The organism is Thermaurantimonas aggregans (assembly GCF_003851885.1).
Lineage (GTDB): Bacteria > Bacteroidota > Bacteroidia > Flavobacteriales > Schleiferiaceae > Thermaurantimonas > Thermaurantimonas aggregans.
Genome location: NZ_BHZE01000010.1, coordinates 1 through 108,064 on the forward strand (window position 1 = coordinate 1; position 108,064 = coordinate 108,064).

A 108,064-nucleotide genomic window follows, 5' to 3' on the forward strand; every position below is an offset into this window, starting at 1 on the left:
AAAAATCAATTTTTTGAAATATCACTACCAAAAACCTGCTTTAAGTCTAATTCATTTTTTGTAACATTAAATACCATTTAAAAACTGATAAAAAAAAGCTGCCCTCTTTTAGGACAGCTTCTTTTGACATATAAAGCAATTTTAAAAAAAGACTTTATCCTACAAGCTCTTTCACCTTGTCAGCAGCTTCCTGGAGAGCAATGACAGAATGTACTTTCAAGCCACTGGTATCGAGTATTTGCTTAGCTTCTTCAGCATTAGTACCTTGTAAGCGTACGATGATCGGCACAGGAATTTCACCAACGTTACGATAGGCATCCACAATACCTTGGGCCACACGGTCGCAGCGCACTATACCGCCGAAAATGTTGATTAATATGGCTTTTACGTTCGGATCTTTTAAGATGATTCGGAAGGCCTTTTCTACGCGAGCAGCATCAGCAGTACCGCCTACGTCGAGGAAGTTGGCAGGGTTGCCACCAGAGAGCTTGATGATGTCCATCGTAGCCATAGCAAGACCTGCCCCATTTACCATGCAGCCCACATTTCCGTCGAGCTTTACAAAGTTCAGGTTAGCTTCGCGCGCTTCTACCTCGGTTGGGTCTTCTTCGCGAATGTCGCGCATAGCAGCATACTCCGGATGGCGGAAGAGACCATTGTCGTCGAGCACCACTTTGGCATCAACAGCGATTACGCGGTCGTCAGAAGTTTTCAATACTGGATTTATCTCAAACAAACTGGCGTCGATGCTGATAAAGGCCTTGTAAAGCGCATGTACAAACTTCACCATTTCTTTGTAGGCCTGCCCTTCCATTCCCAGATTAAAGGCTATACGGCGCGCTTGAAAATCTAAGAGTCCGGTAGCCGGGTCAATGATTTCTGTAAAAATCTGATCTGGATGATTTTCAGCTACCTCTTCTATGTCCATACCGCCTTGTGGCGAGTAAAGGATCATGTATCTGCCTACCTGACGGTTGAGCAATACGCTCATGTATATTTCTTTGGTCGGATTCGGGCCTGGATAGTAAACATCTTCCGCTATGAGTACCTGGTGTACCTTTTTGCCCTCTTTTGGAGTTTGTGGAGTTACTAGGTTCATCCCGATGATCTGAGAAGCTCTTTCTCTTACCTCATCTAGGGATTTTGCCAATTTTACCCCGCCACCCTTTCCGCGGCCGCCGGCATGTATTTGAGCTTTTACCACCCACCATTTTGTACCGGTCTGCTCACTGAGTTTTTTCGCGGCTTCTACTGCCTCATCGGGTGTGGTAGCCACAATCCCCCTCTGAATGCCTACACCAAAAGAGCTTAAAATTTCTTTGCCTTGATATTCGTGTAAGTTCATCTGCTTCTGAATTTGCGCCCAAAGGTAATCGTCTTAAGACAGTTTTTTGAGTTTGTAGATGTTGTTTTAAAAGACTATTCAAATTCGGCTTTTTTCTATAAGATTTTTTTATGAATTTCATTCAATTTTTTTATTTATTTTTGAAGAAATCAAAATTCAGTACAAATTATGAATTCAGTTAAAAACAAACTCTTCTTCGCTGTTGTAATATTTTCATTAGTGTTGTCAAATGTGCTCAAAGCCCAGTCTGCCAACTCAAGTGAGGCACTTAGTATTGCGAAGGTAGACAACAAGCCTGTTTTTCCGGGTTGTGAATCCATCAAAGATGAAGAAGGCCGATTGAGCTGCTTAATTCAGGGCATACAAAAACACGTTGCTAAAAACTTTGTGTACCCAGAAGAAGCTAAAAAAGAAAAAATTCAAGGAAAAATTTTTGTGTCTTTTGTAATTGCAGAGGATGGCACCGTAAAAGATATCGAAGTAGCTAGGTCAGCACATCCTTTGTTAGATCAGGCTGCTATTGCCAGTGTTGCCAGCATTAATGACTTAAATCCTCGCATTAAACCTGCTTCTCAACAAGGCAAACCTGTAAGCGTAAAATTTACCATTCCTATTCAGGCTTCTTTGAATGACTAATTTCATGTAGACATAAAAAAAAAAAAAAAAAAAAAGCCGGACGTATTGTCCGGCTTTTCTTTTCATCTCTGCGTTTTGATTTATTGAATATTGTTCAAATTTCGATACCCAGGTTTGTCTTCATACCAGTCAGTACGCTGTACACCGATAGTATTCACCCAAGTATTAAAGTACAGATATGCATCCCAAATTTTTACTTTTTCCTTAGGAGCTTTGTAATCGTGGCTTATTAGCATAGCCCAAGGATAACCTTCTTTGTTTCTGTAAGTCACAGAGCGGTCAGCATCTGTTATATCATCGCCAGTACCAAGCAGTGCAGTATTAGCTAAAGCAGTTGGTTGCTTGCCTAGGAGATGGATTTCTCTACCGCGATTTCCGTCCACAAAGGCGAAGTAATTCAGTCCAAGTTGGTTCATTGGCTGCAGATTTTGTGGACTGTTGTATTTAATATTGATTGTGATTGTGTCTCTTAATTGCTTGAAGGCATTGTCAAACACAATTATTGTAGGAGCATTTTGATCGGCTTCCAAACCCTTAGCATTTATGGTAATGATGTTTTCGGTAAGCTTTGCTCCGGATACGCTCTGAACAGCTGATTCAGCGTATGGCAGCTGGAATCCGAAGCCATTGCGATAAGAGGCACCGATGTGGTCAACTACGAATTTGTAATCAGACTCCACAAGCTGATTTTGAGCGTTTAAAACGTTTTTAAGGTTCATTTTAACAATCAAATCGTTGAAGTCATAGTCGCCCATGTATGGCCATAGATCCTCGAATGCGATAGATGAATAGCTGTCTATGAAGGGTAAGTATTGATTGAAGGCCTTTGTAGCATCATTAGGATATTCGTCGAGTATATCTGCGATTCCATCGCCATCTGTGTCAGCAGGAGCAGGGCCGGGTACGGGAACGTTAGCTTGGCTAATGGCAGTTACAGGGTTTGAAGACACATAGAAAATTGCATCGTTAAAATCGTTATCACAGCTCGACCAGTCTCTGCGCAAGTCTTCAAAGCCAATTACAAAACGCTGAAACTGAGCGGCAAAGTTCAGCATCACCATATGTGGCTTGAGATTGATGTTTGTCTCAGGATTGAATGCGGGCTTTGAAAAGAAATTGGTATTAGAAGGAACAACGGTAGAAGGTTTAGTGGTGTTGCCCTGAGAGAAAGCATTTTGTATCAAAACCCATCCAATTGATTTTCCGGCAGGGAATCTTCCCAATTTTACTTTCATACCGGGCAGTAATTCACCACCGCTACCGTTGAGTGAATAGTTGGGGAAGATCAGGTGAATTGTATCAATTTGGGACAAAGAAGTAGGCGGGTTGTTTGTGTTGTACACATAGTAGCCCAAAACATTTCTATAGCCAGCACCCTCGTGTACTACAGTCACATAAACATCAGCCAACTCGGTAATCTGTACGTCGGTTTGAATACCTGACTGAATGTAGTGAGGATTAAATTGAGGAACAGGTCTTTGCTCGGGTAAAGCATTATTTACAGCCTGAAGAAAGGATGAACTAATTTGATCGCGATCAGGCTCAAGATAATTGGGTAAACCTTGAATGTTAAATCCTCCCATAAATTTATAAACAATGCCATTGTGCACAATCGGTGCTGGTGTGTTTTTGAATGTGAGGGAAGGTGTTGATTTATTAACTGCAAAAAAGTTATAGGTGATGCTCTTGTTTACAATGGGAATTTCAATGTCACCTGGTAAACCAATAAAATAGGATTTTAAGAAGACGGACTTAAGAGAAGAGGGCAGAATGATGGATGAGATGTATTTGCCATCGTTGTCGAGTCTAATAGTTTGCAGCAGCGAACCACCGGAATCGGGATCAGCAGTAAAAAGTTTCACGATCGCTCCTTTGTATTCAGGGGTGGCAGTGAGAGAAATACTACCTGGTATGGTTGTTTCAAAATTAAAGTTACCTGCTGGATTAGGTGTTGGTTCATCCACTTTCTTTTTACAAGCTGCCAATGCGGCAAGTATTAAAATGGCAGAGATGATTCTTGTTTTCATGGTTTGTTTCTGTTTACTGTTATATGTACAAATGCATGCCAATTTTTATAGTATTGATTTTCAATGTGTTCAATTTTATTAAATTTCCATATTTGGGTATTTTTACCATTTATAGATTTTTTCTCATAGATGACTATTTTTCTTTTTCTTATCAAATTTCAACATTTCAGAGAGAAGTATTTATGAGATATGTTAGGAATCAGAAGAAATTTGTTTTAATACTGCTGAATTTGGTGGGAAGTGATGATTTGCCAAAAGATGTTTAAAGGTGTATTAATCTTAAAGAAGTAATAAGTTTATTACTTACTACCTGTCATTTTTTTAATCTAAATCTATGAATTAAATCTATTGTAAAAATTTGGGGAACGAATAAACCAACAGCCGCAAAAGCGTAAACTAAAATGACGCGTAGAAATACTCTGCTATTCCGTTTTTATCAACTATGATCAGCAGATTATACCCGTCAATTGAAACTTTTACGCCATTTCTGGTAGTTGTAAGGTTTGGTAACTCGAAGAGGTAAAAACCTTTGATGTCGTAAGAATTTGGTTCAACCTCAAAAACAATTCCTTCGATACCATCCTCTGTTATATACCTACTTCTACTCACTGAAAAATACAGTCTGTTATTTGGTTCATCCGGATGTTGTAAGGTAATTTGATTACCAGCGCTTACCGAAAAGATTGTACTTCTATTCTTAGAATAATAATTTCGGGTCAATGTGATTCGTACTTTTTCGGGATGATTCGTCGCTAATCCTTTTTGCAACGAGAGTAAACTTGAAAATACGAGTATAAAAATGAAGAGGCTTAAATGTTTCATATATTAGAAAGTATGGAATACGAAATTGGCTATTTCATGATAAATCCATACTACTGCATCTGAGTGAAATAAAAAAGCCGCTCCTTAATAAGAGCGGCTTTTAAAACTTATCAAATACAAATAGATTAGATATTCCCTTTTACATCGAGGGTCAGCAAGAAGTTGTCGTCGATCAACTGATCTTTAAGAACTCCTTTGATGCCTGATGAACGGAACATCACGTTGAATTGTGTGCGGTTTACGCCAAACTCAGGTGCACTGAGGCTTACTCCGTTTTCATTAACAGTTACAGTAGCAGGGAAGGTTATGTTTTTAGTAATACCGCGAATGGTGAGGTTACCACTGATGAGGTGAGATGTTCCCTTTTCGGCATTTGCCTCTTCAGCCACATTTGTGATTTCAAATACAGCAGTGGGGAAAGAATCAACGGCGAAGAAGTCATTGCTCTTCAGGTGATTAACGAGTTTTGCATTGTACATGGTGTCTTCAAGGTCTTTGCAGACGATTGAATTCATATCGATTACGAAGCGACCACCTACCAGCTTGCCATCTTGCAACTGAAACACACCTTCCTGAATGTTAATTGTACCGATGTGAAAGTCTCCAGAGTAGGTTTTAAAGCCCTTCCAGTTCACAGTGCTACCGGCTATATCTACATTAGCCTGAGTGGCCGATAGGTAAGCAGGCACTTCTTGAGCTTCAGTAGTTTCTACAGCTTCTGTATTGCTACCACCACATGACCAAAGTAAAGTGGCAATTAGAGAAAGTGACGCGAGATTGTGGATTTTCATACGCTTTATTTGTTTTATAAACTTAGAACAAAAATAGTTATTTTCTGCAATCAAAAAAGCATGTATCTACAATTAATACATTAAATTTAAGTTAAATAAAGATGAATAAAAATGGATGTAAAAGGCTAAATAACAAAAATATCGAACGATTAAAAACTTTGTAATATTGTAGTTTATTCTTTACTTTTCAAAATAAAATACTCAATGGCCAAAACGTACGACATAAGACCGAATCCAAAAATTACCCCTACACAATGTGGCGAAATGTAGGACGTATGTCTGAAAGATTCACGTGCAGCGATGTTTGATATATGCACCTCTACCACGGGCTTAGAGATTGCTTTTACGGCATCGCCTATGGCTACTGAGGTGTGGGTATATCCACCGGCATTGAGTATGATTCCATCCACCCAATAATCAGCCTCATGGAGTTTTGAAATGATATCACCCTCCACATTGCTCTGCCAGTCGTAAAGTTCGATCGACTTCTGAGCGTATTTCAAGCGCAAAGGCTTTATAAAGTCCTCCCAGCTCTGGCTACTATAAATGGCGGTTTCCCTTATACCAAGTAAATTGAGATTAGGGCCGTTAATAATTAAAATTTTCATGGGAATTACAGTAAAACGATGTTTTTCACCACTATTTCTTCTTGTCCAATTTCTTCGTTGATGGCTTTGATCAATTTTTCTTTGTACATCCAAAGTTCTTCTCGAAGTACTGAAGAGTTGAGGTGTATGGTAAGGGTTTGTCGCTCGTAGGAGATGTTTATGGTATGATTTTGTGCCACCGGACCTAAGATACGGTACCATGCATTTTTAGCTGCTACTTCCATCATCTTATCACCCCAACCGTATTTCTTTTTAAGTAGTTGAAGTACTTCGCCAAGGCTTAATTCGTTTTTTCGCTTCATTCGATGTGAATTTTTTGGTCAGAGTGAATGTGAAAGAAACGGGCATTGCCGTGAAACTGGTTGGCTATCTGTACACTTCGCTCTGGATCGGTATCTGAAAGGAAAATTTGCCCAAAGTTCATGTCGCGCACCAGTCGTATCACGTTGGCAGTGCGGTTTCGGTCGAGCTTGTCAAAAATATCGTCGAAAAGTAGAATTGGAGGCATTCCGGTTTTTTCTCGCAGCACGGCATACATGGCTAATTTAAGGGCAATAAGATAGGACTTCTGCTGTCCCTGGCTTCCGAATTTTTTCAATGGAAATCCATTGATGCGCATGTCGATATCGTCTTTGTGAATGCCCTTAGTTGTATAGAGCACATCCATATCGCGTGCTGTAGCTTCGCGAAGCATGGCAGCAAGATTGCCTTGTGCTAAGTCGCTCTGATAGGCTACCGAAATGTCTTCCGTAGAATTAGCTATTTGTGAATAAAACTCTGAAAGCCATTTGGCTGTTTTTTCCCAAAACTGGCTGCGCACGGAATAGATGTATTCGGCCAGAGGTTCCATTTGTTCGGTGTACAACTCCAGAATCTCAAGACTACACTTTCGTAGGGGTACGGTTTCTTTTAGGTAGGTGTTACGCTGCTGTAGTAGTCTGTTGTATCGAATCAACTGGTGCAAATAGTGCGAGTCGGCTAATGACAAAATCAGGTCTGTAACCTTCCGACGCTCTTTGCTGCCTTCGTATATTAGGTTTGTATCCAGTGGCGAAATCACCACTACCGGTAGCAACCCGATGTGATCCGAAAGTTTTTGGTATTCTACATCGTTGCGCTTAAGGAGCTTTTTATCGTTTTTGCGCAGTGAGAGCAAAATTTCTTCTTCTTGCTCAGCCCTCGTAAAGAGACCCTTTACCATAAAAAAATCAGCACCGTGCTTCATGGCTTGAGCATCTGTGTTGGTCAAGAAAGATTTAGTTGTACACAGATAGTGAATAGCATCGAGCAAGTTGGTCTTCCCTACCCCATTGGCGCCGAGAAAACAATTGATCGAAGGAGAAAAGTTTAAGGATACCTCTTCCCAATTTTTGAAATTCAATACATTAAGTGAAAGTAACAACAGCTGGCTCACATGCGCAAAGCTAAGGGTCTGCAGAGTAGTGTACTTTTGTTTGACTTAATTAAACTCAACCAGTGAAACTGCTGCTGCTCGACAATTACGATTCATTTACCTACAATCTTTGGAATTACTTGAAAATGTGCGATGTAGATGTAGAAGTGGCGTACAACGATCAAGTGGTTGTAGATAAAATCGGGCAGTACAGTGGCATTGTTCTTTCGCCCGGCCCGGGAATACCCTCAGAGGCAGGAGCCCTCATGGATGTAATTTCGAAGTGGGCGGGCAAAAGGCCTATTTTGGGTATTTGTTTAGGTCATCAAGCTATAGCTGAGGCATTTGGTGGTCACCTCAGAAAACTACCCATGCCTTATCACGGCGTAGCTCACAAGATTACTTTCAAAAACATACCAATTTTTCAAGAAATCGAAATGCCCACAGAAGTCGGATTATATCATTCTTGGGCTATAGAAAGTGTACCATCGATTGTAGAGGTAGTGGCCGAAAATTCAGAAAACATACCTATGGCCATTTATTCCGAACATTTACATTTGACTGGGCTACAATTTCACCCTGAGAGCATAATGACTACCTACGGGCTGAAGATGATACAAAACTGGATAAATTCACTTTAAAGATGAAAGAATTCAAGCCAACCATTTTTTTCCTTCTGCGCTTTGGTGCTTTTTACGCGATTTCTAGCATTCTATACGGCTTATTTATTAAAAAGTATCACCCTGTAGCCGATCCTCTCACAGAGTGGACAGCTAACCACACCTATGGAATTATGAAATTTCTGGGTTTTGATGTAAAAAAATTTCCTACAGAAGGTTACCCAAGCATTGATATCTATTGGAAGGATCAATACGCCATATCGGTATTCGAAGGGTGCAATGGATTTATTTTGGCAGTGCTTTTTTTGGTTTTCATAGTAGCCTTTCAAGGCAACTGGCGCAAGATGCTTTGGTTTATTCCTTTAGGGTTTTTGATTATTTATGTTTTAAATCAAATTCGGCTCATCTTGCTTGCCGTAATTGCGGTCGATTACGCCCGACACATGCACTTCTTTCACAAATACTTTTTTACCGGAATTATCTACGGTGTGATTTTATTGCTATGGTTTTGGTGGGCTCGGTTAAATAAAACAGAAAGCCCAAAAGTTGAAAAGGCTTCAGCCCACTGAATTAAATTTATTCATAGTAGCATGTGCACCTGCCAACACAAAGGATTCAACGCAATCAGCCGCGCGATCCAGCAAAGCAGGTAGTTCCAGGGTTTGAGCGTCCGTAAATCGACCAAGTACGTACTCTACTTGTTTTCCTTTGGGAAAATCATTGCCAATACCTACTCTTAGTCGGGCATATTGCTGAGTATTGAGCCATTCGTCAATGTTTTTAAGGCCATTATGCCCAGCTGGTGAACCCTTGATGCGCAAACGCAACGTGCCAAATGGCAAAGCAATATCATCAGTTACTACCAGAAGATTTTCAATCGGAATTTTTTCTGCTTCGAGCCAATAGTGCACCGCCTTACCGCTGAGGTTCATATAGGTTGTAGGCTTAATAAGGATAATCTGATTTCCCTTTAAAGTGTATTGACCAACGTAAGCATGACGCTGCAACGAAAAAGGAACGCCCGACCGATGCGCCAATCGGTCGAGCGTCATGAATCCGATATTATGTCTTGTGAATACGTACTCCGAACCTATGTTTCCAAGCCCGGCAATCAGGTACTTTTTCACTCGCTATGAGCTTCAGCTAATTAAGCTGTGGCTTCAGCAGTTTCGGTTTCCTCATCAGCATCCTTCACCACATTACGTGTAGTCTTAATAGAGCAGAGCACTGCTGAAGGAGCGTTTAGAATTTCATAACCATTAGTAGCCAAATCAGCCACGCGTACACTTTGACCTACACGCAGGTTTGTGATGTCGTAGGTAATGGAATCTGGCAGATTCTCTGGCAGAGCTCTCACCTTTACTTTGCGAAGTACGAGCTTAAGCTTACCACCGGCACGCACACCACGAGCGTTACCTGTAAGGTTTACTGGCATTTCAACGGTTACAGGTTTACCGGGAACTAGCTGAATAAAGTCGATATGCAGAAGGGCGTCAGTAACAGGATCGAACTGCACATCCTGCATAATGGCACGATAAGTCTGACCTTCAATGTCGATTTCAGCTACCTTTACTTCAGGCGTATAGACCAGGTGTCTGAAGGCATTCTTATGTGCATAGAAGTGGATGGGTTCTTCACCTCCGTAGAGTACACAGGGCACATTTTCTTCTTTGCGAAGACGAGCTGCCGACGACCCACCGAGTTCAGTTCTTTTTTTGGCGCTGATTTGTATAGACTTCATTGTGTTCGATGATTTTAAATAATAAATGAATCGCTTATTGACTGATGATAATGAACTTTTTTCATAACTGAGGCAAACATTTCAGCGATCGAAATAACCTCAATTTTGTCAGATGGCTTTTTAAGTGGAATGGTATCGGTCACTACGAGTTTTGACAAGGCCGAGTTTTCGATCTTTTCATAGGCGTTACCACTTAGCAGCGGATGCGTGCAGTAGGCCATCACGCTGCGGGCACCTTCTTCCATAAGCATATCTGCTGCTTTGGTCAGGGTGCCGGCCGTATCGACCATATCGTCCACCAAGATTACGTTACGATCGCGCACGTCGCCGATTACGGTCATTTTTTCGATTTCATTAGCTTTCTTTCGCTGCTTGTAGCAAATGACCACTTCAGCGCCCAGTGCTTTGGCATACGCATTGGCACGCTTAGAGCCACCCATATCGGGCGATGCTATTGTGAGATTCTCGAGATGTAAGCTTTGTATATGGGGCAGAAAAAGCGAAGAAGCATACAGATGATCCACCGGTATTTCGAAGAACCCTTGAATTTGATCGGCATGTAGATCCATCGTCATAATGCGGGTAGCACCCGCTGCTGTGATGAGATCAGCCATCAACTTGGCACCGATAGGCACTCTGGGCTTGTCTTTGCGGTCTTGTCTTGCCCAACCAAAATAGGGAATAACTGCAGTAATGTGCTTTGCTGAAGCTCTCTTGGCTGCATCAATCATAAGCAGCAGCTCGATCAAATTGTCGTTGGGCTGATGGGTAGAACTTATCAGGAATACCCTGTTGCCACGTACAGTTTCTTCGAACGACGGTTGATACTCACCGTCGCTGAATTCTGTAAAAATCACTTTTCCAAGGGGCTGACCGTATGCCTCGGCTATTCTCTTAGCCAGTGCATAGGAACCTCTACTTGAAAATATTTTGGCATTGGGTATCACCTGCAATCAGATTTTTTTAAAATAAAACAGCCCCAAAAAGGGGCTGCAAATGTAGTCAACTTTCAGCAGTATGGAGTTGAATTAATTCCTCAGTTTTATTTAATTAATTTTTAAAAATTTCGACCTTGTTCACCTGCTCGTATTTGGCATCCTCTTTCTTGAAAAGTTAGTTCAAATACGAATTAATCAACTGTTTTAAGCCGTGTAAGGGCATCATTCCCGATTGCCGCCACACCTGTTGGCCGTTTTTGTAAAGCACCAAAGTAGGCACTCCACTTATATTCATTCGAGCTGCCAACTCTTGGTTGCGGTCCACATCTATTTTGATGATTTTTACTTTATCAGTTGGTACTTGAGATGCCAACTCTTTTAAGATCGGGGCTTGCATTTTGCACGGTCCACACCATTCAGCTGAAAAGTCAACCAATACTAATTCTTTGCTTCGGATCAGGTCATTAAATGTACTCATTGTTCGATGTCAAATTCCCATTCGAGAATTCCACCTCTCAAATTATATACATTTTTAAAACCTTTATTTTCTAAATATGCACACGCATTGGTAGAACGCGCTCCAGAGCGACAATAAATCAGATAATGTTTGTTTTTATCGAGCTTTTCAACTACCGACATAAATTCAGTCGGATTATTAATATCTGCCAAAATGGCGCCTTTAATGTGGCCTTGTTGGTATTCAGCAGGTGTGCGTACATCGATCAGGACGTGATCCGGTAAACCGAGTTTGTCGTGAAACTCTTTAGGACTGAGATGAGTCATTTTTAGAAGGTTCTTTTTTTGAATCCACAAACATAGAAATCCCCAAGTATCCTAACAAAGATCCATAGCCTGCCGATATAAAAGGATTAGACCAAATTGCACAGCTGCCCATGCAACCTACTTTATAGTAGTAAACCAAACCACCAATTAAGCCCACTATGGCTCCCAGCAATTTATAATGCCATGTTTTGATCATCTTTTCTCTTTTTGAAAGTCACAAAAATATGGATGCTCCAAAGGAACCGTTTGTGACCTCACCTTTAAAATTAATCTTACAAACTAAACGAAAAAACCATCATTTAAATTCCATACTTACACAAGACCTGGTTATGACAAAGATTTCGGTGTTAGATCCTTGTTTATTTTAGCCATTAAATTCAAAAAAATGCCAAATCCTGAAATCGCTCAAAAATCGCCTTATGTGCTTGAGATGCAACCAGGAAAGTACTGGTGGTGTGCCTGTGGTAAGAGTCAAAAACAGCCCTTTTGTGACGGCAGCCACAAGGGATCGGAATTTCGCCCTGTAATGGTAGAACTCACCGAGCCTGGCAGAGTGGCTTGGTGTGGGTGCAAACATTCTGGCAAGGCCCCCCGTTGTGATGGCTCTCACCGCAACCTCTGATAGCATACATGCTGTACATCGACTTTTCCACCCCACCAAATCTCAATGAACTATTACCCAAATTACAAGCTGTTTTGGGACAAGAAGAAGCCAATATCTTCCGAGAAACGTTTGACTTTTATTACACGCTGAATCCAGATTTCTTAAAAGTTACTACATCAGGCAGCACCGGTACACCTAAGACCTTCACCTTTAGCCGCAGAGCCGTAAGTACAAGCATTGAAGGCACTGCCAAAGCGCTGAATTTGGGTGAAGGCATCACTGCAGCACTTGCGCTCCCGCTGCGCTACATAGCGGGTCGCATGATGCTGCTGCGAGCCATGCACTTCAAGTGGAAACTGCTGTGGAATAAACCAACGTTGAGATTGCCAGACTTACCAGATATCGATTTTGCGGCACTTACGCCAGCACAGGTAAGCGAGAGTACACATGTGCTTGATTCTATTCAAACTTTGCTGCTGGGCGGATCGGCAATTTCCGACGCAATGCTCTCCACCATTCGCCAAAAGGCCAAACATGCCGTCTATCAATCCTTTGCCGCTACTGAAACGCTTTCCAATTTTGCCTTGCGCCAACTAGCTCCTGAATACCAGGAGTTTTACACCACTCTGCCGGGCGTTCACATTCGGGTAGATGAGCAGTCGCGACTGTGGATCCATTATCCCGGCATCACGGCAGACTTTATTACTACCGGCGATGTTGTCAATTTGCAAAGCCCGACATCATTTGTATGGCGCGGTCGAGCTGATTTTGTTATTAATTCAGGAGGTGTAAAAGTACATCCGGAATTCCTCGAAGCTCAACTTTCTGAGGCTTTGCCCGATAAGCGATTTATCATCACATCAGTACCTGATGAGCGTCTGGGCGAGGCTGTAGCTATGGTGATAGAAAGCCCGATGGCACTCGACTCTGATGATTTAAAAAGCACCCTTGAAAAAATTGCCTCCAAAAAAGGCCTTCTAAAACACCTGCTGCCTCGAGTCTATACAACCGTTCCACAACTTCCCGTCACGCCAACGGGTAAACTTGATCGGATTAAAATTAAGGAATGGACTCAAGAAACTTTTTCTAAACAGCTGTGAATAAATTAACACGTGTTGAGTTTTTTTATTCACACCTTCTACTGAATCATATATTGGATTTGTTGATACTTACTTTTGTGAATTGATGGAAGACCATTTAGAACATTATCTCAAAAATACACGTGTTTCAAAATCTGCTATTCAAAGCAGATTGATTCATCCATTCACCAATTTAAAATACCCCTCGAGGTCGGCTTTTTTATTATTAAGAAAATACGCAAATGATTTTTTTTCTTCAGGTGCTGAACCTCGGTTTATTGCATTAGCCGGACTGCGCGGTGTGGGAAAAACAACCCTCATGTGGCACACTGCCGAATACATTTACAATAATCATCAAACAAACATTTTCTTCTTTAATGTAAATATTCTTAAAAGCATTGGCATTAGTTTGTATCAGGTATTAGAAGAATTTCAACGTCAAATACTCAAAAAGCGATTTGTTGAAGCTACAGAACCTATTACGCTGCTTTTTGATGAAGTGCACGACGATGAAAATTGGGCAAATACACTCAAAATTCTTTACGAAGATGCGCGCTCAGCATTTATACTGTGTACTGGTTCTTCGGCTCTGCACTTGAACCAAACAGTTGATTTAGCTCGACGTTGGCGAATTGAAAAAATTTATCCATTTAAGTTCAATGAATTTATTTCCGCCAAAACACATCCTGAGCACAAAGGAAAGATGATTCCTCCTGAAAAGGATTTAAGCAAATTTTTAAAAGAAGCCTTGTTTTATGCCGAAACGGCTAATGAATCATTTAAAAAAATTCAAGATTTAAAAACCAAAGTAGATAATTATTTTCTCAAAATAGAGAGTAATAGCTCCTACAACTTACGAGAACTGATTCAAGGATTTATAAGTTATCAAAACATTCCCAGCTTTCTTTTTTACAAAGACAAATACACTATTACGGATAGCATTCTCGATTTATTAAAACGAGTAATACTTGAAGACATTCAAAAATTAAAACCCTCCTATATTGAACATGTAAAAATCGAACGTCTATTACTGCGACTAGCAGCTTCAGATGAATTAAATACAGAAAAATTATCTCAAATACTTGGACTAAGACAAAATGAAATAAATGATATCATTAAGATACTTGCAGATGCAGAGATTTTGAATATTTTGTTTCCATATGGTGGTATCGATGCACGAGTAGTAAAAAACAAGAAAGCGTTTTTCATGTCTCCATCATTGAGAAGGGCATTACTCTCCACACTCTTTGGCAAGGATTTGCCTGAGCATTATAGAGGTAAATTGCTGGAAGACATAGTTGTTTTATACCTCAGAAGAATATTAGTTGAAGGCATTTTGTCATTCGTTTCTGGCGAAGACCAAGTGAATCCTGATTTCGTTATTGAAACAAGAGATACTCCCATTTTATTGGAAGTTGGCACTAAAAAATCTTCATCAAGACAAGTTACAAAATCGAAAATAAAATGCAGATATGGAATATTGGTATCAGAAGGAATTTCAGAACCGAATTTAATAGAAAATGCAATAAAATTACCTTTACGTTGGTTTTTACTTTTGTAATGAATTAATGAAAAGATGTTTAAGACATATTTCATTCCATTAAACTTGAGTAAAAATTCAAAATTTTGCACTTAAATCTTCCGAAAATTTTTACGATTATGAAAACAAATAAAATGGTATTTACAATTTTGGCGATCATACTTTTTTCATCCTCCTGTCGCCTAATGAAACCCTGCGATTGCCCCAGTGTACGAACTTCTTATTCCCATGAACGCTAAACCTCCTACAGGTACTCCCTCCCTTTGGGCGCCTTTAGTCAAATACATCCCCGATAAGGCCTATCACTACGTAGAAGGCTTGCTCAATCAGCACACCCTTTTTCTAAAAATCACCAAACCTAAGCGTTCGCGTGCAGGTCTGTACTTTTACGACGAAAAACGCAGGCGCCATGCCATCTACATCAATGGCAACCTCGACAAGTACAACTTTCTCATCACCCTCATCCATGAATATGCTCATTTAGTAGCAAGGGTGAAATATGGACAAAAGATCAAGCCGCACGGACCCGAGTGGAAGTCCATCTTTCGAGAATTGATGAAGCCCCTTTTGCACACCGATATCTTTCCGCCCGCCATCATCACCCACGTGCGAAGTCACATGGCCAATCCTGCGACTACGCACTTCCGCGATAGAGATTTGTTGCAAGCCATCGATAGCTACCTCAGTGAATCTCAGCCGAAACCCTCAGTCAAGTCTCGTCCCTCGCGCTAAACATTGCCAAGCTTACCTTTGCGCAAAAATTTTTAAAGCACACATGCTCGGACTTCGCCTGCCAACCGACCCCCGCTGGGCAGACATCGCCTCTCAAAACATCGAAGAAATCCTCACTGACCACGCCTATTGCGAACAGAAGGCGGCCTCTACAGCCATATCACTTATCGTCAGCTTTCCGGAGTATCCCGAACTGGTCGCAGAGATGGCTGCCCTGGCCCGCGAAGAGATGGCCCACTTCGAGCAGGTTCACAAGCGCATATTGGAGCGAGGCCTCAAGCTCGGCCGTGAGCGCAAAGACGAATATGTAGCCCGCATTAATCAGTTCTTCCCAAAAACCGGCGACCGTCTCGAGCGATTGCTCCAGCGTTTGCTGATAGCTGCCCTTATCGAAGCGCGCAGCTGCGAACGCTTTAAGGTGCTGAGCGAAAACATTCAAGACGAAGACCTCGCCCGCTTCTATCGGGGCCTCATGGCCTCTGAAGCCGGCCACTACACCACCTTCCTCACTTTTGCGCGCAAATACGGTGGCCGCGAGCGCGTCGATGCCATGTGGCAAGCGCTCCTCGACTTCGAGGCTGAAGTAATTCGCGATTTCGGAAAAAAAGAACACATCCACGGCTGATGCTTACCTTCCAACTTCAGGCCACCGACCCGCACTCCAAAGCCCGGGCCGGATGTATCACTACGGATCACGGCCAGATAGAGACACCTATCTTCATGCCGGTGGGCACAGCCGGTACCGTAAAGGCCACACACCAATACGAACTTACCGACGACATTCGTGCACAGATCATCCTCGGCAACACCTACCACCTCTATCTGAGGCCCGGCACCGAGATTCTCAAAAAGGCCGGGGGTCTACACCGCTTCATCGGCTGGCAGCGACCCATTCTAACTGATAGCGGTGGTTATCAAGTCTTTTCATTGGCCGACAGCCGCAAGCTCACTGAAGAGGGCGCTCGCTTCAAGTCGCACATCGACGGCAGTTATCACCTCTTTACCCCAGAGAGCGTCATCGATATTCAGCGAGCCATCGGTGCCGACATCATCATGGCCTTCGACGAGTGCCCACCATGGCCCTGCGACGAGCGCTATGCCGAAGAGAGTATGCATCTTACCCACCGCTGGCTCGACCGCTGCATCGCCCGTATGCAGACAACCGAGCCGCTATATGGTTATGGCCAAAGCGTCTTTCCCATCGTACAAGGCAGCACCATAGCCCGACTCCGTCGCGAATCAGCCGAATACATAGCTGCCAAAGACATGCCCGGCAACGCCATCGGCGGTCTCTCGGTAGGCGAACCACCCGAGCTCATGTACGAAATGACCGACCTGGTCACCGATATCCTGCCTGCTCACAAGCCCCGCTACCTCATGGGCGTAGGCACCCCCGAAAACATCCTCAACGCCATTGCCCTCGGCGTCGATATGTTTGACTGCGTAATGCCCACCCGCAACGGCCGAAACGGCATGCTCTTCACCACCGAAGGCATCATCAACATCAAAAACCGCAAGTGGGCCGAGGATTTCTCGCCCATCGATCCTGCTGGCATCAGCCGCGTCGATACCCTCTACACCAAGGCCTATCTGCGCCACCTCTTTGTGGCTGATGAGTACCTCGCGCGCCAGATCGCCTCTGTCCACAACCTCGCATTCTACCTCTGGCTCGTACGCGAGGCCCGTTCTCACATCCTTGCCGGAACCTTCCCTGACTGGAAGCGCACCATACTCCCCATCATTACACGCAGACTCTGAAATTTTTTTATTTTTTTATTTATTTGGGCGTGCCCCAGGCAAGGCAGCTTACACTGCCTTCGCCTGGGTCGGGCTACTTTGGGGTACGCTTCGCTTCCGTGCTCCGGCAGCGAGGGGCGCTGCCTCCGCACCGCTCTGACGAGCGCCCGCCGTATCCCTCACGCATTTGCGAAAGTGGATGTGTCGACTTGTTTTGCAGAAAACCTTAGCCAATTCTTGAAAGCCAGCTTAAGTAATGAATTTTGGGATTCGCTTTAACCTTACCAACGCCTTAAAGAATCTTTACAAATCCAACAATTTATGCATCCAATCAGAAAAGTTTCCTGAGCTTTAAAAAGCTTAAAAAAAAAAAAAAAAAAAAAAAAAAAAAGGTGTCCGGCAAGTTCCGGACACCTTGCTCAAAGGGTATAGAATACTATTTACCAATGATTAGCTGATGTCTTTTAACTCCACCCTTCTGATCTTCAACTGACACTGTGTACATGCCTGAAGGTAGGTGCTTGAGGGAAACATTTATTTTCGTCTGAGTGTCGTCGAGAGATTGCTCATACACTACCCTGCCAGCTATATCTATTATTTTCATCCGTTTTGCTACCAGCGAAGGATGAAGCTGTAAGGTAAAATCACCCTTATTAGGGTTGGGGTACAAACTGAATCCTGCCAGGGGAGCTTCTCCCACCGAAAATCCGGAAACCGTAACCTGCGAAGTGTTTTGCAAGGTTCCACAGGCGTGATAAACGATAAGCGTCACGGTATAAGTGCCGCCTGTTTGATATTTATGGATTCCATTGGGCAGTGTCGATGTGTTTCCATCGCCGAAGTTCCAACGCAACGAATCGTAAGTACCAACCACATTCGCACTAAAAGTCAATGTATCTAAACTCACAACAATCGAAGGCGAAAAAGTTGGATTTTCAAAAATGTTGAGCGTCTGGGTGGCCGATGAAGTTCCATTTGCATTCAGCACACTGAGCGTCACAGTCTTTTGTCCGCCATTTAGATACACCACTTTATGTGGACCAGGCGTATTGGCAAAGGCAGGGTTAGCACCATTACCGAAATTCCAGTTGTAGCTCACGGGGTTGTTTTGGCTGTTATCGATAAATGTCACCGTATCACCTATGCAAATTACTCCACCCTGAGGTGCCTGCACAGTGAAGGCGGCCACAGGTGGTGCCTGAGCTAAATCAACAATGCGCACGTTCGTAATGTAGAGGTTGTTTCCGTAGCCGTTGATCGCCTTAAAGCGCAGTCTCACCGGGCCATTGGCAAACGGTGTGAGCAGTACTGTATCGGTGCGCCATTGCGCTTGTGTGGGCGTAAACTGATTGGTGCTTGGATTCGCAGTGGCCAGTTGCGTACCACCTCTTTTGTACACTTCTACAAACGCACTTGAAACACAACCTCCCACAGCTTCTACGGCCAAACTATCGGAAAAACCAGGATATTGCGCATAGGCTACATCAAAGAGCAACGCCGGTTGCGTGGTATTGAGAAGCGATATAAGCGGCAAATTCAAAAAGTCAACTTCTCCCACAACCGAGTAGTTAAAGAAGTTCATTCGAGCAGAAGCGTTGCCGGTAGTGTGAGGCGTGGGCGACTGTCGATTCCAGGTAATACCATTGTCTGGATTTACCACTTCCCAATTGGCTGGAGGAAAGATCTGCGGCTGAAAGTTTTGTGAGAAAGGTAGGTTTTGTCCGGCGGTTACGTTTATCACGTTAACTTTCGTAATGCTATCAGAGCCATTGGAATTGGTGGCAACCAGTTTTATTGTATAGGTTCCGATCTGACTGAATGAAACTACCGGATTTTGTGAATTTAGAGTAGTTCCACTTAATAGTGTAAAGGTATTTGGAGTAATAGTCCATTGCCATTGAGTAGGCGTTCCCGTCGAAAGGTCGTTGAGCGTTACGGGTGCCTGTGGGCAGGTTACGAAAGCTGAGGGCGCAAAATCCGGGATTGGCGGAAGTGTATTCTGACGAACTTCGATGAGATCGAGCGCCAAATCGGAAGTATTTCCACCGGTTGTTCCAAGGAAGCGTACAGCAATCTTTTTGCCTATGTAGGGTATGAGACTAATTCGGGCGTTGAGCCATGCATTGCCTTGATTTCCGGAACGCTGCCATACTGTAGTCCAGCGATTGCTGTCGAGCACTTGCACCTGCAGTTGTCCCATTGCCGGACCTGACATGTGATACCAGAACGACAGCTCGGGAAGGGTAAGGCCGGTTACAGTAAAACAGTTTGACGATAATATCGCTGTCTGATTCGCACAGCCGGTAGCCTCTAGGTAGATGTAACGACCCTGACCACTAAGGTTATAATCGCCTGTGGGTCCGGTACCAGCCGTCGCAGTTGGTCCGGTATGTACCCTCCAGTCAATATCATCCTGAGAGGAATTGGCCAAATTGGCCCAGGAAGCAATCGTGCACACCGTCATTCCGCAGTCAGCACTATCACTGCACAGTGTATCAGAATCAAAATTTGATTCAAAAGGAATAGCTAACGATGTGGCATTGTACACACCCGAAGTATAAGTCAAAGTGTCGTTTATAGCATTTTGATCTCCAGAGCCTTTTACCACCACTTTAAAGGTTACCACAGGCTGATTGGGCATCAAAAATTGCTTTGTGAATGTGTAGTCGATGAAATTTCCTGAGGTAGGTAAGCCAGTAGTGATAGTGTCGGAAATGATCAGATTGCCATTGCTATATACAGATACAACGGCACTATTCACCACATCAGTCGATACATTCTTAATTCTCAGGATTGGCCGAATGCTGTCAACGGCACTACACGAAGGGATGTGTCCGTTTGGCAGATCAAAGACATCCTCAAGCGCCAGATCGCGCTGCACCGTACAGTTGAAGAGCCCCGGTGCTTTGCGTACAGCTACACCTCGGTTGCCCATGGCGCCATTAGGTCCGTAAGCCATTACGCTCAGCCATTCCTCGTCGTTGAAATTCAAGCCTGTAAGATGTGCTATGGTAGTATTTTGGCCTACCACGGTGTCGTAAATTTCCATATATTTTTGTCCAAGGCGCGTGATGTAGTAGCCCAAAGCATTGGGCACGGCATTCCAAGTGAGTGTAACGGTATCAGGACATGCTTTATTTACCGTGATGTTTTGAGGTGCACCAAGGATATGCACCGGATGGGCTGAAATCACCTGTTGGGTGCCTCTTGTAAGTCTGATCCAATATCTCCCGGCGAGATTGGCCGGTACTGTCCATTGAAATCGTCGTGTCGAGGCCGGAATATTTGTGTTTATTGCCACCCATGTAGCGCCAGAATCGGCAGAAATATGAAGTTGAAAAGGCTGAGTACCTGCTGGGGCTTCCCAACGAATGATCTGTTGGCTGCCGGGCTCCCAGCTTATTTCTGGTCCGTTGGGATAAGAGAGAATCGGGTTATTAGTAATTATATCGTAAACTACGAAAAATTCCTGAGCAGGAAAGGGTACTGATTTACCTGTAATGGTGATGGTATACAGACCCTGAGCCGGCGTATCGATCACAATTTGTTCCACATTGTTTACGCTGTCTATACCTGGTACTGCTGCGCTGTTGAGGGCTGTCACGTTCGGAGCGGGATTTAAGATGAGGGGTAAATAGGTGGTGTTTCCGAAAGAGACGGTCATGTCCAGGTCGTTTACCAAGGTTTTTTGGGCATTTGCCAGCGCTTCGCGGTCGTGATAGTAGAGCATCACTTTGAGCTGAGCCACATTAGCTGGTAGTTCGATGGTGAAGGTTCTGGTTTGATTTTGAACAATGGTATCCGAAAAATTTTGATTGTTTTCAATGGCCTGTATGGCTCGCCGGGCATTGATACGGCCAAAACCATATCGAAAGTCCGGACCGCGATTGCCGAGATCTTCGGCCGTATTCATCAAGTGGGCCTTGATGAGCGCACTTTTGGGTTCTTGGTTATAAAATGTCTTGTATGCGTGATATATGGTTGCCAATGTTCCTGCAGTGCCTGGCGATGCCATTGATGTACCCGTAAAAGAAGCATAGGTATGTGGATCGATGGTCGAAAACACACTGGTACCATTGGCTACTACTTCGGGTTTCACGCGTCCGTCACGGGCAGGACCTCGGCTACTGGAGCTATTGATTGAGTCAAGAGCATTGATATTGCCTACAGCTATTACGTTTTTAGCCTGCTTGTGCCCGCCTGTTATATTACCCCAGCCAGTGATGAAATTACAATTTTGAGTTCCGTTATTTCCTGCTGAAAATACGTGCAGCAACGAAGGCAGCTGGCGCGTCTGAATATCCATGTTGCGCGCGTTGTTGGTATATCCGGTGTTGCACCCATCACTGTACGATGAATTAGTGATGCGCACATTGTTTTGATTGTAATCGCTTACGATGTTCTGAAGATTGCCCGGATAAGTGCGATAGAACACCTCAGCTCCCGGAGCCATTCCCATGCCTTGTGGGTTGACATTTCCGGCACCGAACACAGTACCAGCCACGTGATCGCCGTGATTACCAGTGCTTGCAGTAGCGAATGGTTGTTGCAATCTCCCTTTGTAATCGGCATGTGGGCCAATGGCGCCATCATCGCCTATGCCCACCACTACCCCTTCGCCTGTGAAACCAACTGGTGCCAATCTGCCGTGATTGACATTCTGCACACGATGGTTTTCGCGCGCAAATTTGTTCTCAGGTTCCCCCGGAGGTTCAGCTTGCTGCACAAACATCAATCCGGCCAACTGTGTGAGTTTTGAAATATCAGACTTTTCTACGACTACTTCCGCAAGATTGTCTTGCTTACTTATGAATAATGTGCGCTTAATCAACCCTTGAGCTGCAGGCAGAAATTCATCGATGCTAAGGTTTCGAAAGGGCACTAACACTGCCCGAAGATGTTTGTCATCAACTAGTGTGTACGATGGCAATTCATTGAAATATATCTCCTTGCTCACCTTCAGTTCATAGGGCACAGGCATTATACACACCGCGCCGTATTCAAATACCTTCTGAAGATTTGTTCCAGAAGAAATCGAAGCCAGATAGCCGTTTCTTGGCACATACTCCAGCATGTGAACACCCATCTTCTCAAGGGCATTCAGGTAATGAACACCCGGAATATTTTGGAAAAGAATAAGTCGATAAAACTTTCCGTTTACCGCTTCCCCCATCTTCTCTTTCCAGATCGAGGGTTTGTCTTTGTTGTAATCAAAGGCGAAATTTCCGTGGGTCAATTGAATGGTTGCCTTTTGCGATACACCGTCAAAACCCATCAACATCGCATAGAGCGCCAACAGTAAAACTTTTTTCATATTCCTTCGTTCGGATTTTTTAACATTGCGAAACGTAATTACAAACTTAGGCGCAAAAAGAAAATGTACATACATCGATTCTTAACTATTTCCATAATTTGCACTATAACAGGCCATGCTCAATACTATTCATCGAAAACTTCCTCACAGCTACTTCACGAAATTGAGAAACTTCAGAACACAGCACGAGTGCTGTACGTAGCGGCACATCCCGACGACGAAAACACAAGGCTAATCACTTGGCTCAACAATAGCCAAAAGGCTACTGTGGCCTACCTGTCGCTCACACGGGGGGAGGGAGGTCAAAACCTAATAGGACCGGAACTCGAAGATGCCCTGGGAGTAATCCGCACCCACGAGCTGCTCAAAGCCCGGGAAATCGATGGAGGTTTGCAATTTTTTACACGTGCCCGCGATTTCGGATACTCAAAAAGTATGGAAGAATCGCTTCGCTTGTGGAACGAAGACAGCATCCTGAAGGATGTGGTTCTCATCATACGAAAATTCAAACCTGACATCATCATCAATCGCTTTCCTCCCGACACTCGCGCAGGTCACGGACATCATGCAGCCTCTGCATACCTTGCAATCAAGGCATTTGATCTGGCAGCTGATCCTGAATACGAACCAGAGATGGCCTCCAAATACGGAGTATGGCAAGCTGCGCGCTTGTTTTGGAACACCTCCACCTGGTGGATTAAAGACCTTGACACCACTCAGGTAAGTAATGGTAAACTGCTGAAAATCGAAATCGGAGACTATTATCCTTACCTCGGAGCAGAAACAGGTGAACTTGCTGCTTACTCGCGCAGCCAACACAAGAGCCAGGGTTTCGGAATCCCGGCTTCACGGGGGGTATATTCCGAATATCTTCAACTCGAACGCGGCTTACCAGCTTATAAAGACCCATTCGAAAACATACAGACCAGCTATTCTCGCTGGGGTTGTCCTGCCCTCGACAAACAAGTTAAGGCCATAGCCCTTACCTTCAATCACGATAGACCTAACCTTTCTATTTACAAGCTCAACGAATTCAAAAAGGCTGCACAACAATGCGTACCAGAACCTTATCTATCGGAATTGATACGAAAAATCGATGATCTCATTTGGCAATGCAGCGGTGTATATGCTGAAGCAGCTGCCAACAAAAGTTCGGGTACTGAAGGTGATACGCTTCAGCTCACCTTTCAAATGTTCAACAGAATTGGAGAAATGGTTTTTATAAATTCCATAGAAACAACTGATTCTACCTACAAAATCAATCGCCTCATACAGCCGAAACAATCCTTCACATTAAAAATTCCACAACGCATTCTTCGATCTTATTCACAACCATTTTGGCTTAAAAATCCAGAAAAATACCTCTATCTAAGTGATGAACAAAATATCGGTAGAAGCATAGACGAACCACTTTTTTTACCAATTACTGTTGATCTTGAAGGTGCAAAAATTATTAAAAATCTGCCCGTTATCTTTCGAAACAACGACCGTGTAAAAGGGGAAATCATTGAAGAAGTTAATGTATTTCCGCAAATTACAGGAGCCACAGATGTAGATGTACTTTATCGTGTTTTTGACAATACTTTCCATCTTACTTTGGGAATAGAAATTCATAGAAAGATTGATACTACATACCTTCTAATCAGCAAAGAAGATGATGTAGATATTCAACCAGCTATTCACCCTCTTATTAGTCTTCAGGAAGGAGAAATCAAAGAGCTATCCATACGTGGAAATATAGAAAAAAATCAAATCGCATCTATTAAATTTTTCTACTATTCAGAGCATGACAGTATTGAATTAATGTCGTATAAAAAAATATCACATGATCATATAGGGAAAAAGGTATTTTTTAAACCCATAACAGTACAAATATTTTCGGTAGAAAATGAAAAAGTAAAACCTCTAAAAATTGGGTATATATCAGGTTCGGGCGATGATATTAAATCCATTTTGAAAAACACTGGTTTTCATGTAGAAGACATCCAACTTCAAAATGTCACAGCTGAAGATTTAAAAAAGTACGATGCAATCGTTTGCGGAATAAGAAGCTATAACACATCACCTGTACTTGCAAAAGAGCATCAAAAACTACTCGAATACACTAAAAATGGGGGAACTTTTATTGTACTCTATCAAACGAATGGTTCTGATTTAAAGGTAAAAAACATCGGACCCTATCCATTTACTATCGGTCGAGGAAGAGTGACTGAAGAAGACGCAACTCCTACTATTATAATCCCCAATCATAAAGTACTGAAATATCCGTATGAAATCACTAAAGATGATTTAACAAGTTGGCACCAAGAAATAGGGCTTTATTTCGCTGAAAATATTTCATCACATTATGAAACCCCTCTTGCGTGGGCCGATACAAATGAACAGCCACAATCTGGTGGACTCATCATCGGAAAATATGGTGAGGGGGTTTTTGTATATACTGGTTTAAGTTTCTTCCGACAATTGCCAGCCGGCAACGCAGGTGCTTTTAAACTTTTTATAAATATTCTACATTTAAATCAGTAGACTTTTTTAGCAAGAAAAGCAGAGATATTTTCTACTCTAAGGGAAATATATTTTTTATCCATATTCCAAATGAAAATCTTTAGTCGATTTGCATCAATAGATCGAATGAATTGATCAAATGAATTCCGCTCCAAAAAGTGATCAATAGGTACCGAAAAAAATGCAATAATCGAATCTTGTTTTTCAAAACTCATGCACAGGCCAACATTCGATAGATCACCAGAAAATTGTGTAAAATCAAAAGAAATGTGAAGGATGTTTTTTTCATCTATTCTTGCTTTTTGATTCAACTCCAAATTACAGATATCTACAAATTCAGAATTGCCTTGAATTAACATACTCTCAGGTATAGGTATAGAAAAAGCATTGAGATATTTTGCTGCTTTAATACTGTCTAGTACTCGCTCTGATTGTTCCTTGCTCTTATCTATTCTTAAAAAAATATATACTTCATATGCACGCTCATTAAGCGTTTTCTCTTCTACAATAGGCGAAAAGTAATTTATTAATTGAAAAAATGGATTTTTCATAAATACTTCAAGCTGCAAACCTCCTTCAATGGGAGCGTATCTAGTATCATAAACAATCACATCACCAATTTTTGTATCTCTTTCAGGATACTTTTTGTTTATTATTCCCTCTCTGATACGTGAAGTATCGTATGGATTAAGATTTAAATAAAAAGGCACAAATACATCGAAATAAAATATCTTTTTCTTGAAATATTCCTCACCTTTAATCCAATTCAATGCTGAGATCAATACCTTATCAGATTCGTTGAATTTATATGGGATAGGAAGTTGAATCCAAGGTTGAATAACTTGTGCTACTACTATAATGAAAAAAAAGATTAAGTACCTTGAGAATTTTCGTTTAAAAAAAGAAATCTCAAAGACACTTGAATCAATAAAGTTTAAACCGATCATTCCACTTGCAGCAGCCAAGGGCAATACAGGAACCAAAACACGTATCAATCCAAGAGAAGATTTATTGCCCATCCAGTAGGCTACAGAATGAGCTGTGAACAGGGCGAGCCAAAAAAAGTGTATTAAAACGAAGATGTATTTTGTTTCTCTTTCTGTAATTTTATTAGATACTAATTGATAAAATGTAACCATTAATCCAATGAGAGAAAATACCAGTAAAGGCCATCCAAAAATTTCAGGTGATTTAAGAAGAAAATGAAAAGGAGAGCCGGATCCGTAAACATCCGATGCCCCGGCATAAGGATTATGAGTGATGAGCCAAAAAAGATCGTTGTAAACAAAGTATCCGATAAAAGAATAAACGACTGGAAACAGAAATATTAAGAAAATTTCTAAGTATTTCCCCAGGAGTAAAAAATAGATAATAATAAGTGGATAAAAGATGTAGGTTTCGGTTCTGACGAGCACAAGTGAAGAGAAAACGATAGCGGCTAAGGAATACCTTTTTTTAACAAGTAAAAGCAAGGAAAAAGTAAGCAAAAAGGCTGCTAAAACTTCGGTCATAGCAGACATTAGTAGAACAAAATAAATAGGAGAAAACAAAAGAAAAATTAAAGCTAGATATTGGGCTTTAATCCGAAGCTCTTTTAAAAGCTCATTTAAAACGAAAAGAGTAAAAACACCAATGAGAATATTAAACAAGACAATTCCCTTTATGCCCCACTGAGCAAAAGGCGAAGTCAGCAGTGTGAAAATTGGTTTACCCCAATGATCTAAAAAAAGTTTGGGATACAACCATGAATATTTTGAAATAAAATAGTGGGCATAATTGTCACGGCCTCCTTCATAAACTTCAAAGTGTGAGGAGTAAAGAAAAAGCGAAAGAGAAATGCCTATGAATAAAAGAAGATTAAGGGCTTTTTTGATCTTTTTTGATTTTATGCACAAAGAAAAACAGCTTGGTCGATATTTTTTTATCTTTCTAAAGTGTTTTTTGATATTTTCAAAAACGGAAGATGATGAACAAGGAGTTTTACAGCAAAATTTTCCTCACGAATTACTGTAAACAAGCAACTTACAACGGTTTCGTTTTAGGATTTCTGAAGTGGACAATATTTTCTAAAGTGTACGACTGTTGTTGTACTTTTGCCAAGCTACAAAGGTTTTTATCGCGCTTTTAGCTCAGCTGGTTTAGAGCGCTGCCTTGACAGGGCAGAGGTCACTGGTTCGAACCCAGTAAAGCGCACTTTTACATCAGGAGTTAACAACCTTTTAGGTTTGTAATGTTCTTTTGGAACAGAATATTTGCAGCCCCGAAACGGCGAGGTAGCTCAGTCGGTTAGAGCGCAGGATTCATAACCCTGAGGTCACGGGTTCAACTCCCGTCCTCGCTACCATAGAAGCAACTCCCGGCCTTATGGTCGGGTTTTTTTGTTTTTAGTCCATCGAGACCATCAAGGCTCTCTATGCAAAAGTTCATTTTCTGGTTTTTTATCTGTTTTCGCTTTTCGGGTATCTATCACGTGCGTAATCCACAACAGTGCGGTGTGATAATTGGTCACATCACCCGGAGTTTGTCCTTGCACCCATCGGAGCATGTAGCCAAACTGAACAGTCGCATAGGGCAACTGATAGCCTAAGTTGATCCAACTGCGATTTTGGTCGAAGTAATTCCAAACGATGTTTTTTCCGAAATTGAACAGAATTTCATTGTTAACTGAAAAGAAAGGCTTGTAGTCGCCCAAACTTCTTCCCACCAAAGGGAAGCGAAGGCTTGACATAAAGCGTAGGCGGTGATATGCTGTCCAGGAATGGTTGTGGATTTCGCCTGCAAACACCGATTGTCGTATGCGGTAGTCATATCGGATGCGGTGATTAAACTGAGCTGCCTCACCGATCTTAAAATTAAAGACCAATTGTCCCCATGGGCGGTGTTCGCTTCTCGCGAGCAAACCATCCACCCGTGGTGCTGCATTGAGGAAGGCATATCCGGCTGTACCCACTACTTGTGGGGTAAAATGCCAAGACAAACCTGTACGATAAATGAAAAACGACTCCGGCACATAGTGCAGGTCGTTCCAAACGGATATTCGGTCAGAAACTTTGATGCTCGATATGTAGCCACCCCAAATGGCAGGTTCGTTGCGAACATTTTTTGTGATTTGCGATAAAAGAATACCGCTTTGAAGCATTAAGAATAAGACTTTTAAAATCTTCATCCAACAAGGAAATTATGGTTCTAAAGGTCGTACATTCTTAAGGATGCAGTACTAACGATTATCAGCATTATACGAATTAAAAAAAGTGCAATAAGAAATTGAGAATAGTTCAAATAGTTTTACAGAGTACCCTTCAATGGTTTAAAATTCTTTGTATTTCATCCATTTTCATGTAAAAGAACATGTAAAAGAATACTCCGATACAAGTTGCATTAGAGGATATCAAACAGCTTTAAAATACTTATTGAGAGTATAAATATCAGCACATAGCGGGTAATATTTGTGGCTTTGGGGTGATAGAGAAAATACCGGGTTGAAAGGATAGAACCGATGGACTGACCTAAAGCAAGTACTAGCCCTGAGGGCCAATGTATCTGTCCGTAAGCAATAAACATCATAAAGGCCGGTAAAGAAAGCACTACAGCCATTACCAATTTGATGATATTGGAATCTTTCAGGCTTAACTGCATGGATAATACCATGATAGCCAGCATCATAATGCCTACACCCATTTGAATAAATCCGGTGTAAACTCCTATGAGGAAGAACCACACATAGTTAACCCATGTATGAATAGGTCTTTTAGGATCGGTATTGCGCTTCCACTTTTTGGGATTCAGTAGAAGGCTCATCAGTATAAAAACCATCAGTATCCCAATAATCTTCTTCAGCAGCGCATCGTTTAAATCCATTACTATATAAGCACCCACAAAACTTCCGAGGAAGGCAGGTAAAAAAAAAGGCACGCTAAGCTGAATCAACCTTTTGGTTCTCAGTGTCTTGCGGATAGCCAGTACTGACGTAATGGTCTGCACCATAGCACCGATACGATTTGTACCGTTAGCCAGGCCAGGGGGCATGCCGGCAAAGATCATTAGACTTAGCGTAATGGCTGAGCCATTGCCTGCGAGTACATTGATCATACCTGTTAGCACTCCTCCTACCAGGTACAAGGCATACATCCACCACTCAGTGTTGAGCAGAGCCTCGTTTTGCATCCGATTGTAGTTGAAGAATCAAAAAATATCCGCTTATCACCACCAAGGTTAAGCAAATCAGAGCCTTAAGCCATTGGCCAAACAGCAAATAGCCCGTACCAAAGAGTACCGAATACGCCAATAAAACTGCCGACAGCCATTTTACAGCGTTTTTCCTCACTTCTGAATTATCAGGCACATGTAGATTCTTAGGCCAAATACCTGCAGGCTGAACTTTCAGACAAAATTCCCTTATTACTTGATAATCAGTGGGTTTTGATAGTAATGCGACCGCGAGCCAGACGGTCATAGTGCCCAACACTACGATGTAAAAAGTTCCGTTTTGATGTACAAAATTTTCACCCAAAGCAGGCTCAATCCAGATTTTACTGATTGCCAGAATCATCAAAGGTACAAGGGTGGCCACGAGCTCTGTGGCAGCATTGATGCGCCACCAATACCAACGCAATATTAATACTGAACCCAACCCGGCCCCGGCCTGGATGAGAAACTGAGCAGCCTTGTCAATGGTATCGATGTAAAAAGACACGATACCACCGACAACCATTATCAGTATAGTAAAAATTCGACCAACCACTACCGGCTCTTTTTGATTGTTCATTTCAACTTTTTTCCAGAGCAAATAAAGGTCGTTGGTCAGGTAGCCACTACCCCAATTGAGTTGTGTGGAAATGGTACTCATGTAAGCCGAAATGAAGACGAGCAACATCAGCCCCCTGATGCCCGTAGGCATGTAGTCGCGTATAAGGCGAATGTATGCATTGCCGGCTTCATGGTCGGTCAGGCCCGGATAGAGGACCAGTGCTGCAAGGGCTACCACTATCCAGGGCCAGGGCCTGAGGCAATAGTGGGCCAACTGAAAAAAGAGTGATGCTTTCTGAGCATCGGCTTCGGTGCGGGCACTCATCATGCGCTGCGAAATATAGCCCCCTCCACCTGGTTCGGCTCCGGGATACCAACTGTTCCACCATTGCAAGGCAACAAAAGAGAAAAAGGCGCCAAAAGATATTGTCAGCACGTCGCCAGTTTGATTCTCTATTGTAGGAAAAAAGTGAAACCTCCACTCTGGCAGCTTTTCGACAAGGCCGGTAAGGCCGCCAATCTCAGGTAACCGTACAACCAAAACCGCCAACAGGATGCTTCCGGTCATTGCAATTATAAATTGAATCGCATCCGTTACCACTATGCCAATCAAACCTGAAATGGCAGAATAAACTGCTGTATAGACCATCATCACCACCACGACAGCCACACTCCATTCGCGGCTCAATTGAAAAAATTCGCCCACAACCTTGATCATGGCGGCATTTACCCATCCAATAATTACAGCGTTTAGAAAAAGTCCCAGATAGACGGCCTTAAACATGCGCAAAGGCCTCACCAGGGGCCCACTGTAGCGCAAGCTGATAAACTCAGGCTCTGTAAGGATACCTGCCCGGCGCCAGTACTTTGCAAAAAAAAAGGTGGTAAGCATGCCGCCCAGCAGCATATTCCACCAAAGCCAGTTGCCGCTGATACCGTGCTGTACCACTTTTTCGGTGACCCACAAGGGCGTATCAGCTGCAAAGGTGGTAGCTACCATGCTGAGGCCGAGCAACTTCCAACTCACATCTCTGCCACCGAGAAAAAAGCTCTCAATATTGGTAGTGCCTCTTTTTCTGAGCTGCAGGTTAATGAATAAAAAAAAGACTAGGCCGATTCCGGCGATTACATAATCGATGCTGCTCATCTGTCCAGTAATTGATCAGCCCAACGCTTCAGGTCGACTCCGTCAAAGTTGCCGGAAGTCATTATCAGAAAAATGGTATCAGATATTTCCATCGACTTTAATTTTTCCAACACTTCTGATGCATCAGAATAAAAATTTGATACTGCGATGCCAAAAGCCTCTGCCACATCCTCTCTCTTCAATTCGGGCAACCGCTTGTGCGCCACTGCTTTAGGATTAAAATAGACCATGGGAACATCTGCAGCATCCAGCGCGTGAGCATAGTTGGGCAAAAACGACTTACTGAGACTCGAATAAGTGTGAAGCTCGAGTACGGCAATGATTTTTTTTTCTGGAAATGACTCTTTTATCGCATCTAACGTCGCCTTCACTTTACTGGGTGCATGGGCAAAATCGAGGTAAACCTGGGTGTGATGATTACTTCCTAAAAGTTGAAGGCGTTTAGCAGCTCCTTCGAAGGAAGTAATTGCCTCATAAAACTCACGCTCCTGGATACCCATGAGCTGACAGACCCAGCGAGCAGCTTCCAGATTGGCCATGTTGTGTCGGCCAATTACCGATACAGGTAGCAGGCCATCTTCTGTCAATAAATGGAAAACTCCTGAGCGCACTTCGTATGGCGGGGTGAAGTAAGGAACTTTCTTTACGAAATTCTGTGTACTTTCAACTACGTTTTTAAGTTTATCATCTTCAGCAAAATAGATCACCGAAGCTCCCGGCTCGCATTGTTGCATATATTTTCGGAATTGCTCAACATACACCTCTTCTGTAGGAAATACATTGGCGTGATCCCAGGCTATGCCTGTGATGGCCGTAATGTTGGGTCGGTAAAAGTGAAACTTTGGCACGAGCTGAAGGGCTGAAGCTGGATATTCGTCACCTTCGATGAGCATAAACTCGGCTGAATTCGAAAGGCGCACCATTGTATCAAAGCCTTTCACTTGTGCACCAACCAGATAGTCGAAATCCAAGCCTGCGGCACGACACACATGCATCACCATGCTGGTCACGGTAGTTTTGCCATGACTGCCGGCGATCACCACGCGGGTTTTGTTTTTGGAGTGCTCGTACAAATATTCCGGATACGACAGTACCTGAATGCCTAGTTCGCGGGCTCGAGCCAATTCCGGATTATCAGCCCGAGCGTGCATTCCCAGGATTACCAGATCCAAATCAGCTGAAATACGGTCAGGAAACCATCCAATTTCCGGCGGAAGTAAACTAGCATTTTTTAAGCGCGAAAGCGAGGGTTCGAAAATTTCATCATCGCTACCGGATACGGTGTGACCAGCCTGTTGAAGGGCGAGCGCCAGGTTGTGCATGGCGCTACCTCCAATGGCTATCAGGTGTATTTTCATACTGGGAGGTGTTCAAAAAAATGAACGCAAATATAGTCTGACCAAAAACCGAGGAATTAGGTAACTTTATTTTGATGCTTCTCCAAAAAAATTACATTTGAGGAAAATTTAAATTATCATAATATGTCTTTTCTTAAAGAATTCAGAGAGTTTGCCATGCGCGGTAACGTGCTCGACCTGGCTGTAGGTGTGGTCATAGGTGGAGCTTTTGGTAAAATTGTGAGCTCCTTTGTGGGTGATGTGTTGATGCCGCCACTCGGCTTACTGCTAGGTGGTATTGACTTTAAGGATTTTTCACTAACCTTAAAAGAAGCAACTGATAACGCTCCTGCCGTTACGTTGAATTATGGCGCATTCATTCAAAATGTAATTGATTTCACCATCATAGCTTTTGCGATCTTTCTTTTAATAAAAGGCGTAAATCAACTCAAAAGAAAACAAGAAGTCTCTGCACCCGCCCCAGCCGCACCTTCTGAACCATCAAATGAGGAAAAACTCCTGGCTGAAATCCGAGATTTATTGAAAGCTCAAAAAAACTAATTCGCAATTCGCGATTTGCGCAGTATGATCCTCCAATTAAAAACACTTTTGGAAGGTTATTATTCCATCTGAATTTTCTCAAGCGCTTCAGTCAGCTCTTCCCACTGCTGCATGAGTGCCTCAAGCGCTTTTTTGGTAGTTTCGTATTGGTTCAGAAGTTCCACCCCTTTTGAAGTGGCGAATATTTCGGGATTAGTGAGCCTTTCCTCTAATGCCTTAACGAGATGTTCGGAAGCGTGAATTTCGGATTCGATTTTTTCGATTTTTTGCTGAAGCTTCTTTTGCTCATTTTTATTGCTGAATGTTTGTTTTTCTGTAGTTTTTGAAGAAGTTTCTAAAGAAGGTTTTTTGTCCGAAAAGATCGAAGGTTTGCTTTCGTAATCTCTGAAAGTTTCTCTTTGCTTTTCAGCCAAAAAGCTGTCGATGTCACCCAGCCATTCTTTTACAGTACCTCCTTGAAATTCAAAAACTTTTGTAGCCAAACCCTGGAGGAAGTCGCGGTCGTGGCTCACCAGCACGATGGTGCCCTCAAAGTCAAGCAAAGCTTGCTTCAGAACATTTTTACTGGCGATGTCGAGGTGATTGGTAGGTTCATCGAGCACAAGCAAATTCGAAGGCTGAAGCAAGAGCTTACACAGCGCCAATCGACCCCGCTCTCCCCCCGAGAGCACCTTTACTTTTTTGTACACCTCATCGCCTGAAAACATGAAAGCTCCAAGCAAAGACCGAGCGCGTGGTCGCAATTCGTCGGGTGCTGCACTTTCAATGACTTCAAGCAGTGTGCGGTCGGCGTCTTGGGTAAGGTGTTGTTCTTGAGCATAGTAGCCTATTTGTACATTATGACCTATTGTAAGCGTACCCCCACCCTGTAATTCGCCCAATATCATGCGCACCATAGTGGTTTTGCCCTGTCCGTTTTTACCCACAAATGCCACCCGCTCACCGCGCTCAATTTCAAAATTCACCTGTTTTAGAACAGTTTTCTCTCCAAAGGCCATCGATACATTTTCAGCCTTCAGCACCACTTTACCACTGCGTGGGGCTGGAGGAAAGCGAAAGTGCATCGTTTTGGTGTCTTCGGTATCGACTTCGATGAGTTCGATTTTATCGAGCCGCTTAATAAGGCTTTGAGCGAAGGAGGCTTTGGTGGCTTTTGCTCGAAATCGGTCGATGAGCTGCTGGGTTTCCTTAATTTCTTTTTCTTGATTTTTGCGCTGCAGCTGCTGATGTTCGATGCGCTCTTTGCGCAGCTCTACAAATTTGGAATATGGCACCGGATAGTCATAAATCTTTCCGCCGGCTATCTCTAGAGTACGGGTAGTTACGTTGTCGAGAAAGGTTTTATCGTGACTGATAAGCAAGAGAGCACGGTCGCTGTTTTTTAAAAAATTTTCGAGCCACAAAATAGACTGTAAGTCGAGGTGATTGGTAGGTTCGTCCATCAGCATTAATTGGTGCGGTTTAAGCAGAATTTTGGCCAATTCCACGCGCATGCGCCATCCACCGCTGAAGGTATCGAGCTGTCGGTCGAGGTCTTCGTCGGTAAAACCCAGACCCTTTAAAATTTTTTCTACCTTGCCTTCAGCTTCATATCCACCAGCTACCTGAAATTCGTGTGTAAGGTCTGATACCCGCTGAATGAGGTGCATGTACTCCTGGCTGTCGTAGTCGGTACGCGTAGCCAGAGCTTCATTAATCAGATCTATTTCGGTTTGAATCTTTCGAATGTCGTCTAAAGCTGTTTCAGCCTCTTGTTTCACAGTTTTTCCTGTGGGCAATGGAAGTATCTGAGGCAGATAACCAATCGAAATGTCACGTGGCTTGGCGACCAGGCCCTGGTGTGGACTTATTTCGCCTGCTATGATTTTGAGCAGAGTTGATTTTCCGGCTCCATTACGGCCTGCCAATCCGATTCTCTCACCGGGATTGATAAGGAAATTTATGTCTTTAAATAGCGTTTTTGAAGGGTATTCGACGGTAAGCTGCTGAATAGAAACCATATTGCAAAAGTATTCCGAACCTGAGAGGCTGATGTACAAACAAATCTGAAAATCTGTTTACATAAATAATAAGTCAAGCACTAATTCAATTTGCTTAAAAAACAAGGTGATTGTACAAGATTAAAATTAAAAATAGTGCAAGAAATTCCAATAAATTCCTTTAGTTTCCCGTTCAAAATAAATACTTTTGACCAAAATTAAACACGATGAAAAAGTCCATTTTTGCTTTTTTCACTGCCTTGATTCTTGCATCATGCAACAGTGAGTTAAAACAAGAAATCGAAACTCTGAAAGCTGAAAAAGCAGAACTCGAACAGCGTGCCCGCGAGCAAGACAGCACCATCGAAAGCTTTACAAACGCCATGCTGGAAATTCAGGAAAATCTCAACGTAATTCGCGAAAAAGAAGGACGCTTGAGGGTAGCCGAAAGTGCTAGTGGCGACCGCTTTGTATCGATGAAAGATGCCGTAATCAGAGATATTCAAGATTTAAACAGCATTATTGAAGAGTCGAAAGCAAAAATCACTCGTTTGAATCAGCAGCTTTCAGCTAGTAAATCTCAAAATTCTCAGCTTACAAAACTGGTAGAATCGCTCAAAAAACAAATCGAAGAACGCGAAGCTACCATCGCAGAACTCACCAAGGCCATTGAAGAGCGCGATGAAACCATTCGTCAACTCACGCGTAAGGTACAGGTAATCACTGAAGAAAGTCAGCGTACCATCAGCGCTAAGGAAGCTGAGCTAAATAAATGCTACTACATCGTAGATACCCGCAGAAATCTGAAAGATAAGGGAATTATTGATAGTCAGGGAGGTTTTCTCGGAATTGGTCGGGTAAAGACTGTTTCCAGTTCGGCTGATCAAGCACTTTTTACTGTTGGTGACATTCGCCAATTAAATCGCATCGACCTCGATGCTAAAGGTGTAAAAATCATATCTGAACATCCGCAGGGCAGCTATTCCATTGAACGTGAAGGCAAACGAATTACGGGTCTGGTCATCAATGATCCGAAAGCCTTCTGGAGCATCACCCGTGTATTAGTAGTAATGGTTGAATAAGCTGAGCCTGAAATCTTATTTTACTTCAACGTAATGTTTCAGATAAACGCCCGTACGAAGTGTCGTATGGGCGTTTATCATGTGTAGCCAACCTGAATTTTTCACCTGAAAAAAGGCTGTGGCCCGCAACCTACAGATCAACTCTTCATGAGCATAAAGGCTGACTCTGCAGAAGTAATTCCCCGGAAATAGGTTCAGTTCCGGTATTCGAACTTGAATCGCGTTTAATCCTCTTCTGAGACTTAGGAACAAAGGCCCCTCAAAGCCGGAATCCAAATGGGTTACAAAGGTGGAGGATTGAGCATCGAAAATATTGATGCGCATCTGAGTAGCTGGTAGGTATTGATTTGCCATCAACTCCACGGTAAGCAGAGCCTCCTGTCCGGTGATGTAGGTAGCATCATTTTTATCCCAAATACAAGAAATCTCTGTTACAAGTCCGCTTTTAAAGATTCCTGACTGCGTCTGCTCTGATTGCAAATAGTTGCTCACTATTCTGCTAAACGGCCCTTTATCGACCATTTTACCTTTCGAAAGCCAGATGGCCTGGTCGCATAGCTGCTCTAACAGATTCATCTGATGGCTTACCACGACCAGTGTTTTGTTGCCTTCTGCACGTACAGCGCGAAGGCGCTCACTACTGCGCTGCTGAAAGGCTGCATCGCCTACGGCAAGTACTTCATCGATGAGCAGTATATCAAACGGCATGTGGATGGCCGTAGCAAATGCAAGCCGCAGGTACATGCCGTGGCTGTAGTATTTCAGCGGTCTATCCGTAAAATCCCCGATATCGGCAAATGCTTCAATTTCAGGCAGCAGATTTCGTATATCGGCTTCGGTAAGCCCTTGAAGGCGACCGTAGAAAAAAATGTTTTCGCGACCTGTAAGCTCCGGGTGAAAACCCGCCCCCAGATCGAGCAACGCAGCTACCCTCCCTCGCGTGCTTACTTTACCTACAGAAGGCCTCAGAATACCTGCAATCAACTTCAGCAAAGTGGACTTACCGCTGCCGTTGCTGCCTATGAGCGCAGTGCTGCTGCCTTTTTGGAGCGTAAGGCTGATATCTGACAAGGCACTAACGCGACTATGGTCGTCGAATTCAAACGACTTTCCGACGCCTTCTACCCGTATGGCCCAATCTGACTCAGATACGCTCAAGTGCATTTTTAGACAATTTTACAAAGACAAATGCAGATACATAGGCAAAGGAAAGTATTGATATAGAGGTTAAAACAATTAATACAGAAGATTCGTGATTTTTTAAAAGATTGATAAACAAAACCGGGGGAAGCCATTCAAGCCATGAAAACGCTTGAAATTCAGCACTATGAATCATGTATAACACAATGAGAAGTAGCTGCCCTTGTATCACAACGGGCACTGCGTGAATCACATCGCGAAACCTGCTGCTTATGGCGCAAAAAATCACCCCCATTGAAAATCCAAAGACCCAAAATAGCTGAAAAACAAACCATTGCAAGGCAATGGATCCTGCTGGTAAATCCAGATACACTCCCAAACCAGTGAGGATAATTGAATACAAAATCCACTCAGGCAGCATCACGACAAGGCGACTTATGGGCATAAAAAGAACCGGCAAGCGGATTTTAAGTAAAAAATGTTTGTTGTTAATCCACAAAGGAGCAATCTGCTGCATTAGCCCGGCACTGAGTATATGACCGCTTAAAACAGTAACCCATTGCGAAAGCTCTTGATCCTTCATGCCAAACCGAGCTTGAAGCAGTAATACCGGCAATAAAAGAAGCACAGCTGGCAGGAGCAGCCATCCCCAACCTAGGTAGGTGCGGATATACCTGATCTTTACATCGCGCCATCCATAGGCTGCTACAGCTCTTCGCACCTCCAATACTTCTTTAATAGCCTGCGGCAGTCCGGTATTTTCAGGCGTATTATGGTATTCTCCAGCTTTCAAAATTTCCGAAATCAGGGGTTATCAGTTGTTTGAGCCGCTTTACCTCATTGGCAAAGATGCTCGATAATTTTTTTCGCACCTCATCAGACAGTGATAAGCCATCACCTCTGTTGTAGGAAGATTTGACTATTTCTCTGTCAGAGAATTTGAATTGTAAAAAATTTTCCAACACATCAAGTCCTTCTTCAGGACGGGAAAAAAAATCTTCATAAACTGCAACAAAGAGCTGATCTCGCCAAAAGTATGTAAGCCATCGGCTAATTTGACTAGCGTATCTCCCCCTTTGGATGTAGCTGTAGTTCTGAAAGCGGGACTCGGGAACGTCGGCCGATGAACCGAGCAATCGAAAGGGTTCAAGCCGAACGGCGGTCAAAAAGCCAAGCCGTTCGATGCCTCTTCGCACATTCATTCGGTACTGAGACCAGGCCCTGTCTACCGGATTGCGAAGCAAGAGGATCAGTTTTGCGTAGGGAAAATGTGTGCACATGCGCTCCGGTACATGTGGATGAAACAGGTACATCGGACTGGCCTCAAGCAGGAGGGTTCCCTCCTTTTTTTCAAACCGGGATAAGTAAAAATCAATTCCTTTGGTATGCGAAAAATCAAAGTAGTGAAGCTCCTTTTCTACCGAAGGCACTATGCCGGGCTGCACCTTCAACCATTCAAATAAAGTGGAAGTGCCGCTTTTCTGCGCACCAATGATAACAGCAAGTTGCTTTTCATTCATTTATATCAAAGCTTTCAGCTCTGATACAAATCGCTCAGCCAGCGTATCGGCTTCTTTTTGCGAACGGGCTTCGGTGTAAATGCGGATGATAGGCTCTGTGTTTGACCGGCGCAGGTGTACCCAGCTGTCGGCGAAGTCTATTTTCACTCCATCGATCGTAGTCAGGCGTTCGCCCTGGTATTTTTCTTCCACTTTTTTCAATAGGGCTGCTGTGTCCATACCCGGCTGCAGCTCGATTTTATTTTTACTCATGTAGTAGGCAGGGTATTTCGCCCTGAGCTGCGAAAGTGTGAGGCCTGTTTTGGCCAAATGAGTAAGAATCAGAGCTATGCCCGCCAAGGCATCGCGACCATAGTGAAAGTCAGGCCAGATAACGCCACCATTGCCTTCACCGCCAATGCGGGCACCGACGGCTTTCATTTTTTCCACCACATTCACCTCACCTACGGCTGCAGCATGGTATTCAGCCTTGTAAGCATGGGTAAGATCGGCCAAAGCACGCGATGAAGACAGATTTGATACCGTTGGCCCGCTCTTGAGTGAGAGCAGATAATCGGCTACAGCGACCAAAGTATATTCTTCGCCAAACATTTCGCCATTTTCATCAATCAGCGCCAGTCGATCCACATCCGGATCTACCACAATTCCCAAGTCGCATTTCTCGGTCTTCACCAGCTGCATGATGTCGCCCAAATGCTCTTTCAGGGGCTCCGGATTGTGAGCAAACCAGCCTGTTGGCTCACAGTGAAGTTTTTTGATGTTTTTTACACCCAATGCTTCCAACAATTTTGGAATCGCTAGACCACCAGTGCTGTTTACAGCATCCACAGCTACTGTAAATCCTGCCTTTGCTATGGCTACGGTATCTATCTCCGGCCGCTCCAGCAGAGCAGCAATGTGGTCTTCTATCGCTTGTGTATAGGTGTGAACTTTTCCGAGCGCATGTACATCGGCAAAGGCAAAATCACGCGCCTTGATCATAGCTAACAATTCGTTGCCATCAGCCGCGCTGATAAACTCGCCCTTATTGTTTAAGAGTTTTAAAGCATTCCAAATCACGGGATTGTGCGAAGCGGTGATGATGATTCCCCCATCCGCTTTCTGCTTGGGCACGGCTACTTCGACTGTGGGTGTAGTACTAAGACCCAGGTCTATGACGTCGATACCGCTACCCACAAGGGTATTAATCACCAAAGCAGACACCATTTCGCCTGATGGACGGGCATCCCTACCTATCACCACCCGAGGTGCCTGGTCGCCGGTTTGCTTTTTGAGCCATTGGCCATAGGCCGAAGCAAACGCCACAATATCAACGGGGGTCAGATTTTCGCCAGGCCGACCACCGATGGTGCCCCGCACGCCGGAGATGGATACTATTAATGCCATATGGGAGAATATTGTATTTTTCTGGTAATAAATGTGTTGTCTTTTTTAATCAAAAGAAGATAAACACCCGTTGGCACATGCATCGGAATACTGTGGTGGGGGCCGAAAAAGTGCTCAGAGCGCAATATGCGTCCCTGTATGTCTGTCAATTGCACCTCTACCCTGCCCTGATTGTCAGGCAGACGAAGGTGCACCATGCCGGTGCTCTGCCAAATCACCAGATCGCGCAAAGGATTTTCTATTATGCTAAAAAAGCGGTTGGTATTAATAGGCGTATCTGGAGTAAGCTGTACGGCAAATTCTTTGAGCGTCACCGATTTTCCGTCGTTGCCTACATCTACCTTGGCCCAGCCGTAGTGTGTGTTGCCATTTTTGCGAAGGGCAAATCCCAAAAATTCGTCAGTAGCCCCGCCGTTCCACGGGTCGTTAAAGAGAAACTGCCCGTTGCGTACGAAGGACATCCCACCTTCGATTTCCGGATTCAAAAAGGGAGTTTCCGGACCGATAAATTCGTTGAAACCAAACCTACTGGCATAGGGAAACACGGTAGGCGTAGTGCCCGCTACCCGATGACCTTGCTGACCAAGAGGCGTCACCGAGATGACATCGTACACGGCATTATTCTCTGTCCGATTAAACTGTGTGCGAATCGCATAATCAGGCACTGTATCCTGATCTAAGTCAATAAGCAACAACGTATCGCTGGTGATGACATTGGGTGTGACGACAGTGTGAAGAATTTGCGCCTGTAAACCGGCAAAAAACAGAATAGCTCCTGCGACTAAGTATATTCTCAACGTTTGAAATTTTGGAACAAAAGTACAGTGAAAGGCCATTTACCTAACCAATAAGTAGGTAATAGACTTTACCACAATCAAATTGCTTTTAGATTAAAACTAAATTTTTTACACCAAATTATGAGCTACTACGAAAGACTAAAACAAAATTTTCAATAAACTCAAAAATCAAGTAGCAAGAAAATCTAATTCAAAAAAAACAGCTCAAGTCATGGAGATTGTCGCATTGTTGACGACATTGTTTTAAAAAAATCAATGCCAACCCTTTGGATATGAGAGAGCAATTCAGGATTTGATACGCCATCGTAGTCAATCACGTCAAATCTGTAGGGCAACATGGTTTCCTCGTTCAAAATTCTGCTAATGTGCCTTACTACATCGGCCTGCCCTTTTTCCACGCGAAGTGCCAGATCCACATCACTGCCGCGTTTGTACGTCCCTTTGCCCTGCTGCAAAAGGTGATAGCTTCTTTTACCTGTGGAAAACGCAATAATACGTTATGTATTACGAGCAAGTCACTATTGCTTAAACCAACATCAGGTTTGATCTAATTTACCCTCAAAAGTACTTTTAAGTCGTTTAAAAACAGGAAAATATTTTTCAGCTATTCTATCGAGCATCTCACTTGATTTGTACTTGTCATACGTATGTACAATAAAATTTTGGTTGTGTAAACGTTCCAACCACAAGTGCCCCTCCTCAATTAACCCCACTTCAAATGCCTTTTTGACGGTAGAGCGCGGTGAATTTACCTCCGAAAAACCCTGTTCTTCGAGATAATCTTTTAGCAGTTTCCAAGCCAGTTCGGTATATTTCTAAAAACTAAATAGTTTCGGCTTTTTGAATTATATCGGGTCTATGAATTTTTACAGAATTTTCTCAAAGTGCAAGTGCTTTTGCGAAATCTTGAAACCTTTGTTTCCAACGTATATCTTCACCAAACACGTACTTATATTTTATCACAAATGTATATGATAGCCTTTAAAACCCATTTTTCTCTTAAAAATACCAAAAATCCCGGTCGAATAAATTTTTTACGAAACCATTTTTTTTTTTTTTTCTTAAATGTTTTGCCCATTTCAAAAGCAACCTTTATTTTAGCTAAAAATTAACGACCCATGAAAAAAGCTCTACTTCTCCCAGCCCTGTGTGTGTGTGTGTGTGTGTAACTTGACCCACGCCCAGCACTTTTTCCTCAACGACTTCCGTGGCCAGTTCTTCGAGCAAGGTTACGGTGGCTCCCACGACGAAGAAGCCCTCGATATTCTCATCACCCCCTCCAAGCACACCGTGCTCTGCGGCTGGCAAGAAAGCCCCGAGGCTGACCGAAAAGACTTCACCCTCTGGTACATCAGCGATATCGGTGAACCCCTGCGCGAAATCAACTACCCTCACCCAATGAACCATTCCATCGCTACAGCCATTGCTCCCCTATCCTCCGACCAATGGATAGTTTAAGACTTAAAAATATTTAATAAATGAGAATATTTTTTATACTTGTAACTTATTTATTAAAACTCTATTCCAATGCACAAAGCGACACTACATTTTTCCGCTCCTTTAATCTACACGCTCGGGAAATAAGCATAAATCATGTGGTGGAATCATCCTCGTATTTTTATGTGTTTTTTAAGGCAAAATATTATCCCGGTGGAAGCACGGGACCTCAACCTCAAATAGGAATCTATGATAAAGAAGGATTCTTGTTGGATTATTATGACCTGTTTCCCTTCTCAGTGATATGGTCGTCAATATACCCTCAATATATCTATAGCGATCGGTACATTCTTGTACTGGATTTTAGCGATTATTCCAACCCAAACAATGTATCCAATGGATTAATGCTTTTAGATATGAAAACAAGATCTATTGTCTGGAGAAATGGCTTTAAAGGATGGCTTCTTTCAACTAATGATACTATCGCATCTGCCCTAGAAAACATGTATAATTATGATGAAATATTGAAATTAGGTTTTGTTAATATAAATAATGGCACAATAGTAAAATACTTCTCTATTGATAGTATCATAGATAGTTTCGGTTTAGAGGCCTCTCATTTCAGATATGCACAACATTATTCCTTCGGCGATACCCTTATATTGAAATTAAATAGCAAAAATATTTTATCTAAAAAACTTCTCATTTCATTTGTAGGAATGAATTTTTACTCGTTTCAGGAAATAACAGACAGTGCTATTTCGCGATTTTACAGTGCTGATAAAAATTTTGAGGTAAGTATAATGATGGATATTATTGATTCAATTCATTTTATGGCAGGATACTATAATTATTGCAGAAATTTTACATTATGGATTAATGATAAAATCAATCATACTTTAAGAGAATTTAAATTGGACGAAAAATTGCAGCAAAAGTGTTTCACCATTAACAATTTAATTTTTAATTCCGATAGCACGTTTACAATTTTATATACTTACTCAAATAGATCAGATTATTCTCCCACCAATTATTGTCTGGCAAATATTAATATGAATGGGGATGTAGAATGGTGTATGGATTACGGCTTGCCATTTGGAAGAAATTATATATCTAATCTGAGAAAATCTAAAGATGGCGGATACTTTTTTATTCATAGCCTTGGACAATTACAAGCTTTATGCAAAACGGATAAGAGAGGAAAAATCTATGACAGTGACTTTGGAGTAACTTACACCTTCAGTAATTGTGAAAATGTTAAAGTACTTGAAAAACCTGATATTCAATCCAATATTTTCGTATTCCCAAATCCATCAAATTCAAAGGTTACAATACTGTCAAAAAACAAATTAATGCTCAAAGTATTCTCTGTTGAAGGCAAATACCTCGGTACCTACAATTTAACAGAATTTGAAAGTCAAATAGATCTTTCCTATCTCAAATCTGGAATGTATTTTTTTGTGTTTTTTGATGAACTTAATGAGTACTTAAAAACGGAAAAAATTATTAAACTATGAGGTTGATAATAATCATTATTTCTATACTTTTATGTACGCAAATACATGGACAAGAAAACAAGACATTTACAAGAAAAATTCCAGCTATTAATCATATAAATTCAAGATCAGGTAATTCTGTAGAGAATAATTTAGGATATCATTCTGTTTTCGAAAACTTAATTCCACATCCTTTGTCCGGAAGACTTCCAAAAGTAGTATTAGTAAATCATACATATACCCATGGAGTAAGGCTTTTAAGTATTTTTGGTTTTAACCATTCTAACTACTCCATTATAAAATTACATGATTTCTATAGAGATAGTAACCTTTTATTTAGTCATATTTCCGAACTTTATTCCCCCGCCGGTTATTATATCTCATGTGGATATTTTTCTCATATAATTGATACAAATTTAATGTATATAGTAAAGAATATTAATGATTTCTGCGGACCTGTCATTAAAGTAACAGATTCTACCGTCCTGGGTATAGATACTTTTTTTAACAAATTTTCAGTGTACTTCATCAACCCATATACAGCAGAAAAGTACTTTCTTATAGATATTGATTCAACCATTAATGAAATTTTTTCGGACAAAGACAATGTATATCTTCATGAACTTTTCATCCGTCAAGACTCAGCCCATGCCATCTTTGTGCATCGACAAGACCCTTCACTTAAGGTAAGACTGGTCTTCTCTCAATCGGGCTTCGAAAAACTCCACATCGAGCAGCATCCCTACGACCGCCATTGGTACTTCTCCGGCACCCGACTGGGTGTAAAGCGACGGGTACTCTACGAAAATACCTCCATCTACGACGGCAAGGCCGATGGCACCCTCGATGTATTCGACCATCACGACCTGCGTATCCTCTCCTTCTCTCTATCTAACTGGGCTGATGACTTCTCCTTCCTGCCCGAAAAAGTCTTCTGGGAGCCCGACAATACCCTCTCCATCTTCTACCGCTACCGGCGAAAGGGCAGCCCCAAAGTCTTTACCGCCCTGATGAACATCGACCTACAAGGCCAGGTCAACTGGTGTATGGACTATTGGCTGCAAAACTTTCGCGTCACCATCAACGACATCATCAAAACTTGGGATGGGGGCTTTTACATGATTCTCGAGCAATACGGTGTTGGTTTTCACGTGATGAAAACCGACAAACGCGGCCGGGTGTATGAAAGCGAAAACGGTATCACCTACACCCGCTCCAACTGCTCGCATACCGAACTGCCTCGTCGCACCGACATCCTGCTCTTCCCCAATCCCTCCAGTGGGCGCTTTACTCTCCAAACCGGTGAGTACGGCCTACTCCAAATCGTAAATCTGGCCGGTCAGGTCGTCTTTGAAACCGCCATCCAAGACCATACTACCGAAGTGCTCTTCGGCCGTCTGCCCGCCGGTATATACATCGCGCGCTTCATCGGTGAGAGCGGCTCTACAGCCAGCGAAAAATTGGTGGTGTATTGAGGGGAACTTAAACTTTAACTTAAACTCATACTTTAACTTAAAATAATTATTGATTAATCGGATAATGTATTGATTTTCATTTATTTAAAAAATCATATATTTTCTCTCCGCTGCTTTACTTAATTGGTTAGATATAATCCTGTACTTTTACTTAAAAATAAATCCACTATGACTTCTAACTCTACCCTATCACGAGTCCTTCCAGGCCTTTTTATCATAGGCATCGGTTTGGTATGGATGCTTCGCGTGGCCGGAGTGATGATTCCCGATTGGCTGTTTAGCTGGGAAATGCTTTTAATCGCTTTGGGATTGTTTTTAGGCATCAAATCGGGTTTTAAAGATTGGAATTTTCTGCTGCCTCTGGGTGTTGGAGTCATCTTTTTCATCAATGACTTTACGGACCTAAGACTTGGCAAGTTTTTGATACCTGCATTAATTATTCTTTTGGGAATGTATGTGATAGCAAAAAACCTTATAAAACCCAAAAATAACTCAGGTGCAGATGGCTTCGGTCTTTCTACCGAACATACCACAACCGATGGTGTGGTGAAAATAGACGCCTTTCTGAGCGGAATAAAAAAGTCTTACGACCTGCCGGAGTTTAAGGGAGGTACGATCAACAATCTGCTGGCCGGCGTGGACCTCAATCTGAAAAACACCAAAGTACATGGCACAGCGGTGCTCACTGTCAGCACCTTGCTTGGCGGAGTGAAAATTTGGCTTCCAGACGATGTACAGCTGATTTCTGAAATACAGGCCGTGATGGGCGATGTGGATGACAAGCGCTTTCGTGCCAGCTCCAATCCTACCGGCACGATTATTCTAAGGGGCAGCGCGATGCTCGGTGGTATAGAAATCAGAAGTTAGAAAATTACAGCATGCAAAATGATTTGAGAATTCGCCAATCGCATTCGTGTTTTTTTGAAATATTTGCGATTTTTTTATTCTTTATTCATTCTTTTTTCAAGAAAAATATAATGTTTTTGAAGTATAAAAAAAATTGAAATACTTTCGTCCCCGTGAATGTGGACAGATTTGAACTGATTGCAACCACACTAAAAAATGCTAAAACAGTACCCGGTCATCCAATCGAAGTTCTGTACAAGGCGTTTTAGGGGTTTAGACAGTTCAATCACCACACCGCCAATTGTTTAACCCCAAAAATTTCAACCAAAATGCCTTATCTGTTTACCTCCGAATCGGTAAGTGAAGGACACCCCGACAAAGTAGCCGACCAAATCTCTGACGCCATCCTCGACCACTTCCTGGCCTTTGACCCGGACAGCAAAGTTGCTTGTGAGACACTTGTAACCACCGGCCAGGTAATTGTAGCTGGTGAAGTAAAGACCAATACCTACATCGACATTCAAACCATCGTGCGCGACACCATCCGCCGAATCGGTTATACTAAGAGCGAATACATGTTTGAAGCCAACTCTTGCGGTATCCTCACTGCCATACACGAGCAAAGCCCCGATATCAATCAGGGTGTAGAGCGCGGTACTCCTGAAGAGCAAGGTGCCGGTGATCAGGGGATGATGTTTGGCTACGCCACCAACGAAACAGCCAACTACATGCCTCTGGCGCTTGATCTAAGCCATAAACTGTTGATTGAGTTGGCCGCTATCCGCAAAGAAGGTCGCATGATGACCTACCTGCGACCTGACGCCAAAAGCCAGGTGACCATCCAATACAGCGATGACAATCGCCCGGAGAAGATTCACACCATCGTCATCAGCACCCAGCACGATGAATTTGACACCGAAGCGCGCATGCAGGAGGTGATTAAAAAAGACATCATCGACATCCTTATTCCAAGAGTTAAAGCTCAGCTCACTCCGGAGCTTCAGAAGCTTTTCACAGATGACATCATCTACCACATTAACCCGACGGGCAAATTCGTCATTGGTGGCCCACATGGCGATACCGGACTTACAGGCCGCAAAATCATCGTAGATACTTACGGCGGAAAGGGCGCTCATGGTGGTGGTGCCTTCAGTGGCAAAGACCCTTCTAAAGTGGACCGCTCAGCTGCCTATGCCTGCCGTCACATTGCGAAGAATCTGGTGGCTGCCGGAGTAGCCGATGAAATTCTGGTGCAAGTGTCATATGCCATCGGTATCGCTCGTCCTGTTAACATTTTTGTAAATACCTACGGCACTGCCAAACATGGCCTTACCGACCAAAAAATCGCTGAAGGCGTGGAAGCTATCTTCGACATGCGCCCGTACGAAATCGAAAAGCGTCTTGGCCTGCGCTCACCCATCTACAGCGAAACAGCTGCCTACGGCCATATGGGTCGCCAACCTCAAACGGTGATCAAAACCTTTCGCAAGCCAGATCACAACGGTACTTTGGTGCTCAAAAAAGAAGTAAAACTCTTCACCTGGGAAGAGCTAAATTATATAGATGCTATTAAAAAGTACTTCAAAATATAAAAACGATTCTTCTGGTATAAAAAGCCCCTTTTTAAGGGGTTTTTTTACTTGAAAAAATGCCTTTAATTACCAAGTGATCTATAAGATTAATTTGGTTGCACTTGAGTGTCATCTGGGAGAAAGCGCAGTATGACTTTACTTTTATTGTTTTTTACAATGATTTCAACAAAAGTTCATATTTAGGTGCACAGTGCTCTTCCTCCTGATCAACGATTTTCAAATGTGCATAAGACAAATTGCGGAAACTCCTCCAGACTACTTTCGGAATTTCTGATTTCTTTATTTCTCTTTTGGTTTTTACCTTTTTACCACTTTAAGTAAAATGAGCTTCTTATCAATTTGTGTTTTTTTAAAAATTCTGCTTCAATTACCATTTTCTTTCTTTCTCATTCCCAATGATACACATGAGTAGTAGGATATACTTTCCTGAATTCATTCAATACCGCTTAAAGTATTCTTTATTTTTTGATGCTGAGCCAATATCGGATTAACATCAAAAAAACCTATGAAATAAAACATTAATAAAAAGGATTATCAACATCTTTTAGAAATTTAAAAATTCTATTTCAGTGGTAAGAACTTTTAGATCCTGTTGCATGAGATTAATTGTAGCTTCAAGCTGGTCAAGCATATTTGCCCGATTATATAACTGTTCTGCTGAATACAACCCACCCAGACCAAAATATAAATCAATGAGTTTTCTTTTTCTTTTTGTTTTATCCATTGAAATTTGACCAAAACTCATCCATCGATCTATAATTTGATAACGCAGAGATGGCTCTTCTGGTCTATCAGGATCGTAATAATTTAAAAAATACCATATAGATTTAGGAAAAATTTCAGAAGTTTTATTTCCCTCCCATATATCTTTTAATGGATTACGGGGATGAGAAAAAAAAATTTTCTTTTTGTTTCTCAGTATTAGAAGACCTAAAATACCTTCTGTAACACTTGATAATATTCCAATTTTTTCTCCCAAATTTCCTAAATTTCCATTTGTGAGCAATAAACCAGTAATTAAAGCACCCGTAGCACCAATTACAATAGCACCTACAGTTAGTTTTGTTTCCGCATCATCTTCGATATTTTTTAGAAAATTAGCTATTTGATCTGCACGTTCCTCTTCACAATCTAATTCGCCTGCTATAGCCGATATTTCCAATGATGTTTGGTGTATTTTATGATATATTTTTTGAGATAATTCGAGCATTTCTACCTTGTTTTCAATTGAGGGGTTTTCATCAAAACATCGCTTTACATACATGTATTTTTTCAGTAAATCTAATACTCCAATTGCATGTGCTGTGTTTAGCGATTGAAATGAAAAGCGACTCGCGAGAAGGGTATCTATATCTAATGTGTGAATAGGGGATGGAAGTTCATCTGGAGTGTAGGTTTGTATCTTCTCTTGATTACAATAATTTTTGCTTAGCTGATTCGAAACTTGTATGTTTTTTATATTTGAACATGAAACTGCTAAGAAGAGTATAAGTGCGTGTAGAGACTGAAGCACAAACTTTTTGTAATCTAAAAGATTTTTTACGAGTATTTGCTTCATCATAAACAAAGAAAGCTTACTTTAAAATTCCCCTAAATCGCAAATACATTTGCACAAATGTATATTTTTGAAAGTAAACTTTTTTGAATGATTAAATTGCATTAAACTTTCTTTTTACGCTCATTTGATAAAACTTTTTTTTTTTTTTTTTAATTGTTAAAAATGTTGGATAATTTTAAAAATTTCAGCAACTAATCCACTGTATTCTACACAGAAAGTTATAAGCTGGACTATCGAGAATTGTTATTAAGCATTGAAAATTTTAAGCTAAAAATATGACTCAGCAATGCGCTTTCAAAAGAGACGAGATTTGATAAAGCATAGTCGACCTTTAGTCTTCCAAAAGCTAAGCCTAAACCTAAAGATGGACTAAACATCCACTGTTGGCCACCGGCGAAGGTTGTTGTGCGCTGCCACCTGCCGGCTCCAAGCCGAAGAAAAATCCATTTTCTGTAGTCGGCTTCTACTCCGATAGCCGGATTGACGGTCAGTATAGTTCCAACATTAATCCCAGCAAATGGACCTGCTGATAAAACGGCATTCATTTCAGGTAAAATCCCAAAATCATCATTTATTTTCATATATCTGGCTACGCCAAGTGTGAGCGATGGTGGAGTAAATTCAAGGTTTTCTTCGGGAAGTTCGTTGCCTGTTTGTTCGAAAGAACCTCTTAATAGCTCATTGTTAAAAGTCCAGAAATTAAAAGTTGTAGTCACATCTTTTAGTAAAGCTGAAAACATCCAATCCCCAGACCTGTAATGTACACCTGCATCAAAGCCAAATCCGTAAGCATTGGCAAAGGGGCCGATGTTTCTATAGATCAATTTTGAATTAATGCCTAAAAACAATCCTGGAATACGTGCAACAGGTGATGCAAAATGTCCAATCAAAGCATAATCAGAGGCAGAAAACCGCGTAATTCTATTGTAATCCACCTGGCCTTGATCATCTACAAGATTCAATGTGTTTTGAATATCATCAATGGCAAATCTTAAAAGGGATAACCCTACTCGATAGGGAGAGCCCTTAGCCTGGTAAGCTAAAGCTAAATAATCGTAATTAGCAATGGAAGCAAACCACGAAGCATGCATCAGCGCAGCATCGTAAGTAAAATCGCCATGTAAAAGACCTGCCGGATTCCAATAACCCGCCTCTACCCCTTCGACCGAAGCCGTAACGGCCCCTGCCATACCTATAGCCCTTGCCCCTGCTCCAATGTTCAGAAATTCGTTGCTGTATTTTCTTAATACCTGAGCTTGTAAACTTTGTAAGCCAACTAACAAAGCAACAATTGAAATAAATTTCCTCAAGAATCTTTTAATTTGAATACTCAACGGCCAAAAATACTCTTTTAGTACTTTTTTGAATGGTTCAGACCTGAAAGACTACCAGCTTTTTCGTTTCAAAAAAAGGTTCTTCAAACCATTCTGATATATCTTTTACTTCCAATACTTTTACTGGCGGAATTAATTCATGGGTAATATCGCCCCCTTTTAAGTAAAGCACCGAAGGAGGCAAGGCGCCGGGCGGATTGTTCTTTACCAATTTACCCTTAATCCACTTAGCAAACTCTGGCAAGGTGGTCACTGCACGACTTACGATGTAATTAAAACTATTTTTTATGCCTTCTGCTCGTGCTTGCGTAGCTACTACATTTTCAAGACCTAGTGCATTTTTAACTTCCTGAACAACTCGAATCTTTTTGCCAATAGAATCGACCAGATGAAATTCAACCTGCGGTAATGCAATTGCTAAAGGAATACCGGGAAAACCGCCTCCGGTGCCTACATCCAACACTGTAGCTCTCTCGAAAAATGAAGTGTATCGCGCAATGGCCAAACTGTGAAGTACATGGTGGAGGTAAAAATTCTCCATGTCTTTTCGCGAGATCACATTGATGCGCGCATTCCATTCGCTGTACAGCGCTTTAAGGCTTTCAAATTTTTGTATTTGTTCCTCTTTTAATTCAGGGAAATACTTCAGAATACTTTCCACTTCGTCGCAATCTCTTACAATACTTCTTGAATCTTATCAGCCGGTCTGGCTATTACGGCCAAGTCTTTTTCAGGATTATACACGATCGGGCGCTGCAAAAGAATAGGGTCTTCGATGATGGCGTAAATCAACTCGTTGTCATCGAGTTCAAGCTCAGCATATTTCTCTTTCCAAACTTGTTCATTGGTGCGGATGATGTCGATGGTGTGAAAACCAGCGAGCTCGACGAGTTTTTCCACTTCATCAAAGGTAAGCGGCTCATCGAGATAACGCTTGATCTGGAAGGGAATGTTGCGCTCTTCGAGCCATTTTACAGCTTCTCTGCTCTTTCCACACCGGGGGTTGTGATATACGATCAGCATGTTAATGTATTAAAGTTTTTTATTTAACTGCAAATGTAGGTTCAGCCATAGTACACGATCAGAAATCGACGGGCAGTTGTCCGTTCTGAATAGTCTTTAAAATGATGATATATAATTAAAAAAAGGCTTTTAATTGAACGGCACCGTTTTGTATGAATGTCAATTGTTGTCCCCATCGGGCTTCGTATGCCAAACTAACTTGAAGACCATTTACTAAATTTCTTTGTATTTGAAGGTTTACAATCACATTGTCGCCTGCCTGTAACCCTTCGAGCATAGAAAAGCCAAGTGGTGAATTAGCCTCGCCGGTAAAGGCATTTCGCACCCACTGCACGATAGTAGTGATGGCATAAGAAGAGGCAGACGATAGGTAATTTTCGTTTAAAAAGCGCCAAGTATTTAAATTGGCTTGTTCCGCAGTTTTTATGCTGCGCTCTATGCCAATGCTCGAGCGAAAGCGTTCATTGGGTTGATATTCCAATTTGGGATTGAATAAAATTTCTTGAAACGAAAAATTTCTATTTGAAAAATTTTGAGAAATATTGTCTCGTTGTCCAAAATTAAAAGCGAAGCGCGCAATTATCGGAGGTAGTATTTTCCACCGAATGTTGAATGGATGCTCAATTTTTCTGACTTCTTCAATGCCAAACGAAAGCAAATTTGCACTCGTGTTGGTTAGATATGAGATATCCCATCCGAATTTGTTTTTGCTTCGGTCGAAAAACAAGGTGTGTCGCTGCTGAACAAATGCCCCTAAAACAGCTGTATCTGAAGCATTCAAGGCGGATAGATAAAAGAATTTGTTGACGTTGTTGTTTAACTGCCTTCGGCTGTCATATTGCAGGGTTGACTGTATGCTAAAACGCGTTAAATACCTTCCAAATCCGGTCAATTGGGTTGAAAAAGCAGAAGGATTGAAAAGGATGGATTGAGATACTTTGTTGAATTCTACTCTGATAAAGTCTGACGAAGGGGCAAATATGCGTAGGTAGCGAGCCTCTGCCGGAAACCTAGCTGGCTCAAATTCATCTAACTCTTTGACTCCATTTCCGTTGTAATCTATCCAAGTATGAGTACCGGTACCCGACGGCACCTCTATGAAGCTAAAAACCCGTCGAGGTTCTGTGCCGGTTCCACTTTCCAAAAAAGTGTTGAGCATCAATGAAGATTTCAACCACCGTTGCTGTAGCCGAATGCGTCCAGTGTAAGCAGCAAAGTCACTTTGATTTACAACCTCTTGAAAATCAATTTTCCTATAGAGAAGTGAAGAATTTACATTCACATGAGAATTCCATCGCCAATCGGTGCGTACGCCGACGCCTTGTGAACGTGCTGCATTTTGAAATGCCTGGTTATAAACAGTATCATCGGCACGAACGATGGAAAAAAGCTCCAGATAATTTGCTTGTTTATATGACATCCTAACGTAAGGCTCAGCATAAAAAAACTGATATGAACCATCGACGAGTGCTGTTTGAATACTTCTGATATTTCGTTCGACGTCTGTCCGTACACCGACCCCAAGAGCTTCTGACAGCAAAAAGCGCATGTCTCCATTCTGCCGTATGAAAGAACCACTGCCTTGATCTCCTAAAATAGAAAGCGCTGAAAATCTGGTTGTAAGACTTAAAAATTGATTTTTAGCGCCCACATTGGCTGAAACTTTATGCCTGAGATCGCTGCCTTGGTTTAGATACGAATATTCTACCTGAGCCTTAAAAGAAGTATCAGTTTCTAAGCCCACAGAAAGAGCAGCTAAAATCTGATTCTCAGCCCCTGCAGCAGAAGGCAGCGCCCAATCGCGCTGAAATTCCACTTGCCGCACGCGCTCTACCGTAGTAAAAGTTGACTGCATCCAGTCAACAAAAGAGTGTACCTTCAGCAATGATTTTCCAATTTTTTGATCTAAACCATATTTAGCCCGCAACGCCAGACCATCTGTTTGTGAAGGATTGAAAGAATACCGATTCACATCTTTCTGGCTTACAGCCAGTTGTAATTCAATATTACCTAATTTCTCGCCGTCAAAAGTTGATCTTAACGACGAAATCCTAAGTGCCTGAGGTGGAGTAAGCTGTTTTACAGGCTCGTAGCTTCCTTGTGGCTGTCCATTTACCGGAGGTATCCATTCGTACACTCTACCATTAAGGGTTTTGTTTGCCTGTACATAGTTGCCCTTGCCCTGCCCTACGAAGTTAAACTGCACGCGGTACAATTGCTTCGTAGAGTCGCGAGAATACACGAACACTTCACCAAATCCAGGCATTAGCACCTTTTCATACAAGATTTCATCGCTCGTGTAAGGCACAGCTATAGCTGTTGGGATGCGCATTTGATTCAAATCAGTTCCTGCTTGCGCCATGACCAGCTTTTCTTGATCCGTAAGGTCCTGAAAAAGGGTTTGATTGCGACTGTCGGATTCTTGGTAGTGTACAAGTTCTGCCTGAAATCTTCTTTCCGAAATACCGGCTTTGGCATAACCTATTGTACGCAGATACAGCAAAGTAGTGTATTGAAATTCAACCACAATTCGTCGGTCGCGCGTTATAGGGCGCAGAGCAGTGAAAGTGATCTCACCGGCATTGTAATCGATCACGTAGTCATACTCTTGCCCTCGCGTAAGCAACTGACCATCGATATATACCCGCTCGCTTCCCGATACGATGATGATAAAAAGTTCATTGTTATTGCCAAAAAGCTTATATGGACCTTGATTGCCCTCTTGCCCCATAAACGAATTTCGGGCGAAAATTCCTCTGGATGCAGCACCATTTAGTTCTGCAAACAGGTGTCTATTGGAAGGATGAAAACTCCTTTGGGTTGATAGGCCAACACCCGTCACACGACGATCAAAAGTTAAAAAGTAATGATCTGTGTTGGCGATCGAATAATCGCCTGCCACTAATTTTCCCCTTTTAGGATGCGATACCTCCATGTAAATGCGGTCAATGTCACGCAACTGTTGCGAATAACCATCAGGCTGAATCGGAATGCGATTATCAGTAATTGAGGCCTTGATCGATGTACTGTCGGGCAGAGTGCCCGAAATCTGTAAGTCGAGTGTCGAATTCAGCACTGCGCTTTGGTTCGAACCTATGCGAACAGCCCTACTTATTGCCCCTGTACGCGAAATTCCTGCAAAGTCAGATTCGAAAAATCTATTGTTAGATTTTACAACAATTAGCTCTCGTTCATCAAACTTATCGAGTTTAGTTTTAGACGTAATTTTTTTGCGATCAAGTCCGTCCACCGAAGTTAAAAAACTATCTGGCAGCAAATAGTAAGTAATTTCCACCTCCAAAGCCTCACAACGGTTCCAGTAAGTAAAACCTGAATCCAAGCTAACAAGACAACTATCTGAAAAAAAATTTTTTGCTGAAATGAGAAGAGAAGGGAGATAGGTTCTTTCAGGAAGTTTGAATGTATCGCCTGCCGCTAATCTGTAAACTTGCGAAACAAAACGAGGATTGATCTGCTGAGCAGAAATTGTGACAAAAAGAACTTTTGTCAGTACGAAACATGATAAAATCAACCCCCATCTATTCATTCAAAAGACTATCTTCGCTCAGATTTGCTTATTACAAACTAACGGATTTTGGATGAATATCATTACCTATAATGTAAATGGCATTAGAGCCGCAATCAATAAAGGATTCTTAGAATGGCTAAAAAACGAAAATCCCGACATTCTTTGTTTACAAGAAACCAAGGCTGATGCCTCTCAGGTTGATTTTTCACTCTTCGAACAACTCGGTTACAACGTACAATGGCATGAGGCAGAAAAGAAAGGCTATTCAGGAGTAGCCATTTTGTCAAAACCTCTACCCAAATCCACCACTAAAGGCTGTGGCATCGAATACATCGACAAAGAAGGCCGAATTTTACTCAACGAATACGACACTTTTACTCTGGTGTCAGTTTATATTCCCTCAGGCAGCAGTGGCGAAGAGCGACAAGACATTAAAATGAAATTTTTAGAAGATTTTCTTCAATACACTGATACCCTAAAAAACAAATACACCAACATCATATTAGCGGGTGACTTTAACATCTGTCACAAACCCATTGATATTCATGACCCCATCCGCAACGCCAAGAGCAGTGGATTCTTGCCCGAAGAACGAGAGTGGTTTGATCGGTTTGTAGAACACGGTTGGGTAGATTCCTTTCGGGTGCTTAATCAAGAGCCACATCAATACACCTGGTGGACTTACAGAGCAGGTGCTCGGGCAAAAAACAAAGGCTGGCGAATCGACTATCAAATGCTCACTCCCGAATTGAAAGACCAACTTACCAGCGTGCATATTTTGTCTGATGTATATCACAGCGATCACTGCCCCTATAAAATAGAGATCAATGTTTGAATAAAAAATAAAACCATGAATACAGAACTCTTCAAACAGTTAGTAGATCAAAGTCAAATTCCAACGCTAATCTGTTTAAAGAATGAACGTATTTATGAAAATCAATCTTTTAGTAATCTGCTCAAAACGGCTAAAATAAATATTGATGAATTCATTGAAAAATATTTACAAAGTTTTGATTCCACTATAGAAATAAATTTGAATGACAAAAACATTTACTTTTATATTTTTAAACAAATGATTGACACTTCAATTATTTCTTACCAAATAATTGATGTTACTGAAGAGCAAATACATTTAAAAAATTTAGAAAATTCATTAAAAAGCTTACACGAAATTGATAAACAAAGAAAAATATTTTTAGAAAACCTTTCACACGAACTGCGCACCCCGCTCACCGGGATCATCGGATTTACAGACCTATTGAAATACACTGACTTAAGCGAAGAAGCTCAAACGTATTTAGAGGGTTTGTCAGAATCAGCCAATAGAATGGTCGAAACTCTAAATAATATAAATGATTTCACATTGCTTACTTCTGAAAACAACAGCGTTGAAATACAAGAAATAGATGTTTACTCTACACTTAAAACACTATGTGATGCCTTTTATTACAAAGCAAAAGCAAAACAATTAAGAATACAATTAATTGGTGAGGTAGCCCCTGAAATTAAATTTTTTACTGATACTAAAAAAGTAGAAACCATAGTAAAACAACTGCTTTCCAATGCTATAAAATTTACAGACAAGGGTAAAATAGAAGTATCGTATGAAGTGACAGAAGACTTGTGTAGAATTTCAGTAAAAGATACTGGAATCGGAATACCCGAAGATAAAATAGAAGAATGTTTTGATGATTTTAAACAATTGAGTGAAGGTTACAACAGACAATACGAAGGTTCAGGTATTGGATTAAGTATCGTAAAGAAATTAGTGAATTTATTGAAAGGCTTTATACGTGTAGAAAGCAAGGTAAATGAAGGAAGTACTTTCACCATAGAAATTCCCAATGCAAAGGAAAAATTTGAAAAACCTGAAGTTTCCATCTCAAAAACACAAGGAAACAATATTCTCTATGTAGAGGACAATTATTTAAATCAAAAATTACTTCAAATCAGTTTAGGTAAAAAATACAATATTACCTTAGCTGACAATGCAGAAGAAGGTTTAAAATGGATTAAGGAAAAAGATTTTGACTTGGTATTAATGGACATTAATCTCGGAAAAGGCATGGACGGCATACAAGCAATGAAAGAAATCAAAAAATATCCAAAATACTCAAAGACACCAGTCATCGCCCTTACCGCCTATGCATTGGCAAATGATGAAGAAAAATTTTTGAAAGAAGGATTTGATGATTACATTCCTAAACCCTATACAAAGGATGAAATCATTAGCAAAATTTCAAAATTTATTTACAAATGAAGTAAAAATCATCTTATTAAATGAAATCAAAGAATTTTAAATACTACGAATATAGCATAAGGCTTGTCAAGGACCTGAAAGGAAATATCACCGATTTTTTAATTGAAAAATGGGATAAAATCCAACCTGAACCATTAAATATTTTAAATATGTATATACCACCTATTTCCTATAAAATGTTGGAAAGCAAATACAATTTCGAAAAGGGTTTTTTTGAAATGTTTATATCCAATATTGATACCACTCCAGAAGGCATATTTTATTACAATGGAAACGGAATACAAGAAAATATTTACAAAATAAAATATGTGGGTACAGGTGATGTGCTTAACATATTACTTTCAGTAGAAAATCAGATAACGGTTGAAGAGTTTCAGGAGTTGAATGAAATCAAATATTTCTACGAAAATATTTTTCATCATTCGGGTGATGCAATATTTATCGTCGAATATAAAAACGGAGAATTTAGATACGTAACTACCAATAAAAAGCACAGAACAGAAACAGGAATACCCATAGAATCAATTCAAAACAAAACACCATATGAACTAGTAGGTCATGAAATCGGAAAAGTATTGGTAGATAATTACACCAAAGCGCTTAATTCAAATGATGTGATTTCTTACGAAGAATATCTGGAATTGCCTGCTGGGGCAAAGTATTGGTTAACATCATTGAAAAAAATCGTAATACCAAAGTCTGAAAGAGTTTTAATTATTGGAAGTGCAAGAGATATTACTGATCTTAAGAGCAAAGAAATTAAAAATCAAAAGCTCATCGAGCAGCTAGAAGAGGCGAATTCCATAAAAAACAAGTTTTTTACCATCATAGCTCATGACCTTAAAAATCCATTGTACAATAGTCTATCCATCGGCGATCTTCTGTATGAAAGTGCAGAATCGCTTTCGATGCAAGAATTGAAGGACTATCTCAAATTGCTAAACATTAGTTTAAAAAACGCCTCAGAATTGTTGAGCAATTTGTTGGTTTGGTCATCAAGTCAAATGAAGGGACTATCAGTAGAATTTGAACCTATATATCTCAAAAAAACAGTTGATAAAGTTTTAGAGGGATTAGAACTTAACATCAACGAAAAAAAGATAAATATAATAAGAGATAATTTAGAAAATACAATTGTATATTGTGATAACAATAGCTTATACTTTATTCTTCGAAATTTAATCTCTAATGCCATCAAGTTTTCGCATATGAATGGAGAAATTAAAATCACCTCTAAAAATCTTCCAAACGATGAAATTCAAATCTCCATTCAAGATAATGGAATTGGAATTAGTGAAGAAAACAAAGAAAAATTATTCACTTTTCTTACAAAATCAACTCTCGGTACTTTTGGCGAAAAAGGTTCAGGACTTGGTTTGGCTCTTGTAAGAGAGTTTGTAGAAAAAAATAAAGGGAGAATTTTTTTCGAAAGTGAATTGGGAAAAGGTACTACATTTTATGTAATTCTTCCAGCTTTTAAACCCATTAAAAAATAATTATGAATATAAACTCAATTGCAATAGCGGGAGCAGGTACTATGGGTATCGGTATCGCCCAATTAGCCGCTCAAAATGGACACATAGTATTCTTGTATGACATTCAACAAAAAAACCTCGAAAATGCCCGAAAAAGTATTGAAAATAACTTACAAAAGCTTGCTGAAAAGGGCAAATTACCATCATCAACTTATGAAGAAATAGTTCAAAGAATTCATTACATATATCAATTAGAGAATCTAACGGAATGCTCTCTTTTTATAGAGGCGATAATCGAAAACTTTGAAGCAAAAAAGACTCTGTTTAGTCAGATTGAAAAAATAGTACCCGATAGCTGCATTTTAGCCTCAAATACTTCTAGTCTAAGCATCAATCGGTTGAGCAGTGTACTTACCCACCCGGAAAGATTTGTAGGGCTGCACTTTTTCAATCCTGCTACAATAATGAAGCTGGTGGAAGTAATACCAGGTATTAACACCTCGTGGGCTATAATTGATGGCTTAAAAGACCTGATGACAAGTTGGGGTAAAATACCTGCTGTGGCTAAGGACACACCTGGTTTCATCGTGAACCGAGTGGCTCGGCCCTTTTACGGCGAGGCTCTTCGCATTGCTGAAGAAGGACTGGCTACACCGGCTGAGATCGACCAGATCATGAAGAGGCTCGGTGGCTTTCGAATGGGGCCTTTCGAATTGATGGACTTTATCGGCCTGGACGTGAATTTTTCGGTAAGCTATTCAGTATTTGAGCAGTTCTACTACGACCCGCGCTACAAACCTTCGCTTTTGCAACAGCGCATGATGGAATCAGGTCGTCTCGGTCGAAAATCAGGCAAAGGGTTCTACGATTACAGCCTTCCCAATCCATTTGAAGTAACCCAAGCGCTCGACGAATCAAAAAGTCAAGCGATTTTCTTTCGCATCTTGAGTATGCTCATCAACGAAGCAGTAGATGCAGTTTATTTTCAAATTGCCGATGCGCAAGCGGTCGATAAAGCAATGATGTACGGAGCGAATTACCCCAAAGGCTTACTTGCGTGGGGCAAAGAGATTGGTTTTGATAAAGTGAAGGCCGAAATCGACCGATTGTTTGAGCATTACAAAGACATGCGCTACAGAGCCTCTGCCGGATTTTATGTGATTGACAGACTTTTAGATTAAATATCGATATTTAAGCTTGAGGTTGTTTTTCTGACTGTGTAAGCAGTCTGAAGACATCCTCAAGTTTTACATCCTTTAGCTGAATGCTGAGGATGGCATTTCCGGTAGCTACAGCTTTTTCAAAAATGGCTTTTCTCAAGTCCTTTTGGGCATCTGTGTCGATGAGCCAATGACTTGCTTCTCGCTTCACCTTTAAAACACCGTCTATCGACTTAAACCAAGCAGCACTGACTTCTTTTTCGAGCTGAACGACCAAGGTCTGTCGACCGGAGGCTTGTTTAAGAGCTTCGGTAGTAGTGTCAGCCACTATTTTTCCTTTGTTAATAATGATAACCCGATCGCAGAGAATCTCTACCTCTTGCATAATGTGCGTAGAGAGCATTACGGTCTTTGAACGGCCAAGCTCCTTGATGAGCTGGCGTATTTCCACAATTTGATTAGGATCCAGGCCGGTAGTTGGCTCATCGAGAATTAAAACTTCTGGGTCGTGGATGAGTGCGTGAGCCAAACCGACGCGCTGGCGATAGCCTTTTGAAAGTTGTCCGATGCGTTTGTGCGCTTCAGGTGTCAGTCCAGTTTTTTCGATCATTTCTTCCACCCGGCTTTTAGGCACTTTCTGAAGACCTGCCATAAAGCGGAGAAATTCGCGAACGTACATGTCGAGGTACAGAGGATTGTGCTCAGGCAAATACCCAATTTTTTTTCTGACTTCTATGCTGTGTTGATTTACGTCGAGCCCATCTACAGCTGCATATCCCTCAGTGGCTGGAATAAAACCTGTGAGAATTTTCATCATAGTACTTTTTCCTGCCCCATTTGGGCCTAAAAAGCCTACAATTTCCCCTTTCTTAACTTTAAAACTCACTTTATCAAGGGCACGCTGTGTTCCGTAAATCTTTGTAACCTTCTGTACTTCGAGCGACATATTTTAAAAAATTACGCATTAAAAGGGTAAAGTTTCTTGATCGGTATTCTGAAGTTTCGAGAGTATGTCCTGAACGGTTTTTTCAGTTTCTGATAGTTTTTTCTTACAAAAATTAACAAGAAACTCTGCTCTTTGTATGAGCTTTACCATTGTATCCGGATCGATGTCTTCTTGTTCCAGCTGATCGGCTATGGTTTGAAGTTCATCCATAGCAGCGGTGTAGGTCAGCTCGTTTTCTGCACTCTCCATGTTACAGGAAATTATTGCGCCAAATTAACGCGGATTGAAATACCTACGTTTGTATTTGAGGTTGGAAAAGCATTGGATGTTTTGTAGGTAGAAATGATCTGATCGTAAAAGACTTTTGCATTCACGCGTGCTGAAATGGCGTAGTCTGCAGAAATTTTAATGGTGGTAATTCGACTACCAGCCGTTACCTGGTCTACGCGCTCTACGATGCGCCGAATGATGACCTGATTGTCGCGTACTGATACATCGCAGCGCAGCTCCAGATTCGACTGCGGCTTCTTGCCTGTTTCGCCCAAACTTACAAACTGCAGTTTTACATCTTTTACTACATAACCGGCGCCTACTACAATTTCATTGCCTCTCGAATCTGTAAGCTGATTGTTGGCGAGGCTTAAGTTTTGTGTGCGGTCTTTTTTGTAATCGATTCGCAGAGTCAGTGAATTTTTCATTCGAAGGTTTACACCCACCAAAGGTGACCACTGCTCTACAATAGTAGCCGACACAATTTGAAATTCGGGCAGAAAATCGCCATTTTCATTGATGGGAGGTTCTCCATCTTCGATGCGCTGCTGGCGGATCAGGTTGGTATTGAAATTTCCGAGTGTATAAGTACCTGTGTAGCCATGCCTTAAAGCTATGTTTGTAAAGTGCTTGTTGAAAAAAGGAATTTTATTCAATCCGTCATAGGTAAGTTGCCAATTAGGCAAGGGAATTGAATTTCTTCGGTAACGGGGATCAAGAGACACAGTGCCCGGATCTATGCCTGCGAAAGCAGAAAGAAAGGCGGGAAGTAATACATCTTGAGATGCGTAACTGTAGCCCTGCCAGCCATAGTTAGCTGAATCAGGATTGTTGTTAAAGGTAGGATTGTAGGTCGGATCGGTTTGTTTGCGCAATTCGACCAATCGTTCGGAGATCACCTCTCTGTTTTTAAGAAATTGCTCGTACACATTGCTTCTGAAATCGGGGCCGCGTAATGATTCAAAAGAAGTGCGAAAAGCCCAGAACGATGTTGTGTAGGTACCCATCTGAAAGAGGTTTTGAACCTGATAATCAAAGGCTGTGGCATCGAATCTGAAGAATCCGTTTTGATTGAAGGTACTATTTCTCTGTGAAGTTAGTTCGATTCTAAAGGTATTAATCGGTTCGATGGTAGCTCGAAGGTTTAGATTTTCAGTATGGGTTTGAGAGAATTGATTATTGAGCAAAGGTGATTTGGTAATCCATTCGTTTTCAGCAGCTTTTGGTTTAATATCGCGCTGTGAACCAAAGGCAAAATCGTACCCTGGTGCTGAACCATTCTGACCTAAAATTCCGGGAGTGGGCATGAAACCAGGTAAAAGACTTCCTCGGGTGATGGTGTATCCTCCTCCCACATTGCGCAAGCTCATTAAGATACGCGCTGAAGATTTTGCTATTTTCCGGAAAACAGATTCTTTGTCCTCTTCTTGCTTATTTGCATTCTGATTGGGTTGATTGGTATTTCCTCTTAAAGATGCCGGCACATTTGGACGCTGTTGACCTGGTCTTTGAGGGGGCTTTCCTTGATTGGCTTCTTGTAAAAACTTGATTTTATTGTAGAAGTTTACAAGATTCGCTTGTCCATTGAATTGCCAACTTTGAGAGTTTTGGATGGTATTGCCCAGATTAAGCGAATCATTGTCAGTATTTAAAATAGCCAAAAGCGAGTTAGTGGTCCAGTCAAAATCAGCCGTGTAGCGCACACTTGTATTTACAAAGTTCAGCAATGGAATTTTACTGAAAGGAACTTCGTAGTTCACATTTAGCGTATGGTGGTAGTTGGTCGGGCGACCACCTGCCCGCAGATTTTCGCGAATAGCGTTTCGCACCGAATCAGCCGTTGCTGGTCCATCAGGCTCATCTATACGTGTAAACATTCGAGCTTGAAAATCTGCACGTAGGGCGCGTGTAAGATCCCAGCTAATGTCGTAAATGCGATTAAAAGTGAAAGCTTTTTGATACGTAGTAGGCAATCTAAAAGTTGGGTTATCCGTATTGCGCATTTCGGCTTCGTTGTAAATCCTCCATAGCTCCGTTCTGAAAGTGAAGCGCGAGGGCATGTAGTTGAAATTGAAATCTCGGATGAGAGCTAAATGCTTGTTTTGCAGAAACTTGATTTTCTTAAATGGCTCAACAGGTTTTACTTGTGCTTGATAATTGTAATTCAAAGAGCCTTTGTAATCGCGACGAATGTCTGAAACGGTATTGATGTTACGGAAATAAATTTCATTAAAAGAGTAGGATAAGGCTATGTTTTCGATATCGTAAAACTGAGGTTTCCGACGTGTATTGGTTCGTTCCTTTCGCACATTAGCGAAGTTGATGCCCCTTCGCAAGGTGTAGGTTTGAGCTATTCTTCGCAGAGAGTCGCGCTCTTGGGGTGTTTCGATGTTTCGTAAAGCGTCTTTAAATTCAATGTCCATATCCAGCGGATTGAACATCGGATTTCGCCATTCTTCTGCGTAACCGACGAACATAGGTATGCGAAGCCGCACTTTATCGGAGAAAAATTTGCCAAGTTCAAAGTTGGATTGTAGATCGTAGGCAATGATTTCTTCCTTGCGACGGGCATTCACATTCTGGTCGATCGAACCAAATCCTACAGTTGAGTAGTTTCCTGAGAGCGTAATGTTAGCGAAATCGGCCAGCTGAGCATTAACTCTACCGGCAGCAGCATAGCCACCGCGGTTGTCAAATCCGCCAAGTCGAAGCTCGTTTACCCAAATTTCAGCACATTTAGGCTGTCCATCGTCGTTTGGATCGCCCAATTGTTTTTTGGGATTTCGAATTCCAATCATGATAGTGCGTACGTTGCCGAGATTTGGCACTCCTACAATGGTTATTTTTCTGTTGCCGAGGTCCACTGTGTATCTGCTTTGCAGTGGGAATCCAGCCTTGTCGCGTTGCAGTTTTATTTGCCGGATTTCTTCCATATTGATGTCAAACTCATTTTCTATCGGCCATATCAGTCGTGGGTCAACCTCGCCCCACTGAGTGACTTGTAGGGGAATTTCGTATTCGTAGTAATTCTGACTAAAGTCGGCACCAAGACGTATGAAGGCAGTGAGATCGCCGTTTTTCAGCGGTTTGGTAGCATCGCGCTGTTCGGCGTGTACAAACATTCTGAGTCGCTTGTACAAGCGCATGTCCATCGCAAGGTTTCTAAATACCGCCCTTGCATCTCCATCTTTTAGATCACATACCCGTATGGCGAGCGACTGTTCGTTTTGAGCTTGAATAGATGAAGTAGCAAAGAGCTCCTGTCGCTCTATGCCTGGCGGCAGCACATAATTAATGGGATTGCGCTGTCCGTTTTCTTCCAGATTTACTACGTTTACTTCGAAGAGTGTACCGTCTCTATCGTCAGTGGCCAGATCGTCGCGTATGCCCGTAAGCGAAAACGGATAGCGCCTCCATTCTCCACGCACCAATTCTAAGGCTGCAAAGCGCAAGACGATCGGATTTTCCCAATTGTGCAGAAACATCCGAATAAACCGAATGGAACGGAAATCGCTAATCGGGCCAATCACTTTATCTGGCGAAAAAATGGGCACCTTAAACTGATACCAGGTTACGGGCTTTCTACTACCGTCGGGCAACACATCGGTAGTGGTTTGAAAGACATCGGTTATATAATTTTTGCCAATTTGTAAATCTTGAGGGCGAATGGATACGCGATATTGGAAATAGGTTTCCGATCGCGCCAGCGTTTGGTCTGAGTTTACGTCTTCCATGTCAGGACGGTTAGTTGCTGTGTTTGGATAACCGTCTGGTTGCGAAATATCGCTATTGCCTTGTGGATTATTCCATTTTTTGTACCGCTCTAAAATGGTGGCTCCTTGATTGTCGTAATTATTCGACCTGTAAAACTCATAATTATCTGCCGCCGGGTCATTAAATATTGCATTATACACGGCTGATCCAGAGCCAAACTGAGCTGCTACCCGCTGAATGAATGTCTGTCCGTTGTGCAAAAACCACTGGCGCTCGAGTTCGTCGTTTAGTCCATCCAGACCGACATCTTGTACTTCGCGCGCACCAGGTTCGTTGTTAAAGGCCTGAACCTGAGGCACTATTTTTGGCACAATTCCCCAAGCAGTAGAGTCCACTTGGTTCAAGTTGCCGTCAATGGGTATTCCCTGCTCAAAGGCCTGACGGCCATCTTTGAGAATATCCTCAGAAATATTTCCAAGATTAAAATATAAATCGCCCCCCTTAAGATTGGGATTTTCAAGGAAGGGGTCGAGCAGCCAAAACTGAATAAATTCAATGTTTTGCTCTTCGAAATTGTTGGTGAGTAGTTCGCGCATGATTCCCCCCCAACGGCTGCGCGGATTATTCAGCTTCCCATCGGCATTTAAACCAGCTGATATTCCCGGTTCTCCTTCCACGTCGAAGTTGTAAGGACCTCTCTCGTCGGGATAGTAAGCAAGATCAAGAGTCGGAATGTTTCTAGGCATGGCGGGATCGAGACGTCTGTTGGGAAATACCTCTCTCACCAGTATCTCGCGCATGTAGTGATTTGAGCGCATTACACGGTCAGCGCGAACGTTTGCCGGTGTTTGTGAGTTGGCTTGAAAAAACAGTGGATCGATGGTATACCAAGCCAATCGAGCACGGTTATAACCAATGCGGATATCGTTGTTTAGCTCTGCTTCCGGAAATAACTCAGGTTGACCTGATGGAACACTGGCCAACTGCCAACGCATGGGATTACGGATGTCAATAAGGGTTTGAGAGCTTTCAAAATCATCAATATAGGTAGTCTCTTCGCGATTGAGCTTTATGGCCCTCGGCGAACCGGGAATCAACTGCGCAAATTCACCCTGAGCATTTATAGTAGAGGGTGCTTTAGTAGAAAGAAAGGGAATAGCATCGACCAGTTTTGTCAAAAAGGGCGCCTGATTGCTGTATTGGGTATTTAAGCCCCAAATGGTATTAGCTATAGGTTCAAAACCGAGATTTACCTTTTGGGTAAAGGGTCGTTCACGAAGATGCAGTAAGGTACCCCCGATGTTCCAATGTTCACTCACGCGGTGGTCTACATTGATGCCCGCAAAAGTTTTCACGTTGGCTCCGAAAAGCGCATTGTTTTCAAAATCCACCCGAATGGGTAAGCCAGAATTAATAATGCCCTCATCTAAAATTCTCACCCTACCGAGATTGTAATCTACGGTGTATTGGGTGCCTTCTTGCAGTTTTACACCACCGGCTGTTACAGAAACGGAACCTCTTGGAATATTGATGGCATTGAGTTGAATTTCACTGCCTGAAGCCGATTTATATCTTCCCTTTAAAAAGAATTTGTTCAGCTTGGTCATTTCTTGTGCCCTGAAGCGCGTACTGTCGTACAACTGCTGGAATACGTATTTGGCCCTCAATTCGTCGTTGTCGAGTTTTGATGCGAGGTGGCGACCAAATGGCTCAACCACCGGAAAATATATCCTTCCGTTTTGGGGATTAATCGTTACATTAGGCACGAAGTCAAAGAATCCATCAGGATATGGGTCGTTGTTGTTGTTCAGCTTATCGAGCCCCATTACGCGCAGTAGCAATTCGTTTCTTAGATTCCCCTCTGGCAAGAAAGGTATAGGTACACCGGTCTCATCGTTCCAATACAGCACATCAAGCCTGAAGTCTTGCGGGTTGATTTGAAAAGCATTTAACGAATACACATTCTTCATCATCAGATGCCACATAGGCACCTTCACATTCAGCAGGGTAGCTTTCAAAAGTTTTAAAATCAATGTAGAAGGCGGAGATACCCCATCGTTGCTAAACTCACCTACCTGATAAGTCTTGCCATTAGCCGTATATTGATAAGCTACAGCAAGCACCTCATCTTGGTTAAGCGCCTGATTGAGCGAAATATATCCCAATTGAGGGTGAAAGGTGTATTCGTTTGGACTCAACAGCCGGGCATTGGTAAGATCTTCGAAATCAATGCCCGGTTCAAATTTTGCCTGGCTCAAAACCGCGTTGGCTGTAGCAATGTTTCGTATACCGGAATATTCGTTCTGGATGGTTGAAGGATTCAACCTATTCATTTGATTGTGTGGCAATTCGGGATGCCGGCGATCAACTGTGCCTGAGAAGATATCCGGCTCATTAAGTCCACTCTGCGAATGGCGGTATGCCCATCCGGCTCTATCAGCCTCGCCCAAATCCATGAAAGCGACAATATTTCGCACATTTTCAGTTACATTTCTACGGTTGGTAACCCACACCTCTATTCTGGTAATTTGAATCGGCGAGGTGATTACAGGCATGTTAGCAAGGAAACGCTCATAGTTCTCGCGGAAATAGTGCGAGAGGAAATAATGTCTGTTTGCCTCGTATTGATCAGCTTGAATAAAAAACTCCTGCACTGCCCCACCCCCTTGCAAATTGATGGATGACGTTTGACTTCTCTGCTCTGAAAAAATTGTGGTCACTGTGGTCTTCCCAAACTGCATTTGAGCCTTTACCCCAAAAAGACTTTGTACACCTGTGATCAGCGAACTGTTCAAGGGCATATTTACATTACCAAATTCTAATTTCTTCAGAATTTGGTCTTCTTCACCAGTAAATTGTGTTTTAATTTGATTATCAAACTGAAATGTCGCCTGTGTATCGTAATTAAATCCAAGATTCAAGCGCGTTCCAATTTTACCATTTACGTTCATCTGAATGCGCTGATTGAAAACCAGGTTGAAGGTTCTGCGATTTCGAACCGGAATCATTGGATTTTCCAGGCGCTGAAATCTGCCTCCGAGAGTGAGCGTCGCCGATCCCTGAGGCCTGATTTCTATGGTATTACTACCAAAAATATTTTTAAAAGCTTCACCCTTTATTTCGATCAGCGGCAGTAGGGCTGATCCTGATTCCCTAGGATCAGATTGCTTACTTCGATCTCTCAGTCCACCCCCACTACCTGATTTATCAGACCAATATCTGCTATCTTCTTGTGCAAATTGAATTTTGCGAAATTCTTCAGGTGTATAGTATTGAGCGTCAATGACTGTATTGCCAATAAATTTTCGAACGATATAGAGATTTCGCACTGGGTCATAGTCGAGTTCGGTCCTAAAATTTGCCGGGTCTTTCAAATTCAAAGAAGAAGGTTTACGCACATCGTACCTAGTAGAGTCTTTTGTGGTATCACTTTGTACAACTAGAATTTTTGAAGAAGCCCCTCTCGATGTAAAGGATGGAAAGCGAAATGCACTTAATGATAGAAACCCGAATAATAAAACAACGATATGAGCTAACGACCGTACTCTCACCCCCAACTACAAATTCTTTAGAGCCAACTTAATAATCGATTCAACGTCTAAAAACGGATTTTCTTGAACAATTTTATCCACTACTTTACTTGCCACAGGACGCGGATATCCTAAAACTTCTAAAGCTGATAACGCATCCTTTGCAGCTTTAGTATTTGATGTGGTAGATTTAACTGCGTAATTTTCAGTAATAGATGCAACCTTATCTCGCAAATCGATAATTAAGCGCTCTGCCGTTTTAGCTCCGATACCTTTTACAGCTTTGAGCCTGTTTACATTTCCCGATGCTATCACTTCCACGAGTTCGTCAACCCTTAAATGACTCAAAATTAGTCGAGCTGTATTAGCACCAACCCCTGAAACGCTGATGAGCTGTTGAAAAATCTCCCTCTCACTTTCACTTAAGAAGCCATATAAAACATGTGCATCTTCTCTAACAATCAGATGAGTAAATAGTCTGAACTTCTGCCCTACAACCAATTTTTCAAAAGTAAAAACGCTGATTTGCAGTTGCCAGCCAACTCCGTTTACATTGAGCACGCATTGCGTCGGCTGTAAGTACTCTACAGTACCCTCTAAAAAATAATACATTACTCTTTATCACTCTGACTTGTGCAAAAATACGTTGTGCAAAATTTAACTCTGACTCTTAGAAGATCTCAAACAAATAATTCATAGATATTCATTAAAAAATTACATGTATAATAAGGAATTTCCTTTGACCCAACCGGTCTTCCCATCTGGTAATTTAATTTTTACAAATTCACCGTCTGTTTGAATTGAAATAACTTTCGCCCCCTCATGAAGTGTAAAAAGATCTACTGATGATTCAAAAGGCTCATTCTTTGTTAAAACACTTTCAGCTACAATTGCATAGCGATTTTTTGATTCATCATTTAAAACAGTGAATAAAAAAGTGCAAACAAAACTTAAGACTACATAAAATATGGATTTTACAAGATCATATGTAACTTTATTTTTTAAATATTTCCAGAACTTAACTACATAAAGGACTAAAAATAACAATGAAAAAAAGAGAAAAAGAAACTTCCAATTAGAAAATTTTAAAAAATTTTGAAGTCTTTCAACCACTGATGGAATTCCGAAACCAAAATCTCCCGGGATATTGCTGAGTACAAAGTTTAAATTCGTTATCAAATCTTCATCAAAAGGCATGAAATACAATGCCCTTTCATAATAATATCTTGAATAGCCTAATTTATTGATTTTGTAAGAAGCATTTCCAACATTATACAACAATTCACCAGATACCACACCGCTGTTTAATAAAGAATCATATAACAAAAGGGCTTCTTGATAGTTGCCCTCTTTGTACAATGTATTAGCTTTTAAAAATACAGAATCGATAACCGAGCTAAAAGTTAGATTTGGTGTTAAGAATAAAAATATTAAAATAACAAAAATTTTTTTCATAACTATTTTTAATTTAAATACTTTTTTAAAATTTCAACATATTCTGAAATGATAGATAAAATTTTATCATCACTGACTCCGGAATAGATTGCCTTTTCTGAATCCGAAATTATCATGATCAACTTTTGAGTATCATGTGCAAAAATAGAATTTAACAAAAGATTATTCAATGAACTCATTGTAGCTTCCTTATTATCCGAACTCTTTAGTACAATCTTCTTAAAATTTTTATTCAAATAGTTAAGTTTTTCTTTTGGACTTAAATTCGATTTTTCCATAGAATTTATAATTTCTCTTAGCTTATTTTTAAGTTCTTTCTTTTTTTGAAAAGAACTATAATATCTAACTAAATACCATCGTAAACCAAAGAGGATAAGAACAGATAAGGACAAAACAAAAAACCACGTAAATAAAACAGTGGTTGAACTTATAGTGAATAAACTTTTTCTTTGGTTAAAAGTGTTTTTAATAAACAATATATCTTTGATATTTTTATTTTTTGATTCCTCTTTATCTTCTTTTACTTTTGATACGAAATTTTCATCACTGTGAAATGTTCCACCAATTACATTGAGTTGCAAATTGTCTATTACAATTTCTTCATAAGTGTTTTTTGTAGTATTAAAATACAAAAATGAAATTTTAGGTAATTTATAATTTCCTTTTAATTTTGGAACGAGAATATACTCGACAGTTTTTGAACCATTATATCCTTTAGAAGTGATAGAGTATCTTTCAGATATTTTAGGTTCAAATTGATCAAATTGATCCGAAAATGTTAACTCAGGTAAGGTAACCATTTTTAAGTTTCCGGAACCCTCCAGCGTTATTATTAAAGAAACAGCTTCTCCAACATTTACTTCTGATTTACTTAAATAAGCCTTGAGTTTCATATTTCCAACACCCCCTGAAAATGGGGCCTTGTATGATGATGTAGCAGGAAGGGGATTAACTGTTAATAGAGGTGTTTTGAAAACAGAAATTTGGTTTACAATCGCACCCGACCCAAAAAATGGATTAAAAAAATCGCGTCTATTTGTGGGTACCTCAGTAGGGATACGAACTTCAAGAGATCCTACATCAAACTTACCAATTTTTTGTCCAAAAACCATATACCTTTTTAAGGGTATGACATTGTATAATTCACCATTTACTTGTTCTTGAAATGGTTGAGATTCATCTTTAAGTACTTCAGAATAGAACCCATTAAAAGATGGCTCATTTAAAATTTCAACGTTAGAGACCGAAGTCCTGTAATACAATAAATAATCCACAACCATACCTTCACCGACATACAAAGTATTTTTTGGAATTTTTACTCTAACAAATGCAAGCTTTTTAGCAATAAATTTAGGATCATTAGGATCAGTTATTTCATCCGTTGCAGCTGCAGTTACCTCTATTTCAATAGGTTTTGATTTAATCGTTTTACCACCAACATTTATTGAGGCTTCAGAAATAATGAATTTACCAACTTTTTTGGCAATTATTATGTAGGAAATCGTTTGTTCAGTTCTAAATCCTGCGTTGTCAAACGTAGAAAAAACCCGATTATTTGGTCCTGAAACTACTGTAAAATGCTCTCTAAGATTTTTTGGCTCGATAAAATTTGTTCCTTGTCCGTTGATAGTAAAGCTAATTTCAAATTCCTCATATTTATTTACCCTATATTTTGAAGCTCTAGAAATCAATTGATTCTCTTGAGCTAAAATTGTAGAAGAATACTGTAAAAAAAGTAATAAGCAAAGAAATATTTTGTATTTACCAATCTTTTTCATTTTTCACAGATTTATTCTTCTTTTTTTCTTTATTTCTTACCTTTTCTTGAATGGATTGATCTTTAGATTCTATGTATTTTAACATATTCTCTAATATTTTTTCATCCATTTCTACTTTTTTTTCTGATTTATTTTCATCACTAGAATTCGATTTTTGTCTTGTATTTTCATCTTTTGATTCATTTGAATTTTGAGAAGAATTATTATTTTGATTCAGACCAGCCTTAATCTTCGAATATGTTCTGGCATAGTTATATTGGGTTTCAGAATCTTCCGGATTTAGAATAAGGGCTTTTTTGTATGCTTCCAGAGCATTTTTGTAATCATTCTTTTGGTAATATGAATTTCCAAGATTATGAAATGCTCTGGAACGAATTTTTTCATCTTTGGTCGAATTTACCAAGTTCTCATAAATTGAAATTGCATGGTCGAAGTTGTTCAGCTTATAGATAGAATTACCGTAATTGTACTGTGCTTCATCAGTTGGTTTATCTTTTCGTTTAGAAATAGCTTCTCTGTACATATTACTTGCCTCTTCATATTTCTTTTTATCAAAGTATTCATTACCTTTATTTATTTTTCTTTTATACGGTGAAATTTGCCCAGATAAAATGGTAATATTTATCAAGTATAAAATTATTATTTTTATGACATCTTTCATTTCTTGAGGATAAAATATAAATAATCAAAAACTATTAAATCAATCAACAATAAAATGCAAGCACCAATAAGTGGAATATAATATAAACTTGAATATCCACTTTGAATGTTTCTTTCTGTTTCTATACGTTTTGCTTTATCAATTTCTTGTAACAAAATAGAAGAAATTTGCGAGGTAGATTTTGAATGAAGGTATAATCCATCTAATTGTTTAGCTAATTCTTTGAGATTATTTTCATTTAGTTTAGTAATGACCACATTTCCGTATTTATCTCTTTTATAATCTTTACCAAAATTACTAGAAACTGGAATCGGTCCTCCTACTACCGTGCCAACACCTACTATAAATAGTTTTACATTTAATTCTCTTAGGTTTTCAAGAATTCTTTTCATTTGGCCTTCGTGTTCTTCTCCATCAGTAAGTAAAATCAGAATTTTATCAGCCGAACTCGACGGATTGAATAAAGAAATAGAGCGCTCGAGTGCCTCTTCGATATTAGTTCCTTGGGTTAAAATATAATCTGTATTTACGTTTTTGACTAAAGAATATACATTCTCTAAATCTGAAGTCATTGGTTGTAAAAGCGCTGATGTGCCAGCATAAACAACTAAACCAACTTTATCATCTTGAATATTTTTTAAAACATTTAGTATAATTTGACGGGAAAATTCCAATCGATTAGGTGAAATATCATCAGCTAACATGCTATTGGAAATATCTAAACAAAAAATTATTTCACAACTCGATGATTCTTTTTTCCGTGTTGTTGTATATTCTCTTGGATTTGCAGCTGATAAAAATAAAAGAATTAAGATAAAAAATTTTAAAATATACTTGCTTGTTATTCTCTTGTAATCATAATACTTAAATATTTTTTCATAAAAAATATTTTCAACAATCTTCCTAGATAACTTTTTAAATTTATTAATTAAAATACCTGATAAAGTAAATAAGACTAAAGCGAACAGAATGCCATAAATAACGTATTCAATATGTTGAAATTCGATATTCATTCAATTAAATTTCTAAAAAGAATTATTTTTAAAAGCCAATCTAACAAAAATAAAGCCATTCCTGAATATAAAAAATATGTAAAATATTCTCTTTTAGTATCGTATTTAATCTCTGTTATTTTTGATCTTTCAAGTTTATTTATTTCATCGTAAATTTTTTTCAAAGCTACTCCATCAGTTGCTCGATAGTAGCTAGCACCCGTAATACTGGCAATCTTTTTTAGCAAATTTTCATCTATTGTTACCTGGCGATTTTCAAAAATTAAATTACCAGAATAATCATATGCTACAGGTGTTAAAGCATAACCTTTTGTACCCACACCGATTGTATAAACTCTAATTCCAAATGTAGCTGCCATTTCTGCAGCGGTTAAAGGATCTATTTCTCCCATATTATTTTCCCCATCGCTCATTAAGATAATTACTTTACTTTTAGTAGGGGAATTTTTTATACGATTTACTGCAGTAGCAAGTCCCATACCTATAGCAGTACCATCATCAACAAATCCATAAGTAATTTCATTTATAGCATTTACGAGTGCATTTTTATCACTCGTCAATGGAATTTTTGTAAAACTTTCTCCTGCATAAAGAACTATTCCAATTAAATCATCCGTTCTGTTAAGCACAAACTCAGTAGCAACTTTTTTCGTGGCACTCAGTCTATCAGGTTTGAAATCTTTTGCCAACATACTGGCTGATATGTCGATGGCAAGTATTATAGAAATTCCTTGTCCATCTATAGTTTTTCTGTACTCGTGTTTTACATATGGCCCTGATACAGAAATTAGTAATAGAATAATTGCTATAGCTTTAAGTACCCTTCCAAATATTTCAGGATTTATAATGCGATTTTTATAATCGCTTAATGAATTATGGCTTACTTTTAAATTGGGATAAAATTGCCTTTTACTAAAAAAGTAATTAATTAAATAAAAGATAGGAATGACTAAAAGTAATAAAAAATAAGGCCTTTCAAACAACATATTAACAAGTTATTTTTTTTGTGCTTCAATCATAAAAGGATTTTGTTTTTGACTTTCAATAAATAACAGTATATTTTGCATAATTTCAAAGGTTTTTGTCTTATTATCAATTGCTTTTGCAAACTTTATCATTTGTGAATATTTAAAAAATTGCTTAAGCACATCAGTGTAGTGCATACTTACTGGCAAAAAGGTTATTAAATCGAATATTTCTGTAGTTGTTGATTCTAAGAAAGGTTGATTATATTTTTTTTCTAAATATTCACGTAATAGACTATCAATCTTAAAAAAATACTCACTAGATTGCATTTCATTTTTTTCGTATAAGTAATTGTACTCCTTTATATTTTTTATTACATAGTCCTCCAAACTTATATGAGGCATTTCTTCTTTGCCACTTGTGTTTTTTCTTCTCGGAAAATATCTTTTGACAATGAACAGAAATAATATTGTTATTACTATTATTGATACCCATAAAATCCAACGATTATCGTAAAAAGAAATATTTTCTTTAATATCATAAATTTCTATTTCATCCTTGAGTAGCGGAATGAATACTTGTATTGATACGGGTTCTGATATATGATGAATAGAATCTATAATAAAAGTAAGCGGTTGAAGAGTAAAAATCCCTGTGTCTAATATTACCGCTTTGAGCCTGGTGAAAATATAACTAGAGTCTACAAGCAACGTATCCCATTTATTGAGAAAATAAAACCCATTTAATGTATCGTTCAACTCTGGGTAAACAATATACTCAGCTTTTGGCAATTGAAAAATTAAATCAAAAGATTGACCAATAGCTATGCTGTTAGATTTATGAATAACTTTTATTTTTTCAGATTGTGAAAAAACCTGAAAGAAAAAAATTAAAAATATGACAAAACTTGTTGTAAATCTCCGTTTCATTTTTCAGAAAAGTATTTTATTAATGATTTCAGATAATTGTCATTTGTTGTAAGGTCTATAAAACCGGCAGAAAATTTTTCAAACATTTTTTTCACTTGTTCATTTTTTTTATTGCGATATTCAATATAGGATTGAACATTCTTTTTATTAAGATTAATCCAATAGGATGTATTACTTTCAATGTCTGTTATTTTAATATAACCTAAGGTTGGAATAATTTTTTCAATTGGATCTTGTACTCGTATGACTGTTACATCGTGATATGCACATAATTTTCTGAAGTGTTTTTCATTATAATCATCAATCAAGAAGTCAGATATTAAAAAGATAATTGTTCTTCTTTTGAATACTTTATTTACATATTGGATTGCATCGTTAATCGAAGAATATGGTGAAAAATTATCATTAAAAATAAGTTCTCTGATGATTTTAAGTGCATGAAATCTGCCTTTTGCGGGTTTTAGAACTTTTTCTACTTTATCGGTAAAAGTAATTAGCCCAACTTTGTCGTTGTTTTTAAGTGCTGATAGAGTAATTAAAGCAGCTATTTCAGCTACATAGTCTGATTTTTCTGCATTTTTAGTTCCATAGGACATAGACGCGCTATGATCTACCAAAAGCAAAATAGTTAGCTCTCTTTCCTCCTCCATTATTTTTACATGAGGTTCAGAAAGACGAGCTGTTACCTTCCAATCTATGCGTCTAATGTCGTCTCCGAAAGAATAAGGTCTAACTTCCGAAAATGTTAATCCTCTACCTTTGAAAGCAGAGTGATAACTTCCAGTTAGAATATCATTACTTTGTTTTTTAGTCTTTATCTCTATTTGTCTTACCTTTTTCAGCAGCTCTTTTGTATCCATTTAGGGCACTTGGATGGTTTCAATAAGTTTGTCGATAATGTAATCAGTTGTTAACTCCTCAGCTTCTGCCTCATATGTAAGACCTATTCTGTGTCTAAAAACATCGTGAATGACACTTTTTACGTCATCGGGTAGAACAAAAGGTCTTCCTTGTAAAAACGCATTAGCTTTAGCTGCTTTTGCTAAAGCCAAGGTAGCCCTAGGTGATACCCCGTAAGAAATCAAAGCTTTAAGAGGGGCTAAACCGTAGGACTGCGGCTTACGCGTAGCAAATACAAGGTCAACAATGTATTTTTCAATTTTTTCATCCATGTAAATGGAAGAAACCAACCTGCGGCCTTCAAATACATGTGAAAGTGATGCTACTGGTGATACATTTATATCATTGAGCTGATTAACATAATTCCTTAAAATTCTCAACTCATCCTCTTCAGATGGATAGGTAATTACTATTTTCATAAAAAAGCGGTCGAGCTGCGCCTCGGGCAATGGGTAAGTACCCTCTTGCTCAAGTGGATTTTGTGTTGCAAGGACTAAAAACGGCTCTGGAATTTGAAAAGTTTCTTCACCAATTGTGACCTGTTTTTCTTGCATAGCCTCCAGTAGTGCACTTTGCACTTTTGCCGGAGCTCTGTTGATTTCGTCAGCTAATATAAAATTACCAAATATAGGACCTTTGCGAACGGTAAATTCATTTTTTTGGACATTGTAAATCTGAGTGCCAATAACATCTGAAGGCAATAAATCGGGCGTAAATTGTATTCTTGAAAATTTGGCTTCAAAACAAGATGCCAACGATTTAATGGCCAATGTTTTAGCTAATCCAGGTACACCTTCAAGTAAAATGTGACCTGAAGAGAGTAACCCGATTAAAAGTCTGTCGACCATGTACTCCTGGCCTATCAAGACTTTCGAGAGTTCGTTTTTTATATCCCTTAAAAATTGCGAGGATTTCTCGATTTCTTCTGCTATGATTTGCAATTCTTTATTAATTTCACTCATCTAAAATTTATTTGCAAGCAAAAATATTAATCTATGGAAAGTAAAGAGCTACGTAAAAAGCTATAAAACTAAAAGATACATTAAAATTCCAAATATTGGAAATATATTTCATATTTGGATACATCAATGGGATAATCAATAGGGTAATGCTTGAATTTCAGTTTATTAAGATTGATTAATCTATTGGTATAAAGGTTGAGATTATAAGGTGTCATGTTCAGAGTAATAAATTTCGTTTTTGTATTTCTCTTAATCGCCTTGAAATCTACAGGTCAAGTATTTGACTTGACGAACAATAACTATTACAATGACTTTCCTTCTGTAATAAACGATGGATGGCTGTTTTTCCCAAACGAGTTTTATACAAGTAAACAAATTAATTCATTAAAAAATCTAAGAGGTTATAAAATCAACGCAAATGAAACATGGCATAATTTAAACAAAGCAGGCATTATTGAATCAAATACAGGGTATGCCACTTACTATACTCGAATTAAAGTAGGAGAAGAAAACCCGCGTCTTGTCATAAAATTTCCAAAAATTTATTGTGCTGCAAAGTTTTACGTTAACGGTGATTTATATACATCAGTAGGAGTAGTTTCAAACAAAAAAAGCAGTTATAAACCAGCACTAAAAACAGTATTTATAGAATTAGACCCACAAAAAAGTAAAACATTCGACATTGTAATTCACGTTGCAAATTTTGATCATTTTGAAGGTGGGATCATATCACCTCCTATCATTGGAGCTTATAATTATTTACTTAACATAAACAATAAAATTCTTATTACTGACGCAGTAATATTAGGTTCATTTCTCGTAAGTGCCATTATCTTTTTCTTTATATACTTTATGGGTAATTTGGGATATGAATTTATTTCATTTTCAATTTTCTCATTATTTTTTGCCATTCAATACAGTATTTACAAAAGCGATATTTTTAGTTCGTTTTTCCAAGGTATAAATTATTATTTAAATATAAAAATAGGAGTGTTATCTGTAATGCTAACATTTAGTTCGTTTTTTGTTTATACTTATTACATATTTCCAAAATATTTAAATAGAAATATCGCATTAGTCATAAGTTTAGTATTGCTTCTTTTTGGAATTACAGGAGTTATTATACCAGCGTATCACGTCACAATGATACTTCCTGCATTCTTTCTTGGGTTCGTTCCTGTAATCACGTTATATCTTTTTTATGTATTTTCAAAAACCGTAATATTTAACGAACGGAAAAAACTTCTAAGCTCATTAGCAGCTTTTTCATTGCTTCTATTAAGTATCTATTTTTTAAATAATGAATTTCACTTTTTTACTTCTAATATATTTATTGATGGGTTAATATTTTTCCTGTTTTTAGGAATACATATATTCCTCTTGATGTATAAATACAGCGTGAGAATTAAACAACTTTATATAGCAGTAGAAGAGTCAGCAAGAGCTAAAAACGAATTTATATCAACGATGTCCCATGAATTAAGAACTCCTCTAAATGGAATAATGGGTATGGCTTCAATGTTAAAAACAAATGAGACAGATCCTAATAAACTTAATAAAGTTGAAAGTATTATTCAAAATACTGAAAGATTAACCTCAATTATAGACGATATTTTGAATTTGAGTGATCTAGAGTCTGGCAAAATACAATTAAAATACAATAAATTAAACATAAGAGAAATCATAAATAAAAGTGTAGAATTAACTAATCATTTTAGAAAGGATAAGAGCATAGATTTAGACATATTAATAGATCCTAATATTGACGAAATTCTAGTAGGTGACGAGCTGAGAATTAAACAAATATTTGTTCATTTCATTAGCAATGCATTTAAATTTACTCAAAAGGGTAAAGTTGTAATTTCAGGAAAATTAATGAAAAACAACGACAATATTCAAGAAATAGAATTTTCAATTTCAGATACCGGTCAGGGAATTTCAAAAGAAAAATTAAACGATTTATTTAACCGTTTTAAACAGGCCGATGGTTCACATGCACGTAAGCATGGTGGTATAGGATTAGGCTTGGCATTAGCACAACAATTAATTAGTTTGATGGGCGGATCTGTTAGTGTAAAAAGTGAGGTAAATAAAGGTAGTACATTCACCTTCAGTATTCTTTTGCGGAAAGCAGATAAAACAAGCAGTGTTAAGGAAAACACAGTATTTAGAAAGATTGAACTTGACCCATCACTGAAATTATTAGTTGCTGAAGATAATCCAGTGAACCAAAAGTTGATGCTAATGATGTTAAAAAATCTTGGATATACGGCTGATATAGCAGAAAATGGTAAGGTTGCAGTAGAAAAAGCTTTAACTAGAAGCTATGACATTATTTTTATGGATATTCAAATGCCAGAAATGGATGGATTAGAAGCTACAAGACAAATACTAAAAAATATTAGTGATAGACCTGTAATTATTGCAGTAACAGCAAATGCAACAGATAGGGATAGAGATGAATGTTTGGAAGTAGGAATGAATGATTTTGTATCAAAGCCGGTAAAGCCGCTTGAAATAAAAGAGTGTATCTTAAAATGGCAAGGACTTAGAAGCTTTTTAAATGAAAATAAAATAGCTATTTGATTAGTTTAAAAGGTCTGTTTAATAACGCTTTTATAGATTTAGCAAGGTATTTAATTCTTAGGAAATTCGTTATTTTCCATGGGTTATTATCTTTTTCAAAATCCTCCCCAAGATTGAGAACATTGGAATAAAAATCAGAGGCAGTTATACCCCATTTTAAAAGGAAAAGATCTTTACCATTATTTTTTTTGACTCGTTTTGTAGATTTTGTTCCAAAATGATAGACTAAAGATTTTCCACAACCTATAAAATGTCGAACGCCCAAAAGGTAAAGCTTAAGAGAAAAATCAGGATCTGAATAAAATCCAGGAGAGTATTCAATACCAAAGCCACCAACAATATCCCAAACATCCTTGTGTACAACAAATGGTGGCCAAGAAGCTCCTTTCCAATTATTTCTAGAAATCTTTTTTACAAATCTGACAGCAGATTTTTCATCAAATGATTTGTAATCAGTACCAAAATTTTGAACGATTACGCAAGGATTATTTGTTTCATAAGGTTCAATCATCGTAGAGGAAATCATAAACAATTTTGAGTCGCACTTTCTAATTTCTTCCATCAATTGAATATCCCAACCCGGTAATGGTACCATATCATCATTCATGTAAACTACATAATCTGATATTGCTAAGGATCGAGCGGCATTAACAGCTAAACATACTCCGACGTTTTTCTCAAAGTGCACATAACTTATCTGTTTTTTTTCTGCGAATACTAATGTCCCATCCTTTCCTTCATTAATGGCTAATATGATTTGATGTTTTAACGAGGAATATTTAGATATACCATCAATACAAAGCTGTAAATATTGAAGATTATTCCATGTAGGGATTAAAATTGAAAACCCGTCAATAGGTCCAACTATTGAAGTACTTTTTTTTGATTTAAAAATCATATAAAAAAAAACTGCCCAAAGCTAATACTCTGGGCAGTTTAGTTTGATGTTTAACAACCTTATTTGTTCAATACAACGGGTTTCACTACAGTACCCTCGTTGCTGGTAATTCGAATTTGATAAGAGCCTGCCGCGAATTTGCTCAGATCAAGGACCTCTTGGGAAGCTACATTATCCAGCTTTCTTCTTAGAACAAGCTTTCCGGATATGTCAACGACAGAAATCTCCGCATTTGTAAGTATCTCAATACCCTTGAGAGTAACTATTCCATTGGTTGGGTTAGGATACAGGGTTATTGCATTTAGGAGATTTTCGTTGAGATTAATCCCCTGGATTGTTATTGTAGAAGTGGTGGAGTCACTTCCGCAAGCATTGGTTACTACCAGTTTAACGGTGTAAGTACCATTCGCTGTGTATGTAGCAGTTGGATTTACGCCAGTACCTTGAGTACCATTACCAAAATCCCAGTTGTAAGAGACAGCATTTTGTGAGGTTGAAGCGTCAAATGTAACGGTGGCATTTGTTGCGGTAATAGTTGGAGTACCAGCGGTGAAGGCAGCCACAGGGTTAGGATCTGTTGTAAAGCCAACTTTTGGAGCTGGACTACTCAATCCAGAGGCGCATGAGTCAGTTACAATCACTTCGTAACCTGTACCTGGAGTTAAACCTGTAATGGTAAAGGTATTTGCAGTGATACCAGAAACCACAGTGCCAGAGCCTGGAGTAAATCCGGTTGGACCGTACTCAATCTTACTTGAGAGCTTACCTGTACCTGAAGTCCATGTAACAGTAGCAGAATTACATGCAGGAGTTACATTAACTGCAGAGGGTGTAGTACAGGGTATGGCACCAATTAAAGTGATGTTGAACGGCTGATTAGCAAATCTGTTAAGTGTACCAGAAGTAGCTCTAACAGTCCACTTTACATCAGCAGGTGTACCAGGAGGCACGTTATTGGCTGCTAGAAGAGCATTGATCTGAGCATTGGTAAGGATTAAGAAAGTATCCAAACCATTGTTGTTAGATGGGAAAGTGGCGATAGGATTTGTGAAATTACCAGTCGGAACATCTACCATCCATTCGTAAGTAACTGCTGGTGCAGTTCCAATTGCACGTTGAGACTTTTGCCATGTGATGGTAACAGATCCCGGACCAACTGCATTGTAAGTTGAGTTATTCGCTGGGGTTGCAAGTGAAAATGGTGTAAGTGAATCAGGAGCATTGAGGATTGCCTCAATCATTAACCTGAAGTTATTAACAGTGGTCAAACCGCTGCCATTGAGAGCTGCTGAATAGTAGGCATTTGGTCTGGTAGGATTCTCATTTTGAAATGCCAATGGGAAGTATCCTTGAGAACCAACAGTTTGAGCAATACCTACATAGAAGTCTTCGTTTGTGAAAGTGAATGGAGTTGGGAAGTTGAAAGTCTTGTATGAAGAAGTATCAGCAGCAGTGATCACATAGTTCGGGCCTTGAGCAACTATCACAGTATCTTTTAAGAGTACAGGATAGATGGTCTGACCAATAGCTGCTGCATTGTTGCTTAATCTCACACGAACTCCAGACACTGAACGTGTTCCATTTACAGAATATCTTGTAAGCAACAATCCACTACCAGTATTGAAACCAACACCACTTAAACCTGTCACTGTAGTATCAGCGTAGCTGAAGCGATCGGTGGTCAAATCTTGTACATAAGACCGCTGATTGTTTGAAGGAACATCATCAGAGGGTACAGATACAGTAAGTGTACTGAATCCTAAGTTATTGTTAGGATAGCTGAAGGACACAACTGTGGATTGACCGCTTTGAAGATTAACACCAGCAGTGATAGTAGCCGTATTGGCGCCTGTTACTGTGAGCGTCACATTTTTGTTTTGCGGCAGATAACCGTTGTTAACAATCACGGCTTGAACGGTCTCAGGCTTACCCCAAGGAGTGGCGTTTTTACCAAGAGCCCAAATGGCACGTACTTCTAGATCGTTTGGTTTTTTATCTACAGCCCAACGAATTTCAGGTCTGAAGGCAGTTGAACCAAGTGTAGTAGGTGCTGGCGGGTTAGTAGCTTGGGCTGAAACAAGTGAGCTCGGTATAGTATTATTAGATAAATAGGTAAAAGGAGTGGGAGCCGGAGCTGAAAGCATCTGCCAATCGTATGCTAAATAGAGGTTTTGACCGGTGTAAACAAAATTGCTATTATTGCTAAATAGAATATCAAACAAGGTCTGATTAGCAGGAATTACAAGCGTATCGTCGTACACTAATGTCATACCGGTCAATATACCTGACCAAGCTGTTCCTTTGTTATAGTTAACGTCGGTAGTGTTTTGGACATACACTTTAAATAGACCAGTTACCGAAGCTGAAGTAGGAGTGGATAGAGTAAAGCCCATTCCTCTCAATATAGTGTTGGAGTCAATACCAGCATTGAGGAATTCATTCTGACGAATGATCATGGCTGCTCGCATGTAATTGTGCGTAGCAGTACCGTTTGGAGCACGCAATTGCGTAGTTGCACCATTGTTCTGTGGTGCAGCGAGGAAGTTTGGTGTAGCTACGCCTAGTCTTACGAGTCTAATAAAGAAGGGCTTAGTCGCAAAAACAGTATCATTTCCAGCTACAGCTCGTACTGTCCATTCTAAATTAGCAGTATCACCAATTGCAACTCCATTAGCAGCTAATAGAGCATCTACTTGAGCAATAGTTAAAGTAAGAGTCGTATCAGCTCCATTATTATTTGATAAGATGGAAGCTATCGGATTATTGAAAGTTCCTGCAAGTGTTTTTAGCAACCAACTGTAACTGGGGTTCGTTAATGACCCTGCTTTCTGCCATGTAATATTTATAGGTAACTGTGCAGGACCAGCAACCAAGACAGTCGCACTGTCTGCTGGTGATAGTAGAGCAAAACCAGCAGGTGGAGCAGGTTCAATCTTTACGTTATCGATATATAGGTTATTTCCAAATGCTGATATAGCTGTGAACTTCAACTTATTTGTACCTGCAGGCAATGCTATGGTATAAGTACCCCATTGTGAAGCTGTAGGTGTAAAAGATGAAGATATAGGCGGAGCAGTCACAAGTGGTCCATTCACACCACCGGCCAGTGAAACTAATGTAGTGTAGGTAGCACCACCGTCAGTAGAATAACTGATTTTCAAACTATCAACTTCATTAATATACGTTGCGTAAGCATGATCAAATTTTAATTGATAGTTGGAAGGTACTGACTGAAACTGTGGTGAAATAGCGTCATATGATCCACCTGATATATTATAAAAAGGAAATCTAATTGAATTACCAGGCTGACCATAACCACCAACATTTACTAATTGAAACTGAGGTGCCGCAGTCCAACAAGACAATGAAGTAGAAGCTGAATCAAATGTTTCTGTGAATGGAATATTTTGGATTGCGCATAGTGTTGTAGCCGATACAGGACCTGCTTGATTAGCAGAAGAATCCGTACCACACAATGTTCTGACATAGAACTGGTATGTAGTCTGTGGAGTCAAACCTGTAATAACAGTATTTGTACCTGTCACTGTTGTGGTTTGACCAGTACCGGGGGTAAATCCTGTAACACCATATTCTACCTTATAGCCAGTAGCACCTGTTGCAGCATTCCAGCTCAACGCAACAGAGTTAGCTGTAATTGTACCAACAGTTAAGCCTGTTACTGTAGGACATGTTGGAGCGGGCTGATAATAAACTATAAGCCTCCAGGAATTATTAGGTACGTATTGATAAACAGTATCACAAGTTGCCAAACCTGTTCCAGAACCTCCCCAGGTTCTTATAGCGTGAAGTTGAAACGTAACTGTTCCAGAGGCTCCATTGGCGAATGAAAGGTTAGTTCTGTTATATGTATGTGTACCACCACTTGTAACAGCTGGGCCAAGTACCATTGACTCTCCAGCATTTAATGTGGGGCTAAACAATCTACTTCTTTGTTCGCTGAGCCAACCACCACCCTGAGCTACCATAGTGTATTGAACATCAATACCTGCGATGATATTGCCAGCAGGAATGGTAATCTGCATTACTCCAGGACAAGCTGAAGTATCATTAGGTCCGGGGCTTGCATTTAGCATTGTGTTAATTGCGCCAGCAGAATAGGTCTGACATACTGCATTAGCAGGACATTGGAACAATGTAGTAAAGTCAACAGGCCCGGCCCAAGCACTTGAGTTTGTATCACAAAGTGAACGAACATAAACTTGATACGTCGTAGAAGGTAGTAAGCCAGTTATGGTGAATGGATTTGAGGATGTAGTCACTGTGGTTCCCGTTCCAGAAGCCGAACCCGTAACAATGATCATATCAAATCTCCATGTACCAGTTGGGCCGTAAGTAGAAGTGCTATTAGAAGCTTCATATGTATTTCCGGTGCCTGCAAATGCAGAAACAATTCTGAATCCAACATTCGGATTGTTGTTTAAAGCAGATACTGATGAGAAATTTACAGTCCGTTTATTATACCACGTATCTCCTGCTGGCGCTGTAAAAGTCTGAAAGTCAACCCAGGTCGGATTGCTTGCGGTTACATCTGTAGTGTATTGCACTACTACGGTATTTGCTGAAGTATTGGAATGTCTTTGATCAAACTGTAAGACTATATTAGAAAGTCCAACTGTAGAAACATTTATTTGAATGCCAGCTGTTTTATTTCCAGTGCCTTGAACTGGGAAATTCGACACATTCCATCCATAATTGGGTGGAACAGTAGTAACCGGGTCCGAACTTCCACCTCCTACCAGTCCTGAAGCGAAGGAAGCTGTAGTACCGCCTACGAGAGAGGCTGTACCAGAACCTTGTGCGGGTGATGGACTAGTAGTTCCACCAGGTATTGTAGTCGTAGAAGCACCGTTGAAATTCCATAATGCTATGGTAGTTGGATTGGAACCGGGAGTAAAGCCGATAGGTCCCCAGCTTACTTGAAACAATGTATCATTAGGTGAGTTCGCACCGGGAGTCCAACCTACAGATGCTGAGTTCGATGTGATGTTTGATACAGTGATATTAGAGGGCGGGAAGCACGGTTGTGTAGGAGTAAACTCATAGCAACCGATATCTGGGGTGGTTGCATTTCTCGGAGCTCCAGTAATGTCATTTGTAACAGTAGAAATTGGAGTACCTACGTTATTAAGTGCTGGATTGGTAGGAATTAGTACAAGGTTGCTGTTAAAAAGCGGATTAGCTGAAATTGAGTTTGTATCCTTATTGCTAAAAGATTGAAAGTCTGAAAGTGTAGTATAATTACCCACATTAGCTGTTGTGCCGACCTTAGCTACGAAACCATTTGTAGCTGGTGGGAACAAGTTGTTGTGGTTAGAGAAAAGGTTAGAGGCAAAATTGTAACCTGAGGGGAACCACATTGCAATAAACTCTTTGGCTCCAGTGGCGTTAGATGAGTGTTGATTAACGAAATTGTTATTCTTGACATCAACAACAGTAGAAGATGAAACAACTAACAAACAGGCACTTACAGCTGTAGTTTGGTTTGTATTATCGTAGTTTCCAGTAAGGTTTACGGAATTAAAATATACTTTATGGTTTGTTCCAACATTAAAGCGAATTCCAAATGCATTAAATGTTGTTCCTATAAAATAATTAACAGTCCGAACGTTCGTAATTTCATTATTAATTACCTCGTGATCATTTCCAGCTTCACAGTTTATACCATATGCGCCCCAACCTCCAGTATTTAAATTTTGTACAGTTTTAATGGAGTTTCTATAAATACGGCAGTTACTTGTACCGGTACCTACGAAAATACCGGCAATATTGATACCTAAGTAGCTAATGATGTTATTGACCTTATTATCGGTTATGAGTGGAGAAGAAGCGTTTAAAACCCAAATTCCTCTAAATCCAATTAGACGGTTTGAGTCTACTGGGTTTTCAACCCCGATTGTGTTGTTAACAATTTCTAGACCCGTAGAAGGAAGGGTACCAGCTGAAGGATTAACATTAACTCCTACGTAAAATCCTTCAATTATATTATTTAAAATCTGAACATTGTTAGCACCTGGGAAGGCTGCCTGTGTTTGAACTTGAATACCACTAGTACTTGTCGTTAAACCCAAAGTAGGTCCACCGATCAAATGGCAGTTTCTTACTGTAACCTGATTTAATCCTGCCGCTGAAGGAACAGACACCAGCACACCAGCCGATGTCTGGGTGCTGTTATTTCGTATAATCAGGTTATTACCAGCTCCGTTAATTCGTCCATCAATTGTTACTCTGCTGGCAGTAATAACAATAACTCCTGTATTATTAATTGTACCTTCAATTGTACGAACACCACCACTTGGAGCTATGGTAAGTGTATAATTACCAGCACCTATCTCTGGCCAAGTATTTATTTGTACAGGCGCAGTTAATGTTTGATCCGAAATGATATTTAATGTTACATTTCCAGATAATCCTACAGAGTTAACAGCAGAAATAGCATCGGCAAGGGTAGCAAATTGACCTGATGTACCAACCGTGTAAGTACCTGATAGAGGTGCTTGTATTAACCTGTTACCAGCTGGAGCAACTGGGCTGGGCGTTTGTGGGTTACCACCAACTACTACTGATGAAATTTCACCATCTATTACATTGTTCACTTGGGCAGTTGGACTAACATCGTATGTAAGCCAGAAATAGTTTGATCCATGAAAGAGCTGAATGGGTGTTGATGGAGTAAAGACCATATTCGTAGATGGTGTAGCTATGGTAGAACCAACTTGAAAAGTTGTTGAGAAGTTTGGATTAGTTCCAGTGAAATAAATTCTCGCATTTGAAATATCAGAAAGTGAAGTTGTACCATTAGCAGAAGCGGTAATGCTTGAAACGGTTAAAGGGTTATTCAAACCACTAGTAGTTACAGTAAGTCGGATTACTGGTTGATTTGAAGCACCTTGAGCTACAGGGTTTGTGACCTGAGCATTAGCTGCAGAAGTAAAAGTTTGATTTACAAAGGGTGCAGGAGAGAAAAGATATACTCTTCTTGTTGTTGGTGTTCCACCACCAGCGAGTGCAGCAATAGGACCAAGTGTACTAAAAGCATTATTGTGGTTGGTAGTAGTAGAAGCTGTGTGATCTGTGAAGTTAACTACATAATAATTACCAGCAGTAGAATTATTTGAAAAACCAGATTTTGCGGCAGTTAATGAACCGGCTCCTAATGAAATAGGACCAAGTACAAATTCCATCAAATTAGAACCTTCATAAAAACGAGCTTGCCATGTTCCATCGGCTGTTGTTGATGTGTTGTTTATAGTAACACCGGTCCATTGAATTACAAAGCATCTGTTAGGGGCTGTTCCTACTACTTTAGATGATATGGAACCAGTAGAGTGTAAGCCACCATTATTAAGACCAGTAACAAATGCACCTACTCTAATACCAGTACCACCACCGATATTATTTCCTGATATTGCATTAAAATTGAGACCTATAATTCCATTAGTTGCCACAGAAAAGTTGGTGACAACCTGACCAAGAATTTCAAATGGTATAGGAAAAGGTATTCCAACTGCATTACTTCCTGTACCGGTAGCAGGAGCTGGACCCGCAATGTGCACGGTTACACCGGTAGTCATATCGATTACATTGTTATTTCTATCTAAACCAAGATTACCAGAAGTATTGGTCTGATAAAAATACCCAGCTGCAGTTGTGGGTGTCGTTTGCGCAAGTAATGAAACCTGCCAAACAACAACACTCATTAAAAATGCTAAAGCACTCTTAATCAAGTAATTCTTCGCCATAAGTGAGTTTTTTAGAGTTCTTACAAATATATTTAGCTTTTAAATAGCTAAAATTTTTTTAAAAAAATTTTTAATGCTCTTGAAATTTTAAATCGAAAACGTCCTTTAATGAACAAGTAATTTGCGGGTTACAGTGCTATTTCGATGGATAATTTTAATTATAAACATTTGACTTTTAGATGCTAGATTGTCTATTCTTAAAGAAACTGTAATGGTATTTCTATCACTTAAAAGGTTAACAACTTTTTCTGAAATTAAAATTCTTCCCAAAAGATCGAAAATTTCCAATTTAGTATTCTCATCGTATTCATAAATGTCCATAGAAAATTTTCCATCACTCGGATTTGGATAGGGATTAGATGCGATTTCTGAAAGCGAAAAATCAGATATCGAGATATTTCCGTGTTGTATTTTCAATGCAGATGTGGTATTTGAATACGGAACCTGCGCATAGAGAACTTTTTGGGAGTTGTCGTAAAAATACCCTGTACCAGCATTAATTAACTGATTTAAAGATGTAAAAGGCAATAGTACAGTATTATTCCACAGTACGGTAGTCGGTGCATGCATATAGCGTACGATTTCAAAGCGATACAATCGATTCGATGGCATACCGGTGTACCCATTTCCTGTGGTAGAACACGTGATGTGGTAATCTTGTCCCACTCTTTGACTTTTAAAGTGTAGGAACGCATAGTTTCCGGTGATTAGTGCGTCGGGGTGCTGTCCATCGTCGGTGTATATCGATGCACTATCAGAGTTGACAAACTCATCGTGATAATTTCTTATATATAAGGTGTCAAATTTGTAAAAAGCAGTAGTACGAATATTATCAGGTGCCATAGCAATAAGGGAGCCTGAGCGTACAAAAAAGGGCAAACGGCTGATTTGGGCCGAAACGATCGCTTGTGAATTGCCATTGTAAACAATATTGGTATGAAAATCAACCCAACGACCGGAGGGAAAAAAGACAGTTTTAGTAGAAGTGTTTGCGTCGAGCACCGGGGCTACTAAAATGTCCTTACCCCAAAGAAACTGTTCATCTCTATCAGCCAGGAAAGAATTCCCAGGTTCAAAGTAGTCAGTTGGCAAAGCTAACGGAGTGCCTTTAGTAGAATTTAAAAAAGCCAAATGATAATTGTAAGGCAAGAAACGATACCTAAGACGCGCATATTCAAGGCATATATTTCGGTAAAAGGGTGGATAATTATAGGGCTCGGGTGGTACACCTTCGCCATGAGCACGCATAATCGGGCTAAAGGCACCTAGTTGAAACCATCGTGTGTAGAGTTCTGGATCTTGCCCTCCTCCAGTAAATCCGCCAAGATCTGAATGCATATATCCAATGCCACTCATGCTCATGCCCAACATATTGGGAATCTGAATTTTTAACCCTCCCCACGAACGCTGCACATCGCCCGACCACGGGAATGTAGAATACCGCTGCATACCGGCGAATCCGGAACGAATCAGATTAAACAAGCGCTGAGATGGGTACTGCTGCCTGTAGCCTTCGTACAAACGCTTCGCCCACAGCATGCTGTAGCTGTTGTGAATCTGGCGGGCCGTGCCTTTTTGGTGGATCATTCCTTCGGGGTGATTTTCAGGTTCGCCCAGATCGCACCACCACCCCCCTACTCCTTCATTGATGCGCGGTGGGTAAAGACTCCACATGTAATTCAATGCGCTGTCGTTGGTCAAATCAATTAAACCAGCACTCCCCGCCCAAAAACCTCCAATGACAAAGGGCTGTCCTTGCGCATTTTTTGCTAACCAACCATTTTGAGCGAGAATGGGAAATTTGGTGCTTTGTTGAGTGAAATAAGGTTCAGTTATTAAGACAGTTTTTACACCTATATCATTAAAATCGCTGATCATCTTAACCGGATTGGGAAACTTTGTATAATCCCATGTGAAATTTCCCATAGTGGCAGGAGAACCAAACCAGTAAAGATCAAGTATCAAAGCGTCTAACGGAAATCCTTGATTTCGAAGGGCATTTACTACCTGACGGGCTTCTGTTTCTGATTGGTAACCATACCTAGATTGAATGTACCCAAGCGACCAACGAGGAGGTAACGGTTGTAAACCTGAAACAGAAGTGAAACCTTTGAGAACATCATCATACGATTGGCCAGCGATGAAATAATATGTTAGCTCCCCATCTTCAAAGGAAAATCGCATTTCAGATGGATCAGTCTTTCCCAAATCCAGCTTCGCTGGAGCAAAATTGTCTACTACGATTCCATATCCTTTCGAACTGACAACAAAGGGCATGGTAATATTCATAGTACGTGCACCGGGGCCATATCCATAAACAGCCGTATTGTAAACATCGAGTTCCTCGCCTCTTCGATTTGTTTTAAATGCCCTGGATCCAGTGCCATAAAGGCGTTCATTTGAATCCAGTTGTATACTTAACCCTTTGCGTGTAAACTGCTGCCATGTGCCTCTCAAGTCTCTACAGAGTGTATCACTATTAAATATATAAGTGAAACGAACTGGATGACTCTGAATTAATACCGACACATTACCACCACCGTAAAGCAACCCGTTTGGGGTTTGCAATGCTAACGCCGGCTTAGGTGTATCGCCGGCAGTTACTATGGAATTAAAGGGCGGAAATTGATTAGTAGACGAATAGCGAATTTTTATCACATTGTCTTTCACGCGAGTGACTTGAATAGCTCCTGTATCACATAAAACTGTGAGAATATTGGAATTAAGTGTAAAAGAGGAAATACTTTGTGGAGATAATAGATTGATATCGTAAAAAATATCTTGATTATTTGCATCTCTGCCAACTATAGTACCGTTGACATTTCTAAAGACAAATGCAAGACGCAGTACTTGAACATTCTGCGGAACATTGTAAAAGGAACGGATATGGTATTTGATGGAATAGAGATTGTTGCCCAGTGGAGTCATGAGGCGAGCAGTATCGTAGGTGCCCCAATTCCCCTGAACAAAAAACCAGTTGTTGGGACTGGTACTTGCAGTGGTAATTAATCCGGTATGAGCAAAAACAGGTCCGTTGAAATTTGCCAAAGCTCCATTTCCTTTTGTTGCGTCATATATAATGGTCACTGTATCATCTGTAGTCGGATTTACGGGGGTCACTACCAAAATCTGTCCATAGCTAAACCAGCAAAAGAGGATAAATACAATAGAATAAAGTTTTTTCATTGAAAATCAATTTGCACAAAAGTAGTTAGTGTACTTTTTACACCATACAATTTTTTATGTTTAATCCCTGAAATGAGTAAAGATTTTTTATGCTTGCATAATATTTTGTGTATCTTTAGCGCTCAAATTCGATTTTTTCATGAATGCATATATAGTCGCTGCCAAAAGAACTGCTGTAGGAAAGGCACCTAGAGGCAAGCTGCGTTTTTTTAGACCTGACGATATGGCTGCCGTAGTCATCAAGAAGCTCTTAGAAGAGCTCCCAATGCTTGATAAAGAGCGCATTAACGACGTAATCGTTGGAAATGCTATGCCTGAGGCAGAGCAGGGTTTGAATGTAGGAAGACTAATATCGCTCATGGGCTTAGATACTGTAAAAGTGGGCGGTATGACCGTTAATCGCTATTGTGCCTCAGGCTTGGAAACGATAGCTATAGCAGCCGCCAAAATACACGCCGGTATGGCTGAATGCATCATAGCCGGGGGCACCGAAAGCATGAGTTACATCCCTATGGGAGGTTGGAAAGTAACTCCTAATTACGAATTGGCTAAAGTTCACGCTGATTATTACAACAATATGGGACTCACAGCTGAAGCTGTAGCTGCCCAATACAAAGTGAGTCGCCAGGATCAGGACGCTTTTGCTTACAGATCGCATCAGCGAGCCCTGCAAGCCATCGAGAAGGGTTATTTTGATCAGGAAATAGTTCCACTTGAAGTAAAAGAAATATACCTCGACGAACGCGAGAAGAGACAAGAGCGCACCTATACGTTTACGACGGACGAAGGTCCTCGAGCTGATACAAGCATAGAAGCTTTAGCTAAATTAAAACCTGTATTTGCTGAAAAAGGCAGTGTAACAGCGGGAAATTCTTCTCAGACTTCTGACGGAGCGGCCTTCGTAGTAGTGATGAGCGAAAAAATGGTGAACGAACTCAATCTTAAGCCTATAGCCCGGTTAGTCACTTACGACGTAGCCGGCGTTGAGCCGCGAATTATGGGAATTGGACCGGTTTATGCCATTCCTAAAGCACTTAAGAGAGCCAATTTGAAATTAAATGATATCGACTTAATCGAATTAAACGAGGCTTTCGCTGCACAATCCATAGCTGTAATCAGAGAACTTGGTTTAAATGAAGAAATCACCAACGTAAACGGAGGAGCCATAGCCCTCGGCCACCCACTCGGCTGTTCGGGTGCAAAACTCAGCGTACAGCTCTTTAATGAAGCCAAACGCAGAAATGCTAAATACGGCATGGTGACTATGTGCGTGGGTACAGGCCAAGGTGCAGCTGGCATATTTGAGATTTTGTAACACATCGAAACATTGTGAAATTTTCTGTGCGCTGTATTTTTAGCCCCAAACTTTCTTTTAATACAGTTAAGAAACAAAATAATATGAATACAGAGCCCACTAAATACAGCGACGAAGAACTTGAGTTTTTTAAACAATTGATTTTAAAAAAGATAGAAAAAGCTGAGCATGATCTTCAGGTGTTAAAAGAAGCAATTTCAAATGACTCAGGAAACGGTACGGATGATACCTCTCCTACATTTAAAGCTTTTGAAGAGGGTTCAGAAACAATGAGTAAAGAGGCGAATGCCCACCTGGCAGCACGTCAAGAAAAATTCATTCGCGATTTGAAAAATGCCCTTTTGCGCATTGAAAATAAAACATATGGTATTTGCAGAGAAACTGGACGTTTGATTCCAAAAGAAAGGTTAATGCTCGTACCTCATGCCACTCTCTGCATCGAGGCCAAAGAAGGAAAATTAAACAAGTCTAAGTGAAAAAAAATCTTTTAATCGTGGGACTTGTGATATTAGCTGACCAAGTCCTCAAAATTTGGATAAAACTCAATTTATCGCTCGGTCAAGAAATCAAGATTGCTGATTGGTTCATTTTGCATTTTACCGAAAATCCAGGAATGGCTTTTGGAATCGAATGGGGTGGAAATTTTGGTAAATACCTTCTGACCATTTTTAGAATTATAGCTGTCATATGGATTTTCACATGGCTCGTGAAATTGACGCGCCAAAAAGCTCATTTAACAGCCCAAGTCAGCATATCCCTTGTTTTAGCTGGTGCATTGGGCAATTTGATTGACAGTTTGTTCTACGGCATTATATTTTCAGACAGTTATCACCAAGTAGCCCATTTTTTACCTGAACAAGGTGGCTATGCTGCCTTTATGCTCGGACATGTAGTTGATATGTTTTATTTTCCACTTTTCACAGTACATCTTCCAGAATGGTTACCTCTGTGGGGAGGAGAGTCGTTTATTTTTTTTCAGCCAGTTTTCAATATTGCTGATGCATCGATAACAATAGGTGTTATATTTATGATTCTATTTCAAAAACACCTTTTCCAAAAGGAAATTCATCAATCAGAGACAGTTGCAAATTCTACTACTTAAAAGAAGAATTAACATCTCTGGCCTTCATTTGATAGTTGTAATCACTTGCTGCTTTACACGAGCATTCATCGTTTTTCACCACAAAATTTTGAATGCCCATAGCTTTTTTTCCAAAACAACCAGTCACCGGATACACGGGATACTGTCCAGCCATTTCTGTGCGATCTGTCCTAATAAAAAATTCATAAAATCCAGCTGGTTGTTCGCTACGCGCAGCCAGATACATACCAGAAATCTTCAATCCACTGATCAATGTATTTTCATAATTTTTGAAAGACTTTTCATCAAAAGCTTCTTTTGGAAGGCCTGTATGAAGCGACAAAAAAGACACTGCATTTTCGAAAGTGTACGCGCTTGATTCGCTTGACTTACTCTGCGCATGTAGAGATGAATAAACTGCTGAAAAAACGTATATGAAGCTAATGAGATGTAAGGTTTTTTTCATCGTTATAATGTTTTATTGACACAAATATATCCTGATTAACTAAAACATATCTCAAAACAAAACTGACAATATGTCACTTTAAAGCTGAAATATCTATCTTTGCCATAAATTCTAAGGAATGTATCATCACGGAAATAAGGTTATAGATGAACAAAGACAGGGAGAGGCACTCATACTCACCCATGAAGGCAAAAAGAAACTCTATATTGAAAGCTATGGCTGTCAAATGAATTTTTCAGACAGTGAAATTGTAGCCAGCATACTCTCTAAAGAGGGATTTGCTACCACAAAAAATCCAGAAGAAGCTGATTTAGTGCTTCTTAATACATGTTCTATTCGTGAAAAAGCAGAGCAAACAGTCCGTAACCGCTTGTCGCATTTTCATGCGATCAAAAAACAGAATCCAGATATAAAAATTGGTGTACTAGGCTGTATGGCCGAGCGCATCAAAGAAAAGTTGCTTGAAGAGGAAAAGCTAGTGGATATCGTAGTAGGTCCAGATGCATATCGCGACTTACCCAAGCTGATAAAAGAAGCCGAAGACGGACGAAAAGCTGTGAACGTTTTGCTCTCAAAAGAAGAAACGTATGGCGATGTAAATCCTGTAAGGTTAGGAGGTAATGGAGTTACTGCATTTATTTCTATAATGCGCGGATGCGACAACATGTGCACCTTCTGCGTAGTACCCTTCACGCGCGGGAGAGAGCGCAGTCGCAATCCACAATCGATCATCGACGAAGCAAAAATACTTCAAGATGCTGGCTACAAAGAAATTACACTACTTGGACAAAATGTAGATTCCTATCTGTGGTATGGGGGTGGATTAAAGAAAGACTTTGCAAAAGCCTCTGAAATTGCAAAAGCTTCAGCAGTGCGGTTTGCTCAATTGCTTCGCCAAGTGGCAGAGGCCGTTCCAGAAATGCGCATTCGCTTCAGTACCAGCAATCCACAAGACATGACCGAAGATGTACTGCACACCATCGCTGCCTATAACAACATTTGCAAATACATACATCTACCGGTCCAAAGCGGGTCAACGCGGATTCTGAAAGCGATGAACCGAGGCCACAATCGCGAGCAATACATCGAGCTCATAGACAAAATAAGAAAAATAATTCCTGATTGCGGTCTTTCGCACGACATGATCACCGGCTTTCCTGGCGAAACCGAAGAAGATCACCAAGATACTTTGTCGCTTATGGAATATGTTAAATACGACTTCGGCTATATGTTCAAATATTCCGAAAGACCAGGTACTTATGCAGCCAGACATTTTAAAGATGATGTACCCAACGAAGTAAAAACAAGAAGACTTACAGAAATCATTGATCTTCAGCAAAAGCATTCTTTATATAGAAATCAACAACACATTGGAAAAATCGAAGAAGTACTAGTAGAAGGTGTATCTAAAAAGTCAAATGAGCATTGGTTTGGTAGAAATACTCAAAATACCGTTGTTGTTTTTCCGAAAGAAAATGTCAAACCCGGTGATTTTGTAAAAGTAAAAATTTTAGAGTGTACATCTGCAACGTTATTGGGCCAAATCGTTCATTGAAATGAATCTTAAAAAGTTCTTTTATCTACTTTCTTTTTCCTTATATTTTTTCTCAATAAAAGTACAATCTCAAACATATGAAAATGGCAAATGGATAGACGATAATCTAACTTTTAAAATCGTTTATGAGAACATTAAAAAATCCGGGGAATTACATTTGTGTATTGCAAATAAAAGCAACGATTTATGTATCGGAAATTTAATGGTACCATTTGAGGTTTTTATTTATGATAAAAAAGATTCTTTAATCTGGTCATCGATATGGACAGGAAACAATATGCAGTTGAAATTTAAGCGCAAATTGCCATTCGCTTATAAAGTAAATGTAAAAGCAAAGGCTCCTTATGTGATCAACAAACTGACCACAACAAAAATTTATCAAAAGCAACCCCTGGAACTCATATACATTATACAATGAGTCAGCTACAAGAAATAAAAATGCGATTTGGCATCATAGGGAACTCTCCCCTACTCGACCGCGCAATTGAGAAAGCGATACAAGTGGCAAATACAGATATATCGGTACTAGTAACCGGTGAAAGTGGTGTAGGGAAAGAGAATATTCCTAAAATTATCCATGCACTTTCACATCGCAAGCACAAGCCCTACATCGCTGTAAACTGTGGAGCTATTCCCGAAGGAACCATTGATTCAGAGCTCTTTGGGCACGAAAAAGGTGCATTTACTGGAGCTCTTTCTACCCGAAAAGGATATTTTGAAGAAGCTGATGGAGGTACAATTTTTCTCGATGAAGTAGCAGAACTACCACTACAAACTCAGGTAAGATTATTGAGAGTTTTAGAGACTGGTGAATTTATAAAAGTTGGCTCTTCCAAAATTCAAAAAACAGACGTAAGAATTGTAGCGGCTACCAACGTAAATATGCTTGAAGCTGTAAGCAAACACAAGTTTCGCGAAGACCTTTATTATAGATTAAATACTGTTGAAATTCATTTACCTCCATTGCGAGAAAGAAAGGAAGATATACCGTTAATTTTTAAAAAATTTTGTCTTGATTTTGCCGAAAAATACAGACAACCTCCACTAAAACTGTCAAAAGAGGCAGAAGAACTTTTAAAAAACTACAGATGGCCAGGTAATATTCGTCAATTGAGAAATTTAGCAGAGCAAATTTCAGTAGTAGAAACCAATAGAGAAATTACGGCAGAAGTATTAAAGAATTATTTGCCAGATATCGATAAAAGTACCCTGCCAGCTCTGCATACATCATCCAATTCATCCAATGCAGATTTCGCCAGCGAAAGAGAAATTTTATACAAAATTCTCTTTGATATGCGAAACGATCTGAACGATTTAAAAGCCATAACATTAGAACTCATAAAATCAGGCGGTACGAATACAGGAAGATTTGCTGAAGAAAATTCTACTTTGCTACAGAAAGTGTTTAGAACATCTGAACCTTTTACCTCGACACCGATTGTAAATAATCCGGGAATCATCGTCAATGAAGGAATTAATACACCGCATGTAAATGCAATCAACATAAATGGAGCCTCACAGGAAGAATTTGAAGAAGCTGAAGTAGAACCCATGACAGAAGAAGTTCTCTCTCTCGAAAAAAGAGAAATCGAACTCATAAAAAAAGCACTTGAAAAACACAATGGAAAACGAAAATTAGCCGCTGAAGAACTTGGTATTTCAGAAAGAACACTTTACAGAAAAATTAAACAATACAACTTGCAGTGAAAAAAATAATCGTTGCTTTATTGTTCTTACTGGTCAATGCGTGTAGCGGAGGCTACAGTTTCACTGGCGGTAATGTGGGTGATGCTAAGACTTTTTCAGTTGATTTATTTCCAAATTATGCCCCAATAGTTAATCCGAACCTTAGTTTACAATTTACCGAAAAATTAAAAGATATAATATTACAACAAACATCTCTGAAATTAAAACCCGAAGATGGAGATTTACATTTTGAGGGGTCAATTATTGAATACTCCTTTGTACCACTTGCACCCCAAGGGAATCAAGCAGCAGCACAAACTCGTTTCACTATTTCTGTTAAAGTAAAATTCACAAACAAATTAGATAGTTCAAAAAATTTTGAAGAAAAATTTTCGCGATTTGTTGACATTCCTGCAGATGCAAATGTGGCATCACTCGAAAATCAATTAATAGAACAGATCAATAGAGAACTAGCCGAAAATATTTTGAACAAAGCAATCGTTAATTGGTGACATGCAGCGATTAAAGGAGATAATTGAAAATTTTGATCAAATTGAGCTCCAGGATGTTGAAGCACTTAAACAGTACGCACATCAGCATCCCTATAGTGCGATTGTTCAATTAGCCTACGCGTATTTCCTACACAAACAAGAAAATTACAACTTCAATACACAACTTAAATTAACTGCTGCAGTAATTAACAATAGATCAAAATTATTTAATATAATTAACGGATCAATTGTTGCAAAAGTATTGAAATATCATCAGGCTCCTGTATATGTACAGGATTTTGAAAAAATTGATGATTTAAGACAGGAGAAAATACAAAATGAAAAAGAAACAAATAACACAAAGAATATATTCCAGAACATACAAGAACGTTCAGTCAGAGAATTGGAAAATTCTCCGATTGAAAAAAAGGATAAAAATTTATTAAACAATCTAAATACTGAAGATAATCCCCAAATTCAAAAGAACATTTCAGAAGAAGAAAATGAGGAATCAACTTCTGTTACACATCAACACGTTCAACTTTTCGAGATAAATGAAAATAATTCTGCGAATGCAGAAATATCAGAATCAAAAGAGATCGTTGAAAGTAATCTCAAATCAGAAGTTCAGGAAAAGCAAACTACCAATGAAAGTAATTTAGAAGCTATTCGAGAGAAAATAAGAGCAAAGTTCGGTCAGCAGAAAAGTGAGAGTATCGTTGAAAGCGAAAAAGAAAAAAATATAACAGATAATGTAAAGTCAGATAGTGAAAGTACCAATCAAATAAGATCTGAATCCAGCCTAAGTAAAGAAGAAAGCAAAATTTCACTGGTTGAAAATGTAAATATCAAGGAGGAAAATTCTCAGAGTTCTGAAGAAGATAAGCTCAAAATAAAATTTGCAAAAGATGAAAGTGATAATGAAAAACTAAAAGAGGTAAAAAATAGAGCCGCCAATATTTTACTGAAATTAGAATTTTTAAAATCAAAATACGGTACAGTAGTCTCTCAGTCAAATGAAGATAAAGGAAAAAGCGATGAAATAAGTAAACCTACTGAGCAAGAAAAATCTATTTATGTAACAGATGAAAATTATCCAAATACTTCCGAAAATCTTGAGGATGAAATACAAGTAGAGTTTGACTTAACGGATACACAAGTCGAAAATAGTAATGCAATTCAAAATAACTCAACTACTACAGAATTTACACACTTAGTTGAAAATCAAATTGAGGATGATGTAAATGGTGATAACACAAAGGAAAATCAAAATTATATTCAAAGAGAGAACGATAAATATTCACCAATTGATATTGATGCTGATACCGAGATTTTTGATAGCACCTCAACCTCAAAAATAAGCCTCGAGAATGAAAACATTAATACTCAAGAAGTCAAGGAAAAACTCTTAGAAAAGGCAATTGAAAGTACATATGATGAATCGAGTGAAGAGGACGATATTTTTTCAAAATGGTTAAAGACTTTACATAAAACCGAAGAAGATTCAAATAAAGAAAATAACCTTAAAGATCGAATATCACCTCAAAAATTAAGTGAGTTAAATACAAATAACAATTCGAATAAAAAAATTGAAAAACTCAAAATTATCGATAACTTTTTATCAGGAAATATTCAAATAAAACCAAAGTCACCTAATACGAAATCAGTAGAAGAACATAAAGATTTATCCATTAAATATACAGAAACCACAGCCGACTTAATGACGGAGACCCTCGCTGAACTCTATATAGCCCAAGGTCATGTAGACAAGGCTATCCAGGCTCTGGAAATTTTAAAGTTGAAAAATCCGGAAAAAAGCAGTTATTTTGCACGCCGAATTCAAGAATTAAAAAAGAAAAAATAAGTATGCTTACTTTACTCGTCGTTCTTACTGTGATTGTATGTCTACTTCTCATACTAGTCGTTATGGTACAAAATCCCAAAGGTGGTGGCTTGTCATCAGCCTTCGGAAGCAGTACAACAAACCTGTTTGGAGGAGTACAAAAATCTTCAGACTTTCTCGATAGAGCCACTTGGACGTTGTCTATCTTGTTGGTTGTCTTGGTGTTGCTGATCAACATCAGCACGGGTTCATCAGATACTGAAACAGAAACCAAGAGCCAAATAACTGAGGGGGTTGAAATACCGGCTTCCACTCCCCAAAATCAGAATACCAATACACAAGAACAGCCATAATTCATTTCAAAGAGGCACTTTAAGTAGTGTTCGCAACGCATTATGGCGGGAATAGTATCTATTGTAGGCAGGCCAAACGTTGGCAAATCAACCCTTTTTAACCGTCTCACTGGCAGGCGAGAAGCTATAGTAGATGACACACCTGGTGTGACTCGCGATAGAATTTACGCCCCTGCCGAATGGCTAAATCATTCATTTACAATCGTAGATACCGGAGGATACACAGAGGGCTCAGACGATAGCTTCGAGGCTGAAATTCGCAAACAAGCTCGACTTGCTATCGAAGAAGCCCATGTGATCATTTTTGTAACCGATGGTCGTGAAGGCCTTACACCACTCGATGAAGAGGTGGCTGAGCTTATTCGAAGAAGTAAAAAACCTCACATTCTGGCGGTAAACAAAATTGACAGCCCCTCGGATGATTTTGCTATTTCTGAGTTTTTAAAGTTGGGATTTAAAGATACTTTTCCCGTATCGGCCATCAATGGTCACGGTACTGGCGATTTGCTGGATAAAGTCATCAGCTATTTACCCCAAGAGGCAGATAAAAGCAGCGACTACACCGAAGATTTGCCAAGAATTTGTGTGGTTGGCCGACCGAATGTAGGTAAGTCAAGTTTTTTAAATGCCCTTACCGGTCGCGATCAGCACATTGTATCAGAAGTAGCCGGAACAACGCGCGATGCGGTACACACGCGCTATACGATGTTTGGTTTTGATTTTTACCTTGTTGATACTGCCGGCCTTCGCAAAAAGGGAAAAGTAACGGAAGATCTGGAGTTTTACTCCGTCATGCGCGCTATTAAGGCGATTGAGAATTCAGATGTCTGTATTTTGATGCTCGATGCTTCGAGAGGTATTGAAGCTCAAGATTTAAGCATTTTTCACTTAATTGAGAAAAACCACAAAGGCGTAGTAATAGCCGTTAACAAGTGGGATTTAACGGATAAATCGCATGAAACAGCTACTGTATTTAGAAATGCTATTTTAGAAAAAATTAAACCTTTCGACGATGTGCCGATTTTATTCATTTCGGCCACGGATAAAATTCGACTTCTGAAAACTTTAGAAGAAGCGCTCGAGGTGTACAAACGTCGAAAAACTAGAATTCCTACAAGACAATTAAACGATCTGCTCTTGCCCATTTTTGAAAACCAACCACCCCCTGTGTATAAAGGCAAGAGCATTTCGATCAAATACATCACTCAATTACCAACCCCTCGACCACAATTTGCCTTTTTTGCCAACTTACCTCAGTACATCAAGGATCCCTACAAGAGGTTTGTGGAAAATACCATCAGAACGCACTTTGATTTTAAAGGCGTTCCGATAGATATTTTCTTCCGCAAGAAATAATTGCCTTTTAAAAGACATATCGGGTTGAAATGAAATTGGAATGGCCCTGATTTACTATTTCTCGAAGCAATGTTTTGCTGTTTTCTTCCATTTTTGCTGCTACTACAGATCGTATGGAAAACGATCTGAGAGCATCGTATACTGAAAGTGTACCTTCGGCTGAGTCTTTGCGCCCGGTGAATGGTAAAATATCGGGGCCACGCTGACATTGACTGTTGATGTTGACCCGACTTACCATGTTTACTAGCTGATCGGTGAGGTGGCCAATCTGTACAGGAGAATTGCCAAAAATGCTTACCTGTTGGCCGTATTTCGAATTTTCGAGATAATCAAATATTTCTTCAATATCGTTGTAAGGAACAACGGGCACTACGGGTCCAAACTGTTCTTCGTGGTAGATGCGCATTGAATCGTTTACTGGATAAAGAACTGTCGGCGAATAAAATGGATCCCTTCTGATACCTCCGTGCGCATTCTGAATAGAGGCTCCTTTTTGGAGAGCATCTTCCACAATCTCTTGAAGATATTTTGGCTTGTTTTCGTCGGCTAATGGTGTAATGTTTACCTTATCCTCCCAAGGCAAACCTACTTTCAACGCATCGGCTTTAGCTGAAAATTCTTTTAAAAATGCTTCAGCCAAGCTTCGATGTACAAAAATAATTTTAATAGCTGTGCATCGCTGACCATTGAATGAAAATGCACCTGTGATACATTCTGAGGCAGCTGCTGAAATATCCGCATCAGGAAGGATAATAGCCGGATTTTTAGCATCAAGACCTAAGATTGACTTAAGTCGATTGGACTTGGGATGCATTTTTTTTAACGAATCTGCTACGCGACTAGTGCCAATCATGGCCAGTACATTAACCCTGCCCGACTGCATAAGCGGTGGCACTACAACACTTCCCTTACCATATACATAATTTATTACTCCCGGAGGAAAGGCCTCTTGAAAAGCTTTCTGAAGATAATAGTGCATCAAAACACCTGGTCTGGGTGGTTTCATCACCACAGTATTACCCATGATAAGGGCTGGAATTACCAAAGTATATGTTTCATTGAAAGGATAATTGTAAGGCCCCATTACAAGAACCACTCCGAGTGGAGTGCGTCGAATCTGACCAATAATGCCCTTCTCTATGACAAATCTCGACTGCGTGCGCTCGAGGTTTTTGAGCTCGTCTACAGTGAGATAAATGTACTCAATGGTGCGGTCAAATTCTTTTTCGGCATCTGTGCGCGATTTGCCGATCTCCCACATCAGCAGTTGCACGATTTGTTCGCGTTGGGCTGTGGCCAGTTTGGCAAATTTTTCAACTGCGGCAATCCGTTCTTCAACAGCCATAGTAGGCCAAAGGCCACGTCCGCGGTCATATGCCTTACAGGCAGCATTGAGTGCTTCTAAGGCAGCAGCCTCGTCCATATCGGGGTATGAACCTAAGTATTCATATAAAGATTCTCCAGTCGGCTCGCTCTTAATTGGAGAATACACCTTGGAAAATGGTCCATTCCAAGGAACGATCTTCCCGTCTAAAAGATAATCCTGTATTTCCAAAACATTAGGCTTGATCGAATGTGTCACTTGAACGTAGTATTGATTCATTTTCGTCAGAAACATTTAAAACTTTGCTAAAATCCACCCAACTAGAGGACTAATCTGTAACCTCTGTAACATTTCCCTAAAAACATTACTTCATTCCTTTAACTTTGTTGATTTAAAAAACCGTAAACATGAAGAAAATTACATTTTTGCTCGGATTTATAGGTTTACTTTGGTCTTCAGCAAAAGGACAGGTCAATTCGTATATTTTCACAATTGATAGCCTCGGCACCTACACTCCTATCACCGGGGGAGTAGTATTGGGCAATGCAACAACCGACGACCAAAGATTTGTAGATCCGGCTCAGCCTCTTGGCGGAACCACAGAGACAGGCCCTGGTTTTCCCATTGGTTTCAACTTCGTTTATAACGGTGTAACATACGACCGATTAGGTATCCGTGCCGATGGTCTGATCCGCCTCGGAATCTCAGCTGATGGAAATCAAGCTGTGAATATGACAGGTGCTGGCTACTCCTCTATTAGCAGCACCTCTTCCGCTCCGGCAAACAAGCAAGCAACTATTTGTGGCTTTAACCGCGACTTGCAAGCTAATGGAAATGCTTCTGAAATACGTTTGGAAACCATTGGGACCGCGCCGAATCGAATTTGTGTGGTACAATGGACAAATTATAGAAGATTTGGCTCATCCAACACCGCTGATACCATCAACTTTCAAATTCGTCTGCACGAAACGACCAACTCCATTAGCATCGTTTATGGTCGTTTTGCCACGCCAAACACAAGTACAACCATCACCGGCCAAGTAGGCCTCAGAGGCTTCAGCAATGCTGACTTTAGAAACGTAACCACTACCTCTACATGGGCTAATGCTGTACCGGGGGCAACTAACACAGCTGCTATGCCTTTCGTATCAAACAACCTTCCTGCTCAAGGCTTGACATACAACTGGGCAGTCCCTTCATGCTTTGCCCCAGGAAGCGTAACTTTTACAAACATTACCCACAATTCGGCCACAGCTAGCTGGGCTGCTCTGAACCCATCTATCGGATATCAACTTCAATTTGGCCCAACTCCCCTTACACTGGGCCAGGGTACAACTGTAACTGTGACTTCAGGCACTACTTACAACTTTACAGGACTCACCTCAGGTGTTCAAATGGCGGTGTTTATCCGTAACATTTGCAGTTCGACAGATACTTCTGTTTGGCAAGGTCCGTTTACCTTCACTCCACAATGTTCTGTGCCTTCAGGCTTCAATGTACTTAATGCTGATTCAACTCAAATTACGCTCGGTTGGACACCAAACAGCAATGTGACTTTTGAATTGGAATATGGGCTCGTGGGCTTTACTCAAGGTACAGGTACACTAGTTACTGGTATTACTGGCTCTCAATACACAGTAACTGGTCTCACGCCTAGCACCCAATACCATTTCTATTTGCGCTCGCGATGCGATTCTGTAACAACTTCTAACTGGACTCCTGTATTGCTGGGAGCAACTACCTGTGGTACATTTACTCTTCCATTTTACGAAGATTTTCTCAACTGGCCACCCCTTTGTTTCAGCTTTTCGACCACCGGTACTGCCACACAGAATTGGTCTCATTTCACTACAGGTGGGGTTTCTTTAGCAAGAGCCAATTTCTGGAGCTGGACAAGTGGTGTGACTGCTCGCATGCAACTCCCTCGAATTCAGCTCAACCAACCGGCTTGGATTAAATATGCCTGGTCGCATCAGTACAACTCTGTGTATCCAAACGATTCCTTGTTTGTAGAAATAAAAATTGATACATCTACTACCTGGACAAGGCTCCAATCACTTGGCGGACCTTCATTTAACACCCCCGGAAGCCAAAGTACCGCCCCAGGACAATTCACCCAGGAAAATCTAGTTATACCTTCATCCTTTATCGGTCATAAGGTGGATATTCGCTTTGTTGGTCGCTCAGGCTTTGGCCCCGATGTGTTTATTGATTTCATCGAGGTAGAAAATATTCCCAATTGTCTACCCCCTTCTGCACTATCCATTACAAACGTTACTGCTACATCAGCTACCGCCACTTTTACCAAAAATAATACAGGTAGCGCTACACAATGGGAAGTCGGTGCTGTTGGCTTTACACCTGGTAGTGGATTACAACTAGCCTCAGGCAGCACAGCAGGTACAACGATTAATATCACTGGCCTTTCTCAAAATACTCAATACCAATTGTATATACGCGATAGCTGTGGAACGGGTCAGTACAGTGCATGGGTTGGGCCGGTATCTTTCACCACTTCTTGTCTGCCAGTAGCAATGCCCTTCACCGAAACGTTTGCTACCTGGCCACCCTCCTGCTTTACATTCAGCACTACAGGTTCATCGACACAAAACTGGTCACACTTCACCACTGGGGGTGTTTCGTTGGCTCGAGCCAACTTCTGGGCGTGGAGTAGCGGTATTCGGGCAGTGATGAATACTCCTTTTGTCCAAATCTCTCAGCCGGCACGTCTTCGTTTTTACTGGTCGCATTTATACAGCAGCACTTACCCTGCCGATTCACTGATTGTCTTGTCGCGTAACGACAGTACTGGAATAGCCGATACTATTTTAAAACTCGGAGGTCCTACCTTCAACACCCCTGGTGCCGGCAACACCACTCCTGCCACCACTTTTAACGAACAAATTATCGACCTTCCAGCATCTTATGTTGGTAAAAATCAACGCTTTGAATTCCATGCCCGAAGTGGCTTTGGCCCCGATTTGTTTATTGATGAAATACTTGTAGAATCGTTACCCGCGTGTCCTTCACCCCAAAACTTTGCCTCTACTGGTAATACTGCTACATCAGCAACATTCAGCTGGAGCCAATCAGGCAACAATGCCAGCAGCTGGGATATTGAATGGGGCCCCGTAGGATTCACTCCCGGATCGGCTGTGGGTACTATAGTAAATGTGACTACCAATCCTGCCACCGTGAGCGGTTTGCCTTCAGGCTCATGTATTGATTTCTACATCCGAACTAAATGTTCTTCCGTCAACGATTCTAGCGCTTTTGTAGGACCTGTTACGATCTGTATGCCAATCCAGTTTGACGTAGAAACTCGCGCAGTTCTTAGCCCTGCAGTGTTAGCTTGTGGCAACGCTTCTACTCAAGTACGCATGCTAATCCGAAATCAGGGCTTTGACCCAGTTACCAACGTACCTGTGGTATTGAACATTACCGGTGACATCAATCAAACCCTGAACGCTACTTACACAGGCACCCTACAAAATGGCCAATCAGATACCGTGACTCTCGGTACCATCAATACGGCCAATGGCGCAGTGATGAACATCGTAGCCTATACCAATCTTGCCACTGACCAAGACAATTCCAACGACACCCTCAAGCTCACGGCAACTCATATACCATTAACGCCAAAAGCAGATACAGCTTTGGTCTGTGCCGGTATCGACACGATCACCCTGAAAGCTCAAAACTGGCCAGGGGTTTCATATCAATGGTTTAACTCACCAACCGCACAGACGCCTTTGGCTACAGGTCCTACCTTTTTTGTCCCATCCGTTGCTGCTCAAAACACCTACTATCTCGAATATGGACCGCTGAGTGGCTCTCAAACCTTTACCTACACTGCAGGTGATATCCAGTCAGACAGAAATTTTACATCATTACCAGGTTCATCTACCTGTCCGGGTGTGATGACCATTAATCTACCGATAGGTGTAACTGTCGACTCTATTAGTGTAGAATATGACTTTACTGCCGTTGGCTCAGGCTGGATGAGCGAACAGCGCTCACAACTCCGTTGTATAACTACCGGACAATCTGAAGCTCAGCTCTTCAGTGGTACAGGTACCACCACCGGTACACTGACTTATAACCGAACAGGCCTAACCATTGCTAATGGGGTAGTTACCGGTCCTCTCGTATTTGAGCTGCATGCGGGCCGTACCTTCGGTGGCTCAGGTTGCGACGCTTCATTCAACTTTATACCAAACAACACATGGAAAATCACCGTATTCTACACCGGTGCCCCATGCTCTAACGTACGCACTCCTGTCACCGTTGGCACACAGCCGCAGCCTACAGCTGCTTTCACATACACAGCTAACAACTACGTGGTAAACTTTACCGCCAATGTAACCAATGCCGACTCTGTACATTGGACCTTCGGTACAGCCGGCAGCAGCAGCCAGCTCAATCCTACTTTCACCTTCCCGGCCAACGGAGTATATCCTGTATGTTTGAAGGCATTCAACAACTGCGGAAGTGTAACTACCTGCGATACTCTCAAATTCAGCATTGGTCTGGCAGAAAACATCCTGGGCCATCTGCTCAAGCTCTATCCCAACCCCAGCGACGGACGCTTTGAGCTTACCTTCAGCGATGATCTGAACGAGCTTCCCGTTCGAATCATCGACCTCACTGGCCGCACCATGCACACAGCGCGCATCACTTCAGCCAATGGCCAATTCAACCATGCCTTCGATCTGAGAAGATTGCCTGCCGGCACATATTTCGTACAGATCGAAACAACCGCCGGCACACTCACCCGCCGAATCATCCTTCAATAGAAGTTTCCACATCTTACACCATAGAAGGTGTCCAAAAAGTAAAGGACGCCTTCTTTTTTATTTTGATAAAACCCTTAATTGAAGTAAATTAGAGCCATCATAGACATTTTAAGTGAGGCGAGTAGTCTTTAAACAGCAACCCGGCAAAT

General features: G+C 40.4%; 82 protein-coding genes and 2 tRNA genes. 35 read left to right on the forward strand and 49 right to left on the reverse strand.

All coding sequences use genetic code 11. The annotated features are described in order from the left end of the window. Positions 1 to 154 precede the first annotated feature (154 nt). Positions 155 to 1,345 carry an ADP-forming succinate--CoA ligase subunit beta gene (sucC, locus tag EIP89_RS06040; protein ID WP_124397774.1) on the reverse strand — a complete coding sequence of 397 codons (1,191 nt, stop codon included), beginning with the start codon at positions 1,343 to 1,345 and terminating at the stop codon, positions 155 to 157. 168 nt (positions 1,346 to 1,513) lie between these two features. Here sucC and EIP89_RS06045 point away from each other — a divergent pair, with 168 nt between their 5' ends. Beyond that, the gene (locus EIP89_RS06045) at positions 1,514 to 1,981 is read left to right on the forward strand and encodes an energy transducer TonB (protein ID WP_124397775.1); all 468 of its coding nucleotides are present in this window, start codon (positions 1,514 to 1,516) and stop codon (positions 1,979 to 1,981) included. Between the two features lie 80 nt (positions 1,982 to 2,061). Here EIP89_RS06045 and EIP89_RS06050 read toward each other — a convergent pair whose 3' ends face one another. From EIP89_RS06050 to recF, 6 genes are all read right to left on the reverse strand, one after another. Next, positions 2,062 to 4,008 carry an LruC domain-containing protein gene (locus EIP89_RS06050; protein ID WP_124397776.1) on the reverse strand — a complete coding sequence of 649 codons (1,947 nt, stop codon included), beginning with the start codon at positions 4,006 to 4,008 and terminating at the stop codon, positions 2,062 to 2,064. Between the two features lie 396 nt (positions 4,009 to 4,404). Continuing rightward, on the reverse strand, positions 4,405 to 4,830 hold the full coding sequence (locus tag EIP89_RS06055) for a hypothetical protein (RefSeq protein ID WP_124397777.1): 426 nt from the start codon (positions 4,828 to 4,830) through the stop codon (positions 4,405 to 4,407). A gap of 125 nt (positions 4,831 to 4,955) precedes the next feature. After that, positions 4,956 to 5,621, reverse strand: coding sequence for a YceI family protein (locus EIP89_RS06060; RefSeq protein ID WP_124397778.1), 666 nt, complete (start codon positions 5,619 to 5,621; stop codon positions 4,956 to 4,958). 173 nt (positions 5,622 to 5,794) lie between these two features. Next, on the reverse strand, positions 5,795 to 6,229 hold the full coding sequence (aroQ, locus tag EIP89_RS06065; protein WP_124397779.1) for a type II 3-dehydroquinate dehydratase: 435 nt from the start codon (positions 6,227 to 6,229) through the stop codon (positions 5,795 to 5,797). Between the two features lie 5 nt (positions 6,230 to 6,234). After that, positions 6,235 to 6,531, reverse strand: coding sequence for a DciA family protein (locus EIP89_RS06070; protein ID WP_124397780.1), 297 nt, complete (start codon positions 6,529 to 6,531; stop codon positions 6,235 to 6,237). Beyond that, the gene (recF, locus tag EIP89_RS06075; protein ID WP_160160537.1) at positions 6,528 to 7,610 is read right to left on the reverse strand and encodes a DNA replication/repair protein RecF; all 1,083 of its coding nucleotides are present in this window, start codon (positions 7,608 to 7,610) and stop codon (positions 6,528 to 6,530) included. The genes EIP89_RS06070 and recF overlap by 4 nt, the downstream gene beginning before the upstream one ends. Before the next feature lie 95 nt (positions 7,611 to 7,705). Here recF and EIP89_RS06080 point away from each other — a divergent pair, with 95 nt between their 5' ends. Together EIP89_RS06080 and xrtF are read left to right on the forward strand one after the other, a co-directional pair. Further along, the gene (locus EIP89_RS06080) at positions 7,706 to 8,263 is read left to right on the forward strand and encodes an anthranilate synthase component II (protein WP_124397782.1); all 558 of its coding nucleotides are present in this window, start codon (positions 7,706 to 7,708) and stop codon (positions 8,261 to 8,263) included. 2 nt (positions 8,264 to 8,265) lie between these two features. Beyond that, complete coding sequence (gene xrtF / locus EIP89_RS06085; RefSeq protein WP_124397783.1) at positions 8,266 to 8,811, forward strand: exosortase family protein XrtF; 546 nt, start codon at positions 8,266 to 8,268, stop codon at positions 8,809 to 8,811. Here the strand turns inward: xrtF and pth are convergent. The 6 genes from pth to EIP89_RS06115 form a co-directional block, all read right to left on the reverse strand. Further along, a complete protein-coding gene (gene pth / locus EIP89_RS06090; RefSeq protein WP_124397784.1) occupies positions 8,800 to 9,369 on the reverse strand; it encodes an aminoacyl-tRNA hydrolase in 570 nt (189 codons plus the stop codon). The two genes, xrtF and pth, sit on opposite strands and share 12 nt — an antisense overlap. A 20-nt stretch (positions 9,370 to 9,389) precedes the next feature. Next, positions 9,390 to 9,983: a 50S ribosomal protein L25/general stress protein Ctc gene (locus EIP89_RS06095; protein ID WP_124397785.1), complete on the reverse strand. Its 594-nt coding sequence runs from the start codon at positions 9,981 to 9,983 to the stop codon at positions 9,390 to 9,392. A gap of 14 nt (positions 9,984 to 9,997) precedes the next feature. Next, positions 9,998 to 10,936, reverse strand: coding sequence for a ribose-phosphate pyrophosphokinase (locus EIP89_RS06100; RefSeq protein ID WP_371851062.1), 939 nt, complete (start codon positions 10,934 to 10,936; stop codon positions 9,998 to 10,000). Positions 10,937 to 11,096: 160 nt separating this feature from the next. Then, entirely contained in the window at positions 11,097 to 11,399 is a 303-nt protein-coding gene (gene trxA, locus EIP89_RS06105; RefSeq protein WP_124397787.1) for a thioredoxin, read from the reverse strand. Beyond that, positions 11,396 to 11,704 (reverse strand): rhodanese-like domain-containing protein, encoded by a 309-nt coding sequence (locus EIP89_RS06110; RefSeq protein ID WP_124397788.1) that lies wholly within the window; start codon positions 11,702 to 11,704, stop codon positions 11,396 to 11,398. Before EIP89_RS06110 ends, trxA begins: the two co-directional genes overlap by 4 nt. Beyond that, positions 11,685 to 11,900, reverse strand: a complete 216-nt coding sequence (locus tag EIP89_RS06115; RefSeq protein WP_124397789.1) for a hypothetical protein — start codon at positions 11,898 to 11,900, stop codon at positions 11,685 to 11,687. The genes EIP89_RS06110 and EIP89_RS06115 overlap by 20 nt, the downstream gene beginning before the upstream one ends. Before the next feature lie 189 nt (positions 11,901 to 12,089). Here EIP89_RS06115 and EIP89_RS06120 point away from each other — a divergent pair, with 189 nt between their 5' ends. The 6 genes from EIP89_RS06120 (at position 12,090) to tgt (ending at position 17,417) form a co-directional block, all read left to right on the forward strand. After that, positions 12,090 to 12,326, forward strand: coding sequence for a CDGSH iron-sulfur domain-containing protein (locus EIP89_RS06120; RefSeq protein WP_124397790.1), 237 nt, complete (start codon positions 12,090 to 12,092; stop codon positions 12,324 to 12,326). An 8-nt stretch (positions 12,327 to 12,334) separates the two neighbouring features. After that, positions 12,335 to 13,408, forward strand: coding sequence for an AMP-binding protein (locus EIP89_RS06125; RefSeq protein WP_124397791.1), 1,074 nt, complete (start codon positions 12,335 to 12,337; stop codon positions 13,406 to 13,408). A gap of 85 nt (positions 13,409 to 13,493) precedes the next feature. Further along, entirely contained in the window at positions 13,494 to 14,948 is a 1,455-nt protein-coding gene (locus EIP89_RS06130) for an ATP-binding protein (protein WP_124397792.1), read from the forward strand. 207 nt (positions 14,949 to 15,155) lie between these two features. After that, positions 15,156 to 15,659 (forward strand): SprT-like domain-containing protein, encoded by a 504-nt coding sequence (locus EIP89_RS06135; RefSeq protein WP_124397853.1) that lies wholly within the window; start codon positions 15,156 to 15,158, stop codon positions 15,657 to 15,659. 43 nt (positions 15,660 to 15,702) lie between these two features. After that, positions 15,703 to 16,284: a MiaE family protein gene (locus tag EIP89_RS06140; RefSeq protein ID WP_124397793.1), complete on the forward strand. Its 582-nt coding sequence runs from the start codon at positions 15,703 to 15,705 to the stop codon at positions 16,282 to 16,284. After that, positions 16,284 to 17,417, forward strand: a complete 1,134-nt coding sequence (tgt, locus tag EIP89_RS06145; RefSeq protein WP_124397794.1) for a tRNA guanosine(34) transglycosylase Tgt — start codon at positions 16,284 to 16,286, stop codon at positions 17,415 to 17,417. The genes EIP89_RS06140 and tgt overlap by 1 nt, the downstream gene beginning before the upstream one ends. Before the next feature lie 415 nt (positions 17,418 to 17,832). Here the strand turns inward: tgt and EIP89_RS06150 are convergent, their stop codons facing one another. Continuing rightward, positions 17,833 to 22,710, reverse strand: coding sequence for a S8 family serine peptidase (locus EIP89_RS06150; RefSeq protein WP_160160538.1), 4,878 nt, complete (start codon positions 22,708 to 22,710; stop codon positions 17,833 to 17,835). 63 nt (positions 22,711 to 22,773) lie between these two features. Here EIP89_RS06150 and EIP89_RS06155 point away from each other — a divergent pair, with 63 nt between their 5' ends. Further along, the gene (locus tag EIP89_RS06155) at positions 22,774 to 25,236 is read left to right on the forward strand and encodes a PIG-L family deacetylase (protein ID WP_124397796.1); all 2,463 of its coding nucleotides are present in this window, start codon (positions 22,774 to 22,776) and stop codon (positions 25,234 to 25,236) included. On the opposite strand, the gene EIP89_RS06160 is transcribed toward EIP89_RS06155, so the two are convergent. Further along, positions 25,230 to 27,110 carry a hypothetical protein gene (locus EIP89_RS06160; RefSeq protein ID WP_148086789.1) on the reverse strand — a complete coding sequence of 627 codons (1,881 nt, stop codon included), beginning with the start codon at positions 27,108 to 27,110 and terminating at the stop codon, positions 25,230 to 25,232. The genes EIP89_RS06155 and EIP89_RS06160 overlap by 7 nt on opposite strands. Before the next feature lie 223 nt (positions 27,111 to 27,333). On the opposite strand from EIP89_RS06160, the gene EIP89_RS06165 reads away from it, so the two are divergent. Both EIP89_RS06165 and EIP89_RS06170 read left to right on the forward strand, forming a co-directional pair. Beyond that, positions 27,334 to 27,408, forward strand: a tRNA-Val gene (locus tag EIP89_RS06165). 74 nt (positions 27,409 to 27,482) lie between these two features. Further along, positions 27,483 to 27,559: transfer RNA gene (locus EIP89_RS06170), tRNA-Met, on the forward strand. Between the two features lie 57 nt (positions 27,560 to 27,616). Here EIP89_RS06170 and EIP89_RS06175 read toward each other — a convergent pair. The 4 genes from EIP89_RS06175 to EIP89_RS06190 all read right to left on the reverse strand — a co-directional run bounded on the left by EIP89_RS06175 (position 27,617) and on the right by EIP89_RS06190 (position 32,466). After that, positions 27,617 to 28,354 (reverse strand): DUF2490 domain-containing protein, encoded by a 738-nt coding sequence (locus EIP89_RS06175; RefSeq protein WP_160160539.1) that lies wholly within the window; start codon positions 28,352 to 28,354, stop codon positions 27,617 to 27,619. Between the two features lie 239 nt (positions 28,355 to 28,593). Continuing rightward, positions 28,594 to 29,379, reverse strand: coding sequence for a sulfite exporter TauE/SafE family protein (locus EIP89_RS06180; RefSeq protein WP_124397799.1), 786 nt, complete (start codon positions 29,377 to 29,379; stop codon positions 28,594 to 28,596). Beyond that, on the reverse strand, positions 29,351 to 31,108 hold the full coding sequence (locus EIP89_RS06185) for a sodium:solute symporter family protein (RefSeq protein WP_124397800.1): 1,758 nt from the start codon (positions 31,106 to 31,108) through the stop codon (positions 29,351 to 29,353). The genes EIP89_RS06180 and EIP89_RS06185 overlap by 29 nt, the downstream gene beginning before the upstream one ends. Next, on the reverse strand, positions 31,105 to 32,466 hold the full coding sequence (locus EIP89_RS06190; RefSeq protein WP_124397801.1) for a UDP-N-acetylmuramate--L-alanine ligase: 1,362 nt from the start codon (positions 32,464 to 32,466) through the stop codon (positions 31,105 to 31,107). The genes EIP89_RS06185 and EIP89_RS06190 overlap by 4 nt, the downstream gene beginning before the upstream one ends. Positions 32,467 to 32,589: 123 nt before the next feature. On the opposite strand from EIP89_RS06190, the gene mscL reads away from it, so the two are divergent. Next, on the forward strand, positions 32,590 to 33,006 hold the full coding sequence (mscL, locus tag EIP89_RS06195) for a large-conductance mechanosensitive channel protein MscL (protein ID WP_124397802.1): 417 nt from the start codon (positions 32,590 to 32,592) through the stop codon (positions 33,004 to 33,006). Positions 33,007 to 33,065: 59 nt separating this feature from the next. Here mscL and EIP89_RS06200 read toward each other — a convergent pair whose 3' ends face one another. After that, positions 33,066 to 35,006, reverse strand: coding sequence for an ABC-F family ATP-binding cassette domain-containing protein (locus tag EIP89_RS06200; RefSeq protein WP_124397854.1), 1,941 nt, complete (start codon positions 35,004 to 35,006; stop codon positions 33,066 to 33,068). 206 nt (positions 35,007 to 35,212) lie between these two features. Here EIP89_RS06200 and EIP89_RS06205 point away from each other — a divergent pair, with 206 nt between their 5' ends. Next, a complete protein-coding gene (locus tag EIP89_RS06205) occupies positions 35,213 to 36,067 on the forward strand; it encodes a Cbp1 family collagen-binding glycoprotein adhesin (protein WP_124397803.1) in 855 nt (284 codons plus the stop codon). Positions 36,068 to 36,082: 15 nt separating this feature from the next. Here EIP89_RS06205 and EIP89_RS06210 read toward each other — a convergent pair whose 3' ends face one another. The 7 genes from EIP89_RS06210 to EIP89_RS11745 all read right to left on the reverse strand — a co-directional run bounded on the left by EIP89_RS06210 (position 36,083) and on the right by EIP89_RS11745 (position 41,713). After that, positions 36,083 to 37,231 carry an ABC transporter ATP-binding protein gene (locus EIP89_RS06210; RefSeq protein WP_124397804.1) on the reverse strand — a complete coding sequence of 383 codons (1,149 nt, stop codon included), beginning with the start codon at positions 37,229 to 37,231 and terminating at the stop codon, positions 36,083 to 36,085. Continuing rightward, positions 37,212 to 38,000, reverse strand: a complete 789-nt coding sequence (locus EIP89_RS06215) for a hypothetical protein (RefSeq protein ID WP_124397805.1) — start codon at positions 37,998 to 38,000, stop codon at positions 37,212 to 37,214. The genes EIP89_RS06210 and EIP89_RS06215 overlap by 20 nt, the downstream gene beginning before the upstream one ends. Beyond that, positions 37,978 to 38,727 (reverse strand): sulfotransferase domain-containing protein, encoded by a 750-nt coding sequence (locus EIP89_RS06220; RefSeq protein ID WP_124397806.1) that lies wholly within the window; start codon positions 38,725 to 38,727, stop codon positions 37,978 to 37,980. The genes EIP89_RS06215 and EIP89_RS06220 overlap by 23 nt, the downstream gene beginning before the upstream one ends. Then, positions 38,728 to 40,113: a phosphoglucosamine mutase gene (gene glmM / locus EIP89_RS06225; protein ID WP_124397807.1), complete on the reverse strand. Its 1,386-nt coding sequence runs from the start codon at positions 40,111 to 40,113 to the stop codon at positions 38,728 to 38,730. Continuing rightward, positions 40,104 to 40,910, reverse strand: a complete 807-nt coding sequence (locus EIP89_RS06230; protein ID WP_160160540.1) for a T9SS type A sorting domain-containing protein — start codon at positions 40,908 to 40,910, stop codon at positions 40,104 to 40,106. The genes glmM and EIP89_RS06230 overlap by 10 nt, the downstream gene beginning before the upstream one ends. A 209-nt stretch (positions 40,911 to 41,119) precedes the next feature. Beyond that, positions 41,120 to 41,365, reverse strand: coding sequence for a nucleotidyltransferase family protein (locus EIP89_RS06235; RefSeq protein WP_124397809.1), 246 nt, complete (start codon positions 41,363 to 41,365; stop codon positions 41,120 to 41,122). 81 nt (positions 41,366 to 41,446) lie between these two features. Further along, on the reverse strand, positions 41,447 to 41,713 hold the full coding sequence (locus EIP89_RS11745; RefSeq protein ID WP_124397855.1) for an HI0074 family nucleotidyltransferase substrate-binding subunit: 267 nt from the start codon (positions 41,711 to 41,713) through the stop codon (positions 41,447 to 41,449). A 367-nt stretch (positions 41,714 to 42,080) separates the two neighbouring features. Here EIP89_RS11745 and EIP89_RS06245 point away from each other — a divergent pair, with 367 nt between their 5' ends. The 5 genes from EIP89_RS06245 to metK all read left to right on the forward strand — a co-directional run bounded on the left by EIP89_RS06245 (position 42,081) and on the right by metK (position 47,756). Then, the gene (locus tag EIP89_RS06245) at positions 42,081 to 42,368 is read left to right on the forward strand and encodes a hypothetical protein (RefSeq protein WP_124397810.1); all 288 of its coding nucleotides are present in this window, start codon (positions 42,081 to 42,083) and stop codon (positions 42,366 to 42,368) included. Positions 42,369 to 42,388: 20 nt separating this feature from the next. Beyond that, positions 42,389 to 43,864, forward strand: a complete 1,476-nt coding sequence (locus EIP89_RS06250; RefSeq protein WP_124397811.1) for a T9SS type A sorting domain-containing protein — start codon at positions 42,389 to 42,391, stop codon at positions 43,862 to 43,864. Positions 43,865 to 44,262: 398 nt separating this feature from the next. Further along, on the forward strand, positions 44,263 to 45,318 hold the full coding sequence (locus EIP89_RS06255) for a T9SS type A sorting domain-containing protein (RefSeq protein WP_160160541.1): 1,056 nt from the start codon (positions 44,263 to 44,265) through the stop codon (positions 45,316 to 45,318). A gap of 168 nt (positions 45,319 to 45,486) precedes the next feature. Then, positions 45,487 to 46,185 (forward strand): LiaF transmembrane domain-containing protein, encoded by a 699-nt coding sequence (locus EIP89_RS06260; protein WP_124397813.1) that lies wholly within the window; start codon positions 45,487 to 45,489, stop codon positions 46,183 to 46,185. Positions 46,186 to 46,493: 308 nt separating this feature from the next. After that, positions 46,494 to 47,756 (forward strand): methionine adenosyltransferase, encoded by a 1,263-nt coding sequence (gene metK, locus EIP89_RS06265; RefSeq protein WP_124397814.1) that lies wholly within the window; start codon positions 46,494 to 46,496, stop codon positions 47,754 to 47,756. Between the two features lie 544 nt (positions 47,757 to 48,300). Here the strand turns inward: metK and EIP89_RS06270 are convergent. The 5 genes from EIP89_RS06270 to EIP89_RS06290 all read right to left on the reverse strand — a co-directional run bounded on the left by EIP89_RS06270 (position 48,301) and on the right by EIP89_RS06290 (position 55,011). Beyond that, entirely contained in the window at positions 48,301 to 49,317 is a 1,017-nt protein-coding gene (locus EIP89_RS06270; RefSeq protein WP_148086790.1) for a hypothetical protein, read from the reverse strand. A 227-nt stretch (positions 49,318 to 49,544) separates the two neighbouring features. Further along, positions 49,545 to 50,624 (reverse strand): putative type IX sorting system protein PorV2, encoded by a 1,080-nt coding sequence (locus tag EIP89_RS06275; RefSeq protein ID WP_124397816.1) that lies wholly within the window; start codon positions 50,622 to 50,624, stop codon positions 49,545 to 49,547. 61 nt (positions 50,625 to 50,685) lie between these two features. Then, positions 50,686 to 51,309, reverse strand: coding sequence for a 16S rRNA (guanine(527)-N(7))-methyltransferase RsmG (rsmG, locus tag EIP89_RS06280; protein ID WP_124397817.1), 624 nt, complete (start codon positions 51,307 to 51,309; stop codon positions 50,686 to 50,688). Between the two features lie 14 nt (positions 51,310 to 51,323). Beyond that, positions 51,324 to 51,671, reverse strand: a complete 348-nt coding sequence (locus EIP89_RS06285) for an ArsC/Spx/MgsR family protein (protein WP_124397818.1) — start codon at positions 51,669 to 51,671, stop codon at positions 51,324 to 51,326. A 115-nt stretch (positions 51,672 to 51,786) separates the two neighbouring features. Continuing rightward, the gene (locus EIP89_RS06290; protein WP_124397819.1) at positions 51,787 to 55,011 is read right to left on the reverse strand and encodes a DUF8818 domain-containing protein; all 3,225 of its coding nucleotides are present in this window, start codon (positions 55,009 to 55,011) and stop codon (positions 51,787 to 51,789) included. Positions 55,012 to 55,270: 259 nt separating this feature from the next. Here EIP89_RS06290 and EIP89_RS06295 point away from each other — a divergent pair, with 259 nt between their 5' ends. From EIP89_RS06295 to EIP89_RS06310, 4 genes are read left to right on the forward strand one after another with little or no spacing between them, the layout of a single operon-like run. Then, positions 55,271 to 56,035 (forward strand): exodeoxyribonuclease III, encoded by a 765-nt coding sequence (locus tag EIP89_RS06295; protein ID WP_124397820.1) that lies wholly within the window; start codon positions 55,271 to 55,273, stop codon positions 56,033 to 56,035. 15 nt (positions 56,036 to 56,050) lie between these two features. Continuing rightward, complete coding sequence (locus EIP89_RS06300; RefSeq protein ID WP_124397821.1) at positions 56,051 to 57,460, forward strand: ATP-binding response regulator; 1,410 nt, start codon at positions 56,051 to 56,053, stop codon at positions 57,458 to 57,460. Between the two features lie 20 nt (positions 57,461 to 57,480). Further along, complete coding sequence (locus tag EIP89_RS06305) at positions 57,481 to 58,956, forward strand: PAS domain-containing sensor histidine kinase (RefSeq protein ID WP_124397822.1); 1,476 nt, start codon at positions 57,481 to 57,483, stop codon at positions 58,954 to 58,956. Between the two features lie 2 nt (positions 58,957 to 58,958). After that, a complete protein-coding gene (locus EIP89_RS06310; protein WP_124397823.1) occupies positions 58,959 to 60,116 on the forward strand; it encodes a 3-hydroxyacyl-CoA dehydrogenase NAD-binding domain-containing protein in 1,158 nt (385 codons plus the stop codon). 10 nt (positions 60,117 to 60,126) lie between these two features. On the opposite strand, the gene gldA is transcribed toward EIP89_RS06310, so the two are convergent. The 12 genes from gldA to EIP89_RS06370 form a co-directional block, all read right to left on the reverse strand. Next, positions 60,127 to 61,041, reverse strand: a complete 915-nt coding sequence (gene gldA / locus EIP89_RS06315; RefSeq protein WP_124397824.1) for a gliding motility-associated ABC transporter ATP-binding subunit GldA — start codon at positions 61,039 to 61,041, stop codon at positions 60,127 to 60,129. Between the two features lie 18 nt (positions 61,042 to 61,059). Further along, the gene (gene xseB / locus EIP89_RS06320) at positions 61,060 to 61,290 is read right to left on the reverse strand and encodes an exodeoxyribonuclease VII small subunit (protein WP_124397825.1); all 231 of its coding nucleotides are present in this window, start codon (positions 61,288 to 61,290) and stop codon (positions 61,060 to 61,062) included. 11 nt (positions 61,291 to 61,301) lie between these two features. Then, positions 61,302 to 68,405 (reverse strand): T9SS outer membrane translocon Sov/SprA, encoded by a 7,104-nt coding sequence (sov, locus tag EIP89_RS06325; protein WP_160160542.1) that lies wholly within the window; start codon positions 68,403 to 68,405, stop codon positions 61,302 to 61,304. Positions 68,406 to 68,582: 177 nt separating this feature from the next. Next, entirely contained in the window at positions 68,583 to 69,167 is a 585-nt protein-coding gene (gene ruvA / locus EIP89_RS06330) for a Holliday junction branch migration protein RuvA (protein WP_124397827.1), read from the reverse strand. A gap of 102 nt (positions 69,168 to 69,269) precedes the next feature. Beyond that, on the reverse strand, positions 69,270 to 70,010 hold the full coding sequence (locus EIP89_RS06335) for a tetratricopeptide repeat protein (RefSeq protein WP_124397828.1): 741 nt from the start codon (positions 70,008 to 70,010) through the stop codon (positions 69,270 to 69,272). Positions 70,011 to 70,018: 8 nt separating this feature from the next. Continuing rightward, positions 70,019 to 71,788, reverse strand: coding sequence for a BatD family protein (locus EIP89_RS06340; RefSeq protein WP_124397829.1), 1,770 nt, complete (start codon positions 71,786 to 71,788; stop codon positions 70,019 to 70,021). Further along, positions 71,772 to 72,449, reverse strand: coding sequence for a tetratricopeptide repeat protein (locus tag EIP89_RS06345; protein WP_124397830.1), 678 nt, complete (start codon positions 72,447 to 72,449; stop codon positions 71,772 to 71,774). The genes EIP89_RS06340 and EIP89_RS06345 overlap by 17 nt, the downstream gene beginning before the upstream one ends. Beyond that, positions 72,446 to 73,462, reverse strand: a complete 1,017-nt coding sequence (locus EIP89_RS06350; RefSeq protein WP_124397831.1) for a vWA domain-containing protein — start codon at positions 73,460 to 73,462, stop codon at positions 72,446 to 72,448. Before EIP89_RS06350 ends, EIP89_RS06345 begins: the two co-directional genes overlap by 4 nt. Further along, on the reverse strand, positions 73,459 to 74,448 hold the full coding sequence (locus EIP89_RS06355) for a VWA domain-containing protein (protein ID WP_124397832.1): 990 nt from the start codon (positions 74,446 to 74,448) through the stop codon (positions 73,459 to 73,461). The genes EIP89_RS06350 and EIP89_RS06355 overlap by 4 nt, the downstream gene beginning before the upstream one ends. A gap of 9 nt (positions 74,449 to 74,457) precedes the next feature. Next, positions 74,458 to 75,357, reverse strand: a complete 900-nt coding sequence (locus tag EIP89_RS06360) for a hypothetical protein (protein ID WP_124397833.1) — start codon at positions 75,355 to 75,357, stop codon at positions 74,458 to 74,460. Next, positions 75,354 to 76,217 (reverse strand): DUF58 domain-containing protein, encoded by an 864-nt coding sequence (locus EIP89_RS06365; protein ID WP_124397834.1) that lies wholly within the window; start codon positions 76,215 to 76,217, stop codon positions 75,354 to 75,356. The genes EIP89_RS06360 and EIP89_RS06365 overlap by 4 nt, the downstream gene beginning before the upstream one ends. Then, positions 76,218 to 77,219: an AAA family ATPase gene (locus tag EIP89_RS06370; protein WP_124397835.1), complete on the reverse strand. Its 1,002-nt coding sequence runs from the start codon at positions 77,217 to 77,219 to the stop codon at positions 76,218 to 76,220. Positions 77,220 to 77,477: 258 nt separating this feature from the next. On the opposite strand from EIP89_RS06370, the gene EIP89_RS06375 reads away from it, so the two are divergent. Then, the gene (locus EIP89_RS06375; protein WP_218019340.1) at positions 77,478 to 79,805 is read left to right on the forward strand and encodes a response regulator; all 2,328 of its coding nucleotides are present in this window, start codon (positions 77,478 to 77,480) and stop codon (positions 79,803 to 79,805) included. Here the strand turns inward: EIP89_RS06375 and EIP89_RS06380 are convergent. From EIP89_RS06380 to EIP89_RS06390, 3 genes are all read right to left on the reverse strand, one after another. Further along, a complete protein-coding gene (locus EIP89_RS06380; RefSeq protein WP_124397837.1) occupies positions 79,798 to 80,703 on the reverse strand; it encodes a glycosyltransferase family 2 protein in 906 nt (301 codons plus the stop codon). The two genes, EIP89_RS06375 and EIP89_RS06380, sit on opposite strands and share 8 nt — an antisense overlap. Before the next feature lie 59 nt (positions 80,704 to 80,762). Then, a complete protein-coding gene (locus EIP89_RS06385; RefSeq protein ID WP_124397838.1) occupies positions 80,763 to 88,463 on the reverse strand; it encodes a fibronectin type III domain-containing protein in 7,701 nt (2,566 codons plus the stop codon). A 105-nt stretch (positions 88,464 to 88,568) separates the two neighbouring features. Beyond that, complete coding sequence (locus EIP89_RS06390) at positions 88,569 to 91,649, reverse strand: TIM-barrel domain-containing protein (RefSeq protein WP_124397839.1); 3,081 nt, start codon at positions 91,647 to 91,649, stop codon at positions 88,569 to 88,571. Between the two features lie 139 nt (positions 91,650 to 91,788). Between EIP89_RS06390 and EIP89_RS06395 the strand changes: the two genes are divergently transcribed. The 3 genes from EIP89_RS06395 (at position 91,789) to EIP89_RS06405 (ending at position 94,066) form a co-directional block, all read left to right on the forward strand. Further along, positions 91,789 to 92,964 (forward strand): acetyl-CoA C-acyltransferase, encoded by a 1,176-nt coding sequence (locus EIP89_RS06395; RefSeq protein ID WP_124397840.1) that lies wholly within the window; start codon positions 91,789 to 91,791, stop codon positions 92,962 to 92,964. A gap of 83 nt (positions 92,965 to 93,047) precedes the next feature. Then, positions 93,048 to 93,440 (forward strand): TraR/DksA family transcriptional regulator, encoded by a 393-nt coding sequence (locus tag EIP89_RS06400; RefSeq protein ID WP_124397841.1) that lies wholly within the window; start codon positions 93,048 to 93,050, stop codon positions 93,438 to 93,440. Then, positions 93,437 to 94,066 carry a lipoprotein signal peptidase gene (locus EIP89_RS06405; protein WP_124397842.1) on the forward strand — a complete coding sequence of 210 codons (630 nt, stop codon included), beginning with the start codon at positions 93,437 to 93,439 and terminating at the stop codon, positions 94,064 to 94,066. Before EIP89_RS06400 ends, EIP89_RS06405 begins: the two co-directional genes overlap by 4 nt. Here the strand turns inward: EIP89_RS06405 and EIP89_RS06410 are convergent. Continuing rightward, positions 94,059 to 94,511: a hypothetical protein gene (locus EIP89_RS06410; RefSeq protein ID WP_124397843.1), complete on the reverse strand. Its 453-nt coding sequence runs from the start codon at positions 94,509 to 94,511 to the stop codon at positions 94,059 to 94,061. The genes EIP89_RS06405 and EIP89_RS06410 overlap by 8 nt on opposite strands. A gap of 118 nt (positions 94,512 to 94,629) precedes the next feature. On the opposite strand from EIP89_RS06410, the gene miaB reads away from it, so the two are divergent. The 7 genes from miaB to der are packed head-to-tail and all read left to right on the forward strand — an operon-like array spanning position 94,630 to position 101,795. Continuing rightward, on the forward strand, positions 94,630 to 96,066 hold the full coding sequence (gene miaB, locus EIP89_RS06415; RefSeq protein ID WP_124397844.1) for a tRNA (N6-isopentenyl adenosine(37)-C2)-methylthiotransferase MiaB: 1,437 nt from the start codon (positions 94,630 to 94,632) through the stop codon (positions 96,064 to 96,066). A 1-nt stretch (position 96,067) separates the two neighbouring features. After that, complete coding sequence (locus EIP89_RS06420) at positions 96,068 to 96,484, forward strand: hypothetical protein (protein WP_124397845.1); 417 nt, start codon at positions 96,068 to 96,070, stop codon at positions 96,482 to 96,484. Continuing rightward, on the forward strand, positions 96,481 to 97,773 hold the full coding sequence (locus EIP89_RS06425) for a sigma-54 interaction domain-containing protein (RefSeq protein ID WP_124397846.1): 1,293 nt from the start codon (positions 96,481 to 96,483) through the stop codon (positions 97,771 to 97,773). Before EIP89_RS06420 ends, EIP89_RS06425 begins: the two co-directional genes overlap by 4 nt. Further along, positions 97,770 to 98,264: an LPS assembly lipoprotein LptE gene (lptE, locus tag EIP89_RS06430; protein WP_124397847.1), complete on the forward strand. Its 495-nt coding sequence runs from the start codon at positions 97,770 to 97,772 to the stop codon at positions 98,262 to 98,264. Before EIP89_RS06425 ends, lptE begins: the two co-directional genes overlap by 4 nt. Position 98,265: 1 nt before the next feature. Beyond that, positions 98,266 to 100,107 carry a DUF8458 domain-containing protein gene (locus EIP89_RS06435; protein ID WP_124397848.1) on the forward strand — a complete coding sequence of 614 codons (1,842 nt, stop codon included), beginning with the start codon at positions 98,266 to 98,268 and terminating at the stop codon, positions 100,105 to 100,107. Positions 100,108 to 100,109: 2 nt separating this feature from the next. Next, entirely contained in the window at positions 100,110 to 100,439 is a 330-nt protein-coding gene (secG, locus tag EIP89_RS06440; protein WP_245966112.1) for a preprotein translocase subunit SecG, read from the forward strand. 42 nt (positions 100,440 to 100,481) lie between these two features. Further along, positions 100,482 to 101,795: a ribosome biogenesis GTPase Der gene (der, locus tag EIP89_RS06445; RefSeq protein ID WP_124397850.1), complete on the forward strand. Its 1,314-nt coding sequence runs from the start codon at positions 100,482 to 100,484 to the stop codon at positions 101,793 to 101,795. Between the two features lie 7 nt (positions 101,796 to 101,802). Here the strand turns inward: der and EIP89_RS06450 are convergent, their stop codons facing one another. Beyond that, complete coding sequence (locus EIP89_RS06450; protein WP_218019341.1) at positions 101,803 to 103,398, reverse strand: NADP-dependent glyceraldehyde-3-phosphate dehydrogenase; 1,596 nt, start codon at positions 103,396 to 103,398, stop codon at positions 101,803 to 101,805. A gap of 128 nt (positions 103,399 to 103,526) precedes the next feature. On the opposite strand from EIP89_RS06450, the gene EIP89_RS06455 reads away from it, so the two are divergent. Further along, positions 103,527 to 107,915 carry an NIDO-like domain-containing protein gene (locus tag EIP89_RS06455; protein WP_124397852.1) on the forward strand — a complete coding sequence of 1,463 codons (4,389 nt, stop codon included), beginning with the start codon at positions 103,527 to 103,529 and terminating at the stop codon, positions 107,913 to 107,915. The last annotated feature ends 149 nt before the right edge of the window (positions 107,916 to 108,064 follow it).

Bases quoted from the DNA above. Each gene is read 5' to 3' on its own strand.
- sucC (WP_124397774.1), bottom strand. From the start codon at position 1,345: ATGAACTTACACGAATATCAAGGCAAAGAAATTTTAAGCTCTTTTGGT.
- EIP89_RS06045 (WP_124397775.1), top strand. From the start codon at position 1,514: ATGAATTCAGTTAAAAACAAACTCTTCTTCGCTGTTGTAATATTTTCA.
- EIP89_RS06050 (WP_124397776.1), bottom strand. From the start codon at position 4,008: ATGAAAACAAGAATCATCTCTGCCATTTTAATACTTGCCGCATTGGCA.
- EIP89_RS06055 (WP_124397777.1), bottom strand. From the start codon at position 4,830: ATGAAACATTTAAGCCTCTTCATTTTTATACTCGTATTTTCAAGTTTA.
- EIP89_RS06060 (WP_124397778.1), bottom strand. From the start codon at position 5,621: ATGAAAATCCACAATCTCGCGTCACTTTCTCTAATTGCCACTTTACTT.
- aroQ (WP_124397779.1), bottom strand. From the start codon at position 6,229: ATGAAAATTTTAATTATTAACGGCCCTAATCTCAATTTACTTGGTATA.
- EIP89_RS06070 (WP_124397780.1), bottom strand. From the start codon at position 6,531: ATGAAGCGAAAAAACGAATTAAGCCTTGGCGAAGTACTTCAACTACTT.
- xrtF (WP_124397783.1), top strand. From the start codon at position 8,266: ATGAAAGAATTCAAGCCAACCATTTTTTTCCTTCTGCGCTTTGGTGCT.
- EIP89_RS06095 (WP_124397785.1), bottom strand. From the start codon at position 9,983: ATGAAGTCTATACAAATCAGCGCCAAAAAAAGAACTGAACTCGGTGGG.
- trxA (WP_124397787.1), bottom strand. From the start codon at position 11,399: ATGAGTACATTTAATGACCTGATCCGAAGCAAAGAATTAGTATTGGTT.
- EIP89_RS06110 (WP_124397788.1), bottom strand. From the start codon at position 11,704: ATGACTCATCTCAGTCCTAAAGAGTTTCACGACAAACTCGGTTTACCG.
- EIP89_RS06115 (WP_124397789.1), bottom strand. From the start codon at position 11,900: ATGATCAAAACATGGCATTATAAATTGCTGGGAGCCATAGTGGGCTTA.
- EIP89_RS06120 (WP_124397790.1), top strand. From the start codon at position 12,090: ATGCCAAATCCTGAAATCGCTCAAAAATCGCCTTATGTGCTTGAGATG.
- EIP89_RS06125 (WP_124397791.1), top strand. From the start codon at position 12,335: ATGCTGTACATCGACTTTTCCACCCCACCAAATCTCAATGAACTATTA.
- EIP89_RS06130 (WP_124397792.1), top strand. From the start codon at position 13,494: ATGGAAGACCATTTAGAACATTATCTCAAAAATACACGTGTTTCAAAA.
- EIP89_RS06135 (WP_124397853.1), top strand. From the start codon at position 15,156: ATGAACGCTAAACCTCCTACAGGTACTCCCTCCCTTTGGGCGCCTTTA.
- EIP89_RS06140 (WP_124397793.1), top strand. From the start codon at position 15,703: ATGCTCGGACTTCGCCTGCCAACCGACCCCCGCTGGGCAGACATCGCC.
- tgt (WP_124397794.1), top strand. From the start codon at position 16,284: ATGCTTACCTTCCAACTTCAGGCCACCGACCCGCACTCCAAAGCCCGG.
- EIP89_RS06150 (WP_160160538.1), bottom strand. From the start codon at position 22,710: ATGAAAAAAGTTTTACTGTTGGCGCTCTATGCGATGTTGATGGGTTTT.
- EIP89_RS06155 (WP_124397796.1), top strand. From the start codon at position 22,774: ATGTACATACATCGATTCTTAACTATTTCCATAATTTGCACTATAACA.
- EIP89_RS06175 (WP_160160539.1), bottom strand. From the start codon at position 28,354: ATGCTTCAAAGCGGTATTCTTTTATCGCAAATCACAAAAAATGTTCGC.
- EIP89_RS06180 (WP_124397799.1), bottom strand. From the start codon at position 29,379: ATGCAAAACGAGGCTCTGCTCAACACTGAGTGGTGGATGTATGCCTTG.
- EIP89_RS06185 (WP_124397800.1), bottom strand. From the start codon at position 31,108: ATGAGCAGCATCGATTATGTAATCGCCGGAATCGGCCTAGTCTTTTTT.
- EIP89_RS06190 (WP_124397801.1), bottom strand. From the start codon at position 32,466: ATGAAAATACACCTGATAGCCATTGGAGGTAGCGCCATGCACAACCTG.
- mscL (WP_124397802.1), top strand. From the start codon at position 32,590: ATGTCTTTTCTTAAAGAATTCAGAGAGTTTGCCATGCGCGGTAACGTG.
- EIP89_RS06200 (WP_124397854.1), bottom strand. From the start codon at position 35,006: ATGGTTTCTATTCAGCAGCTTACCGTCGAATACCCTTCAAAAACGCTA.
- EIP89_RS06205 (WP_124397803.1), top strand. From the start codon at position 35,213: ATGAAAAAGTCCATTTTTGCTTTTTTCACTGCCTTGATTCTTGCATCA.
- EIP89_RS06210 (WP_124397804.1), bottom strand. From the start codon at position 37,231: ATGCACTTGAGCGTATCTGAGTCAGATTGGGCCATACGGGTAGAAGGC.
- EIP89_RS06220 (WP_124397806.1), bottom strand. From the start codon at position 38,727: ATGAATGAAAAGCAACTTGCTGTTATCATTGGTGCGCAGAAAAGCGGC.
- glmM (WP_124397807.1), bottom strand. From the start codon at position 40,113: ATGGCATTAATAGTATCCATCTCCGGCGTGCGGGGCACCATCGGTGGT.
- EIP89_RS06250 (WP_124397811.1), top strand. From the start codon at position 42,389: ATGAGAATATTTTTTATACTTGTAACTTATTTATTAAAACTCTATTCC.
- EIP89_RS06255 (WP_160160541.1), top strand. From the start codon at position 44,263: ATGTATATAGTAAAGAATATTAATGATTTCTGCGGACCTGTCATTAAA.
- EIP89_RS06260 (WP_124397813.1), top strand. From the start codon at position 45,487: ATGACTTCTAACTCTACCCTATCACGAGTCCTTCCAGGCCTTTTTATC.
- metK (WP_124397814.1), top strand. From the start codon at position 46,494: ATGCCTTATCTGTTTACCTCCGAATCGGTAAGTGAAGGACACCCCGAC.
- EIP89_RS06270 (WP_148086790.1), bottom strand. From the start codon at position 49,317: ATGATGAAGCAAATACTCGTAAAAAATCTTTTAGATTACAAAAAGTTT.
- EIP89_RS06285 (WP_124397818.1), bottom strand. From the start codon at position 51,671: ATGCTGATCGTATATCACAACCCCCGGTGTGGAAAGAGCAGAGAAGCT.
- EIP89_RS06295 (WP_124397820.1), top strand. From the start codon at position 55,271: ATGAATATCATTACCTATAATGTAAATGGCATTAGAGCCGCAATCAAT.
- EIP89_RS06300 (WP_124397821.1), top strand. From the start codon at position 56,051: ATGAATACAGAACTCTTCAAACAGTTAGTAGATCAAAGTCAAATTCCA.
- EIP89_RS06305 (WP_124397822.1), top strand. From the start codon at position 57,481: ATGAAATCAAAGAATTTTAAATACTACGAATATAGCATAAGGCTTGTC.
- EIP89_RS06310 (WP_124397823.1), top strand. From the start codon at position 58,959: ATGAATATAAACTCAATTGCAATAGCGGGAGCAGGTACTATGGGTATC.
- gldA (WP_124397824.1), bottom strand. From the start codon at position 61,041: ATGTCGCTCGAAGTACAGAAGGTTACAAAGATTTACGGAACACAGCGT.
- xseB (WP_124397825.1), bottom strand. From the start codon at position 61,290: ATGGAGAGTGCAGAAAACGAGCTGACCTACACCGCTGCTATGGATGAA.
- ruvA (WP_124397827.1), bottom strand. From the start codon at position 69,167: ATGTATTATTTTTTAGAGGGTACTGTAGAGTACTTACAGCCGACGCAA.
- EIP89_RS06335 (WP_124397828.1), bottom strand. From the start codon at position 70,010: ATGAAAAAAATTTTTGTTATTTTAATATTTTTATTCTTAACACCAAAT.
- EIP89_RS06340 (WP_124397829.1), bottom strand. From the start codon at position 71,788: ATGAAAAAGATTGGTAAATACAAAATATTTCTTTGCTTATTACTTTTT.
- EIP89_RS06345 (WP_124397830.1), bottom strand. From the start codon at position 72,449: ATGAAAGATGTCATAAAAATAATAATTTTATACTTGATAAATATTACC.
- EIP89_RS06350 (WP_124397831.1), bottom strand. From the start codon at position 73,462: ATGAATATCGAATTTCAACATATTGAATACGTTATTTATGGCATTCTG.
- EIP89_RS06355 (WP_124397832.1), bottom strand. From the start codon at position 74,448: ATGTTGTTTGAAAGGCCTTATTTTTTATTACTTTTAGTCATTCCTATC.
- EIP89_RS06360 (WP_124397833.1), bottom strand. From the start codon at position 75,357: ATGAAACGGAGATTTACAACAAGTTTTGTCATATTTTTAATTTTTTTC.
- EIP89_RS06365 (WP_124397834.1), bottom strand. From the start codon at position 76,217: ATGGATACAAAAGAGCTGCTGAAAAAGGTAAGACAAATAGAGATAAAG.
- EIP89_RS06370 (WP_124397835.1), bottom strand. From the start codon at position 77,219: ATGAGTGAAATTAATAAAGAATTGCAAATCATAGCAGAAGAAATCGAG.
- EIP89_RS06380 (WP_124397837.1), bottom strand. From the start codon at position 80,703: ATGATTTTTAAATCAAAAAAAAGTACTTCAATAGTTGGACCTATTGAC.
- EIP89_RS06385 (WP_124397838.1), bottom strand. From the start codon at position 88,463: ATGGCGAAGAATTACTTGATTAAGAGTGCTTTAGCATTTTTAATGAGT.
- EIP89_RS06390 (WP_124397839.1), bottom strand. From the start codon at position 91,649: ATGAAAAAACTTTATTCTATTGTATTTATCCTCTTTTGCTGGTTTAGC.
- EIP89_RS06395 (WP_124397840.1), top strand. From the start codon at position 91,789: ATGAATGCATATATAGTCGCTGCCAAAAGAACTGCTGTAGGAAAGGCA.
- EIP89_RS06400 (WP_124397841.1), top strand. From the start codon at position 93,048: ATGAATACAGAGCCCACTAAATACAGCGACGAAGAACTTGAGTTTTTT.
- EIP89_RS06410 (WP_124397843.1), bottom strand. From the start codon at position 94,511: ATGAAAAAAACCTTACATCTCATTAGCTTCATATACGTTTTTTCAGCA.
- miaB (WP_124397844.1), top strand. From the start codon at position 94,630: ATGTATCATCACGGAAATAAGGTTATAGATGAACAAAGACAGGGAGAG.
- EIP89_RS06420 (WP_124397845.1), top strand. From the start codon at position 96,068: ATGAATCTTAAAAAGTTCTTTTATCTACTTTCTTTTTCCTTATATTTT.
- EIP89_RS06425 (WP_124397846.1), top strand. From the start codon at position 96,481: ATGAGTCAGCTACAAGAAATAAAAATGCGATTTGGCATCATAGGGAAC.
- EIP89_RS06435 (WP_124397848.1), top strand. From the start codon at position 98,266: ATGCAGCGATTAAAGGAGATAATTGAAAATTTTGATCAAATTGAGCTC.
- secG (WP_245966112.1), top strand. From the start codon at position 100,110: ATGCTTACTTTACTCGTCGTTCTTACTGTGATTGTATGTCTACTTCTC.
- der (WP_124397850.1), top strand. From the start codon at position 100,482: ATGGCGGGAATAGTATCTATTGTAGGCAGGCCAAACGTTGGCAAATCA.
- EIP89_RS06450 (WP_218019341.1), bottom strand. From the start codon at position 103,398: ATGAATCAATACTACGTTCAAGTGACACATTCGATCAAGCCTAATGTT.
- EIP89_RS06455 (WP_124397852.1), top strand. From the start codon at position 103,527: ATGAAGAAAATTACATTTTTGCTCGGATTTATAGGTTTACTTTGGTCT.